Raw genomic sequence first — 112760 nt, forward strand, 5'->3', positions numbered from 1 at the left:
TACCGTCGACGGCGCTGTACTCCGGTTATGACTTCGATTCTCTCCACCTTGGACACTCCTTTGCACTAGGTCTATGCCTAGGCCTTTGCTTCTACCAAGGTGTCCGGTTTAAATGGGGGCTACTACAGGTGGGGAGCGGGATGGAGATCGGGGTGCCCGTTTTGCTGCGGTGTTTGGGTAGGTGCCAGATGGCCTTCTCCAGATCGAATTCTTCCCAAAGGGCTTCGCAAAGCTCGCTTTTCCGGACCCCGAGAACAAGAAACAAGCAGCACGCCAGGTAGTTGTCTCTTCCGAAGCTGCTGATGCGGTCTCTGAAGACCTTGAATGCTATTTGGATTTCATCGTGAGTGAGGACTCGCTCTCTGCTGTTTTCCAGGCCGCCAGCATCTGTTGCCGTGAAGGGCATGGCGGGATTGCTGAGGCAGAGATCCAGTTTCATGCCATGGCGGAACAGTTGCTTCAGGTACATGAGAGTATCGTTGGCGATGGTTGGCCTGCCGCTTTCCACTACGCGTTGGATGATGCGCCGCACTTCGCGTGGTGTGACATCGTTGATCGGATAGGTGCCGATGACGGGATCGATCTCCTTGGTATAGATGCGCTTTGGGATTCCGGGGTGTTGGAGTCGCCGGCACAGGTCGGACGTGTACCAGTCTTGGAAGAGTTCGCGGACAGTGCGGATCGGAGGGATTTCCTGTTTCCGTTTTTCTACAAGAGGGTCCTGCCCGGCCCTCAGGCCTTTCTTCATTACTTCGGCTTGAAGTCGGGCTTCGGCAAGAGACATGGCCGGGTACTGGCCGAGGGTGGCTTCGCGGCGTTTGCCGCCCACGCTGTAGCGCAGCATCCAATAGGGAGAGCCGGCTTTGCGGACGCAGAAGTAGAGGCCACCGCCATCGGTGTGTTTCTTGGGCTCGCGTTTGGCGAGAGAGGCGACCTGGGTCGCGGTGAGCTTGGCCATGGGCGCTCCTTGTCCTGGGGTTGTGGGTGCTGCCCACCATATGGCTGATATTTAAGCAGAATGGATGTGGATTGCCCACCAATGTGCCCACCTTTTATGGTGGGCAGTGGCGGATTTCTTCGGACTAAAACGGAAGGGGTATGGGTGAAATATGAAGAAAAAACAATGATTTAAGGATGGTTTTGGATGTTGAGGGACTCTATTCAATATTCTGGATCTGCTCCCGCATCTGCTCGATCAGAACCTTGAGCTCGACGGCGGCGGCGGTGGTTTCGGCGTCGATGGATTTTGACGCCAGGGTGTTCGCTTCTCGGTTCAGTTCCTGCATCAGAAAATCCAGGCGGCGACCCGCCTGGCCGCCCTTCTCCACCACCCGGCGGACTTCCTTCACATGGGCCTCCAAGCGGTCCAGTTCCTCGTCCACATCCATTTTCTGGGCGGCCAGCACCACTTCCTGTTCCAGGCGATCGTGGTCGGCGGTTTCCATCACGTCCTGCACCCGTTGCCGCAGCCGTTCGCGCAGATGGTCGCGAATGCGGGGCAGGGCGGCGCGGACGATGACCACCTGTTCGCCGATCAGGGTCAGACGGTCCAGCACCAGTTTGGCCAGTTGTTCCCCTTCCCGTTCGCGCGTGGCCAGCAGGCTGTCCAGGGCCTCGTCGAGCAGCTCGACGGCCTTGCTTTGCAGGGCTTCGGGGTCCGCCTGGTTGGTTTTCAATACGCCGGGGAAGCGCAGTATCTCCAGCGGGTTGATCTGGCCGGCGTGCAGTACCAGGTCGCCGACCCGGCGGGCTGCTTCGGACAGGCGTTTCACCAGGTCTTCATTGAGTTCCAGGTTGGGATCGGTCTCGTCCTCCTGGTAGCGCAGGGTGACATCCAGCTTGCCCCGGGCCAGACGTTTGCGGCAGCGCTCACGTACCGCCCCCTCCAGGGTGCGCAGGGTTTCCGGCAGGCGTGGGGAGATTTCCAGGTAACGGTGGTTCACCGAGCGGATTTCCCAGGCGAGGTCGACGCCGTCGAGATGCCCGTCGGTGCGGGCGAAAGCGGTCATGCTGCGAATCATACGGGTGTCCCCGGCCGTTGCTTGAGCGGTCAGTGTACCATTGCTGTTCGACGAATTCGGAATGCTCGGGTGCTTGGTCGCTGAACCCGTGGCCAGTCTGTTGCTATGGGGGACACGAATTGCCGCTCGTATTCGCTGCCAAGGCAGCTTCCCACGGCAAGAGCGCCGCGGAGTGGCTGTGGGAAGTGAACCGGCTGCCGGTCCTGAACTTGTGACCGATGCTCAGAGGCGCCTCGCAATGGGTCCGGCGGGTTCGTTACAATGGGGGCCTCCCATACCATTATCAGCAACCAAGGAGCTACCATGCGTCCCTCTGGCCGCGCGCCCGACCAAATGCGTGAAGTGTCTTTCACGCGCCAATACACCAAGCATGCCGAGGGTAGCGTCCTGGTGGCGTTCGGTGATACCCAGGTGCTCTGCACCGCCTCCGTGGAAGACGGTGTCCCGCGCTTCCTCAAAGGCAAGGGCCAGGGCTGGATCACCGCCGAATACGGCATGCTGCCCCGTGCCACCCACACCCGTTCCGGCCGGGAAGCGGCCCGCGGCAAGCAGGGTGGGCGTACCCTGGAGATCCAGCGCCTGATCGGCCGCTCCCTGCGCGCCGCCGTGGATCTGCGCAAGCTGGGCGAAAACACCGTCTATCTGGACTGCGATGTGCTGCAGGCGGATGGCGGCACCCGCACCGCTTCCATTTCCGGGGCCTGTGTCGCGCTTGTGGACGCCTTCTCGGTTTTGCTGGAAAGGAAGCGCATAAAGGAAGATCCCTTGAACGGGTTGATTGCGTCCGTTTCCGTGGGCATGTACAACAATGAGCCGGTGCTGGATCTGGACTACCCGGAAGATTCCAACGCCGATACCGATATGAACGTGGTGATGACCCAGCATGGGGGCTTCGTGGAGATTCAGGGGACCGCGGAGGGCGTGCCGTTCACCCGTGAACAGTCCGACACCTTGTTGGGCCTGGCGGAGAAAGGCATTCAGGACATCGTGCGCAAGCAGCAGGAGGCCCTGGGCTGGTAAGCGCCCGGTGACATGATGAAGAACTACAAAAAGCACTTTCTGCGTTTCGCCGAACAGCGCCAGGCGCTCAAGTTCGGCGAATTCACGCTCAAATCAGGACGTGTAAGTCCTTACTTCTTTAACGCCGGCACTTTCCATACCGGGGAAGCGCTGGCGCGTCTGGGGCGTCACTACGCTGATGCCATCGTCGAATCGGGTATCGAATTCGATATGCTGTTCGGCCCCGCCTACAAGGGGATTCCGTTGGTGTCCTCGGTGGCGGTGGCGCTCGCCGAGCATCACGGCCTGGATTACCCCTGGGCCTTCAACCGCAAGGAAGCCAAGGACCACGGCGAAGGCGGCTGGCTGGTGGGGGCGCCGCTCAATGGCCGGGCGTTGATCATCGATGATGTCATCACCGCGGGTACCGCCATTCGTGAAGTGGCGGCCTTGTTTGAGCAGACCGAGGCCTTGATTGCCGGAGTGTTCGTGGCGCTGGATCGTCAGGAGCGTGGGCAAGGCGGCACCGCGGATGACGGCAAGGCAAAATCCGCGATTCAGGAAGTGCAGGACAACCTGGGAGTACCGGTGCGCAGCATTGTATCCATGGCGGACATCATCGGCTGGCTTGATCAACAACCGGACCGGGAAGCGGAACGGGCCGCCATGGACGCCTACCGGGTGCGCTATGGGGTGAGCGAGTCGTGAGAGTAACGGTACTGCTGCTGGGGTTGTTGTTGAGTGTGTTGAGCGTCACCGGCATGGCGGCGAACAAGACCGGACAAGTGGAGCAGCGGCTGTACCGTTACCAGTCGGCGGATGGCGCCATGGCGATCAGTGCCACCCTCACCGAAGCGGCCATTCACGCTGGCTATCAGGTACTCGACCAGCAAGGCCGGGTACTGGAAACGGTGGCGCCGGCGCCACCGGAGGAGCAGGCCCGCCGCCGCCGGGAACTGGCCCGCCAGGAGCAGGCCAGGGCCCAGGCGCGGCGCGACAGTGAATTGCGCCGCCTCTACGCCGGGCCGGGGGATGCTGAACGGGCCCGCGACCGGCAGCTGCAGGCGCTGCAGCTCAATATCGACTACGCCGAGAACGCTATCCAGCAGCTGAACAAGAAGCAGGATGAAGAAATCCACAAGGCCGCCCGCGCCGAACGGGCCGGCCGGGAAGTGCCGGACAGCGTGCGCGATGCCATTGAACGCCATGGCCGCCAGGTTCGTGAGAACCGCGAGAAAATCGAGGAATATCAGGAGGACATGGCGCGGGTGCGGGAAGAATTCTCCCCCATCATCCAGCGCCTGCGTGACCTGGAAGCGCGGTAGCCCTGTGGGAAGCTTGCTTGCAAGCGAATCTTTTGATGTCAGGAACCTGTTCGCTTGCCAGCAAGCTTCCCACAGCGGCTTCGTAGCACACTCTGTGGGAGACCAGCTTGCTGGCGAAACGGCCTCCGGGGTTACTCCATTCGCTTGCCAGCAAGCCTCCCACAGCGGCTTCGTAGCATGATCTGTGGGAGCTAGCTTGCTAGCGAGTACGGCGTCCGGGGTTACTCCATTCGCTTGCCAGCAAGCTTCCCACAGCGGCTTCGTAGCATGATCTGTGGGAGCTAGCTTGCTAGCGAATACGGCTTTCGGGGTTACTCCATTCGCTTGCCAGCAAGCCTCCCGCAGCGGCTTCGTAGCACACTCTGTGGGAGCTAGCTTGCTAGCGAGTACGGCGTCCGGGGTTACTCCATTCGCTTGCCAGCAAGCTTCCCACAGCGGCTTCGTAGCACACTCTGTGGGAGACCAGCTTGCTGGCGAATACGGCTTCGGTATTGGTCCATTCGCTTGCAGGCAAGCTTCCCACAGCGGCTAAAGATCAGGCTGTTTAGTCCTTCCGCTGTTACCTGTTCACTCTTCACTGCCTTTTTTAAAGCCCTTCCCCGTCCGCACGAAAGATCATCGGCGCGATCAGTGCCCATTGTTCGTGCCAGTCCTCGGCGGGACGGGCGCGGAAGCCGGAGCGCACGAACTGGGCGATACGCCCTTCCACCACGGACAGCAGCAGATTGGCGGTGATGCCCGGAGTGGCGCGGGTGCGCTTGCCTTCGCGGAATTCGGCGTCGCGGACCACCTGTTTCAGTTGGCTCTCCACCCGGTCGTAAAACTGCTGGATACGCTGGCGCAGCCGCTCATTCTCGCCGGTCAGGGCGTCGCCGGTGAGCAGCCGGGTAATGCCCGGATTGCGCTCGGTGAAGGCCAGAATCAGCGTCAGAATCTGCTCCACCTGTTGCAGCGCGTCCCCTTCGGAGATGATGCGATTGATGCGTGAGAACACCGAGTCCTCGATGAACTCAATCAATGCCTCGAGCATGCGTGCCTTGCTGGGAAAATGGCGATACAGCGCGGACTCGGACACCCCCACTTCCCTGGCCAGCCCGGATGTGGTCACCCGACCCCCCGGCTCCGCTTCCAGCATGTAGGCCAGCGTTTGCAGGATTTGCTCCTTGCGAGAAGGCTTCTTTTCGGTCATATCCTGGTTACCCGTCTTATGTGAGCCGGCCCGGCGATGCCGCCGCCGGGCCGGTGTGCTCCACCCCAATTGGAGCCAATAACAAAGCGCCGTTCCGGCGTATCAATCGCGGCTGATGAGCGTGCCGATACCCTGATCGGTGAGAATCTCCAACAGCACCGCGTGAGGTACCCGGCCGTCGATGATGTGTGATGTGCGCACCCCGTTCTCCACGGCTTCCAGGGCGCAGCGAATCTTCGGCAGCATGCCGCCGTAAATGGTTCCGTCCTTGATCAGCGTATTGACCCGCTCCGCGCTCAGGCCGGTGAGAATACGATCGTTCTTGTCCTTGAGCCCGGCCACATTGGTCAGCAGGATCAGCTTCTCGGCGCGCAACACCTCGGCCACCTTGCCGGCCACCAGATCAGCGTTGATGTTGTAGCTGACCCCTTCATCATCCACGCCGATGGGCGCGATCACCGGAATGAAATCACTGCCGGAAAGCAGCGAAAGAATGCGGGTGTTGATGCCCTGCACTTCCCCCACGTGACCGATGTCGATGATTTCGGAGGCCTTCAATTCCGGATTGTCGGCATCCTCGTTGCGCAGCAGCATCTTGCGGGCGCGGATCAGACGGCCGTCCTTGCCGGTGAGACCGATGGCCTGGCCGCCGTTGTGCTGGATCAGATTGACGATGTCCTTGTTGACCAGGCCGCCGAGCACCATCTGCACCACGTCCATGGTCTCCTGATCGGTGACGCGCATGCCCTGGACGAACTTGCTTTCCTTGCCGAGACGGTTGAGCAGATCGCCGATCTGCGGGCCGCCGCCGTGGACGATCACCGGATGGATGCCCACCTGTTTCATCATCACCACGTCACGGGCGAAGCTGTTCTTCAGCTCATCATTTTCCATGGCGTTGCCACCGTACTTGATCACCACGGTGGTTCCGGAAAAACGCTGAATATAGGGCAGAGCCTCGATCAGAACGCGCGCGGTTTCCTGGGCGCTCTTGGTATCCATGTCATTCTCCAGCCAAAACGTCAAAAGGGCAGCGCCAGGTCGGGGGACACCGCCCGGAGCTGATCACGGAACAGATCCTTGACCCGTTCCAGGGCCGCCGTGTCGCGACCCTCGAAGCGCATTTCCAGCACCGATTGTAAGGGGCAAAGCCTCACCACGCCCCACCCATCGGGAAATTCCACCCGCAGACCGTCCACGGTGGCCGCGCGTCCGCCGGGAAAACGGCCCTCCGCGCGCAGCGCCGAAACCAGCGCCCGCCCCTGATCATCGGGGACAGGCAGCCGCAGCAGCGGGGTACTCCGCCCGCTGGCGAGGCCAGCGAACACGGTGGCGCTGTCGTCCTCCTGCATGCTGAGGATCTCCAGCACCCGGGCCGCCGTATAGAAACCGTCGGCGAAACCGAACCAGCGATCCGCGCAAAACACCCGGCCGGACCACTCGCCCGCCAGCGGCGCCCCCAAACGCAGGCGCTCCGCGGCGATATGGCGAGGGTCGGCGGCGCACAATACCGGGCGCCCGCCCTGTTTGCGAATCAGCGAGGGCAAAGCGCGGCTGCATTTTACGTCAAATAAAACGTCGGCGCCGGGGTGGCGGCTCAACAAGTCCCGGGCCAGCAGCATCAGCACTTGATCAGACGCCACTTCCCCGCCCTGATGATCCACCAGCGCCAGCGTATTGCCCCGCTGATCCAGGAGGATACCGATATCCGCGTTCTGTTCCGTCACCACGCGGCGCAGGGCATCGGCGGTCTTGGCCGGCACCACGGCACAGCCCAGGCCATCGAACAGGGCGTTCGCCAGCGGTGCCAGCAGCGGAGGCGCGTGCAGCGCCAGCCGCAGTGGCCGGGCCAGAACGATATCGTCACGAAGCTGGCGCAGATAAGCATCAATGGGCGCCGGCTCGGGATCGGCCCGCCGCGAGGAGGCGGCCACGGTACCGGCGCTGTAGCGGCGCAGGGTGTCGACATCGTCCTGGCTCAGGTCCTGGCCGTCCAGCACCGGAATCAGCCGCCAGCGATCACCGTGTTTGTGGGCGTACAGCCCTTCGCGGGTGGCGCCGGTTTCCAGCCCGTGTCGCCACAGGGGTTCCGCGCAGGGTGCCTGGTCCAGGGTCTTGATGCCTTCCACGAGAAGCCCGCCACGCAGCGCGTCGAGCACCGCATCGGCCCCCTCCGAATCATCACTGGCCAGGCACAGGGCCGGAGCGTGCTTGTCCCGGGCCAGAGCGGCGAAGGCGCTGCCCAGGCGAGCCAGGAGCTCGGGGTCCGCTTTGAGAACCAGGCCATCGCCGCTGAAAACATCATCCGGCAATGGCGGCTGGGTGACCGTCGGTGCCGCTGGTTTCGGCGCGGCCGGTTCGCGGCGTTGCGGTTTGGGAGAGCTGACTTGTGCCGCCGGTTCCGGCTGCTCAGGGCGTCGCCTCAGCCTGGGCAGGATCAGCGCGAGCAGGATCAGGCCGAGACCCAGGCCGCCGGGCAGAATCCAGGCGGTGATCGGAGGCGGGGGCGGTGGCATATCCAGCCGCACCGTGAAGGTACCCTGGGTGGCTTCCCCGGAAGCCGTATTCGTGCCATGAAGAGCAGTGCCATGGAGAGCGGCCTGGCCGCGCCGGGCCAGAGTGACATCGTCCTGAATCAGACGTACCTGGGCGCCTTTGGGCAGGCGCTGATCGATCCGCTGCATCCAGGGCCCGAGATCCTGCTGGATGATCAGGGCGCCGCCGGATACCGCCCGTCCCGCCAGCAATGCCGGCGACTCACCGCCGCGCCCGATGACCAGAGGGGCGCGGCCGCCCCCTTCATGAAGCCGTTGCAGCAGATCCTGCTCGGTGAAGCTGAGCGCCTCGGTGGCGGCGGCGTCCGGCACGATGCGTAACCGGCCGTCGCGAAACCAGTCGGCATCGGAAATGTGCGTTTGCGCCAGCGCGCGCTGGACCGGGATTTCGCCGGGCAGGCGCGTCAGCCTGTCCTCGAGCCGTTGCGCCCGGTTCCACAGGGTGCCCGCCCATTCCCGGGCCAGTCCCCGGGCATCGGCCTGCGCGGTTTGTAACTGCCTGTGCTGGATCTGCTGGTGGAAATAAACGGCCTGGGCGGCGGCGAGCGCCAGCCCCACCAGTAAGGCGAGCAGAACGAAGGGCCGGGCTGGGCGCGCGCCGGCGCCGTCGGCCTTGCTGTTGAACATGGTGTCCCCCCTTGTTGTGCACTTGAACGACGATGTTCAAGCAACAACGCCGGCGGCCCCCACCGCCGACGTGCGCGCCCGGCCCGCATTGGAATAGTGTCATGCGCGGGACGGGCGGGTGCGGAGGTTATTGTCGGCCACTGTGGCCGAAACCGCCGCTACCCCGTTGGCTTTCTGTGAACTGCTCCACCTGCTGCCAGACCACCTGCCGCACCGGCACGATCACCAACTGCGCCACCCGCTCACCGGGCTCCAGAGTGAAAGCATTTTGCCCCCGGTTCCAGCAGGAGACCATCAATTCGCCCTGGTAATCGGAGTCGATCAGCCCCACCAGATTACCCAGCACGATGCCGTGCTTGTGCCCCAGGCCGGAGCGCGGCAGCACCAGGCCGGCGTAACCGGGATCGGCGATGTGGATCGACAAACCGGTGGGCAGCAAAGTGGAATCCCCCGGCGCCAGGCTGATGGCTTCGTCCAGCATGGCGCGCAGGTCCAGGCCGGCGGAGCCTTCGGTGGCGTAATGGGGCAAGGGAATGGTGTCGCCCAGACGCGGGTCGAGCACTCGATATTGCAGGTTCATGTGTTATCCCGGGTTGATGACGAATCGACGAATAGCTTACACGAGACACGTTGGCACGTTGACTCGCTGCCAAGGCAGCTTCCCACAGCGGCTCGGTAGCCCCCTTTGTGGGAAGCGAGCTTGCTCGCGAATGCAGCGTGAATTCACATCTCCAAGACCAATCGGCTGGCCACGGCATGGAGTCTGCGGTCAAGCGCCAGAGCTTCCCCATTTGTAAGGCAGCAGTGCCCACGGCCGTGATTTTCTTCAGTCCTTGTACCGTATCGCGATCAGTTCGATCAATTGCTTGGCGATCTGTCGTTTGGACGCCAGCGGCAGTACCTTGTGGCCGCCGGGCCAGATCACGGTCAGGGCGTTATTGTCGCTGTTGAAACCCACATTGCTGCCGGACACATCGTTGGTGGCGATCATGTCCAGCTTCTTGTTGGTCAGCTTGCCCTGGGCGTAGCTCATCACGTCCTGGGTTTCAGCGGCGAAGCCCACGGTGAAGGGGCGTTTGTCGTGGCTGGCCACCGCGGCGATGATGTCCGGGTTCTTCACCAGGGTCAGGTGAATCTCCTCGGTGGACTTCTTGATCTTGTGGTCCGCGGTCACCGTCGGCCGGTAGTCCGCCACGGCGGCGGTGGCGATGAACACATCGCAGCCCTGCTCCACCACTCCCATGCTGGTCTCGTACATATCCTGGGCGCGTACCACGTCGATACGATGCACCCGCTCCGGCGTTGGCAAGGCCACCGGACCGGCGATCAGCGTGACCCGGGCACCCGCTTCCGCGGCCGCCTCCGCCAGAGCGAAGCCCATCTTGCCGGAACTCTTGTTGGTCAGGTAACGCACCGGATCGATCGGCTCGCGGGTGGGGCCGGCGGTGATCACCACATGCCTGCCGGTGAGCAGATCGTAATTAAAGATATCCGCTGCCCGCTGAATGATCTCTTCCGGCTCCAGCATGCGGCCGGGGCCCACCTCGCCGCAGGCCTGGCTGCCGGAACCGGGGCCGAAGATATGGATGCCTTTCTCCTGCAGGATCAGCTGATTCTTCTGCGTGGCGCTATCCGCCCACATCTGCTGATTCATGGCCGGCGCGATGGCAATGGGCGCGCCGGTGGCCAGGCACAGGGTGGTCAGCAGATCGTTGCCGTGGCCGTGGGCCAGACGGGCGAGGAAATTGGCGGAGGCCGGAGCAATCAGGATCAGGTCGGCCCAGCGCGCCAGTTCGATGTGCCCCATCGCCGCCTCGGCGCGGGGGTCGAGAAGGTCGGTGTGCACCGGTTGTCCGGACAGCGCCTGCATGGTCAGCGGCGTGATGAACTCACAGGCTCCCTGGGTCATCACCACGCGCACCTCGGCGCCGGCGTCCTGCAGGCGGCGGACCAGATCCGCGGCCTTGTAGGCGGCGATACCGCCGGTGACGCCGAGAAGAATTCGTTTACTAATCAAACGTTGCATACTGTATTTCCGTACAGTAGTTTGGGGTGGACGCTTTCGCAGTGTATGCCCAATGCCGGGCGGTGACAAACGGGCCAGGGGGCGGCGATTGGCGTCGGCTAGCAGGGCACTAAACCATCATCACGGAGGATATCCAATGGCAATAACGGACTGGCCGGAAAACGAACGCCCGCGGGAAAAGCTGCTGCAGCGGGGCGCGGCGGCACTGAGTGACGCGGAGCTGCTGGCGGTGTTGTTGCGCACTGGTCTGCGGGGCTGTTCCGCGGTGGACCTGGGGCGCAATCTGTTGAATGAGGCCGGCGATCTGCGGGCGCTTCTGGATCTGCCTCCGGAACGCATGCGGCGTATGCGGGGCCTGGGAGGCACCCGCCTGACCCAATTGCTGGCGGCGCTGGAGATCAGTAAGCGCTACATGTCTCTGGAGAAGAAAAGGGAGCTCACTCTTAGTGAACCGGAGCCGGCCGCGCGCATGTTCATGTCGGAGCTGCGCGGGGAGCCCAGCGAAGTGTTCGCGGTACTGTTCATGGACAACAAGAACCGCATGCTGGGCTTCGAGAAGCTGTTCCGCGGCACCGTGGACGCCGCCGCCGTCTACCCGAGGGAAGTGGTGCGGCGGGCCCTGGACCACAATGCGTCCAGCATCATCGTCGGGCACAATCACCCCTCGGGCGTCGCCGAACCCAGCCGGGCGGACCGCGATGTCACCCGGCGCCTCAGCGATGCCTTGAATCTGGTGGATGTCCGCTTACTCGATCACCTGGTGATCGGCGACAACCAGTGGCAGTCCCTGGGCCGCCTCGGCTGGCTGTAGCGGCGGGCTCCGCCCTCGCGCGCTTCCCACCGCCCCGCTACAAAGCCGCTGTGGGAACTGGGGCCCAGGATTCGCCAGCAGGCTGGCTCCCACAGATTGTGCTACGAAGCCGCTGTGGGAGCTGCCCTGGCGGCGAATACCGGCCCTGCCAGCCCTCCCCAATGCACCGCCATCGACGCTTTCCGCTTGATCCCAGGGGCGGGGTCTGGTATAAAACGCGGCCTTATTCCGGGGCTGCCCCGCCCCTATGTGATCATCACGGGAGCAAGATCATGTCCAAGGTTTGCCAGGTGACCGGCAAGCGCCCGGTAACGGGCCACAACGTGTCCCACTCGAACATCAAGACCAAGCGTCGGTTCGAACCGAATTTGCACTACCACCGTTTCTGGGTGGAAAGCGAAAAGCGCTTTGTGCGTCTGCGCGTGTCCTCCAAAGGCATGCGCATCATCGATAAGAAGGGTATCGACTCAGTACTGACCGATATCCGTGCCCGCGGCATTCGAGTTTAAGGAGCTGACCCATGGCCGGTCCGGTTCGTGAAAAGATTCGTCTGGTGTCCTCTGAAGGCACCGGTCACTTCTATACCACCACCAAAAACAAGCGTCTCCATCCGGAAAAGATGGAAACCAAAAAGTTTGATCCGGTGGTACGCAAGCACGTGATGTACAAGGAAGCGAAGATCAAGTAACGCTTCCCCAGCCTGGCACGGGGCGAACAGATAAAGGCCTGGTGGCACAAGCCGCCGGGCCTTTTGTTGTGCCCGCCAATTGCCGCCATTTCCCACGGAACCAATTGCCTACAACTACGAAGACGCTGTGGGGGGGGCTTGCCTGCAAGCGAATAGGGCAACGCCGGAGGCCGGAATTCGCCAGCAAGCTGGTCTTCCACAGTCTTACCACAAGGCCGCTGTGGGAAACTTGCTTGCAAGCGAATGGCCCAACGCGGCAGGGGGGGCGGGACTTGCCAGCAAGCTGGTCTCCCACAGTCTTACCACAAGGCCGCTGTGGGAAACTTGCTTGCAAGCGAATGGCCCAACGCGGCAGGGGGGGGCGGGACCTGCCAGCAAGCTGGTCTCCCACAGTCTTACCACAAGGCCGCTGTGGGAAGCTTGCTTGCAAGCGAATGGCCAATGGTCCAGAGACATTCGCGGCCAAGGCCGCTCCCCACAGCGGCTTAATAACCCGCCTCCTTCTGATGCTGGAATGCCAGCACATAGACGGTATCGTCGGCGGGTTCAAAGCGGTACAGCGCGATATAGCCAGAGTCCCCGAAAGGAATCACCAACTCACGCAATACAGGAATCGCTTCGTCCGGGCGGCCAACGGTGGGAGTTGATTCCAGTAGCAAAAAGTGCTGCTCAATGACCTGTCCGGCGCGCCGGGCCGCCTCGGGAGCCTTGTCAAGCAGGACCGGCGGCACCTCGCCGGGCCTTGAGTTGCTCGGGCAGTAACGACTATTCGTGGCACTCGGGAGTATCCTGTTCATTGTCAGTGCCCCAGGTCTTCAACCAGTCACGAACTTCCTGCCCCGTCAGATGCTGTCCTGTTTCCTGATAGGCTTGCCAGGAGGCCAGCGCTTCTTGCCGAAAGCTTTCGCGTGCTTCCTCCCGTTCAACATACTGCTGAATAGCCTCCAGCATGAGCCAGTGGGCCGAACGGCGCCGTTGATTGGCAAGGTGCTGGACGCGGCTTTTCAGTTCGTCGTCGATCTTCAGGGGCGTTGCCATGATGGGCCCTCGTATCAATAAGTAATACCTGGTGATAAACTGGTCTCCACCTGATCAAATGTCCAGTCCCTGATCACGGCCGGGCGCGATTCAAGCTGCCTCATCCCAACCTTCCCACCAGTAGGTTGAAGCTCAAAATGTCACCGCATATTCATTGTCCGGGAATAAAACTGAAACCCGGCCGTCGCCTTTCCGTCCTTAAAATCCGTCCTTATGCAATCTTATGTAACGCTTTGTACGTTGCCCGCACTCTTGTGATCTGATTCTCAGCATGATTTTACATATCGAATATAGGAAATGTGACTGAGCGCACTTTTTCATAATGACAAAATGACATTATTTCATTTTGGGTCAGGTTTTTGCACACTCAAAACAACTCAGTGCGTATTCGGAAAATGTAAAATGCAGACGGGGAGGTGCCAAAGGAGTCGGGGGGTAAGCAAAACCACTTATCGCATGCTACCGGCCGATTATCTTAAGAGCGGATCTGTAAGTGATTGAAATTGCTACGTGTATTTACGCAGTATGCACAAAGTAGAACTTGTGACGAACGTCACACCGCATCTACGATTAAAACTGAAAGGTGCCCCTGTCTGGGGGGTAATTAAAAAGCCGCAAGGGAGCGCTTTAAAATGAAACTGATCCAATCCATTAATACCGCCACTCAATTCCTGATGGCGCGTCTCTTTTCCCAAATGCCAACCCGTAGTAACCGCCAGCGTGGGGCTAGTGCGTTGGAGTATATTATGTTGGCTGCCGTAGTTGTTGGCTTGTTAGTGGCACTTGCTCTCGCCTTTGGTACTGATGCAACGAACCCTCTGATCACATTCTTCAAAGACCTCTTCTCGACTGCGGGCGAGCAAATTCCCTCAGGTACCTAAATTCTAAATTAGAGATACAGGGTAGGACCATGAGAAGAAAGTGTCGCCAAGCGGGATCAGTTTCACTTGAATTCATGATGTTGTTCCCGCTCGTAGTCGCTGTGCTATACGCAACTGCAGTGTACGGTATTACCTTTTTTGGGAAGTACCAAATGCAAGATGCGGCGGATCGTGCAGTTGCGGCGGCACTTCTCGTTGATCGGTCCGCATATGAAGATGACAAGATTGAAGATGCGATCCGGAACCAGGCTAAGTCCGCATTAGAAAAGCTCGTCACAAAGCTTCCTGCGGGCTGGCGTGATCGTTTGGATGCAGACTGTGATGTTGCTGAAAGCGGTGTGGTTGCTCCTGGCATGGTAGATGTAGAAATGCTGGAGTGCTCATTGACTTATAACGACTTTGGGAACAAGCCGATTGTTCCAGGCCTGAATTTCGGATGGCTGGGGAAATTTCCTCCCTTGCCGGCCTCCTTGGCCGTAAAGGCAAGTGTGGCCTTTTAGGCGGAGTAAGTGATCCCAATAGGAAAGCCCGGAGGGGGACATGGGAACTCGAGTGTTATACGCGCTGCCGGCGCTGTTGCTGGCGGCTTTGGCTCTGATCCTTGCCTTGGTGGGATTAAGCCGCGAACCGGAACCGGCCCCGGTGGGTGCGTCACCTTCACAGAAGGCGGAGGCAACGCGCTCCAGTTCGGCGACGAAACATCGATACTGGGCCATTGCCCGCTCGGTGCCGGCCGGGGAGCCGCTTAAGGAAGACATGCTGGTGGAGGTGTCCTCGGCATCACCACTGACGGATGGCATTGGCGCTGATCAGAACCTTGTTGGCAAGCCATTGAAGCAGGATGTTCGGGCTGGTGAGTTGCTGACCCAACGTCATCTCGATGGTAGTGGACGCCCCTTGCCAGACGTGGTTCCGGAAGGGTTTCGGGCCCTGGCTATTTCCGTTGATAACGTGGTTGGTGCCGGTGGTTTACTGCAACCGGGGGACCGAGTTGATGTGCTTTCCGCCTTTAAACGCGGTGGAGACAAGAAAGGCCCCGCAGCGCTGGTGATACAAGAGGACTTGGAGGTCTTGGCCGTGCACGGGGAGTTGGCGGATGGCCCGCCTCAAAAAGAGGAAGACCGTCGTCGTAGCTCCAATAACACGGTGGTGTTGGCCGTGCCAGAGGAAAAGGTCACAGGCCTGCTTTTAGCCTCCACGGAAAGTACCTTGCGTTTAGCGGTAGTCGGATCCGGTGTTCGTGCTGGTGTTGACGACGACTCGCTGCCTGCCGAAGACTCGGAGCAAGTCGAGCTTGTATTGGCGAACAACGACACGGAAGCGGAACCCGCCGCAAAACCCTTCTATCTCGAAGACTTCTTCCCTAAAGAAAAGCAGCCTGCCAGAGCGCCGGTGGTGCGTCAGTCACCCGGTCATCGGGTACAGGTATTCGAGGGATCCGAAGCGAGGAGCACCTATGTACGCTAAATACGGGCTGCGTCTACTGCTGGGCGGGCTGATGGCATTGATGACGTTGCTGGTTCAAGCCGATGACAGCTTGTCGCCGTCGACGACCTTGGCGCCGGGGGATCAGAAGGTTCTGGCTTTCCCGTCTCAAGTCACCAAAGTGGCGACCTCCGATCCGGAGGTGGCGACACTCACCGTTAGTGGCACTCAGGAACTGCTGTTGACAGCCAAAAAGGAAGGATCGGCGGAGCTCACTGTTTGGCTGAGAGGAACTGATAAACCGTTGCGGAGTGTGGTGGTGGTTGCCACCACCCAGGGGGCTTCTCTTCCCTTTGGCACCCAAGTGCAAACCGAAATCCGGGTACTGGAAGTGAACCGCTCCGAATTGAACAGTTTGGGGGTGTACTACGCCAACTTGTTCAATGGTGGCGATACCGCCATTGGGGTGGCTCCACCTGGACAAGGGTTTCGTGGTTTCGGAAGCGCTTCTTCTTCCCAGGGCGCGCTTGGCTCCGATGGCTTCAACCTTTTTCGCATCGGCGCCAACTCTCTGACTATCATTGACGCTTTGGAGTCCGGTGGATTCGCCTATACGTTGGCCGAACCCTCCTTGACCAGCTTGAGTGGCCAGAGTGCCTCGTTTCTAGCTGGTGGCGAGTTTCCTGTACCTACTCGCAGCAACGACAACGGCGTCCAGATCGAATACAAAGAGTTTGGTGTCGGGGTAACGCTTACTCCCACCGTTATCAATGGTCAGCAGATCATTCTAAAGGTGGCACCGGAAGTCAGCGAGCTGGATTATTCCGCTGGTGTGCAAACCGGGGGAGTTCAGGTTCCGGGGCTGCGCGTTCGCCGCTCTGAAACCACGGTATCACTGGCGCCTGGCGAGACCTTCATTATCAGTGGACTGGTTAGCCGCAGTACCGTCAACAGCAGCGACCGTATTCCGGGGTTGGGAAATATCCCCATCCTGGGAGCGTTTTTCCGATCCAGCCGTATTTCCCGGGATGACAAAGAGCTGGTTATGGTGGTGACGCCGCATTTGGTAACGCCGCGTAAGCCTTCGGACCCGCCTCTCGTTCTTCCTGGTGTCGGCTATCGGGAAAGCAGCACCGGCTGGTTCGACATGGCCACGGAACCCCGTCGTGGCTCGCGTCCCATTCGTCACGGAGTGAGTTGGTGAGCGCTATGGCGGACAATGAGATCATCCTGTCAGTAATCGATGATGCCAGCCTCAGAACCTGGCTGGATCGGGTGGTGGACAACAGTTTTCGCATGGAATTTGTTGGCCGCTCTGATGTAGGGCGGGTGTTGCGTCTTCTGGAAGCAACCACGGCGCACGTGGTTCTGGTTGAGGTCAACGAAGAAGAGTTGAACCAGTCCCTGGCCATTATTACGGCGCTGACCAGCGCCCGCCCCTGGCTGACTGTAATCACCGTGTGTGCTCGTTCGAACCAGGAGTTGTTGCTGCAGAGTATGAGAGCTGGCGCAAGGGATTGTCTGGTTGCCGGGCAGGATGCCACGGAGGTTCGTGATCGGCTTCGCCGTCATCAACTGGTTCGTGCGGGGCATTACGACGATGAGAATCGTTCTACCACCGGTAATCTTATTCTGGTCACTGGGGCGGATGCTTCGGTTGACACCCGCTTTTTGACCCAGAATCTTGTAATTGAACTGAGCCGACGAGACCCGAAAAGCCGTACTCTGGCTATTGATACACAATCCGAACGTGGCTGCTTTTATCTAGACAGTCGCAGCCAATACACTTTGGAGAACTTGCTAGCGAGCCCCGAAACGCTGGATGAAACGCTGATCAATACGGCGCTGGAGGAGTTTCGACCAGGGCTTCGTCTTCTGGCTGGAGGCCAGGCGGAGCATCATCTCGGCGGGGATCGCAGCGCGGACCTGTTCATTGCTTTGAATGGCTTGATGCAGATGTTCGATCGCATCGTGGTGAATATTGGCAACCTGCATAGTGAGCATTGGATCCGAGCGCTGGGCATACACACGCAACACCTTCTGGTGGCCATTCATCCTCTGGTGGATCACGCCCATGCTGCCCGCGGGTTGATCAGCGATTGGCGTTCTCATATCGGTAGTCAGGGACAAATGAAGGTGGTAGTGGACGGATACGTCAACGGCGTCCCCCCGTCCAGTGATGAGCTGGCGGAGACCTCGGGTGCTCCCCTTGCCGGCACCCTGCCGATGGATTGGAAATATCGCGTCCTGGCGATCAATTCCGGCCAAACCATGCAGGATCAGGCTCCACGTTCTTCTTACTGTCGTCAGATGGCGTCGCTGCTGACGAAGTTGGGAGAACGTGATTTACCACAGAATCAAAGCGGCGGCTGGTTGCGTCGGGTTATGGCCAAGGCCTAGGAGTAACGTGTGACGGGGCGCATTGACCAGGAGTATCAAACGCTCAAGGACCACACGCACAGGTGGGTGGTAGAGCGGCTTGATGAAGCAGGAATCGAAGTTGGCCGTGCCACTCGGGAGCGCTTGGCCGAATTCACTCGAGGGCAGATCTCCCACTATATTGCTCAAAATCGTGTCCCGCTTTCCACTCAGGACCTGAACCAACTGATCCGGGATACCTTGGACGAAGTTACCGGCTTTGGTCCGCTGGAGCCGCTGCTGGCGGATGATCGTGTCAATGACATCCTGGTCAACGGACCAAACCAGGTATTTGTAGAAATAGGTGGCGTTCTACAACACGCCCGGGCCCGGTTTATCAACGACGAACATGTGTTACGAATTATCCGCCGGATGTTGGCGCCGCTAGGGAGAAGGCTGGATGAAGCCAGCCCGATGGTCGACGCCCGGCTTCCTGACGGCTCTCGCGTTAATGCGGTTATTCCCCCTTTGGCTTTGGAAGGGCCCACATTAAGTATCAGAAAGTTCACCGGTAACCATCTCAGTGCCAAGGACCTGATAGAAAAAGGGTCCATGACCGAAGCCTGTCTTGATGTTTTGATCCGAGCGGTGGAATCGGCCCGTAATATTATTGTCAGCGGTGGTACGGGCACGGGTAAAACCACCATGCTCAATCTCATCAGCCAATACATTCCTCGCCAGGAACGAATTCTGACGATCGAAGACTCCGCTGAGCTGGTTTTGAATCACCCTCATGTGGTGAGACTTGAGACCCGCCCGGCCAATACCGAGGGCCGGGGGCGGATTACCGCCCGCGATCTGGTGATCAACGCTCTGCGTATGAGGCCTGACCGAATCATTCTTGGCGAGGTACGTTCCGGAGAGATCATCGAGTTACTTCAAGCCATGAACACGGGGCACGAAGGGTCGATGAGTACGATTCACGCAAACAGCACCAGGGACGCCTTGGTGCGGATTGAAACCCTCCTGGCCGTGAACGGATATGATGCCAGTGAAAAAGCAATTGGTCGGCTGATCGGATCGGCCCTGGATATCATTATTCAACTGGTTCGATTGCCGGACGGGCGCCGCCGGGTTTCTGAAGTTGTGGCGCTGTCGCCAACCAGCGACAACCCTTACAACATGGACTATCTGTACCGGAGTGAAGACCATGAGCACGTTTAATTGGTTGGTGGCTTCACAGATTCTGGCGTTCATAGCATTGGCTGTTGTTGCTTTGCAGTGGCTCTGGTTCAACTTGCGAGAGCAGCGTCAGATCAAGGAAGCGGTAGAGAGGCGCCTTGCCCTGGGTTCTGAAAATGGGGCGGCGCCACCCGTGGAGCAGGTGCTCATCGGTAAGCTGGAGCGCCTCCTGGTTCCTGCGGGCATTCGCTTATCGGACAGTCAGCTCATACTGGTTGGTGCCTTCCTTTTCGCATTGGTATTAGCAGTACTCTTCGCCAAGGGAACAGTAGCGGCGTTGGTTGCTCTGGTTTTGATGGTGATGACTTTGCTGCTCTACTGGAAGTTCCGGTTTGAGCAACAGCGCCGCCGAATCAATGAGGAATTACCCGGTATTATGGAAACCGCCCTGCGCTATATGGATGCGGGCCGGTCACTTGAGCAGTCTCTGGTTGAATCGTTTCGCGAAGCTCATCCGGTGTTTGATCCCTTGGCTTTTCGTCTCCGCAGTGCGGTGGAAGCGGGGCGAGATTACACTTCTCTGTTCGAAGACTTCTCTTCTCTATATAGAATTCCATCGTTGATCCTGGTTTCCATTGCGCTTAGAACTTCTGCTCGCTTTGGCTCCTCAATACGGCCTGTTATGCAGCAGGTGGCAAGCTCCCTTCGATCTCAACAGGAATTACGTCGTGAGTTTATGGCTGCCACCTCGGAAACCCGCTTTACCGCTGGAGCCTTTGCGGTCATTCCGATGGGGATGGCGGCGTATGTAATACTGATGAACGAGAGTTATTCAGAGGTTCTCCTGAAAACCAGCACCGGGAATACCATGTTAATGCTTGCTGGCGTTCTTCAAGGCCTGGGTATTCTTGTTATTCTCAAAATGATTCAGGGGGTGGGCCGTGTCTAACGGATGGTTTATCGCTTCCACATTACTGGCCCTTGTGGCCGGTGGTTGGGTCATCTTGAAGAGCCGGGAGTGGGAAAGCCGGGCACGGATCAGTGGCCGCATGCGGGCTTCCCCCGAAAGCTCTGAAGATGCCGCCTCGCGTAGCGCCTTTGAAAAACTGGCCTGGCGTCTGGCCAACTCTCCGTTGACCCGTGATGACTTCATGGAAATACAGCATGCCGTTTCAGCTACGGGAAGGGGTGTCGGCAGTGCTCAGCTAATCTATTTCTTTTACTGTTGGGTATTGCCGGTTATAGGAATCTTTCTGGGGTTTGCGTTTTTCGGGATCCTGGGTGGAATGCTATGCGCTGCAGCTGTCTTCATTCTGCCTCGACGCATCATTCGGGGAATGGGAAGGTCCGCCGAGAAGCAGCAGAATCGAGAAGCTGTCGAGCTTTGTCATATGACCCGGATGCTGATGGAGGCGGGGTTATCTCTTGAGCGAGTAATGAGAATGATTGCTGCCCAAGCCCGCCCCCTTATGCCAAAACTGATTTTTAGGATTGATCGATTCAATAGGCTTATGGAGTCTGGTGCTGAAAGAAATCAGGTTCTTGATGAGTTGGGTGAAAACCGAAATATTCCGGTTCTTCGTAGTTACGTGATGCTGATGAAACAGAGCAGCCAATTGGGTGCCGGAGTATCCTCCAGCCTGGAGCAGATCATTTCGGAAGCCCGCGATGTGGAACGATCCAAGCTTAAAGAAGAGACCAATAAGATCGGTGCCAAGATTACGGTGGTCATGATGGTTTTCATGCTGCCGGCGCTGTTCATCATTATCGGCGGGCCGGCGGTGATCTCCATCGCCGATGCTCTGTCTCGCTAGCCGAAACATAAAGAGAGAAACTGCGATGTGTAATAGCAGATGGAAGAAAGGGATGCATAAAGCGGTGGGGGTTATAGCGGTGGCTGCGCTGGCCTCGGGATGCGCGAGCAAGCCGGTATCAGGACCTGTCACGGCGGCGGATCGAGTGGATCTGGGGCGAATCAGCTGTGACAAGGTAGTGCAGCCGGAGCAACAGGTACAAATTGAAATGATCGATTCTCTGATGTCCAGGGATCGTGATCATGCCGCCCTGGCAAAGCTGGAGGATCAGCCTTTAAGTTCCGTGGAACATTGGCTGCGCTACGGTCAGCTCAAGGCGGCGACGGGATCCTTGGATCAGGCTGCTGCCGTCTTCAGCGCTCTTGTTGACCGCTGTGGTACCGGTGAGAGCCACCATGGTCTCGGTATGGTACTTCTTAAACAGGATGATGTTCTCGGAGCGCTCGATCATTTAAAGATTGCGAGAGATCGGGCACCAGCTTCCTCCCAGGTCCGCAATGACTATGGCTACATCTTGATGCTGGTTGGTCGTTACGAGGAAGCAGCCTATGAGCTGAGAACCTCCATGGAGCTTTCTAATGGCCAGGGGCCGGTTCGACAAAATCTGGCAGTGGCATTTCTGTTGACGGACGATGAAGACGGTCTGCGATGGATGAAGAAGGAATACGAGTTTTCTGCAGATGAACTGGCCTATGCTGAACGTTTAGCCGGACACTTTGTGAGGTGATCAAATGAAATATTTATTGATTTTTCTGATGGTGATTCCTGGGTTGTCAACAGCCAGTGAGCTGGGCGACGAAAAAGCCAGATACCATTCTGGTATGTCCAATAACCTACATGGCGAGCAATCAAGAACCTATACTCGTGCCATGCTCAATGACCAAGCTAAATCCGGTGGCGCTGAAAAGAGCGAGATCGCCGCTCCAGTATATGTAGATGTGCAGCGCCGCTTGGCTGAATCGTTTCGGCACCCTATTCCCGATAGCTATGGGCAGCAAACTCGAGGAGATCGATAGCATGAAGCGCCAAGGTGGAGTTCTAATGCTCACTACTCCTTTGATCATCCTGTTAATGATGATCTTCTCCACATTGGCGTTAGATGGTGCACGTTTATATTTGGCCCGGCAAGAGATGCAAAGTATCTCCAACGCTTCCGCAACCGCTGCGGCGAACAGAGTCAAATCGTGTGGAGGTATGTACGTTGACTTAGACACTATTCGCGATACTGCCTGGAAAACGGCTGCCGAACTCGGCGAGAAAAATGCTGCAGGGCATATCAGTGTGGATCTCGGGGTTGTTGAAAGAGGGCCTGATAAGAATCTGCTATTTCGGGAATCTGACCTAGCAACCGAGAGTAACGCAGCGAGAGTGGTGTACTCTAAAAGTAGTGATGATATTGGTTTGATTTTTCCAGCATTGTATAGCTCCTTTAAAATGGAAACTGTTTCGGTGGCCAAAAAGGAAGTTATGGCTACTATTAGTGCCACGGGATCAACTGCAATTATTGGGGGGAGTGATGAAAATGCGGGGTTATTAGGGACGTTGCTAGGGGGGCTTCTTCGTGAAGATGGTTTTTCGTTGGATCCCACTAGTGTTAAGAGTTTAGCAAACGCCACATTTTTATTGGGCGACTTTCTGGATAGTGTTGGAGTAGATGAGGTCCTTGGCAATGTAGATAAATCGCTTGGTGTGGATCAGATTTTGAGAGGCATCTTGGAAGGGCTTGATCCGCTGAGTGATGCCGCCAGAGTGATTGAGAATATATGCGGGTCTGATGAATGTAATTCCCCGGCGCTAGTTGATACTAACCTGAAGCTAAGTGAAGTCATAAAGCTTTTGTCAGATGTGCAATATCCTGAGGAAACCCGTGTACCTGTCTATGACACAGTCGTAGCTTTGGCGCTGAACCTGGTTTCTGGTGTTGATGGTATTACCCGGGATGTGGAATTGTCAGTGGCTGGCTTGGTTGGTGTTGATCTTAAACTATGGATTGATACGCCGCCGTCAGTTGTTGTTGGCCCAGCTCGCACCGACGGAGACGGGCAGCCTTTGGTACAATTTGAAGCTGCTGATGTTACTTTAGCACTGCATGTTTCTTCTAACCTTCTGGAGATAGCAAAGTTAGATATACCACTTCTGGTCAGAACAGGAGGAGGGGTAGGGACTCTTGAGGCCGCGGATTGTGCTGCAGGGAGCTCGAATGATGTATCTTTTCATCTGAAACTCTTTCCGAGAGTGGCTAGCGTTTCCACGGCTATTCTTCATGAGGATGGAACCCGAGTAGTGCAAGGTATAAGTGCCACTCTTTTAGAGATTGAAGGACTGAATAAGATTCTGCCTTCTTTGAAGGTCGAGGCTAAGATTGAAGATCTTGATATTGGTTCTTCCGGAGCAGAGGGGGGGCAACTGAAGACTGTAAATGAATATAGCCTGAACCAGCAGGGTGTAGCCACTATTTACGCTGGTGCAGATGAGCCTTTAAGTATTATCAATAGCGAGATAACAAGTGACGAAGTCTTGACTATCGAATTCGGTAAGAATTGTTCTGGCCTCCTGGGTTGTTTGATCGGAAGTGTTACGCAGCTTGTCGCTGATTTGGTCTCGGGATTGACTAACTCACTTTTGAAATCGGCAGTTCTTGGGATATTGGGCGATGTTCTTAACGGATTGCTGAAGCCAATACTGGATTCGCTTGGCTTGCATCTTGGGGGAATGGAAGTGAGCGTAATTGGCGCTAATCAGGGCTCTGTTGTCTTGCTGGATTGTGGGAAGGCGATCTGCCAATAATAATAAATTTCTAACTCATCAAGATGCTTTTGGGTGTGCATTGATGTCAGTCATTGTGAGATCCTTGAAAGAGGTGTGGGAGGCTGATGCTGAAGTGATCTCCCTATTGGTTGGAATAATTCTTTTATTCTACTGTTCGGCCGTTTTTCTGGGACAATCAGAGCACTTTTCGATATTGATTTACCCAAAAGTAACAGTGGTGTCTGTTCTTCTATTTTTGATAGCTCTTTTTTTGGTTTCGTCCTGTTTTGTATTGCTCTTTGTGCGACCAAATAAGCCCATATCTTATATGGCTGAAAAGACAATTGGTATTGTAAGGACTGTTGGTTGGTTGCGTGCCGCTATTTTAATGATTCTCTTTTCCTTCTTTTTTTCGGCATTTTCGTCTTTTAAGTCACTTATTCCTTTAATTCACCCATATCAGGTGGATCCTGATTTGCATAAACTGGATATTATTCTGCATGGTGGGAAGCTGCCTTGGGTTTGGTTTCAGCCATTTATAGAGGCTGTTGAGGGAAGCTTGGTGATAAATGTATTTTATAATTTTTGGTTTATTTTGGTTGTTAATGTTCTTTTTTGGTTTGTTTGGGATGGCAGAGATCCTTTTTTAAGGAAGAGATATCTTCTTTCATATCTATTGTGTTGGTTTTTTAATGGGGCATTTCTGGCAGTTTTGTTTTCATCCGCTGGACCTGCTTTCTTTGCGAAACTTTATCCAACACTCGAGGATCCTTATAGGAGCCTTTTGGATTATTTGAGAACAGCGAATGGAGGGGAGGCTGTATGGGCGCTAGGGATACAGGAGCATCTGTGGAACTTGTATAAGGCCGGAGGGGCTGGAGTGGGGTCGGGTATATCGGCTATGCCTAGTATGCATGTTTCTATGGCATGGCTAATATTTCTTCTCGCTTGTCAAGTTCGCCGTTGGTTAGCTGCGGTGGCATTTATCTATGTTCTTCTAATTATGCTGGGATCAGTTCATTTGGCTTGGCACTATCTTTCAGATGGGTATGTGGCAATTATTATGACTTCATTAGTTTGGTTCCTGGTTGGGGTTTGGTGCAGAAAAAAAGAGGTAAATCATGCGATGGAAAATGCTTCGGCGGAAAGTGCTACTGGATATTAATTTACTCTAGCCTGTTGCCAGGTTTGGGGTCAAGTCTTGCCCTTTGCCTACAGCCCGAGCCTTGTTGTCACTCAACGAATTTCTCGATCACTGAGTCCGCACCGATCAGCGGTATGACCCGTACCAGCGCCTGCTCCAAAACGCCGTCTTCGGCTTGGGTAATAAATTTGGCTTTCCGGTCTTTCCAGGACAGCGTTTGAATCAGGCTCGCGGCGACGACGGACGGCTGATCAAGATTGGCCACCGGGACCTCCGTCGTGCCGCCCCGGATGCTGGTGCTGATGGGGCAGCAGATAAGCAGTCCGGTTTGTTGGTTGTACCCCTTTGATGACAGCACCAGGGCGGGGTGACATTTGCCAATCTCCTTGCCTTTGGTCGGCTCGAAATCCAGCCAGACAATGTCGTTGCGTTCCGGGGTATACGTTTTCTTCGGCATTACTCCCCCAATTCACTGCCTGAAGGTGAGGCCAACTCGTCAGCGTGGGCGGTATGGGCGTCGAGACTTGTAATCAGGTCTGCCTCACTGAAGGGCAATTTGACTCGCCCGGAGGACTTTTCCGCAGCCTCAATGACAATACGGCCCTCTTCCACCCGGATCCTGATCGGGCTGGCGATGCTTAAGTGCGCCTGGGCCAGAATACGGCTGGTCAGCCGTACGGCCGCGCTGTTACCCCACTGTTTGATCTCGCTTTGCGTGATGTCATTTTGCATGGCGAGTGCCTCTTCCTGTTTTGACGATGTAGATACGTTGGTATAAACATTAGCTCTCCGGAAAGGTTGTGTCAACATTTGTATCTACTCGAGTGTCGAGGTCAAGTCTCGCCTGAGGATTCATGAATACGAAAAGTATATCCAGTGTAGACACTTTCCGGGTGGCATTGTAGTATATCCAATATAGACACTTTTAGGAGGGCCGTATCATGCCCGTGACCAAGACTATCTCCCGTTGGGGGAATGCGCAGGCGTTGCGGATTCCGAGTGCAATCCTGCAGCAACTGGGGCTGCATGAATCCAGTCAGGTCTCCCTCTCCGTTGAAGGGGGGAAACTGGTGATCACCCCGATTAAACCGGAAGCGGAATCATTGGATGCTTTGTTGGATGGCACTTCCCCCGAGCAATTTCGGGTGGAGGAAGATGAGGTTTGGCTCGATGCTGAGCCGGTAGGAAGAGAGATCCTTTGATGGTGGAATTGACGAAGAAGCAAAAGCCTTATATTCCGGAGCGCGGTGATGTTGTGATGTGTGATTTTAACCCGGTGGCTGGGCATGAGCAGGCTCATCATCGACCTGCTCTCGTCCTCAGTCCGAGGGTTTTCAACAAGCGAACCGGCATGGCCATACTGGCACCAATTACCAGTACGGTTAGAGGGCATGGTCTGGAGGTATCACTGGAGTCTTCTCACACCAAAGGAGTTGCTTTGATACATCAAATAAGATCGATCGATTACGTGGCTCGGGCGGTTGTGTATCGAGGGCAAGCTTCCAATGCCGTTATCACCGAGGCCTGCAATAAGGCTTCACTTCTGTTCAGATAGCTGGACTTACTTTAATTCCAGGTTTAACGGTGGCTTTCCTGTTACCACCCTACCGCAACTCCCCATTAATCTTCTCAGCCGTCTTCTGAAGCTCAGGCAATAACCGCTCAATCATACCCTCCTCGTTGGCCTTACTCGGCGCCAAAGTGAGGTTGATAGCGGCGATGGTTTTGTTTTCCCGATTCTTGATCGGCACGGAGATGCCGAACATGCCTTCCTCCAGTTCCCGGTCAACGATGGACCAGCCCTTGGCGCCGTCTTCCTGAATCGCTCGTTTGAGTTTCGCTTTGTCGGTGATGGTGAAGCGGGTGTAGGGGGTGAGCTCCAGGTTGCTGAGGTAGTGGTCGAGTTCTTCGGGGGACAAGTCGGCCAGTTGGATCCGTCCCAGGGAGACCACGTGCGCGGGCAGGGTGCTGCCCACGTTGAGGGTGCTTTTGAGCAGTTTACGGGTGGGGACCCGCATCACGTAGTAGATGTCAGAACCGTCCAGCACCGCGATGGAGCAGGATTCCTGAACGCTTTGCACCAGTTCCTCCATGTAACTCTGGGCGAAGGACCAGATCTCCATTGAGGAGAGGTAGGAGAAACCCAGGTTCAGCATGCGGGGAGTGAGCCAGAACTGCTTGCCGTCGGTGTTGGCGTAGCCCAGGGCGGTGAGGGTATGCAGCAGGCGTCTGGCACTGGCCCGGGAGATGTCGGCCCGCCGGGCGACATCGGACAGGGACTGCCTGGCGGCGCCTTCTCCGAAAGTGGTGATCACCTTCAAACCCCGCATGAATCCGCTGACCAGCAGGGACTCAGCCTTCTCTTTGTGTGCCGCCATCGGTACCACTCCGTCCAGGGACGTTTTGACATTAACGAAAGTTTCGTCTTATCTTACTGGTGTTCTTTTAGAGAACACTATGTACGAATAGCGAACAATAATCAAGATGGGGTTGCAACACAACCCCCGAACTCGGAGAAAGCTCCACGAGAGCTTGGAGAGAGTCTCATGGCTAACAACAACAGCAATCGATTGATATCCGCGTTGCTCGGTGGCCTGGTCGCCGTGGCTTCCCTGGTGCCGGCATTGGCTTTTGCGCGTGATCTGACTTACGGCAGTTATCTGCCGCCTCACCATCCCACCAGTGAGGGGATCACCACCTTCATGGCGGCGGCGAAGACGCGGTCCGATGGCGAGGTGTCTTTCAAGTTCTTTCCTTCCGGGGCGGCGGCCTCGGGCAAGGAGATGCTGTCGGCGGTGAGCGACGGCATGATCGACGGCGGTTTCCTGGTGACCGTTTATTTCCCTACGTCCATGCCGGCGAACATGGTCATCAGCGATCTGTCGTTCTGGGACCGGGACTCGCTGGCTGCGTCCGCCGCGTCGGTGGACACCATTCTCAACGACTGTCCGCAATGCCTTGAGGAGTACAAGGAGCAGGGCGTGCGCTTCCTCGCCAGTTACGCCACGCCGCCTTACCAGGCCATGTGCAAGGACCGGTTCGATGATGGCTTCGAGGCCGAAGGCAAACGCATGCGTGTGGCCGGTGAAGAGATCGGTCGTTGGGTGTCGGGTATCGAGGGTATTCCGGTCAACATTCCCAATAGCGAATCCTACGAGGCCATGGAACGCAGCCAGTTGGACTGTGTCATCGGTGCCACCAGCTGGTTGAAATCCTTGTCGCTGATGGAAGTGGCCAACAGCGTCGTCGAGTTGCCCATGGGGGCTTTTCTGGGCGGTTCGTTGCTGAATGTGCGTGAGGCTGTCTGGGAGGATCTGGACGATAAAGGGCGCCAGGCCTTGATTGATGCGGCGCCGGTAGGGCTCGCGCGTACCTTGTACGCGTATCAGAAGGAAGAGCAGGACGTACGAAAGCTGGCGCGGGAACAGAACATTCACTTCGTTGAAGTATCCGATGCGCTCAAGCAACGTCGTGAGGCTTTCATGCAATCCCAGATTGAGCAATCGGCCCGGAATGCGGCCAAGCGTGGTGTCGAGCATCCGGAAAAGATCGTCGAGAGTTTCATCAACAATCTGGAGAAGTGGGAAGGGCTGCTCGAAGGTAAGGAACTCACCGAGCAGCAGTACGCCGACCTGTTGAAGACCGAAATCTACGACAAGGCGTTTTGATGGACCGTGCCGGTTCAGGGCTCTGGAGGTGGCTACAAAGCCACTGTAGGAGCTTGCCTGCAAGCGAACTCCTGGAACGGGAGATGATTCGCTGCCAAGGCAGCTCCCCACAGCGGCTCCGTGGTTTCCCTTTGTGGGAAGCTGCCTTGGCAGCGAATGGCGTGCTAGCGCGCCGGTTTCTTCTCACTTCACAGGTTATTGATTGATGAATACCGCTACAACGCAGTTCAAGCCGTTTGACGGGGTCCGGGTCCTGGATATGAGCCAGGGGCTGGCCGGGCCTTACGCGGCGCAGATGCTTCTGATGATGGGCGCCACGGTGGTGAAGGTGGAACCGCCTCAAGGCGACTGGGGCCGGGTAATGGGGCTGGCGCGCGGTGGGCACAGCGCTCTGAGTGTGATCGCCAACTGGGGCAAGAAAGGCATCTGTGTGGATGCCCGTAACGAACAGGGCCGGGAGGTCATCAAACGCCTGGTCGGCTGCTCGGACGTGGTGATGGAAAGCTTCCGGCCCGGTGTGATGGAAAAGCTCGGGTTGGGGTACGACGTCCTGAAGTCCATGAATCCCGCCATTGTACTGGGCTCCATTTCCGGTTTCGGCCGCACCGGTCCCCACGCGTCGCGCGCGGGCTCGGACAGCATCCTCCAGGCGGCCACGGGCATGGCGGCGATGAACGGCACGGACGAAGGTGAGCCCCGGCGGGTCGGCATGCTGGCGGTGGACATGATTACCGGTTTGTACGCCGGTTACGCCTTGTCCGCGGCGATTCACGAGCAGCGGGCCACCGGTGTTGGCCGACATCTGGATTTGTCTCTGCTTGGTGCCTCAATGGCTTTTCAGGCTATGCCCATGGTGGAGTCCTTTCTGCAGGGTGGTGAAAAAAGAAAACCGGTGACGGTGCCCTCGGGCAACTTCGACGCCGCCGATGGCCAGCTTTCGGTAGTGTGTTTACGCAATGAGATGTTCCACGCCCTGGCAAAGGCGCTCGGCCATGAAGAATGGACAACAGACCCGCGTTTTGCCGATAACGAGGCGCGCCAGCGTAACGTGGATACCTTGCATGATCTTCTGGCGGGCATCTTCCCGACACAATCCCGGGAATACTGGATCAACCGGCTCAATCAGGCGGGCGTGCTTTGCGGGCCGGTGAACAGCTACTCGTCGTTGCGTGAGGATGCCCAGGTGGAGGCCCTGCGTTTGTTGGCGGATGTGGATCATCCGGACTTCGGCGCTTTTCCTTTCCCGGCGTTTCCGGGGGCGCAGAGGGCGGCGGACGAGTTGCCGCCGGCGCCGGCTTTGGGGCAACACACCGTGGATGCCCTGCGAGGCGCGGGCTTCGCCGAGGCGGAGATCCACAACTTGCTGTCATCCGGTGCCTGCATGCAGGCGTGACAAAGAATAAGGAGCAGGTGATGCGAGCAGTGCTTTGTGACCGGTTCGGGTCTTATCAGGACCTGGTGTTATCCGAGGTGCCGAGTCCGGCGTTGGCGGAGGGCAGCGTGCGTATCGCCGTGCACTTCGCCAGCGTCAGTTACGCCATCTCCCTGATGGTGGCGGGGACCTATCAGCGCAAAATGACGCCGCCTTTTGTTCCCGGCACGGAAGTCTCCGGTGTTATTACCGATTGCGGCCCCGGCGTTAACGACCTGAAAGTAGGGGATCGGGTAGCGGCCATTGTCGATTGCGGCGCCTTTGCTGAAGAGGTGGTGATCGACCGGGCCACTGTATACCCGGTTCCGGAGTCGGTGCCGTTGGAACAGGCGGTGGCCTTGCCCTTGTCGTTCGGCACCGCGACCACGGCGCTGAAACGGGCCGGCGAACTGGCCGATAAAACCGTTTTGGTCACTGGTGCGGGCGGGGCTCTTGGGCAGGCCGCCGTGCAGGTGGCGTCCCTGCTTGGTGCCCGGGTGATCGCCATGGCCAGTTCGCCAGAGAAGCTGGACGCGGCAATGAAGGTGGGCGCCTCGGAAGGGATCGATTATTCCACCGGGGATGTGGTGAAGAAGGTTAAATCCCTGACGGAAGGCCGGGGCGCCGATGTGGTGTTCGATCCGGTGGGTGGCGAGGTGTTCGCGTCGCTGATTCGGGCCACGGCGGTGGAAGGCACCATTTTGTCCCTGGGTTTTGCCAGCGGCAAGATACCCGCCGCGCCGGTGAATCTGTTGTTGGTGAAGAACATCGGTTTATTGGGAGTGAATTTTTCCGAGTACGTGGGTTGGGGAAAAGAAGACCGGCGTCATCAATTTTCCGATGAAATCCAGTCGATGATGCGCTGGCTGTTCCAGTCCGCGGCGGAAGGAAAAATAAGGCTCGCCACGCCCGAGCTGTTCCGTTTCGAGCAGGTGACGGAGGCCATCGACCAGGTGGTTCAGCGCCGTGCCGTGGGCAAGGTGGCGTTACGTATTCGATGAGGTTGGGTTATGAACCGGCTAATAAAAAAGACAAAGAATCTGGCCACCAATGTGGTCGGCGCGATGATCGTTTTGATGATGGTGCACGTTACCGCCGAAGTGCTGCTGAGGCTGCTGTTCGGCATGCACATTCCCGGAACCATGGAGGTCGTTGCTTACTACTACATGGTGGCGGCGGTCTTCATCGGTATTTTCATCTGCGTCGTTGAGGACAGTCACATCCGGGTGGATGTGCTGGTTCAGCATTTCAGCAAGCGTATGCGATCCGCCACGGACATCTTCGGGCTGCTGGTAATGACGCTGTACTTCGCTCTGTTCTCCTACGGTTTGTACCTGCAGGCGGTTAAAAGCTGGGGGCGCCGGGAAGGGGTGGACGCGGTGTTTTTTGAACTGTCGATCTGGCCGTCCCGTTGGATTGCCTGGGCGGGCGTTTTCATGGCCGCCCTGGCGGCGGTGTATCTTCTGATCCGTTTGTTGCGCGGAAAGTCCCGGCGGGAGGTTTCGTCATGAGCGCGGTGCAGATCGGGTTCGCTTGTATCGCCTTACTGCTGGTGCTGTTGGCACTGCGTGTGCCGATCGGGGTGTCACTTGGGGTGAGTGCCTTTACCGGGCTGCTCTCCCTCCGTGGCCTGGATGCGGCGTTCGCCTTGATGGGCTCCACCACGTTTCAGTTCATCGCCCATTGGTCGTTGACCGCCATTCCCATGTTTATCCTGATGGGCGCGATTGCCTTCCATACCGGTTTGACGCGAACCTTGTTCGATGCCGGCAAGGCCTGGCTGGGTTTCCTGCCGGGCGGGTTGGCGATCGCCACCAATGTTTCCAGTGCCGGTTTTGCCGCCGCCAGTGGTTCCAGTGTGGCGATGGCCGGTGCCATGTCCCGTCTTGCCGTACCGGAAATGCTGAGGGCCCGGTACGATCCTGGCCTGGCCACGGGGGTGGTGGCGGCGTCTGGAACGCTGGGAGCCTTTATCCCTCCGAGTATTCCTTTTGTGCTTTATGCGGTTTTCATGGAGGCGTCCGTCGGACAGTTGCTGATGGCGGGGATTATCCCTGGCCTGCTGACCATGCTGGCCTATGCGGTATTGATCATCACCCGAGTGAAGCTGAATCCGGACCTGGCGCCGGGTACGGCGCAGGCCTACTCCACCCGGGACCGTTGGGTATTGTTGCTCAAGTCCTGGCCGCTGCCAGTGATCGTCGCCGGTGTGGTCGGCGGGCTTTATACCGGAACGGTGACGGCCACCGAGGCAGGCGCTTTTGGTGCCTTCGTGGCGATCGTGGCCGCCTTGCTCCAGGGTTCCTTCAGCTGGACGGCGATGCAGCAGGCGGTGTCGGAAACCGTCACCAGCACCGCGTCGATTTTTCTCATTGCCATCGGCGCGGTGTTGTTCAGTCGTATGCTCACGCTCAGCCAGATTCCCATGAACATTGGTGTCTGGGTGGAAGATTACGCAGTGGCGCTGTGGATGTTCTTGCTGGCGGTCACGGTGTTCTACATCGTTCTGGGTATGTTCCTGGATCCGATCGGCTTGATGCTGGTGACCCTGCCGGTGCTGGCGCCTTTCGTCATCGCGTTTGATATCGACGTGATCTGGTTTGGCGTGCTGGTGGTGAAGTTCATCGAGATCGGTTTGCTGACACCGCCAATAGGATTGAACCTGTTCGTGGTCAGTGCCGGGGTGGGCGACAAGGTGCCGTTCGGTCAGGTGGTGCGAGGCACGGTGTGGTTCCTGGCCGCGGAAGCGGTGGTGCTGATTCTGCTGATGACGTTTCCGACGTTATCCCTGCTGTTGCCTTCGCTGATGTACTAACCAGGATGGTGCCATATTGACGAGATGATGAATTTGATGCACTGTGGCATCAATAATGATGACCGAGCGTCGATATGCGTACCACAATCACGATTGACGATGCCCTCTACGAGCAGGCATTGGAGCTGGCTGAAGCAGGCTTGGATAAACCCGCGGATATTCTTCGGGAGGCCATCAAAACCTATGTTCGGGTCCAAGCCGCGCGCCGCCTGGCCGCTTTGGGAGGAGCCTCACCTGATATGGAGGATATCCCGCGGCGGCGTGAGGAGCCGTTCCAGGAATGAGCGTTTTGGTGGATACCTCGGTATGGGTGGCGCACTTCAGAGAAAAAAATGAGGCGCTGATCAACCTGATGGAAATGGACCGTGCCTTGGTGCATCCCATGGTCTTGGGCGAGCTTGCCTGTGGGACTCCGCCTGAGCCTCGGCAACGAACTTTGGACTACATAGGTCTATTGCGGCCGAGTAATCAGGCCAGCCTTAAGGAGGTCATGACGTTCGTTGAGCAAGAAAGCTTATACGGTCGAGGTTGTGGTTTGGTGGATATGATGTTGCTCGCTTCAACCCTCATCACTCCCGAAGGGAGGCTTTGGACGTTGGATAAACGCTTGGCCGGATTGGCGGATGAATTTGACGTGGCGTACCAGCCGCATATGCATTAGGTACAGCGTTGGGGGGGATTCGCGAGCAAGCTCGCTTCCCACAGCGGCTTCGTAGTTCTCTCTGTGGGAAGCGAGCTTGCTCGCGAATAGCTTTACTGATCAGGCCCGGGCCGGTTGCGGCTGGTAGCCTTTCAGCGCGGTGACGAAATCCTGCAGAGCGTGAATGCCGGACTCCTCGGCTTCACGGCACCATTGTTTCAGCGCATCCAGCATCTCCGCGGAATTGCGGCTGGTCTGGCTCCAGATTTCCTGCAGACGCAGGCGGTATTCGTAGATAGTGGCCAGCGTGTGATTGTGCTCGGTCAGCCGTTCCAGACGTTGCTGATGACGCGGTTTGAAGAAACGCTGGTCGCGGTACAACAGGGCCCGGGCGCGGCGGTAGAAACCGCGAGTGGCTTCGCAGGCGCGGGCTTGCTCCTGCTGGAATACCGGTTTGATTACCGTGCGGCGGTAGTGAGCCATCACCTGGAAACGGTGTTGCACCAGGGCTCGCACGGTGTCCAGATCGATGCTCGGGCGAGTGGGGTTCAGTACCGGTTTCGGCGCCAGTTTTTTCACTTTGGCCAGGCCCAGCATTTCGAACAGGCGGATCCAGGCCCAGCCCATATCGAACTCGAATCGGCGCACCGACAGCTTGGCGGAGCTGGGGTAGGTGTGGTGATTGTTATGCAGCTCTTCGCCGCCAATCAGAATACCCCACGGCAGAATGTTGCGTGAGGCGTCCTTGCATTCGAAGTTGCGGTAGCCCCAGTAGTGGCCGATGCCGTTGATCACGCCAGCGGCGAACAGCGGAATCCACATCATCTGCACCGCCCAGATGGTTACCCCGGCGAAGCCGAACAACAGAATGTTGGTCAGTGCCATCAGCACGATACCGAGCATGGGGAAGCGGCTGTAGACGTTGCGTTCCATCCAGTCGTCCGGGCAGCCGGCGCCGTATTTGTCCAGGGTTTCCTGGTTCAGCGCTTCGGCCTGGTAGAGCTCCGCCCCTTCGCGCAGTACTTTGCGGATGCCAAGTACCTGCGGGCTGTGCGGGTCTTCCTCACTATCGCAGTGGGCGTGATGCTTGCGATGAATGGCGGTCCAGGCGCGGGTGTTCATGCCCGTGGTCAACCACAGCCAGAAACGGAAGAAATGTTTCAACACCGGATTCAATTCCAGCGCGCGGTGGGCGGAATAGCGGTGCAGATAAACAGTGACGCTGACAATGGTCACATGGGTCAGGGCCAGGGTGATCAGCACCAGGCTCCAGGGGCCCAGAGCCAGGAGGCCCTCGGACAGAAACATCAGGATGGTGTTCATAATAATCCGGCTTGCGGCGGTAGTAGTCCGTTAGAAAGCGAATGTCGCCGATTCGTTCCTTGAGCCTCGACGTTATAAACGGGTAAGCAATAAATGGGCCGATGGATGCACCCGGGCCTGCCAATCAGCTTCTATATAGATGGTGCCTACCGGTTCGAAGATCAATGCGGGGCCGTAGATTACCTGATCGGCTCCCAATTCGTCCCGCCGGTATACAGGAATTTTGGTTTTGTTTCCTTCTTCGTTTTGGGCGGCTTTCTTACCATCCACGGAGCGGTAAACCGGAGCCTCCCAGGCTGGCAAGCCCTCGCCCCGTGGCGCCTGGCCGGGTGAGGGCGGTCGCGCCTCGGCCAGGCACCGGACCCGAAGATTCACCCGTCGTACCGGTAAGGACAGTCGGTGGCCATAACGTTGCTCGTGCAGATCATGGAAGGCGGCTTCGCTTTGCGCGGGATTCTCTCCCTGCCAGGGCAGGGTCAATACGGAGGACTGGCCCTGATAGCACAGGTCCAGGCCGGTTTCGGTGCGGATCCTGTCGGCGTCGATGCCTTCCGCCTCCAGTTCCGCCCGGGCCTGGCGCTCCAGTTGCCGAGCCAGAGTCAGAATATGCGCGGCCTCGGCATCCGCCGGCAGCGCCTGGATGCGTTCACGCTGGCGCGGCGCGTAGACCAGCCCCTCCGCCGACAGCACGCCGGCGCGTACTGGCACCACCGCCTGGTGCATGCCGAGGTTGGCGGCCAGGGCGCACACGTGCAGGCCACCGGCACCACCGAAACTCACCAGTGTGAAGTCCCGCGGGTCAAAGCCCTTCTGGATCGAGATCACCCGCAGAGCCTGGCTCATATGCTCGTTGGCCAGATCAATGATGCCTTGCGCGGCCTGGGGCACCGGCATGCCGAGTCGTTTCGCCACGCGGGCAACGGCGTCGTGGGCTTGGGCCGGATCGAGACGCAGGTTGCCGCCCAGGGCAAATTCCGGCTGCAGTCGGCCCAGCACCAGATTGGCGTCGGTGACCGTGGCCCGGGTGCCGCCCTGGCCGTAACAGGCCGGACCGGGGCTGGCGCCGGCGGATTCCGGGCCCACGTGCAGCAGGCCGGCGTCATCCACTTGGGCCAGGGAGCCGCCACCGGCACCAATGGTGTGCATGTCGACCATGGGCACCGCCACCGGATAAGGGCCGATACGGCCCTGGCGGGTCAGGCGGATGTCGCCATCCAGCAGCGCCACGTCGGTGGAGGTGCCGCCCATATCGAAGGTCATCAGATGATCGCGGCCCAGCGCCTGGCCCAGGCGACGGGCCGCGTTGAGGCCGCCGGCGGGGCCGGAGAGCAGCAGATTCACCGCCCGTTCGGCGGCTTGATCGGCGGCGATGGTGCCGCCGTTGGATTGCATGATGGTCAACGGTGCCGGCTTGGTGTGCTGTTTCAGCCGTGCCAGATAGTCCGCCATGCGGGGGGAAAGCCAGGCGTTCAGCCAGGTGGCCATGCCGCGCTCGTACTCGCCGCGGGTCGGCAGGATGTCGCTGGACAGGCTCACCGGGTAGCCGGCTTGCCGGAGTGCCTCGCCGAGCCGCTGCTCCGTATCGGGGGCCAGATAGCTGAACAGCAGGTTCACCGCCACGGATTCCGGATCATGGCGGCGAACCGCCTCCACCGTTTGCCGGATCATCTCTTCCGTCAGCGGGAGCAGAGTGTTCCCCTGGGCATCCAGGCGGGTATCGGCGCCGATCACCGGGGTATCGTGCAGTGCGGTATGGGTTGGCAGCGGCCGCAGATTATATAGCTCCGGCCGGTTCTGGCGGCCGATGAGGAGCAGATCCTCAATGCCAGAGTTAGTAATTACTACCGTTCTGGCGCCTTTGTTTTCAAGGGCGGCGTTGGTGGCCACGGTGCTGCCGTGGACGATGACCAACTCCCCCCGGCTGAGGGCTCCGGAGAGCCCCATATCCTCGATGCCCCGCAGGATGGCCTGCTCCGGAGCCGCCGGCGTGGACAGGACTTTATGGATGCGCGGCTGTTCGCCGCCCAGCAGGACGAAATCCGTGAAAGTGCCGCCGGTGTCCACGCCTAGCCAGTACCGCATCGTTGCTCCGCCAGTGTTAAAGCCATTCACCGCCTGCGCAAGGACGGCGCCGCGGGTATCATAACCGTCCTGGGCGAGGGCTGCCCATTAGCCGCTGCTTTCGCGAGCAAGCTCGCTTCCCACAGGGGGCTACGGAGCTGCTGTGGGAAGCGAGCTTGCTCGCGAATACGCCCGACAACTCCCATTTACCTTCCAAGGAGCCGTAAATGCCCGAATTGCCCGAAGTGGAAACCACGCGGCGGGGGATTGAGCCTCATTTGACCGGGCGCCGTCTGCGGTCGGTGACAGTGCGCGAGCCCCGATTGCGCTGGCCGGTGGACGAGCGGGTAGCGGCTTTGCGGGATCGGCCGGTGCTCGCGGTGCGGCGGCGCGCCAAATACTTGCTGCTGGATCTGGACGGCCTGCATCTGGGCATGCACCTGGGCATGTCCGGAACGCTGCGAGTGGTGCCGGAAGACGCACCGCCGCGCAAGCACGATCATGTGGATCTGGTGCTCGATTCCGGGCAGTTATTGCGCTTCAACGATCCCCGCCGGTTCGGCGCGGTGCTTTATCTGCCGGACCTGGAGCAACACCCTTTGTTCACCGGCCTGGGCCCGGAACCGCTGGATGCCGCCTTCACCGGAGACTGGCTGCACCGGCGCAGCCGTGGCCGCAAGGCATCGGTGAAGACGTTCATCATGGACAACGCCACGGTGGTGGGCGTTGGCAACATTTACGCGCAAGAAAGCCTGTTCTTGGCGGGAATTCACCCTTCCCGGCCAGCGGGGCGCATCAGCCTGGCTCGTTACCGCCTTCTGGCGGAGGCTATCCGGGAAGTCCTGGCACGGGCCATCGAGGCCGGGGGCACCACCTTGCGGGACTTCACCCGGGTCGACGGTCAGCCCGGGTACTTTGCCCAGGAATTGCGAGTCTATGGCCGCGCGGGAGAGCCTTGCCGGCAGTGCGGAACGCCGCTGCGGGGCGGGCGCCACGGCCAGCGCAGTACGGTGCACTGTCCCCGTTGTCAGCGCTGAGGCGGGTTCAACCGTTTTCTCAAGTCAGTGTGATATCGTATTGTCTGAATAGGGATAAAGGTTTAGATTGTGAACCAGTAGTCAGCACGACTATTGAATTGGGGTAACAATGCCCCGGCGACTCAGAAATAAGGGGGGAGCCCGGACCATCTTCTTGTGTGTGGGGGTTGAACCTGTGGGGGATGAGTCGCCGCTCCCGCGGTCGAGGGACGGCCGCGGGGGCTCCTATTCAAAAGGCCGGGTCAAGACGGTTGGGACTGCCCGGCCATTCCTGCTATCCAACGAGAACCTGTCGAAGAGGGACTCACAATGAAGCGAGCCCTGCGCCTGCTGGCGGCCGCCACCATCATCTGCACCGTATCCCAAACCGCACAAGCCCGTCCCATGGACGAAGACGCCGATCAGCCGTCGGCGCTGGCCATGTTCGGGGACGCGGTGATCGTCCGGCCGGTCATGGCCGTCGGTACGGTGGGCGGTCTGGCCGTGTATACGGTAATGTTACCGTTCTCCGTGCTCGGTGATAATGAAGGCGAAGCCGCCGAAGTGCTGGTGAAGAATCCCGCCCGCGCCACTTTTTTGCGTTGTCTGGGCTGCACGCCGACGCAACATGAGCGCAAACAGGCGGAGAAAAAAATACGAGAAGCCAACGCGGCGCAATAATCGCGCCGCTACCGATTGATCTTTCGAGGAGTCCGCTATGCAACGTTGCGTGGCTGCACTGGCCGCCGTGGCCATGGGGATGGGTGTATCCGTGGCGCACGGCGAAGCCTACGTGTCCCTGGGATACGGATATCATGAACAGGATGACCGTTTTTTCGGTGATGATCGCTTCGAGACCGGCGACCTGATCGCCAAACTGGGCGGCCGCATCAACCGCTGGTTCGCGGTGGAGATGCGCGGCGGTTCCACGATGAACAGCAACGAAGACCGCCTCAATGGCACCTCTATCAAAGGCGAGTACCGCCAGAAATATTTCTACGGCGCCTATGTAAAGCTGAGCGGCCCCAACGCCACCATGGCCACGCCGTATCTGATTGGCGGTTATACCGAAGGCAAGGAAGAAATGGACGTGGATGGCGGCGGCAAGGTCTCGGACAAATGGTATGACTCGTCCTACGGCCTGGGGATCGATTTCGGCGTCAGCGAGCGCTTCGACGTCAACGTGGAATACATGTTCTATCGTGACAAGGACAACGTCAGCCTGAAAGGTCCCGCCCTGTCCGCTTCCTGGACGTTCTGAATCCGCCATACGTGGGAGTTCTCCCGCCAAGGCAGGACGAAGCTCCCACAGCGGCTTCGTAGTCTTGTCTGTGGGAAGCGAGTTCACTCGCGAATGGTATGTGCGTATAAGCGGCTGTCCCACAACAGTGGGACAGCACTGGCCCAACTCCGATCAAGTCTCCGCCGGTTCCGGCAATGTCTCCGTCTCTTCGTCACCATGCCCTTCGTTACGGCCCAACAGCATGTACATGGCCGGCACCACGAACAGGGTGAACAGGGTGCCGATGGTCATGCCGGCGGCCACCACCAGACCGATGGCGAAGCGGGCGCCGCCGCCGGGGCCGGCGGCGATCAGCAGCGGAATCATCGCCAGCACCAGAGCCGCCGTGGTCATCAGTACCGGACGCAGGCGCACGGCGGCGGCGTGTTCGATGGCCTCCCGTTTGCCCATGCCCTCTTCCTGCATCTTGTTGGCGAACTCCACGATCAGAATCCCGTGTTTCGATATCACCCCGATCAAGGTCACCAGCCCCACCTGCGTGTAGATGTTGAGGGTGGCCAGACCCAGGCTGACGAAGATCATGGCGCCGCACACGGACATGGGCACCGTGACCAGCATGATGATCGGGTCGCGGAAGGATTCGAACTGGGCCGCCAGAACCAGGTAGATCACGATCAGGGCAAAGAAGAACGTGATCATCAGATCGCTGCCTTCTTTCTTGAACTGCCGAGACTGCCCGGAATAGTCCAAGCTGTAGCCGGGAGGCAGCACTTCCTGTGCGGCGCTTTCCAGAATGCCGAGCGCTTCGCCCAGCGTCACCCCGGGGCGCTGCACGCCGGAAATGGTCACCGAGTTCAACTGCTGGAACCGTTTCAATTGTTGCGGTTGCACGGTTTCTTCCAGACGCACCAGGGTGGCCAGCGGAATCAGTTCGCCGGAGCCGGTGCGAATGTAGTATTGCTGCAACTGTTCCGGCGTCAGCCGATCGCTGCGCTGAACCTGGGGAATCACCTTGTAGGACCGGTTTTCCAGGGAGAAGCGGTTGGCGTAAGCGCCGGACAACATGGCGCCCAGTTCCTGCGCCAACTGACGCATGGTGATGCCCAGTGATGCGGCTTTCTCCCGGTCGATAACGATGTTATAGCGCGGCTTGTCGATCTTCAGGTCCGTATCCAGGAAGATGAACTTGCGGCTTTCCTGCGCCTTGCCCAGGATCTGGTTGGCCAGTTCCTGCAGATTCTCGGTGGGTTCGGTGGTGCCGATAACGAACTCCACCGGCAACATGCCACCACCGCTGGGCAGGGACGGTGGCACGAACACCGCCGATTGCAGACCGGCGACGCTGTTTACTTGCTCGGACAACTGTTGCTGGAACTCGTGAGTGGTGACATCCCGCTCATTCCAACTGTCCAGCACGAAGCCCGCTAGGGCGGTGTTGGAGGCGGCGGTACCGGCGCCACCGCCAAGGCCGTTGAGCAGGAAGATGTTTTCCACCGCCGGGGTGTCGGCGGCGATCTGTTCCAGCTCCCGGGTGAACGGCTCCAGGTAGTCCAGCGTCACGTAAGGGTCGGCGGTGGAGGAGACCAGCACGAAGCCCTGGTCTTCCTTGGGCTCCAGTTCGCTCGGCGAGGTGACGAACAGGAAGTAACAGGACACCAGAATGATCAGACCGAACACCAGCACCGTGGGCACGTCATTCAGGGCGCCGTGCAGTCGCCGCTCATAGCTGCCGGCCAGTTTCTCGAACTGACGGTTCAACCAGGCTTCAAAGCGATTGCCTCGATGCTCGGGGTCATGGGGCTTGAGAATTTTGGCGCACATCATCGGAGACAGGGTCAGCGCCACCACGCCGGAGAGCAGTACCGCGCCGGCCAGGGAGAAGGCGAATTCCACGAACAGAGTGCCGGTGAGTCCGCCCATGAAACCGATCGGCAGGTACACCGCCACCAGCGTGGTGGTCATCGCCACCACCGGCCAGGCCAGCTCGCGCGCACCCTTGAGTGCCGCGTCCTTGGGAGACAGTCCCTCCTCCACATGGCGATGCACGTTTTCCAGGACAATGATGGCGTCGTCCACCACGATGCCGATCGCCAACACCATGGCCAACAATGTCAGCAGGTTGATGGAGAACCCCATCAGCAACATCAGGAACAGAGCGCCGACCATGGAAAGTGGCACGGCGATGGCGGGAATCAACACGGTGCGGAAGGAGCCAAGGAAAGCGTAAATCACCAGAATAACGATGAGCACCGCTTCCACCAGGGTCTTCACCACCTCGTCGATGGAGTCCTGAATATACTCGGTGCCGTCGTAAGGAATATTGCCTTCCAGACCCTCCGGCATTTGCGGAAAGATCTCGTCTTCCAGCACCTTCCTTACCTCGGCGATCACGTCCAGGGAGTTGGCGTCCGGGGCCACTTCGATACCCATGAACGTGGCCTTCTGGCCGTTGAAGGTCACCGAGGCGGCATAGGATTCCGATCCCAGTTCCACGTCGGCCACGTCCTCGAGGCGCACGATGGCATTGTCCTGGGCGCGGATCACCAGACGCCGGAAGCCGGCGACGTCATTGAGGTCGGTTTCCGCCTTGAGGTCCAGCGCCACATTGGTGCCCTTGGTGCTGCCCACCGCGGCAAGGACATTGTTCTGCTCCAGCGCGGCATAGACATCGGAAGGAGTGATACCCAGCGCCGCCATGCGCTCAGGCTTCAGCCAGGCGCGCATGGCGAAGGTGCGGTCACCGAGAATCCGTGCCCGCTGCACACCGTTGATGGTGGCCAGTTTTGGCTGCACCACGCGCACCAGATAATCGGTGATCTGGTTGTTATCCAGTACCTGGGAGGAAAACGACAAATACATTGCGGCGATGTCATCACCGATGGCCAGCTCCACCGTGGGGTCCTCGGACTCCTCCGGCAGCTCGCTGCGCATCTTGTTCACCTTGGCGACGACCTGCGTCAGGGTTTCGTTGGGATCCTGGCCCAGCCGCACATAAGCCTGGATCGAGGAGGCCCCTTGCAGGGATGTGGAAACCAGATAGTCGATGCCGTTCGCCGAAGCGATTTCCTGTTCCAGCGGCGTGGTGATAAAGCCCTGGATCAGGTCCGCGTCGGCACCGGTGTAAATGGTGGTGACGGTGATCACCGCGTTTTCCAGCTCGGGATACTGGCGCACGTTCAATTCCGTGGCGGCGCGCAACCCGAGAAGCAGAATAAACAGGCTGACCACCGAGGCCAGAACCGGTTTATTGATGAAGATATCCGTGAATTTCATGGGCGACCTCAGCTGTTCGCCGGCTCGGGCGTGGCTTCCGCGGAAGGCTGTACGTCATTCTCAATAGCCACGGGCGCGTCATTACGCAGCTTGAGCAGGCCACTGGTGGCGACAATCTCTCCGGGCTCCAGACCGGATTCCACCACCACCAGATCACCGCGCTGGCGTCCCAGCTTCACGAACCGCTTGCGCACGATCTTGCCGACGCCGTCCTCGCTTTGCTGTCCGGCTTGCGCATCTTCCTTCGCCGGCGCGTCCTGGATCACGAACACGGCGTTGCCGTAAGGGGCGTAGGCCACCGCCGTGCGGGGGATCACCACCACGGGTTCGGATTGCGGCAGCTGGATGGTGATATTGGCGAACATACCCGGGCGCATACGCTGATCCGCGTTGTCGAAGGACGCCTGAATGGTGACGTTGCGGGTGGTCTCGTTGACGCCCGGCTCGATGGCGGTGATGGTGCCCTCGAACGTGTCATCCGGGTAAGCGTCCAGCGAGGCACGGGCGGTCAGACCGGTGCCGATCTTGCTCAGCGCTTGTTCGGGCAGGGCGAAGTTGACGAAGATCGGATCCAGTTGCGCCAGGCTGACCACCGGGGTGCCGGGTTGCAGGTACTGGCCGATATCCACGCGGCGGATCCCAAGGACCCCGTCGAAGGGCGCGCGAATGGTCTTGTAGCTGAGCTGCTGCCGCTGCGCGTCCGCCTGGGCCATGGATTGATCCCTTTGAGCACGGCGGTTGTCCAGCTCGGATTGTGAGATCGACCCTTGTTTGAACAGCCGTTGATAGCGATCGTATTCCTGGGACGCCAACTGAGCCGTGGCCTGCAACGCCTTCAACTGAGCCTGGTCGGCGCGGGATTCCAGCCGCACGAGAAGGTCGCCTTTTTTCACCTGGTCGCCGGAGGTGAACTCGATGGCCGCCACTTCGCCGCCGACCTGGCTGGTGACGTCGACGCCGTTGACCGCTTCCACGGTGCCCACCGCTTCCAGTGACAGCGCCCATTCGTCCCGGGTCGCCTCGGCGGTGGAGACGTTCGCCACCGGCATGGGCATATTGTCGAAGAAGCCCGTCATCATATGGTTGATGAACGCCTTCCAGCCAAAGATGGCGCCGAACAATACGCCAACGCAGACCAGCATAATCACCATGCGTTTTGTCATGATCCAAACCCCGATGTGCAACCTGCTTGTTTAGATATTTTCGTTGCCTGCCAGCTTTCCACGGGCCGGACTACGAAGCCGCTGTGGGAAGCGGCCTTGGCGCGAATGCGCCTGGGCCGTTGGTCATTCGCTTGCAAGCAAGCTTCCCACAGCGGCTTCGTAGCATGATCCGTGGAAGCCGGCTTGCTGGCGAATGGCGCGCTGGAGCTTGCAAGGCAGCATACAAGCTCCTACAGCGGCCCTGATACCTGCCGATGGCTATGAATCATTTGGCGAACCGGCGAAACCGGAAACGGATAAAGCTGCGTCCCTGTGGTTTTGATTTTTTCTTTCCTGGCTGGGTCGCTCGGGGCAAGGGCAAATCGACAAAGCGGATCGGAATAATGAGGGCAAACCCGGCGGCCACGGCGTCCAGAATGCCCGAGTGTGCCCAGAAATCAGGCAGGCATCAAGAGGCAGAGAGGGATTCCCCAATAAGCGCCAACACGGTGTTGAGGTGGCGTAATCCCAAAGCGGTGCAAACGATTTGATCCGGATCCGGTTGCAGCAGGTCGCGTTCACGCAAGGGGGCCAGCAGAGCGGCGATGCGCTCCTGATCCACGCCACAGTATTGGCTCAATGTGCATGAAGGAACGCCGTTGACCAGACGCAGTGCGTTCATCAACGCTTCGAACAGAGGATCTTCTATGGCGGTGACACTGCGGCGTGCCTGTTCCGGTGCCTGAAGATAGGCTTCCGGCTGCCGGGTTTTTTGATAACGCAGGCGTTGCCCGTCACGGCGGGTCAGTTTGCCGTGGGCGCCGGCGCCGATCGCCAGGTAGTCGCCAAAGCGCCAATAGTTGAGATTGTGGCGACAGTGGCGACCCGGCCGGGCGAAGGCGGAAACTTCATAGCGCTCATAGTCATGGCGCTGCAGCAGGGCAAAGCCCTGCTCCTCGATATCGGCCATGGTGTCTTCGTCGGGTTGGGTCGGAGGCGCGCGATAAAAAGCGGTGTTCGGTTCGATGGTGAGCTCGTACCAGCTCAGATGAGCGGGGGATAACTCGATGGCCGCCTGCAGATCTTCCAAGGCTTGCGCCGGCGTTTGTCCGGGCAGGGCGTGCATCAGATCCAGATTGAAATTATCAAAGCCGGCGGCGCGGGCCAGGGCCACCGCGCGGCGGGCCTCCTCGGGGCCGTGAATACGCCCAAGAGCAGTGAGCTGGCCGGGATCGAAGCTCTGTACGCCGATGGACAGGCGGTTGATGCCGGCTTCGCGGAAGCCTTCGAAGCGGCCCGCTTCCACGGTGCCGGGGTTGGCCTCCAGGGTGATTTCCACGTCGTTGGCCATTGGCAGGCGCTGGCGTAGGCCATCCAGCAGGCGCCGGTAAAAATCGGCGCTCATCAGGCTCGGTGTGCCGCCGCCGATAAAGATCGAAACAACGGGCCGGTCCAACTCACCTTCCAGCCAGCGCTGGTCCGCGTCGAGATCCGCCAGCAGGGCGTCGAGGTATTGGGTTTCAGGCAGCGTGTCGCGCTGATGGGAATTGAAATCGCAATACGGACATTTGCGCACGCACCAGGGTACGTGCACATATAACGCCAGGGGCGGCCGCTCCGGGGTCACGGCAGTGGATGCTCCCGCAGTTGCGCGATCAACTGCTGCAGAGCTCGGGCGCGATGGCTGATGCGGTTTTTTTCTTCCGGCGGCATCTGGGCGGCGGTGCGGTCGTCGCCGCTGATCTGGAAATGCGGGTCGTAGCCGAAACCGAATTCGCCGCGCGGTTCAAGCACGATGCTCCCTTCCCAGCTGCCTTGGCAGACCAGCGGTGTCGGGTCCTCGGCGTGGCGCATCAGAACCAATAGCGCCTGGTAACGGGCGGTGCGCGGAGCATCGGGCAGGTCGCCGAGCATTTCCACCAGCAGGGCATTGTTTTTCGCGTCGCTGGCGCCGACACCGGAGAAGCGGGCGGAATAAATGCCGGGGGCGCCATTCAGAGCGTCCACTTCCAGACCGGAGTCATCGGCGATGGCGGGCAGGCCGGTGTGCCGGGCCGCGTTGCGGGCCTTGAGGATGGCGTTCTCGACGAAGGTCAGACCAGTCTCTTCCGCTTCCGGCACATCGAAATCGCTCTGTGGCACGATGGTCATGTCCAGCGGCGCCAGAATGGCGTTCATTTCCTCCAGCTTCTTACGATTGCCGGAAGCCAGAACCACGGTTGCCATGATGTCTCCTTGAGTCAGGGTGTGCGGGACCCGGTGCGCGGTTACCGGGTCACTCGATAGATGGCGATCTCGCCGAACAAGTTCGGCAACAGCCGGGGCAGGGTGCTGCTGCGGTGATCGCGGTTGACCACTTCGCGTTGAATGATGCGGATGTCGTTTTTGCGGCAGTGCGTCTCGAAATCATGCACCGTGCACAGGTGAATGTTGGGGGTATCGTACCACTCGTAGGGCAGAGCGGAAGATACCGGCATGCGCCCCTTGAAAGCGAGATAGCTGCGCACCCGCCAGTGGCCGAAATTGGGGAAGGTGATGATCGCCTCGCGGCCCACCCGCAACATTTCCGCGAGGATGCGGTCCGGGCGCAACACCGCCTGCAGGGCCTGGGTCATCACCACGTAATCGAAGCGATCGTTCTGGAAGTTGTCCAGACCATTGTCCAGATCCTGCTCGATCACGTTGACGCCATTTTCGAAACAGGCGGCCAGATTGTCCTGGTCGATCTCCAGGCCATAGCCGCGAACCCCCTTGCTCGCTTTCAGGTGAGCCAGCAGCGCGCCATCACCACACCCCAGGTCCAGCACCGTGGCATTGCGCGGGATCCAGTCGCTGATCAGGCTCAGATCATTACGCTCGGGCATCCACTCGCGGATTCGCTGTGCATCATTGGCCATCGGCGTCCACCTCATCGGCCACCCGGCGCAGGTAAGCGCCGAACAGCTTCACATACTCCGGGATCGGCAGCAGGAAAGCATCGTGCCCCTTGGGCGTGTCGATCTCCGCGTAGCTGACGTCGCGGCCCACATGGGTGAGGGCGTTGACGATTTCACGGCTGCGCTCCGGCGAGAAGCGCCAGTCGGAATTGAAGGACATCACCAGAAAGCCGCAACGGGTACGCTCCAGCGCTTCCTCCAGGGTTCCGCCCTGTTCGCGGGCCGGATCGAAATAATCCAGCGCCTTGGTCATCAGCAGATAGGTATTGGCGTCGAAATTACGGGAGAAGGTTTCGCCCTGGTGACGCAGATACGACTCCACCTGGAATTCCACATCGAAGCCGAAATGGAAGCGGCCGGAGCGCAAGTCGCGGCCGAACTTCATGCGCATGGCGTCGTCGCTGAGATAGGTGATGTGCCCGACCATGCGCGCCAGGATCAGGCCCTGACGAGGGTAAGTGTCATGCAGATAATAGCGGCCGCCGTGGAAATTCGGGTCGGTGAGGATGGACTGGCGGGCGACTTCATTGAAGGCGATGTTCTGAGCCGACAGCTTGGGGGCCGCGGCAATGACCACGGAGTGACGCAGGCGCTCCGGGAAATCGATCGCCCATTGCAGCGCCTGCATGCCGCCGAGGCTGCCGCCGACCACCGCCGCCCACCGCTCGATGCCCAGAGCATCGGCCAGCCGGGCCTGACTCTTGACCCAGTCCTTCACCGTCATCATCGGGAAGTCCGGCCCCCAGAGCTGACCGGTCTCCGGATTGGTGGAGGTGGGGCCACTGGAGCCGTGGCAGCCACCCAGATTGTTCAGGCACACCACGAAGAAGCGATTGGTGTCGATGGGCTTGCCCGGACCGATGCAGCTGTCCCACCAGCCCGGACGTTTCTCGTCCATGCCGTGATAACCCGCGGCGTGGTGATGGCCGGACAGGGCATGGCAAATCAACACCGCGTTATTGGCGCTGGCATTGAGGTTGCCATAGGTCTCGTAGACAAGGTCGTAGGATGGCAACTGACGCCCACACTCCAGCTCCAGTGGCTGGTCCACATGGAGGGTATGGGGCTGTACCAGGCCCACGGAGTCCTGGGGGATCGATTCGGGCATTTCGGGTCATCATCCAAAGGTGAGGCAAAGTCTATCGACCCCCCCCAAGGCATGCAATGCGGCCACCCCGGTATTGTGGTCCATGCGCTGCATTCGCTGGCAAGCCAGCTTCCCACGGAAGGGGCCATGAAGTCGCTGTGGGAAGCTGGCTCGCCAGCGAATGCCTGCGTGTTGCGTTTCAGAGCGCTGTCCACGAGCCGCGAATGTTATTCTTGTCGGGTCGATCGGTGAGAAGGGGACATGATGAGCAACGGGAACGTTAATGGCACGGGGGCACGGGCAACGGTGGATCGCCTATATGCCTTGGTCGCCAATGACGAGGATGCGCGGACCTGCACGGACATCAGCGAAGAAGCCTGCCGTGAGGTGCCGGGCAATTTTTTCAAAATCATTGTCGCCAATCTGCTTTCCAAGATCGGCGATTTGCTGATCAACCCGAAAACCGTGCTCGCCTGGCTGATCGGTGCGGTGGGGGCCCCCGGGTTTCTGACCGCCGCCTTGGTGCCGATCCGCGAATCCGGATCACTGATTCCGCAGTTGCTGATTGGCGCCTGGATGCGCCGGCATCCGGTGCGCAAGGGATTCTGGGTTCTCGGCTCGGTGATTCAAGGGCTCTGTGTGCTGGGCATGGCGCTGGCGGTGTGGCAATGGCGGGGGCTGGCGGCCGGTCTGGCTATCACCGGTCTGCTGGTGGTGTTCAGTCTGGGCAGGGGCTTCTGCTCGGTGGCGATGAAGGATGTGCAAGGCAAGTGCATTCCCAAGGCCCGGCGCGGCCGTCTTACCGGTCTCGCCGCGACGCTGTCCGGTCTGGTGACGCTCGGGGTCGGCGTGGTGCTGTTCCGCGGTGGCCAGGATCCGGGCATGGTGTTCTATTCCGTGTTGCTGGTGGGGGCCGCGCTGGCGTGGTTGCTGGCGGCGGGGGTATTCGCCTTGGTGGATGAATTCGCTGGCGAAACCGCCGGTGGTGGTCATGCCTTGAAGGATGCCTGGCGCAGCCTCGGGCTGCTGATCAGTGACGCGCCTTTCCGTAACTTCGTGATTGCCCGGGCCCTGCTGATGGCGTCCGCTCTGGGGTCGCCGTTTCTGGTGGTGCTGGCGCAGAAGCAGAATTCCGGCGCCGCGCTGCTGGGCGGGTTCCTGGTGGCGTCGAGTCTGGCCAGCACCGTCTCCGCCAGTGTATGGGGGTTCATGGCCGACGCTTCCAGCCGCAAGGTTATGATCCGTGGCGGCGGCCTGGCCTCGGCCACCTGCCTGCTGGTGGCGGTGCTGGCTCTGGCCGGCGAAGGCGCCGCCGCCTGGTTCTATCCTTTCGCCTTCTTCGTGCTGGCCATCGCTCATGCCGGCGTACGCATTGGTCGCAAAACCTACCTGGTGGACATGGCCGGCGGCACCAAGCGTACCGACTACACCGCGGTGAGCAATACCGTGATCGGCGTGCTGCTGCTGGCGGCTGGTGGCGTCAGCGCGGCGGTGTCGCTGCTGGGTACCGAGTGGGCGTTGATCAGCCTCGGTGCGATGGGCGTGCTGGGGACGCTGTGGTCATGGAAGTTACCGGAGGTGGAGTAGAGCGCTGTCGTGAGTGGACGGAGTGTGGATAGGGGGGTGTTTTTTGGCCCTGGCGTCACGGTGACCTGTGCTAGGATTTGCGCTTCGGTCTCGATTTGGGGGAGGCCGGATCATAATAACCAACGGGATAACAAGCGGAGGGAAACCGTGCAAAAATCAATTGCTCAAATACCTGTTGTTCTGGCCGCCGTCGCGGCAACGCTGTCTCCTCTCGCCCATGCCGAGGATCCGCGCCTGCTGGTCGGCGGCTCGCTGATGCGTGACGAGAGTAATCTGGATGAGGTGGTGGAAAGTATCGATCCGTTCATCCATGCCAGTGCACCCGATGCGGAATGGGGGACGGACCTCTATGTGGGGGTCGCCTTCAATCCGTATTTCCAGGCCCGTTTCGGGTATCGCCAGTTCGGTGACGCCGAAACCCGGATTTACAGTGGCAGGATGGAGGTGGAAGCGGACGGAGTCTATGTGGCTCTGGATGGCCTGATGCCGGTGACGGAGCGGTTGTCACTGGGAGGGACGCTGGGCATACAGAGTGTGGACGTGACCCTGAAAGTCAGCGATGGCTACAACGGCTTCAAGGACGATGACGATGCCCGCGATTTCTTCTACGGCTTACGGTTGCAGTATCTGGTAACCGACCAGCTCGCGGTGATCGCGGCCTATAACCGCTACAAGTTCGAGATCGACGCCAACGGCGTGGACGATTTGGAATACGACAGCGCGGGAATAGGCGCGCAATATCGGTTCTAGGCATTACAGACCGTACTACGAAGCCGCTGTGGGAGATTCTATGGTGCCCTGCAATGCTTAAAAGAGCTTTGCGGGGCAATATTCTTGTTGTTGCTTCATCAGGGCGAAGGCGGTGCGGGCGATCTTTCGGGCCAGGATGACCAAGGCTTGCGTGGTGTGCAGTCCCCGGTCCCGATAGCGCTGGTAGAAGGCACGCCAGACGGGATGTCGAGAGGCACTCATGGCGGCACAGTGCAGCAGTCGCCGGACCTCCGTATCCCCTTGCTTGGTCAGCTTGCGTTTGCCTCTGAGCGTGCCGGAGTCACGAACCCGGACATCCAGCCCCAGGAAGGCCACGAAGGCATCGCTATTCTTGAAGTCCCCTCTCAGGAAGGCCATGACCAAGGCGATGGCGGTGATCTCACCGACCCCGTTGATCGCGTCGCATCGCTGGACCTGAGCCTGTAAGCCGGCGGTGCTCACCGCGCCCTTGAGCCGTTTCTGAATCACAGTGTCGACTCGATCCATCTCGGCGATCAGGGCCTGCAGCGGGGCCTTGAGCTCCGGCTCTCCGCTCAGGCTCTGGCGCAACGCGGTGCGGGCCTTGACCAAGGCGGCCCGGCGACGCAGCAGGCTCTGCAGCACCCGGTACGTCTTTGGGGGCGGGCTCCACGGGCGTAACTCGTCTTTCTCCTTGTGCAGATGGCGCGCCAGCAACTGGGCATCGGCCAGATCCGTCTTGGCCCGTCCTCCAACGCCCTTGCGGTAGTTACTGAGGCGGTAACCGTCCACCACATAGACCCTATGGCCTTTGGCGTGCGCGCGCTCGGTGAGGTCCATGTGATAGGTACTGGTCGCCTCAATGGCGATATCGCAGCCCTTGGGGAGCGTGGCCAACCATTGGCGAATGGCCTGGGGGGTGTTGTCGATGGTCAGGGTTTGGTTCCCGTTCAGCAGATAGATGACCAGATCGTCCTTGGCCACATCAATCCCGATCTCCAGGCAGTTTGCCGGCATTGCCATGGGGTGCCCCTCTCAGCTAGGTTAAATGGGCTTGTCGGGGCGCACCGTAACGCTGGCTTGCAGAGTATCGTCGGTCTGAGTGCGTGCTCAGCCGATGGATTCCTTATCGGCGTTTGAAGGTGCGGGGTGGGGCCGTATCTCCCACAGTCTGTACCCTAGGGTCAGAAGCTTGCCTGGTCCCTCCACCCCGACAAGTCTCTTCTTTCTAAGACTTGCCGGGTAACCATACAAGCTTGCTTGCGAGCGAATCTTGGGACCTGAAAGCTCATTCGCTTGCAAGCAAGCTTCCCACGGAGGGGTTATGCCGCCTCGAACAACAGATCCCAGACGCCATGCCCGAGCCGCGCGCCACGGCGTTCGAATTTGGTTTCCGGCCGCCACGCGGGGCGTTCGGAGAATTGACCGGCGCCGGCGGGATTGCGGAAGCCTGGCGCCTGGTTCATCACCGCCATCATATGTTGCGCGTAGTCTTCCCAGTCGGTGGCCATGTGCAGGGTGCCGCCTTGCTTTAATTTGCCGCGCACCAGCGCCACCCATTCCGGCTGAACGATGCGGCGTTTGTGATGCTTCTTCTTGTGCCATGGGTCGGGGAAATAGAGCTGTACCCGCGACAGGCTGTGATCGGGGATGCACAGATTAAGGATGTCCACCGCGTCATCGCAGTAGCTGCGCAAGTTGCTCAGGCCTTGTTCCTCAATTTCCATCAGCAGTGCACCGACGCCGGGCCGGTGCACCTCCACGCCAATGAAATCCTGCTCCGGCGCAGCGGCCGCCATGGCGGCGAGGGAATGGCCCATGCCGTAGCCGATTTCCAGTACCCGGGGGGCGTCGCGGCCAAACACTGCTTCCGGTTCCAACGGGCCGCCGGCGCGTTCCAGGCCATAGCGCGGCCACAGGGTTTCCAGGGCGTGACGCTGGCCAACGGTAAGGCGGCCTTCACGCAGAACGAAGCTGCGTACCTTGCGCATCACCTTGCCGGTGGTCGGGTCTTTGTCCTGGTTGATGAAATCGAGCATGGTGCCGGTCTTGGTGGAGTCGGGGGTGGGATTGTAGCAGAGCCCGCAGGCTGATTCGCTGCCAGGGCAGCTTCCCACAGCGGCTCCGTGGCTCCTCTCTGTGGGAAGCTGCCTTGGCAGCGAATGTGGTGCGATTCTCGCGGCGGTTACCGGCTCACGCCGTCCAGCGGCGAGGATGCGGTGGCGTAGGCCTTGCGTGGCATGCGGCCGGCCAGGAACGATTCGCGGCCGGCTTCGATGGCCTTGCGCATGGCCGAGGCCATCAGAATCGGTTTGTTCGCATGGGCCACGGCGGAGTTCAGCAGCACACCGTCACAACCCAGCTCCATGGCGATGGCGGCGTCGGAAGCGGTGCCCACGCCGGCATCGACGATGATCGGCACTTCCGCCTCTTCCAGGATCAGGTGGATATTGTGCGGGTTGAGGATGCCAAGGCCGGAGCCGATCAGCGAGCCCAGCGGCATCACCGCCACGCAGCCCATGGATTCCAGTTCCTTGGCCACGATCGGGTCGTCGTTGGTGTACACCATCACCTTGAAGCCGTCGTCCACCAGGGTTTGGGCGGCTTTCAGGGTGTGGGTGATATTCGGATACAAGGTCTTCTGGTCGCCCAGCACTTCCAGTTTCACCAGGTCATGACCGTCCAGCAGTTCCCGTGCCAGCTTGCAGGTGCGCACCGCGTCGTCGGCATTGAAGCAGCCGGCGGTGTTGGGAAGGATGGTGTACTTGTCCGGGCTGACGAAGTCCAGCAGGTTGGGTTCGTCGGCGTTCTGCCCGATATTGGTACGGCGAATCGCCACGGTGACGATTTGCGCGCCGCTCTCCTCGATGGCCGATCGGGTCTCCTCGAAATCCTTGTACTTGCCGGTGCCGATCAGCAGCCGGGAGGAATAGGTTTTTCCTGCGATATCGAGTAGGTCGGACATGATGGCCTCGGTTGAGATGGGTGGGTTAAGGAGAAGGGGGAGCCGGAGGCTCACCCACCCCCTATGGCGTGCACGATTTCCACGACATCCCCGTCGCTCAGCAGATGATCGGCGTGGGCGCTTTTGGGGACGATATCCCGGTTCACTTCCACCGCCAATCGTCGTCCGCTCAGATTCAGGGCCTGAACCAGATCGGCCACGGTGCGGCCGGACAGGGAAAAGGGTTCGCCGTTTACGGTCAGGGTGGTCATCATTCAATCCACGGAACGGAATAAAGCCCAGGCCAGTATCAGCCAGCCCACGATCAGGGCGACACCGCCAAGGGGTGTGATCGCGCCGAGCCAGCGTTGGCCGCTGAGCACCAGTAGATACAGGCTACCACTGAACACCACCATGCCGGCAAACATCACCCAACCGGCGGTGATGGCGGCGCCGGCGGAGAATTGGCGGGCCAGCAGGCCAGCCAGCAACAGGGCCAGGGCATGATAGAAGTGGTATTGGCTGGCGGTCTCCCAGATGGCCAGATCGGCGGGACTGACCCGTGCCTTGAGACCGTGGGCGCCGAACGCGCCCAGCATCACCGCGAGGGCACCGTTGAGCGCGCCGAGAGTGAGTAACGCATTCATTGAGAGCCATCCCTCATGCGTGGGTGATCGGGAAAGGTAGTGGAAAAACGCCGGAATTATAACGCAAACGCCACCCGAAGGTGGCGTGCAAAAGGCAGAAAAGCAAACAAAGCAAAAGTAACAAAAACAAAATCAGCGCATTACGGGTTCGTGCAACGATCAGGCAGCAATGGCGTTACGCAGCTTCTTGATCGCGTTGTTCTCCAACTGGCGGATCCGCTCGGCGGACACACCGTACTCATCAGCCAGTTCCTGCAGGGTGGACTTGCTGTCCGCCAGCCAGCGGCGTTCCAGAATATCGCGGCTGCGATCATCCAGCGCCAGCAGGGCGGAGCCCAGCTTGCGGGAATTGCGGTCCTGGTCGTCCTGCTCGGCGAGCAGCTCCGCGGGGTCGCTGTTGTCGCTGTGCAGGTACGCGGCCGGTGACGGAATGGTGTTGTCCTCATCGTCATTGATGGGGCCGTCGAAGCTGGCATCATAGGCGCCCAGCCGACCTTCCATTTCCTTCACCTGTTCCGGGGTCACTCCCAGATCATCGGCCACCCGGGCGGCTTCTTCCGGCGTCAACCGGCCCAGACGTTTCTTCTGACCTCGCAGGTTGAAGAAAAGTTTCCGCTGAGCCTTGGTGGTGGCCACCTTGACGATGCGCCAGTTACGGATCACGTATTCGTGAATCTCCGCCTTGATCCAATGCACCGCGAAGCTGACCAGGCGCACGCCCTTGGCCGGATCAAAGCGTTTCACCGCCTTCATCAGACCGACGTTACCTTCCTGGATCAGATCGCCCAGCGGCAGGCCGTAGCCGGTGTAGCTGCGCGCGATATGCACGACGAAGCGCAGGTGGGCCAGTACCATATTGCGGGCGGCGTCCAGGTCTTCCTGAAAGTACAACCGCTCCGCCAGTACCCGCTCTTCCTCGGCACTGAGCACCGGCACGGCGTTGACCGCGCGGATATAAGCGTCCAGGTCATTACCCGGTACCGCCAGCGGCATGGCCTGTGCACGTTGCAGTTGTGTGTTCATGTATCCCTTCTCCCTTTTGGATGGGAAAGATATTAGCACTCGGTCCCTTTGAGTGCTAATAGGGGTTTTGGTTCCCCGCTATCGTCGGAATCAATAATGATCCCGCTCTCCCGATCGGACCCCGATCTGGGTCAATGATTCCATGATTGGATGACGAATCGATGTAACAGGAGGTAAAAAGCAGGATCGCGAGCTCGGATATAACTACAGAGCCACTGTGGGAAGCTTGCTTGCAAGCGAATGGGGTTTGATCCCAAAAGATTCGCTTGCAAGCAAGCTTCCCACAGCGGCTTCGTAGTCCGGTCTTTGGGCGCCTAGAACTGCGGCTCGATCTCGCCCAGGTGCCGGCTCACCGCCAGCCAGGCGCCAAGCAGGCCCAGGGCGCCGCTGAACAGCGGCAGGATCAGCGCGGTTGCCGGGGACATCCCGGTGAGCGAATATTCACTTCCATACAGGTCAAGGAGCTGATTGACTGGTTCTCCCAGCCACCACAGGGCGGTGCCAACCAGGATCAGCGCCCCCAGCCCGCCAGCGAAACCGCAGCAGAATCCGCTATAGAGGAAGGGACGGCGGACAAAACCGTCGGTGCCGCCGACAATCTTGATCACCACGATTTCCTCGCGGCGGCTCTCAATGGCCAGCCGCACCGTATTGACCACCACCAGTACCACGGCGGCGGCCAGGGCCAGGGTCAGCACGCCGATCAGGCGCTGCCCCAGCTCGATAATGGCGTGCAGGCGCCGGACCCAGGCCACATCCAACTGGGCCAGATCCACTTCCGGCAGTTTGGACAGGCGTTGCTGCAAGGCCTCCAGCGCTTCCGGTTCATTGCTGGACGGGAACACCACGATCAATGGCGGCAGCGGGTTATCCGGCAGAGCCTCAAGCACGTCACCGAAGCCGGATTGCTCGCGGAACTCGTCCAGCGCCTGCTGGCGGGTGATCACCTCGGTGTCCGCCACGCCGTCCAGGGCCGCCCAGTCCTTGGCCAGAGCCCGCTGCCGTTCCTCCTTGATGTCCATCTTCAGGAACACGGACAGATGGGCGCGGCCATCCCAGCCCTGGGTGATCACCCGGGCGTTGTCCAACAGCACTGACAGGCCGGTGGGCAAGGCCAGGGCGATGGCGATCACCAGAATGGTGAGCAGGGTGCTGCCGGGGGTGCCGCGCATGCGCCCGAGGGCGTCCGCCAGCGAATCCCGGTGATGGTGGCGCCAGGCGGTGAAATGATCGCCCAGGGAAGTGCGGGCGCTGCGGGCGCCGGCGGGGCGTTTTGGATTACGCGCCATACCAGTCTCCGGCGGCCGGGGTGGCGCTCTCGACGCCATCATGAATCAGGTTGCCTTCGCGCAGAGTCAGCAGGCGGTGGCGGTAGCGGGCGATCAGCGACAGGTCGTGAGTGGCGATCAGTACCGCCACGCCGACCCGGGCGAAGTCGTGGAACAGGTCCATGATCTCCGCGGACAGCGCCGGGTCCAGGTTACCGGTGGGCTCGTCGGCCAGCAGCAGCGGCGGCTTGTTGACCACGGCCCGGGCGATGCCCACCCGCTGTTGTTCGCCGCCGGAAAGCATGATCGGGTTCTGCTTCTCCTTGCTGAGCAGGCCGACCTTGTCGAGGGCGGCGCGTACCCGTTTGCCGATATCCGCCTTGGGGAAACCGGCGATCACCAAGGGCAGGGCCACATTGTCGAACACGCTGCGATCGAACAGCAACTGGTGGTTCTGGTGGACCATGCCAATCTTGCGGCGCAGCAACGGGATATGGCGGTTGCCGAAACCATTCAGGTTTTGCCGGCCGACGAAGATCTGCCCCTGGGTCGGGCGCTCGATCATCATGATCAGCTTGAGCAAGGTCGATTTGCCGGCGCCGGAATGGCCAGTGAGAAAGGTGAGCTGCCCGGCGGGCAACTCGAACGACACCCTGCGCAGGGCGTCCTTGCCACTGGCGTAGCGTTTGCTGACCCGGTCGAATTTGATCATGGATGCTGGTCTCGTTGAGCGTGCTGGGAAGCTTCGATCAGGAGGTAACGTCCTCGAACAAGGCCTGCACGAATTCCTCCGCGTTGAAGGGGCGCAGATCCTCCAGACGCTCACCGACCCCAATGAAACGGATCGGCAGACCGGTGCGTTTGGCCAGAGCGAACAGGATGCCGCCTTTGGCGGTGCCATCCAGTTTGGTCAGTACCAGGCCGGTGACGCCGGCGGTTTCACGGAATTCCAGGGCCTGGTTGATGGCGTTCTGGCCGGTGCCGGCGTCCAGCACCAGCAGTACTTCGTGGGGCGCCTCCGGGGACAGCTTTTTCATTACCCGGGTGACCTTGGACAGCTCTTCCATCAGGTTGCCGCGGGTGTGCAGGCGGCCGGCGGTATCGGCGATCAGCACATCCGCCTGGCGGGACTGGGCGGCCTGCACCGCGTCATAGATGACACTGGCGGAGTCGGCGCCGGTATGCTGCGCCACCACCGGAATATCATTGCGTTCGCCCCATACCTGCAATTGCTCCACGGCGGCGGCGCGGAAGGTGTCGCCGGCGGCCAGCATCACATTGCGGCCCTCCGCCTTGAAGCGGCAGGCCAGCTTGCCGATGGTGGTGGTCTTGCCGACGCCGTTCACGCCCACCATCAGGATCACGTAAGGTTTGTGCGTGCCGTCGATGACCAGCGGCTGATCCACTGGCACCAGCAGCTTGCGCAGCTCTTCCTGCAGCGCTTCGTAGAGGGCGTCGGCGTCCACCAGTTCCTGGCGGCCGACGCGCTCGGTCAGCGCCTGGATAATCACATCGGTGGCCTCCACGCCGACGTCCGCCACCAGCAACTGGGTCTCGATCTCCTCGAAGATTTCGTCGTCGATCTCCTTGGCGCCCACCAGCAGATCCGCCAGGCCCTTGCCCAGATTCTTGCTGGTCTTGCTCATGCCCGCCTTCATGCGGGCCCAGAAACCGGCCTTGTCTTCTTCCTCGGTCGCTACCGGTGCGCTGGGTTCAGGCTCGGGCTCGGCGGCGGCCACGGGCGTCTCCGGCTCCGCGCTTTCCATGGGCACCGGTGTGGCTTCACGCCGCTCCGCCGGAGGGGCGGCGGGGGCCGGCTCGCTGGACTCTGTCTCGTTCGCGGAGGGTTCGGCCGGGGCCGCTTCCTCGCGGTCGCGGCGGAACATGCGCGAGAAGAAACCGCCTTTCTTTTGCTCCTTCTCGGCAGGGTTATCGTCGTCGCGGGAAACTTCGTCGTTCATGATCAGTCGTATCCATCGGGTTGTCCGGCCGAGGCCGGAAGAACCCGCCCTGGTGGCGGATTCGGAAAAAGCGTCGCCCGCGTCGGCGGGCGAGCGGGTATCCTACCACTGTCGCGGAACCTGTTCATGGCCTATGCGACGCCACCGTGAACGCGGTACGGCGGTCGGCCCCCAACCGGCCGTTGGCAAAAAAGGGGGGCGCCGGCGCGGCGGTGGCGCGAGTCCGGCATTTCCGATCAGAGCATGAGAGGACGTTTGATGAGAATCCTGGTGGTAGCGTTGGTGCTGGGGATGCTGTCATCCCTGGCCCGGGCGGATTTACCGACCCACGAATTCAGTCTGGATAACGGTTTGCGCGTATTGGTGCGCGAGGATCACCGGGCGCCAGTGATCACGGTGATGATCTGGTTCAAGGCGGGCAGCATCGATGAGGCCCCCCATGAAACCGGGCTGGCCCACCTGCTCGAGCACATGATGTTCAAAGGCACCAAGCATCTGGGGCCGGGTGAGTACTCTCGGATCGTGGCCCGCTTTGGCGGCAGCGACAACGCCTTCACCAGTTACGATTACACCGCTTATTTCCAGCAGTATGAGTCCTCGCGGTTGCCCCTGGCGCTGGAGCTGGAAGCGGAGCGCCTCAAGAACCTGGAAATTGACGACCAGGAATTTCACCGTGAGCTGCGGGTGGTGATGGAGGAGCGTCGGCAGCGCACCGACGATAACCCCAATGCTCTGGCCTGGGAGAAATTCCAGGCGGTGGCACGGCCCGGCACCGGCTATGCCCACCCGATCATCGGCTGGCGCGACCTGCTGGCCCAACTGCAACCGGAGCAGGCGCGCAGCTGGTTCCAGCGTTATTACGTGCCGTCCAACGCCACCCTGGTAATCGCTGGCGACGTCACCGAGGAACAGGTGCGGCCGCTGGTGCAGCGCTTCTTCGGTAAGTTGCCGGCCGGGCAAACGCCGCCACGACCGAAACTCAGTCTGGAGCCGCCTGCCGGAGAACGGCGCCTGTCCCTGCGCTTGCCGGTGAAAGTGCCGGCCCTGTACATGACCTATAACGTCCCGTCACTGACCACCGCCGAGGACAAAAAAGCGTTCTATACCCTGACCATGCTGGCCGGGGTTCTGGATGGCGGTCTCAGCGCTCGCATCGAAACGGATCTGGTGCGGGGGCAGCGTCTGGCCGCCGGTGCTGGCGCCGGTTACAGCGGTTTGCAGCGGGGCAGCGGTACCTTTACGTTCACCGCCACGCCGAACCCGGACGTGACCCTGGAGCAGTTGGAACAGGCCTTGCTGGATCAGGTTCGTGCCCTGGCCGAAACGCCGCCCAGCGCGGAGGAGATGGAGCGGGTGCGCGCCAGTGTCACCGCCAGCCAGGTGTATCAGCGGGATTCGGTGATGGGCCAGGCCATGGAACTGGGCATGCTGAGCACGCTGGGTCTGGACTGGCGACTGGCCGGCGAGTTCGAGGCCAACCTCGCCGAGGTCACCGCCGAGGACGTGCGGGATGCGGCCCGCCAGTGGTTGGTGGATGAGCGCCGTACCACCGCCCTTGTTTTGCCAAAAGAGCTGCCAAAAGAGCTGCCAGAGGCGGCGAAGTCAGAGAATGCACAGCCGGAGGAACAATAATGCGCGCGATGAAAACAGCGATTCTGGGTGTGATGTGCGCATGGTTGCTGGCCGGCTGCGCCAGTTTTCCCGCCTCGGAACGGCAGGTGCGCCAGGCGGAGCCGGCGGCGCCGGAGCTGGATATCCAGTCCTGGCATACCTCCGGCGGCGCCCGGGTGATGTTCGTCCAGAGTGAGGCGCTGCCCATGCTGGACGTGCGTTTGGTAATGAATGCCGGTGGTGCCCGTGATGGTGATCTGCCGGGGCTGGCGGCCATGACCAGTGCGCTGATTGGCGAGGGAGCCCGGGGGTTGAGCGTGGACGACATCGCCCGGGGCTTCGAGGATAAGGGCGCGCAGTTCTCTTCCGGCAGTTACCAGGATATGGCCGTGATCAGCCTGCGCACCCTGTCCGAGCCGCAATGGCGGGATCCGGCCCTGACCCTGCTGGCGCGGGTGGCGGGCCAGCCCACCTTCCCGCCGGACGCCCTGGAACGCATTCGCACCCAGATGCTGCAGGGGCTGAAGATGGAGCGCCAGGTGCCGGGCCCGCAGGTTCAGAAGGCCTACCAGAAGCTGCTGTTCGGCGATCACCCCTATGGGCATGCGGAGGGCGGTACCCTGGAAAGCCTGCCAGGTATTCAGCGTCAGGATTTGGTGGATTACCACCAGCGCTATTACACCGCCGGCAATACCGTCATCGCTCTGGTCGGCGATGTCAGCCGGGCCCAGGCCGAGCGGATCGCCCAGCGTCTCAGCGATGCCTTGCCGCAAGGCGGTGCGGCGCCGGCGTTGCCCCGGGCCAGGGCGCTGCCCACCCGCAAAGTGGAGCACCTGACTTTCCCGTCCACCCAGACCCATATTCTGCTCGGCAACCAGGCCACCTGGCGCGGTGATCCGGATCATGTTGCCTTGTACGTGGGCAACTACATCCTTGGCGGCGGCGGCTTTGCGTCCCTGCTTACCCAGGAGGTGCGCGAGAAGCGCGGCTACGTGTATGGCATTTCCAGCTACTTCAAGCCCATGGCCGCTGGTGGCCCATTCACGGTACAACTACAAACCGCGAACGATAACGCCAGTGATGCGCTCGCGCTGACCCTGGACCAAATCCGCCGGTTTATCGCCGAAGGGCCCAGCGAGGAGGAACTGGCCATGGCCAAGGACAACATTCTTGGCGGCATGGCACTGGAAACCGCCGACAACGGCGATATTATCGGCCAGCTCGGTGCCATCGGCTTCTATGATCTGCCTCTGGACTATCTGCAACGGTTCAACCAGCAGGTGCGGGATCTGACCGTGGCGGACATCCAGGCGGCAATGCGCAAGGCCGTGGACCCGGACCATCTGGCGATCGTCAGTATCGGCCCGAAAGCACCCGCGCAGCCCGCCAAGCAAACGGTCGAAAGCAATGAAAGCCAAGGGAAAAACCAGTAAAGGGCAGGTGCGGATCATCGGCGGCGAATTTCGCGGCCACCGTCTTCACTTCGTCGACCAGGGGGGCGATCTGCGCCCCTCCGGGGACCGTATGCGCGAAACCCTGTTCAACTGGTTGCAATGGGAGTTGTCCGGGGCCCGCGTACTGGATTTGTTCGCCGGCTCCGGGGCCTTGGGCGCGGAAGCCCTGAGCCGGGGTGCCGGGCGCGCCATTCTGGTGGAGAAAAAAAAGGAGCGCTGTGCCGACCTGTCCCGTCAACTGCGTCCCTTGTTCGGGGAGCGGGTGATGGTACAGTGCGCCGACGCCTTGAAATGGTTGCCAAGGACAGCGGAGCGTTTCGACTTGGTGTTCATTGACCCGCCCTACGATCTGGGGCTGGCGGAACCCGCCTGCCGCGCTCTGGAGGAGCTCAAGTTGCTGATGCCCGAGGCGCTGATCTACGTCGAGTCCCGGCGTCAGGACGGAGCGTCGGAAGTGCCGGAGAATTGGCGGCTACTGAAGGAAAAAAGCGGCGGCGACGTGCTCGCCCGGCTGTTCCAGCGGGAATAACGCGAAGAGAAACGCTTCGGGAACATGAAACCGAACAGTCTTCGCTGCCAAGGCAGCGTCCCACAGGGAGCTACGAAGTCGCCGTGGGAAGCGAGCTTGCTCGCGAATAGCAATGGTCCTCTTTATATAAAGAAGGGACCACGAGGTTTCGAAAACACTGAGGAACGTATATGTGGCTTGCCGTGGCGGCAGTGGTTGCCGGCCTGATTGTTCTTGTCTGGAGTGCTGACCGGTTTGTCGATGGCGCCGCCACCACGGCCCGTTACGCGGGTATGCCATCGTTGTTGATCGGCATGGTGGTGATCGGCTTTGGCACCTCGGCGCCGGAAATGGTGGTCTCCGCCCTGGCCGCCGTGGATGGCAATCCGGGGCTGGCATTGGGTAATGCCTATGGCTCCAACATCACCAATATCGCTTTGATCCTCGGCCTGGTGGCGGCGATCAGTCCGATCGCCGTGCATTCCTCTGTGCTGCGCAAAGAACTGCCCATACTGCTGGTGATCACTCTGCTGTCCGCGGCGCTGATCCATGACGATCTGGTCAGCCGCATGGACGCGGTGGTGTTGCTGCTGGTCTTCGCGGCGCTGATGGGGTGGTCCATCTATCAGGGCATGCGGGGAGAAGGCGACCCTCTGGGTGGAGATGTGGACCAGGAGGCGTTCGCCCATCCGATGAGCAAGGGACGGGCTCTGTTCTGGATGCTGCTGGGGCTGGCCTTGCTGGTGGTCAGCTCCCGTATTCTGGTCTGGGGCGCGGTGGAAATTTCCCAGGCGCTGGGGGTCAGTGACCTGATCATCGGTCTGACCGTGGTCGCCATCGGCACCTCCCTGCCGGAACTGGCTTCCAGTCTGGTCGCCATCCGCAAAAACGAGCACGATCTGGCGCTGGGCAATGTGCTAGGCTCCAACCTGTTCAATACCCTGGCGGTGGTGGGGATCGCCGGCGCGATTCATCCGGTGGCGGTGGAACCGGCGGTGCTTTATCGGGACTGGGCGGTGATGACCGGCCTGACCCTGCTGCTGTTCGTGTTCGGGTATGGCTTCCGTGGCCGGGGGCGAATCAATCGCTTGGAAGGCTCGGTATTGCTGGTTATTTATCTGGCCTACACCGGTTATCTTGTGACCACCATGGTGCCTTGACGCGGTGACGATGGCGGCGAGCAAAAGAAGGTGGGCCGCCGGGGGGCGCCCGGCCGTGAAAGCCACGGCGAAAAGAGGACAATGGAATGCGTGAGCGTCTGGAGCAGCAGTCTTTTCTGGCTTTTCTGATTCTGGTGACGGTGGCCTTCTTGTTGCTGCTGCGCCCTTTTTATGCGCCGGTGTTCTGGGCCTTCGCGGTGGCACTGATTTTTTTTCCGATGCAGCGCCGTCTGTTGGCGCGCTGGCCGGGGCGGCGCAATCTGGCCGCCATGATCACCTTGCTGCTGAGCATCGTGGTGGTGGTCATCCCGGTGCTGGTGGTGGCGGCCTCCTTCATCCGGGAAGGGCTGGCGGTGTATGACCGCGTGCAACAGGGGGAATTTGATCCGGCCAGCTATCTGCAAAAACTGGAGATGGCCTTCCCTTCCGCCCATTACTGGTTGCAACGTCTGGGGGTGGATTTCTCCGATCTGGGCGCGCAGTTGATGTCGGGTCTGAAGGCCGCCGGCCAGTTCCTGGCCAAGCGGGCGCTGGATGTGGGCCAGAATACGTTCCAGTTCTTCGTCAATCTCGGCCTGATGCTGTATCTCACCTTCTTCCTGCTGCGTGACGGCCCCGCTTTGGTGAATCTGCTGATCCGGGCGCTGCCGCTGGGTGATGACCGGGAGCGGATGATCTTCAGCAAATTCGCCGAGGTGACCCGGGCCACGGTGAAAGGTAATCTGGTGATCGCGGTGATCCAGGGGGCGCTGGGAGGGCTGATTTTCTGGGTTCTGGGTATGCCGGCGGCGGTGCTGTGGGCGGTGGTGATGGCGCTGTTGTCGTTGATTCCAGCCCTGGGGGCGAGTCTGGTGTGGGTGCCGGTGGCGTTGTATATGTACGCCACCGGGGATGTGACTGAAGCGGTGATTCTGGTGCTGTTCGGTGTCTTCGTCATCGGGCTGGTGGACAACCTGCTGCGCCCGGTTCTGGTCGGCCGCGACACCAAACTGCCGGATTATCTGGTGTTGTTTTCCACCCTGGGCGGGTTGACGTTGTTCGGTATCACTGGCTTCGCCCTGGGGCCGTTGCTGGCGGGCCTGTTTGTTTCGTTCTGGCAAATTTTCATTCAGGAGTTCAATGTGGACGCCGATGAAAACGGGAACCCGGCCGTCGCGGACGGGTCCATGGAAGAACAGCCGGTACCGGAGCCTGAAGTCCGGATTCCGGGGGGTAATAAGGACGACAACGGCGATAACGAGAGAGAATGATGAAATTCCTGCTGCTGCCCATGATGCTGCCATTCCTGATGGCCATGACCATGTCCGGGTGCGAGGACGAGGACGGCGATGGTGGCCGCTTCCGGTCCAGCGCCACGGTGTACTACTACAATCAGATCACGCATAACGGCAATGCCGATCAGACCGCGCTGACCGTGGATCTGACCATCGATGATGAGAGCATCACCGGGCAGGGCTATTCTGATGAAGCCGAGGGGCCGAGCCTGCAAGTCACCATCGATGACGCCAACGACAATCAGGACAATAGCGTGCAGATGACTGGCGTCAGCGGCAGCGGTTCGACCCTGTTCCAGCAGCGTCTGCGTCTGGCCAACGATACCGGTTACACCTTGGTGTCTTACGGCGACCTTACCACGGGTGCCGCTCAGGCCAAGCTGTTGCCCCAGGAAATTGGCGATGTGCCCAGTGGCACGGTGCGCTTCCGGGTGATCAATACGGTGACGTTTTCCGATGCATTCTCCATAGATGTACGCGTTAACGGCGACGACACTGCTTTCGGGACGGATCTACAACGTGGTGATGTCACCGGTTACCAGACCATGAACAGCGGGCGCCTGAATATGGAAGTGCTGGTTAACGGCGTTTCCCCGGAACGTCGTATTACCCGGGTGGACTGCGCCATGAATGGTGGCCGCAGCTACGATGCCATCCTTGTGTTCAGTGACCCCCTGAATTTCCCGTTGAGTTACGAAGACGCCGACGACCAACTGGTGCTTTACTGCCACGAACACGACCGTAATCCCTGATTCCGGTCCGCTCCTCTATCCACGGATTTGCTGTGGCGCCTGCGGGCGAGGTCCCGCTATGGCGCCCGCCCGGCTCCGGTATATACTCGCGCTCCTTTGATCCTGTTCTCAGCCTGTTCCGTGGAGATCATCAATGTTCAAGGTTAACGAGTATTTCGATGCCAAGGTGGCGTCCATTGCCTTCCAGACCGAGGATAAGCCCGCCACCGTCGGCGTCATGGCCCCGGGCGACTATGAATTCGGCACCAGCCAGCATGAAACCATGACCGTGGTCAGCGGTGCCCTTACCGTGCAGCTGCCGGGCGCGGAAGACTGGCGCACCTACGCCGCCGGCGAAACCTTCGACGTGGAGGCCGATCAGCGCTTCCAGGTGAAAGTGGCGGTGGATACAGCTTATCTGTGCCTGTACGGCTGATCGAAAAACGCTGTATTCGCTGGCAAGCCAGCTTCCCACGGAGGGGTACTACGGAGCCGCTGTGGGAAGCTGCCTTGGCAGCGAATCGGTATTAGGGCCTGTTCACCCTATTTCCACCGCGCCTGTTGCGGCTAAAACGTCGCCACTCCGCGTTACTCGTCGTTCATTTGGAATGACCAAACCGCGCGGCCCTCCGCCTCGCTGGAGGCAAAAAGGGCATCCAGCAGGCGCGATGGAAATAGGGTGAACAGGTCCTAGCTTCATGCTTCCCAACTTTTGCTCCACCTCCCCATTCTGATTAGTATTGCCGGCTTTCCAACGCCAGGAGTTGACGGTGCCCGCTATCCATACCCGCGAACCGGCGCTGACCCTTCGTGCCGGCGATGAGGCCATCGCGCACATCCGCGAGCATGGACTGCGTGCGGCGGACATCGAGGTGCTGCCCGGTGCCGCCGGCGGACCCAAGGGCGTGGGGATCGTCGGCCTCGACCAGGCCATCTTCGGTGACTTTCTGTCGCGGGCGCCGCGCCAGCGCACCTTGATCGGAGCCTCCATCGGCAGTTGGCGTTTCGCCGCCGTCGCCAGCGGCAGGGATGGCGACGCCCGTTCCAGGGCGCTGGCGCGGCTGGCGGATCTGTATACCCGGCAGCGTTTCCCCAAAGGCATTACCGCCCACGAGGTCACCCGCCGTTGCGCCGCCATGCTTTCCGACCTGCTGGATGAGCAGGACGGCACCATCCTCGACAACCCGGATTACCGGCTGGTGGTGGTGGTGATTCGCAGCCGTGGGCTGATGACGCGGGACGGTGGTCTGGGTCTGGGTCTGGGTCTGGCCGGCGTGATTGGCGGCAATTTGCTGAGCCGTCGGGCGCTGGGCGCTTTCATGGAACGCGGGCTGGTCTATAACGGTGGCAAGGAGAATCTGCCGTTGGCGCCATTGGCGGATTTCGCCACCCACCATGTGACGCTGACGGGCGATAACCTGCGCGCCACTCTGCTGGCCAGCGCCGCCATTCCCATGGTGTTGGAAGGCGTACGGGATATTCCCGGGGCCCCGCCGGGCGTCTACCGGGATGGCGGCATGCTCGATTACCATCTGGATCTGCCGTATCGCACGGAAGGACTGGTGCTGTACCCGCATTTCACCGACCGGGTGATTCCCGGCTGGTTCGACAAGCCGCTACGCTGGCGCAATGGCGACCCCGGGCGTTTGTCCCGCACTGTATTGGTGTCGCCGTCGCCGCAATATCTGGCCAGCCTGCCCCATGGCAAGCTGCCGGACCGCACCGACTTCAAGCGTTATCTCGATGATGACGCCGGCCGTGAACGCTATTGGCGCACGGCCATTGATGAAAGCCGGCGCCTGGGAGATGAATTTCTGGAGCTGGTGGAGAGCGGCCATGTCGCTGATCGCCTTCATCCGCTGTTGGGCCGCCGGCCCGCGAACTGATTTGGCCCGCGGGTTGCACGGCCAGGCTCCGTGTTTCTCTGACCGTCACGGAGCTTGCCATGTCTTCATCCGATGATTATCCGCTGAGCGCTGTTCCCGAGGACCAGCGTAAGGGGTTGTTGTCCACTTCGGTGGTGCTGCTCGGCTTCACCTTCTTCACCGCCACCATGTGGGCCGGCGGCAATCTCGGCACCGCGTTCTCGTTTCCGGAACTGCTCATGGTGATTCTGGTGGGCAATCTGCTGTTGGGGGCCTACGCCGCCGCGCTGGCCTACATCGCCTGCCGCAGCGGACTGAACACCGTGCTGATGGGGCGTTACTGTTTCGGGGATAAGGGCAGCAAGCTGTCCGACTGCCTGCTGGGCTTTACCCAGATCGGCTGGTACGCCTGGGGCACCGCCACCATCGCCATTGCTCTGGTAAAGATGACGCCGCTGCCGCAAGGGCTGGAGTTGCCGTTGATGGTGGTGTTCGGCTTTGGTTTTTGTGTCACCGCCATGGTGGGCTATCGCGGGCTGGACTGGCTGTCCCGGTTCGCGGTGCCGGCCATGCTGCTGTTCATCGGTGTCAGCCTTTACCGGGGCGTGGTCGATGTGGGCGGATTCGAGGCGCTGAGCGCTCGCGCCGGCGGCGGTGACATGGGTTTCGCCGCCGCCATCACCGTGGTGATCGGCACCTTTGTCAGCGGTGGCACCATGGCCACCAACTGGAGCCGGTTTGCCCGCAGCGGCCGTATCGCGGTAATCGCCACCCTGGCGGCGTTCTTTCTTGGCAACGGTTTAATGGTGTTGGTCGGTGCCATGGGCACCCTGATCTATCAGCAAGCGGATATTGTTGATGTGATGATCACCCAGGGCTTCGTGGTGCTGGCGCTGCTGATGTTGTTCCTGAACATCTGGACCACTCAGGACAATACCATCTATAACTTTTCGGTGGCCGGCTGCAATCTGCTGCGTACCGGCCGACGCCGGGTGGTGACCATCGCCGGGGCTGGTATCGGCACGCTGCTGGCGGTGTTTGGTATGTACGATCTGCTGGTGCCGTTCCTGATTCTGCTGGGCACTTTCATTCCGCCATTGGGCGGGGTGATCATGGCGGACTTCTGGGTGCGTTTCCGGGGTCAATACCCTTCTCTGGAGGGTACGGTATTGCCGGCTTTCCAATGGTCCGGTTTGTGCGCCTACGGTCTCGGCGCCCTCGCAGCCTGGAGTTCGCCGGTATTGCCGCCGGTGGTCGGGGTGGGGGTGGCCTTCCTGGCTCACGCTCTGATTTCCCGCCTGTTGCCGGCGGCCGATGAGGTCCCGGAGCAGCCTTGAGCCCGTTTTTTGGAGTGAACATGGAAATCGTCAACGTTCGTCTGCGCCAGCAACCCGACCTGTACACCCTGCGTATCGAGGAGGGACGCTTCACCGCCATCGAGCGCCAGCCGGATTCGGTAACGGCGGCGGGGGATCAACGGGACGGTCAGGGGCGGCTGGCCTGCGCGCCTCTGGTGGAACCGCACATCCACCTGGACGCGGCCTTCACCGCCGGCGAACCGGCCTGGAACCAGAGCGGCACCCTGTTCGAAGGCATCGAGCGCTGGAGCGAACGGCGCCCCATGCTCAGCAACGAGGACGTGCGCCGGCGCGCGCTACGCACCATGGAACTGCTGGTGGGACGGGGTGTGCAGCACATCCGCACCCACGCCGACACCACCGATCCGGACCTGGTGGCGCTGCGGGCGTTGTGCGAATTGCGTGATGAGTTGAAGGATTATATCGACCTGCAGGTGGTGGCGTTTCCCCAGGAGGGGCTTCTGTCCAGCCCGGGCGGGTTGGAGCGCATGGAACAGGCGCTGGAAATCGGCGCCGACGTGGTCGGCGGCATTCCTCATTTCGAGTTCACCCAGGAGCTGGGCAACGCCTCGATGAAGAAAGTCATCGAACTGGCGATCCGTTATGACCGGCTGGTGGACGTTCACTGCGACGAGATCGACGATCCCAATTCCCGTTTCCTGGAAGTGCTGGCCAGCGAGGCGTTGTTCAACGGGCTCGGCGGGCGTGTCACCGCCAGCCACACCACGGCCATGCATTCCTATGACAACGCCTATTGCTCCAAGCTGTTCCGGCTGCTCAAGCAGTCCGGCATCAACTTCATTTCCTGCCCCACCGAGAGCCTGCATTTGCAGGGGCGTTTTGACAATTATCCGAAACGGCGCGGCCTGACCCGGGTGAAAGAACTGAACGCGGCGGGCATCAATGTGTGCTTCGGTGAGGACTCCATTTTTGACCCCTGGTATTCCCTCGGTAACGGCAGCCTGCTGCGGACGCTGGATTTCGGTCTGCATATCTGTCACATGATGGGCTACCAGGACTTCAGCCAGGCGTTGGACCTGATCACCGACAACAGCGCGCGAACCTTGAACATCCATGACTGCTACGGCATCGCCGTGGGTAAGCCGGGTAATTTCATTCTGCTCGATGGCGAAGACGACTATTCGGTGCTGCGGCGTCAGGGTGAGGTGCTGTTGTCGGTGCGCGGCGGCAAAGTGATCATGGAACGGGAACCCTCCCGTTTGCTGACGCCCGCCTATCTGCCCGGCGCGGAATAATCCGCGCCGGGAAACTGTGCTACTCTTGCCGGCGCCTCACAATTTGCTTGCACGCTTGCAGGCCTTGGGAACATGAATTCGCGCCGTATTCGCGAGCAAGCTCGCTTCCCACAGCAGGACCTACGGAGCCGCTGTGGGAGCTGCCTTGGCAGCGAATCAACGTATAGACGTGTCGGCGTGTTGCGTGCCAACGAATTGTGGAACAGCAATGGTCCAGTCCATCGACCGCGACAACCTGACCCTCAACCCTTGACCGATTCGTGCAATCACAGTCTCTGACTCGCCAAATATGGCGGCAAACCTGGCCGATGACCCTGGGCGTGATGTCGCTGCTGGGGTTCAACCTGGTGGACAGCGTTTTTGTTGCCCGTCTGGGCACCGAACCACTGGCGGCGCAGTCGTTCACCTTCCCGCTGGTGTTTCTCAGCATTGGCGTGCAGGTCGGTGTCGGCATCGCCATCGCCGCGCTGATTTCCCGGGCCATTGGTGCCGGCGAATCGCATCGTGCCGGGCGTCTGGGATTGCTGGTGCTGGCCGGCGGTGGCGGGTTGATGGCGCTGTTGCTGGCGCTGCTGTGGCTGGTGCAGGAGCCGGCGTTCTCCTTGCTCGGCGCCAGCGAGTCAATCCGTGAACTGATCCGGCCATTCTGGACCGTGCAGGTGGTCGCCTCCTGGCTGGGGGCGCTGGCGTACTTTGGCTACAGCTTGTTCCGGGCGCACGGCAACACCCGGTTTCCCGGCACCATGATGGTGCTGACCAGCCTGATCAACCTGTGCCTGGACCCGTTGCTGATCTTCGGGATCGGTCCCTGGCGAGGGCTGGGGTTGATCGGGGCCGCCTGGGCGTCGCTGGTGGCGTTTGGCTGCGGCGCGTTGGCGGTGGCCTGGTCGTTGCGCGGTCGTGGCTGGCTGGAGCGGGTGGGGGCCTGGCGCGAAGCGCGTGCCTCGGCGCTGCCGTTCGCCCACATCGCCGGCCCCGCCATGATCAGCCAACTGATGCCGCCACTGGCCTCGATGCTGGCCACCGGCCTGGTGGCGCGGCTCGGGGAGAGCGCGGTGGCGGCCTGGGGGCTGACCAGCCGTCTGGAAAGCTTTTCCATCGTCCTGGTGCTGGGTATGACCATGGCGCTGCCGCCCTGGCTGGGCCGCTGTTACGGTGCCGGCAACTGGGCCGAGGTGGAGCGGCTGATGGCCAGCGCCGCGCGCATGGTGCTGTTTTGGCAGCTGGCGCTGGGCCTGGTCTTTGCTCTGGCGGCGCGGCCGCTGGCGTCGGCCCTGGTGGCCAGCGGGGAAGTGCGCGATACCCTGACTATCCTGATTCGCTTCCTGCCGCCCAGCTATGGCCTGCTGGGTATCTGCATGCTGGTGGTGTCGGCCAGCAACGCCCTGGGCTGGCCCTGGCGGGCCATGGGCATCTCATTCCTGCGCCTGTTCGCCTGTTATCTCCCCTTGCTGTGGCTGGGATCGGGGCTGGCCGGATTTACCGGTCTCGCGCTGGGGGCCGCCCTCGGCAACGTATTGGCCGGGGTGATGGCCTGGAGAATGTACCGCCGTGCGGTGGCGCCGAAGCTGGCGGAGAGGACGCCTGATGCCGGACGCTAGACGCCGGACGCTTTAGAACACCGGATCGTCGAGCGTTGCGGATATAAAAAAGCGTTTTAGTGCTTGCCAGGGCGTTGTGTCTGGTTTTGCATTATCGGCGTCCGGCGTCCGGCGTCCGGCGTCCGGCGTCCGGCGTCCGGCGTCCGGCCCCCTCCACCAATTCGTCGTCTTTTGCACTTGGCAGACCCGCCAGTATGGGGAACAGTATTCTGATGCCTGTTGGCGTATCACAAGAACATAAAGAAGAGCACAAGGAGAGACCCATGACCCTGAGATCCGCGATCCGAGCCCCTCTGGCCGCCGCTGTGCTGTTGGCGGGCACGGTTGTTCATGCCGCCGATGCCAACCTGGTGGAACGGGTGCAGCAGCTGGCCGAAGCCCAGAGCGGCGACCTGGAAAAGACCTTCAAGCATCTGCACGCCAATCCGGAACTGGGGTTCCACGAAACCGAAACCTCGGCGATGGTGGCCAAGCGGCTGAAGAAGCTGGGTTATCAGGTGCATACCGGTATCGGCGGCACCGGTGTGGCGGCGGTACTCAAGAATGGTGACGGCCCGGTGGTCATGTTCCGCAGCGATATGGACGCGCTGCCGGTGAAGGAAGACACCGATCTGCCTTACGCCAGTGACAAGCAGGTGACTCTGCCGGATGGCGGCCAGACCTACGTGATGCACGCCTGCGGTCATGACAGCCACGTCAGCTGGCTGTTGGGCATCGCCGAAGTGATGAAGGAAACCCGCAAGGACTGGTCCGGCACCCTGGTACTGGTGGCGCAGCCGGCGGAAGAATTGATCGAGGGCGCCCAGGCCATGGTGGACGACGGGCTCTACGACAAGGTGCCCGAGCCGGAACTGCTGATCGCCGCCCACGTCTTCCCGATCTGGGCATCGGGCACGGTGGCGGTGCGCGCCGGCCGCCGAATGGCCGGTTCCGACGCCCTGGATGTGACCCTGCATGGCATCGGCGGTCACGGCTCCGCGCCGCAGCACACCATCGATCCGGTGGTGTTGGGAGCGCGTTCGGTAATGGCCTACCAGACCATTGTCAGCCGCAACGTGGACCCGCAGCAGCCGGCGGTGCTGACCGTGGGCAGTGTGCAAATCGGCGAAGCCAATAACGTGATTCCGGATAACGGCGTGCTCAAGTTGAACCTGCGCTGGTATGAGAAACCGGTCCGTGAGCAATTGCTCAGTGCGATCAAGCGGGAAACCAACGGTATTGCCAAGGCCGCCGGGGTGCCGGAGGACCGCATGCCCGAATACACCATGAAAGGGTACGCCGAGCCAGTCTACAACGACGATGCGCTGGTGGACTGGGCCAAGCCGGTGCTGGCCTCGGTGTTGGGGGAGAAAGCGTTGATGCCGGGCTTTCCGCCGGTAATGGGGTCCGAGGATTTCCCGTTGCTGGTCTCCGGCCTGGAGAATACCAAGACGCTGTTCATGGAAGTCGGCGGGGGGGCTCCGGACGTGACCAAGGTTTACATGGAAACCGGCAAGTTGCCGCCGATGAACCACAATCCCAAGTTCGAGATCAAGAACCCGGCGCTGGCGATCACCACCGCGGTGAAGGCGGGCAGTATGCTGCTGCTGGATTCGTTGAAGCCGAAAGGCTGAGCCGCTGGCGAGACGGATCGCGGCTCACGAGCCAGTGGTGTCCGATAATTCGCTGGCAAGCCTGCTTCTCACAGAGGGGCTAGGAAGCCGCTGTGGGAAGCTGGCTTGCCAGCGAATCGGGCGAACCCACCAGCCGCGACCTCTTTTGACCGGTCAGGCGCTGCGCAGATGATGCGCGTGATAGCGCAAATGGTCGTCGATAAAGCTGGCGATGAAGAAATAGGAATGGTCGTAACCGGGTTGCATGCGCAACGTCAGCGGTACTTCCGCTTCCTTGCAGGCGGCCTGCAGGGCTTCCGGCTTTAGTTGCCCGTCCTGATAGAAATTATCGGCGTCCCCCTGATCGACCATCAGCGCCAGATCACTTCCGTGGCTTTTAACCAGCTCGCAGGCGTCCCATTCCCGCCAGTCCGTCTTGTCCTTGCCCAGATACCCGGTGAAGGCGAATTCCCCCCAGGGGCATTGGCTTGGATTACAGATGGGAGCGAACGCGGATACCGAAGTGTAACGGCCCGGGTTCTTGAGGGCGCAGATCAACGCGCCGTGCCCACCCATGGAGTGGCCGCTGATGGCCGCCTTGCCATTCAGCGGAAAGTGCGTTTCCAGCAAGGCCGGCAATTCCTCGGTGACATAGTCGTACATGTGGTAATGCCGGTTCCACGGTGATTCGGTGGCGTTGACATAGAAACCGGCGCCGGAGCCGAAATCGTAGCGTTCGTGCTCTCCGGGCAGCTCGGTGCCCCGGGGGCTGGTATCGGGGCAGATGATGGCAATGCCCAGCTCCGCGGCGATGCGCTGGGCGCCGGCTTTCTGCATGAAGTTTTCGTCGGTGCAGGTGAGGCCGGACAACCACCACAGCAAGGGCACGGATTTTTCTTCCGCCGCCGGTGGTAAATAGATGGCGAAGATCATGTCGCAGTGCAGAGCGTCACTGCGGTGTTTGTAACGTTTCAGCCAACCGCCGAAGGACTTGGTGGCGGAGATCAGTTCCAGTTCGTCGGACATGTTCTTTCTCCGAAAGATTGCTTGCACGCAACACGCTTCACGCTTGCACGCAATGCGGTGACCCTGTGCCTGGCGTGCAAGCGCGTTGCGTGTATGCGTGCGGGCGCGGTCTAGTAAAGAATCACCGAGCGAATGCTTTTGCCTTCGTGCATCAGGTCAAAGGCGGTGTTGATCTCGTCCAGTGGCATGGTGTGGGTGACGAACTCATCGATCATGATTTCGCCTTTCATGTAGCGCTCCACATAGCCGGGCAGTTCGGTACGGCCCTTCACCCCGCCAAAGGCGGAGCCCTTCCAGACGCGGCCGGTGACCAACTGGAACGGGCGGGTGCTGATTTCCTCGCCGGCGCCGGCGACCCCGATGATCACCGATTCGCCCCAGCCTTTGTGGCAACATTCCAACGCCGAGCGCATGACGTTGACGTTGCCGATGCATTCGAAGGAATAGTCCACGCCACCGTCGGTGAGTTCGACGATCACTTCCTGAATCGACGCGCTGTGGTCTTTCGGGTTGACGAAGTCGGTGGCGCCGAACTGACGGGCCAGGACTTCTTTCTCCGGATTGATGTCGATGGCGATGATGCGTTCCGCCTTGGCCATCACCGCCCCCTGGATCACGGCCAGACCAATACCGCCGAGGCCGAATACCGCGATAGTGGAACCCGGCTCCACCTTGGCGGTGTTCAACACCGCGCCGATACCGGTGGTGATGCCGCAACCCAGCAGGCAGATCTTGTCCAGCGGCGCGTCCTTGCTCACCTTGGCCAGGGAGATTTCCGGCAGCACGGTGTATTCGGAGAAGGTGCTGGTGCCCATGTAGTGATGCAGCATCTTGCCTTTATGGGAGAAGCGGCTGGTGCCGTCGGGCATCAGGCCCTGGCCCTGGGTGGCGCGTACCGCCTGACACAGGTTGGTCTTGCCGGAGAGGCAGAACTTACACTTGCGGCACTCGGCGGTGTACAGCGGAATGACGTGGTCGCCGGGTTTCAAGCTGGTGACGCCTTCGCCCACTTCCTGCACCACCCCGGCACCTTCGTGGCCGAGGATGGAGGGGAACAGGCCTTCGGGATCCGTGCCGGACAGAGTGTAGGCATCGGTATGGCAGACGCCGGTGGCGGCAATCTTCACCAGCACTTCACCGGCCTTGGGGCCGGCCACGTCCACTTCCTCGATCACCAGGGGTTTGCCTGCTTCCCAGGCCACGGCGGCTCTTGATTTCATGGGTTGCTCCTTGGAAAAGATAGGGGGCCAGATGCCAGACGCTCAACCCATAACGGAAAAACATGGTGTGTTTTCCGCGGACTACCAGGAAACACTCCGGGGGTATCAGCGCCGGGTTGAAGCATCCAGCATCCAGCCCATTCTGCCCACAAGTGTACTGGCGGGGCCCGATTCTCTTAAGGCATCATGGCGCAATTGATTATTGCCTGGGAGCAACAATGCAGCATTGGGACCGTATCGAGGCGTTCGTGGAGGTGGTACGGCGGGGCTCCTTTGCTGGCGCCGCCAAGCGATTGGGGGTGTCCAGTTCCCATGTCAGCCGGCTGGTGGCGCGCCTGGAAACCCAGCTGGAAACCCAGCTTTTATACCGTACTACCCGCACCTTGCGGCTCACCGACGCGGGTTCGGTGTACTTCGAGCACTGTGCTCAACTGTTCGATGGCTTCCAGGAAGCTCTGGCGGCGATTGATGATTACCAGCAACAACCTTCCGGGGTGCTGCGGTTAACCTGTGCGTCCACTTTTGGTGAGAAATACATCGCGCCGGTGGTCAACGATTTCCTCGCGCGGCACAGCCGCTTGCAGGTCCATATGGAGTTCACCAACCGGCGCGTGGATATCGTCGACGAAGGCTTTGATGTGGCGATCCGCACCGGCGCTTTGCCGGACTCGTCGCTGATTGCCCGGCGCCTGTGTGACCGCCGGGAGTACGTCGTCGGTTCCGCGGAATACTTCGAGCGCCATGCCCGTCCCCATACCCTGGGGGAGCTGGCGGCGCACAATTGTCTGCGCGGTTCCCTGGATCACTGGGCCTTCGACGTGGAAGGGCAGCACCGCACCCAGCGGGTTCAGGGCGGTTGGCGCGCCAATTCCGGTCTGGCCCTGCTTGACGCGGTGCGAAAGGGGCTGGGCCTGGCGCAGTTGCCGGATTACTACGTGGAAGAGGACCTGGCCTCCGGGCGGCTGGTGTCGGTGTTGGACCAATACGCCTGCGCCCACACCGCGGTGTGGGTGGTTTACCCTCGCCATCGGCACCTGTCGCCCAAGGTGCGTCAATTCGTCGATTTCCTCATCGAGAACCGGATCCGCTAGCGCCGGTCCCTGGCGGGTTGCGCGTCCCTGCCCGGCTTCAGTGATGCATGGCGAAGGAGACGGATTCCGGCTGGCTCAATCTGAGGAAATCCCCCATGCCCATCTTGATCACTTCCGTATGGGAGCCGGCATTGAACGCCAGCCAGTCCTGCTTGAGCAGGTTTTCGTCGATGAAGACCCGCATGTTGTAAAGGTTGCCGAACGGCGGTTCGCCGCCCACTTCGCAGAGCGGGAAACGGTCCTTGAACTGGTCTTCCCGAGCCAGGGACAGATGGCGGGCGCCCAGGGCCTGGCGCAGACGGTCCGGGTCCACGTACTCATTGGCGGGTAACACCGCCATGGCCAGTTCGCCGTCCACGGACACGATCACCGTTTTCGCCATGTGATCACCGGGAATGTGCGTGGATTGCGCGGTCTGCGCCGCGGTGGCGGTGGGGGGATGGTTATAGCAGTGGTAATTCACCTGGTTGCGGTCAAGCAACTCGGTCAAAGCGCGTACGGCCATGATGCACCTCCTGCCGGTACCGAAAAACCGTGTCCCATTCAGAATAAAAAGGGTGGGCTGGAGGGGAAAATACCGTTGGGCTATATGGGCATATCGGCATACAACCGTGGGGCATGAGCCCGCGGAGGCCTGCCGTGCCCCCTCCGAGAAAGGTCACGCCCGGGATGACGGCACGTTATTCAGAGGCCCCTTATTAAAGTACGGGGAGCGACATTACCGGCCTAGATTATCCAGGATGCGCAGGCTCGCCTGGGCCTGGTTCATGGTGTAGAAATGCAGGCCCGGCGCGCCCATGGCCAGCAGACGCTCGCACAAGCGAGTCACCACTTCCTCGCCAAAGGCCTTCACCGCCTGTTCGTCGTCCTTGATATCGTCCAGTTTGCTGCGCAACCAACGTGGAATGTCGGCGCCACAGACGCCGGAAAAGCGGATCAGATTGGCGACATTGAGGATCGGCATGATGCCCGGGTAGATCGGAGCGTCGCAGCCGGCACGGCGCAGGGCATCCATGTAGTAGCCGTAGGCGTCGGCGTTATAGAAGTACTGGGTCAGCCCATTGTTGGCGCCGGCATCGACCTTGCGCTTGAAGTGAGCGATGTCGTCCTCGAAGCTGCGCGCCTGCGGATGCATCTCCGGATAGGCGGCCACTTCCAGGGTGAAATGGTCGCCGGTTTCCTCGCGGATCAGACGAACCAGGTCATCGGCGTATTTCACTTCACTTTGCGCGTAGCCCATGCCCGAGGGCAGGTCGCCGCGCAGGGCGACGATACGGCGCACGCCGCTGTCACGGTAACCGCGAACCAACTCCAGGATTTCCTCCCGGCTCTGCCCAATGCAGCTCAGGTGTGGCGCGGTATCGGCGTGCTGCTCGCGCAGTTTGCCGACCATTTCACGGGTGTTGTCACGGGTGGAGCCGCCGGCGCCGAAGGTGCAGGAGAAAAACGCCGGCTTCTTCGCCAGCAACTTCTGCTGTGTGGTCAGCAGTTTGGTACGTCCTTCATCCGTTTTCGGCGGGAAGAACTCGAAACTGATGCGTTTCATAAAAAACTCGCTTCGCGAGGCATACACGCCAGCACGCAACACGCTGGCACGCTATTTTGGCGTGTATGCGTGTCAGCGTGCCGCGTGCAAGCGTTAGTATTTGTAATGATCCGGCTTGTACGGCCCGTCGACGCTGACGCCGATGTAGTCGGCCTGTTCGGCGGTCAGGCGGGTCACCACGCCACCGAAGCCCTGCACCATGTACATGGCCACTTCCTCGTCGAGGTGCTTGGGCAGCACTTCCACCTTGAGCATTTTTTCCTTCACCGCGTCGGAGTGGTTGGCGTAGCCCTGATCGAACAGATACATCTGCGCCAGTACCTGGTTGGCGAAGGAACCGTCCATGATCCGGCTGGGGTGGCCGGTGGCGTTGCCCAGGTTGACCAGGCGGCCTTCGGAAAGCAGCAGCAGGAAGTCGGCGCTTTTCTTGTCGCGCCATACTTTGTGCACCTGCGGCTTCACTTCTTCCCATTCCCAGGTCTTGCGCATGAAGGCGGTGTCCACTTCATTGTCGAAGTGACCGATGTTGCACACCACCGCGCCTTTCTTCAGCGCCTTGAGCATGTTCGCGTCGCAGACGTTGTAGTTGCCGGTGGTGGTCACCAGCAGATCGGTGTTGCCGAGCAGGTCGGCATTGATGGACGCGGCGGAGCCGTCATTAACGCCATCTTTATAGGCGCTGACCACCTCAAAACCGTCCATGCAGGCTTGCATGGCGCAGATCGGATCGACCTCGGTCACCTTGACGATCATGCCTTCCTGGCGCAGGGACTGGGCGGACCCTTTGCCCACGTCGCCGTAGCCCACCACCAGCGCTTTCTTACCGGAGAGCAGGTGGTCGGTGCCGCGTTTGATGGCGTCGTTGAGCGAGTGACGGCAACCGTACTTGTTGTCGTTCTTGCTCTTGGTGACGGAGTCGTTCACGTTCACCGCCGGCACCTTGAGCGTGCCTTTCTTGAGCATGTCATACAGACGATGCACGCCGGTGGTGGTTTCCTCGGTGATGCCGTGGATGTTGTTCAGCATCTCCGGGTAGGTATCGTGAATATAGGCGGTGAGGTCGCCGCCGTCGTCCAGGATCATGTTGGCGTCCCACAGGTTGCCGTCGCCGTTGCGGCAGGTCTGCTCGATGCACCACATGTACTCTTCCTCGGTTTCGCCCTTCCAGGCGAATACCGGCACACCGGCGGCGGCGATGGCGGCGGCGGCGTGATCCTGAGTGGAGAAGATGTTACAGCTGGACCAGCGCACTTCCGCGCCCAGTTCCTTCAGCGTTTCGATCAGCACCGCGGTCTGGATGGTCATGTGGATACAGCCGATGATGCGGGCGCCTTTCAGTGGCTGCTCGGCACGATACTTGTCCCGGATCGCCATCAGTGCCGGCATCTCGGTTTCCGCGATCTCGATCTCCGCCCGACCCCATTGGGCCAGGGAAATGTCGGCGACCTTGTAATCGGCGGTGGGGGTTGCGTTGGCGTTCATGTTTTCCTCCGCTTGCACGCAACACGCTTGCACGCATCACGCTAATAAAAACGTTGTCAGCTTAACCGGCGGATTAATGCCGCGAGTTGAGCAAACACCTTGTCAATGGGTTCTCGAAGCAACGTGATATCGAGATATCCCAGCTCTGAAGCAATCAGAGCCTGCGTTTCCAGCTCGAAAAGCGAACCTCTGGCAATATGGAGAAAGCGACGCAGATCCGCATCACTTCCCCGTCCGTATCCTTCCGCGATATTGGAAGGAATGCTTAGCGCTGAGCGCTGCATTTGTTGAGTCAGTACGAACCTTTCTTCAAGCGGAAAGGTTCTGGTGACCTCATGAGTGGCCAGGACCAGCTTGACGGCTGATTGCCACACTCGAAGCTCCTTGTAACGTCGATACATGGCTCCTCCCTGAGCCTTGTTTTGATCTTTTCTGGCGTGCGCCCCGAAGGGGCGGGCGTGCCGCGTGTTGCGTGTAAGCGGCTTACAATGCCGCCTTCAACACCTCCGCCTTGTCGGTGTTTTCCCAGCTGAAGCCTTCCCGGCCGAAATGACCGTAGCTGGCGGTGGGGCGGTAGATCGGACGGCGCAGGTCGAGCATTTCGATGATGCCGCGCGGACGCAGATCAAAGTGCTCGCGTACCAGTTGCGCGATCTTGTCGTCGCTGATCTTGCCGGTGCCGAAGGTGTTGATGGAAATAGAGGTGGGCTCGGCCACGCCGATGGCGTAGCTCACCTGAATCTCGCACTTGTCGGCGAGGCCGGCGGCAACGATGTTCTTGGCCACGTAGCGGCCGGCATAGGCGGCGGAGCGGTCCACTTTGGACGGGTCCTTGCCGGAGAAGGCGCCACCACCGTGGCGCGCCATGCCACCGTAGGTATCGACGATAATCTTGCGTCCGGTCAGGCCACAGTCCCCCATCGGGCCGCCGATAACGAAGTTGCCGGTGGGATTGATGTGGTAGAGCGTGTCCTTGTGCAGCCAGTCGGCGGGCAGCACCGGTTTGATGATCTCTTCCAGCACCGCTTCACGCAGATCGCTCAGCTTGATCTCCGGAGCGTGTTGGGTGGACAGTACCACCGCTTCCACCGCTACCGGCTGGCCGTTTTCGTAGCGCAGCGTGATCTGGCTCTTGGCGTCCGGGCGCAGCCACGGCAGGGTGCCGTTCTTGCGCAGTTGCGCCTGGCGTTCCACCAGACGGTGAGAGAAATAGATCGGTGCCGGCATCAGCGTGTCGGTTTCATTGGTGGCGTAGCCGAACATCAGACCCTGGTCGCCGGCGCCGAGGTCTTTGTTGTCCGCCTCATCCACGCCCATGGCGATGTCCGCGGACTGCTTGCCGATACCGTTGAGCACGGCGCAGCTGGCGCCGTCGAAGCCCACATCGGAGCTGTCGTAACCGATGTCCAGGATCACCTGGCGGACGATATCTTCCAGTTCAACGTAGGTGTTGGTGCGCACTTCCCCGGCGACAATCGCCATACCGGTTTTCACCAGTGTTTCCACGGCCACGCGAGCGTGGGGATCGTCGGCGATGATGGCGTCCAGAATCGCATCGGAAATCTGGTCGGCCATTTTGTCCGGGTGGCCTTCGGAGACCGACTCGGAGGTAAAGATGCTGTATTCACTCATTACCGGTTTACTCCCTCGATTGGGGGTTGACGTTCCACACGGACCTCAGAGTCGCTTGTCGATCTCTGTGCCACCGCGTTGAAAGCTGCGCACCTGCACCTGGAACCCGTTGCGCAGGGCCAGGAACAGACTATCGCGTAAAACCAGGCCGGCACGACCAGCCCAACTCACCAGATCGGCTTCGTCGAAACCGAGCCAGAAATCACCGCAGGCCTCCACGGCCCACTTTTGGTTATGACGACACAAATCGGTGACCACCACCACCCCGTCCGGGGTCAATTGACGGGCAGCGGCTTGCAGGGCGGCGGCGGGGGAGGCCAGATGGTGCAGCACCATGTTCATCACCACCGCGTCCACCGCGGGGAGCGTCGTGCCCGCCTCCGGCCATTCGCCCAGTACCAGCCGCACATTGTCCAGGCCTTGTTCCGCCACTTCCCGGCGGGCCCGCTCCAGCATGGCTTCGGCGTGATCCAGGGCCAGCACCTGTTTGAATCGCTGTGCCAGCGGTGCCAGAAAACGGCCATCGCCGGGGCCGATCTCCAGCACCGAGCCATTACCGCTGGTGGCCCGACTGCCCGCGGCCCGATCCAGTAACTCGCAGGCCTGTTCGGCGTACTGTTCGTGCTCGGCGATCAAGTCCTGATGGCGGGCAAGATCGTCGGCGTGGCGCACGAAAAACGCCCGACTTTGAGCTGCCCGCTGGGCCTGAACGCCTTGCAGACGTCGGGCGGTCACCGTCTCCAGCGGAGTTTGATCCAGTTGTTCGAACAAGGCTCCGTGCAAGGCGCTGGTCCGGGTATCCGCCGGCGGCAGCCGGCGCCGATAGAAGATGGAATTCCCCTCCCGGCGCTTCTCCACCAGACCGGCCTGGGCCAACACCTTGAGATGATGGCTCATGCCTGACTGCTTCATGGCCATGATCTCGCACAGCTCCAGTACGCCGAAGCTGTTCTGGCCGAGCACCTGCAAAACCTCCAGACGCAAACCATCGCCAGCGGCTTTGAGAAAGACCGTCAGATCGTCGAGTCCGGATTGTGTGGCTTCAGCGGGTGCCGTCATGGCGGCGAGTGTAGCCTATCCTCATGGCTGCATCAAAATAAATTGATATAGATTGGACGCTAACACGCAACACGCTTCACGCTGCCCTGCGGGCACACGCAAAATTCTGCTCTTCCGTAGCCGGACTGTAGTGAGGTGGGAGGCATTTCGGCACAAGCAAATATGGCGTGCAAGCGTGTTGCGTGCCGGCGTCCCGTTCCGGTGAGAACGTCCGCGAAGCCAGCCGTAGTCAAGTGTGAAGCGGATGTGGCCAATATGAACAAAACGCCTAAAACGCAAAGAACGCCCATTATCGCCATTACGTTCCCCCTCTTTTCAGCGGGGGGTAGCGTGCCGGTTGTAAGAGAAACGCTTGTTTCTCCGTTCAAGGCCGGGTGACCTGTCCGTTGCCCGGGTGGCCGGTGCGCTATGGCGCGCATAAGCAAAACAAAAGGATCGCCCGATGATGCGAAGCTCCATGACCGTGGTGCTGGTGTTCGTTGGCCTCTGGCTGACCGCCGGAGCCCGTGCCGATGATGAACTGTCCCGCCTCAAGCAGCAGATCGAGGAACTGAATCAGAAAGTCGACGCGCTCAATCAGCGCGAAGCCGCGCCCTCGCCCTGGGAAGGCCTCGAGATCGGCGGTGCGCTGCAGCTCGACTACAACCATTTCGATGGCGCCTACAATGCCACCCACGAAGGGCGAACGGGCTCGGATCTGTTCCCACGACGGGTGCGTGCCTACATCGGTTCCGAACACGGCGACTGGGACTACAAATTGCTGATGGATTTCTCCGATGGCGCCGAGATCGTCATGGCGCGTCTGCGCTACAGCGGTTTTGAGCGCGGTCCGGTGGTGCAACTGGGGAAACTGCGTGAGGATATTTCCCTGGAAGCGCTGTCCAGCAGCGCCCACCTGGTGATGATCGAACGTTCCAGTCTGGCCAACACCGTCTCGCCCTATTTTCGCTGGGGTGCCTCGGCCTATCAGTTTTTCCCCTCCAGCGGCTTGCGCTACGCCTTCGGTGTGTACAAGAACGATGCCTTCGGTGACAGCGGCAAGGACGACAGCGGGCGTCTCAACTACGCCACCAGTGGCCGGTTCACCTGGGCCCCCAAGCGTGATCAGGGGGAAGTGCTGCATCTGGGGCTCTGGGCCTCCTACCGGGACATGTCCGGTGATGAGCTGAGTGCGTCCTGGGCTCGCGGCGAGGTTCGCGAGACCCCTGTCAGACTGGTGGATTATGCCGCCGGTGGCGCGCCCGTGGCGGTGGACCACCTGACCCAGCAGGGGCTGGAGCTGGCGGCGCAATGGCACGGTCTGCTGTTCCAGGCGGAATACGCCCGCCGTGAACTGAGCACCGAGGATCGCGCTTCCGACCTGGACGGACGGGATTTCGACGGCTATTCCGCCTCCCTTAGCTACTTTCTGACGGGGGAATCCCGCGCCTATAAGGCCAGTCAGGGCGTATTCCGGCAGCCGGACGGGGTGCGCAATGCCTGGGAAGTGGCGGCGCGCACCTCGCGGGTGGACGCCAGCAGTGCCAACCAGGGCACCGACGTCACCAGCCACACCCTGGGCCTGTCCTACTACTACGACGCCCATCTGAAATTCATGCTCAACCTGATCCGCTCCCGGGTCAGTGGCCCCGGCGCGCCCGCGCTGGTGGGGGATGAGCGTGACGCCAATGCCGTGGTGTTGCGGACGCAATACCAATTCTAGGAGGTTGCCATGACGTTGCCTGCTCACGCCGGTTGCCGGCGTTTATGCCGCGCTCTGCTGGTCCTGCTGCTGATGCTCGGGACCGGAACGGTCCGGGCGGATCTCCATTTCCTGGTGCCCGGTGGGCCCGGCGGCGGCTGGGACACCACTGCCCGGGCCGCCGGTGAGGCGCTGATCAAATCCGGCCTGGAGAACAATGCCTCGTTCCAGAACATGTCCGGTGGCGGGGGCGGCCGCGCCATCGCCTACATGATCAAGATGGGCACCAAGCAGGGCGACATGGTGATGATCAATTCCACTCCCATCGTCCTGCGCGCCCTGTCCGGGCAGATTCCCAACAGCTTTCGCGATCTCAAGCCCGTGGCCAATCTGATTGCCGATTACGGCGCCTTCGTGGTGACCGCCAACTCCCCTTATCAGAGTTGGGAGGAGGTGATGGCGGCCTACCGTCGCGATCCTCGCCTGGTCAAAGTCGCCGGCGGTTCCGCCCGTGGCAGCATGGATCACCTGGTGGCGGCGCAGGCGTTTCAGGCCTCCGGTGGTGACGGCCGCAAGCTGCCGTACATCCCCTATGACGGCGGTGGCCAGGCCAAAGCGGGGTTGTTGTCGGGAGAAGTGCAGTTGCTGTCCACCGGCTTCAGTGAAGCGCTGGAGCTGATGCGTTCCAGCGATGCCCGCATTCTTGCTATCACCGCGCCCGAGGTCATCGCCGATTACCCGGAGATCCCGACTCTCAAATCGCTGGGCTATCCGATGAGCTTCGTGAATTGGCGAGGTCTGTTTGCCGCTCCGGATACCCCGGACGCCAAGGTGGCGGAGTACTCCGAAGCCTTCCGCAAGCTGCTCGGGACGCCGGAGTGGGAAGTGGTGCGTAAACGCAACGGCTGGCTCAACAACTACGAGACGCCGGAGCAATTCCTCGAATCCCTGAAACAGCAGGAAGAACAGATGGCGCGAGTGATGCGTGATCTGGGCTTCATCCGCTGAAGGAGAGGACATGTTCATCACCAAAGATCGCATCGGTGCTTTTCTGTTTCTGGTGTTCTCCTGTGCCTATGGCGTTTACGCCTGGCAAATCCCGTTGTTGCCCACCGAGCAAGGCATCGCGGTCAGTGCGTCGACCTTGCCGAAAATCTATGCCGTGGTCGGGGTAGTGGTAAGCCTGCTGGCGCTGGCCGGGTCCTTTCTGCAACAGGCGGCGCGGCCGCAAGGTGGCTCCGGTGCGCTGGCACTGGGGCGCACGGCGCTGCTGCTGGTGCTGATGGTGCTTTATACCCTGATGCTGGATCCGCTCGGCTTCCTGCTGGCCACCGAAGTGTTCCTGCTGGCCGGCTACCTGTTGATGGGTGAATACCGCCCGAAGGTGCTGTTCTGGGCCTCGGTGCCGGTGGTGGTGGTGTTCTGGTTGATCATGACCCGTGTGCTGGGGATTTACCTGGCGCCGGGCACGCTGTGGAGCTGAGACCATGATGGAAGGCATGTTGACCGGTTTGTCCGCGGCGTTGAGCTGGCAGGGCATCCTCTACGTAATGATGGGGTGCCTGGTGGGCACCTTTATTGGCATGTTGCCAGGGCTGGGGCCGATCACCGCCATCGCCCTGATGATTCCGGTGACCTACAGTATCGACCCTTCCTACGGCATGATCCTCATGGCCGGGGTGTATTACGGTGCCATTTTTGGTGGCTCCACGTCGTCGATTCTGATCAATGCACCGGGGGTCGCCGGTACCGTGGCGACCTCGTTCGATGGCTATCCCCTGGCGCGCAAGGGGCAGGCCGGCAAGGCATTGGCGCTGGCCGCTTATGCCTCGTTCTCCGGCGGCACCCTGGCCGCGGTCTTTCTGATGGTGGCGGCGCCGCTGCTGGCGAAGGTGTCGCTGAGCTTCTGGTCGGCGGATTATTTCGCGTTGATGGTCATGGGGCTCACCGCCATCGCCGCTTTTTCCAATCGGGGCCAGTTCCTCAAGGCGGTGATGATGACCCTGCTGGGCATCATGCTGGCTACCGTCGGCATCGATCCGTCCTCCGGCGCCGAGCGGTTCACCTTCGGCTCCAGCGATCTGCTCGATGGCATCAGCTTCCTGCTGGTGGCGATGTCGATCTTTGCCCTCTCCGAGGCGCTCTCCGGTGTTTTGCGTCCGGACGGCAAAAAGGCGCCGGCGCCGTCCTCGAAGATGGGCGATCTACGTTTGAGCAGGGAGGAAATCAGGGACGTGGCGCCGGTGATCGGCCGTTCCTCCATTCTGGGGTTTCTGATTGGTATTTTGCCCGGCGCTGGCGCCACCATTGCCAGCTTTCTGGCCTATGCCACCGAGAGGAATCTGGCCCGGGGCGAGAAGAAAAAACAGTTTGGGCAGGGTTCCCTGCGTGGTCTGGCGGCGCCGGAAACCGCCAACAACGCCGCGTGCACCGGCTCCTTCGTGCCGCTGCTGACCTTGGGTATTCCCGGTTCCGGCACCACGGCGGTAATGCTTGGCGCTTTGATTGCCTACGGACTGCAACCCGGTCCGTTGTTGATGCACGATAACCCGGATGTGTTCTGGGCGGTGATCATGTCCATGTATGTGGGCAACGTGGTGCTGCTGTTTCTTAACCTGCCAATGATCCCGTACATCGCCAAGACGCTGGCGCTGCCGAAACCGCTACTGACCGTGCTGATCCTGTTCTTCAGCCTGATCGGTGTGTATCTGGTGTCGTTCAATACCTTCGATCTGTATTTAATGGTGGGCTTCGCGGTGTTGTCGCTGATATTGAGGCAGTTGAATTTCCCCATGGCACCGTTGATTCTGGGCTTTATTCTCGGCGGCATGCTGGAGAGTAATTTCCGCCGGGCGATGATGATTGCCGACGGTTCCATCGCGTTCCTGTGGGAGCGGCCTTTGACGCTGTGTATCACGCTGGTATCCCTGGCGCTGCTGCTGGTGCCGCTGATGGATTTCCTGCGCGGATTGAAACGGCCCGCGTCGGAGGCGGAGCTGTCCGATAACCTGTGATATTGCGGGACACTGGCAGGCGATTTGCTGATCGCGGTCCCTGGACCGCTGGTGTCCCACAAAATTCGCTGCCAAGGCAGCTCCCCACAGCGGCTCTGTAGTTCCCTCTTTGGGAAGCTGCCTTGGCGGCGAATGGACTGCCCCACAATTGTGGGGTGGGTCACGGACCGCTATGTATGGATTAGTGATCGGGAGTAACCATGCGTCGCAGGCGTATTCAACGGTTGGAAACCCGGCTGATTCTGTGGGTGCTGGGCTTCAGTCTGCTGCAGGTGGTGCTGTTCGCGGCTTTGGGGCAGTACCTGCTGGAACGGGGCGTGCGGGAGGAGGCCGGCCGCAAGGCGCTGGATCTGGCGCAGCTGGTGGCGGAATTGCCGCAGGTGCGTCAGGCGCTGGCGGCCGGCATCGACTCTCCAGACGGCGCCGCCCTGGCACCGTTCATCGACCATCTCTGGCGGCGGACCGATGCGGACTTTATCGTGGTCGGCGATACCCGGCTGCGGAGACTGGCGCATCCGCGGCCCGACCGTCTGGGCAAGACCATGCAGGGCGGTGACAGTCAGACGGTGCTGTCGGGCAACGCGCTTGTTTCCGAGGCCCAGGGTTCCCTGGGCTTTTCCGTGCGTGGCAAGGCGCCAGTGGTGGATGCCGGCGGTAATGTCATCGGTCTGGTCTCGGTGGGATTCCTTAATCGCTCGGTGGAATCCATCGCCGCCGGTCGTTATCTGCAATGGTTACCGGTGGTGCTGGCGGTATTCCTGGTCGGGATTTTGTCCTCGCTCTGGATCGCCCGCCGTGTGCGTGCCGCTTTGTTCGGTTGGCAGCCCCATGAAATCGCCCGGGTATTCGCCGAGCAGAGCGCCATGCTGGATACGGTGCGCTCGGGCATTGTCGCTCTGGATCTGGACGGCTGGGTGCAGCGCAGCAATCGCCGGGCCCGGCAATTGTTGGGGGTGGACACATCACAGGAAAGCGCGTTGCACTTGCGGGATCTGCTTCCCGACCAGGCCGGTTTTCTGTTGCGGGATGTGGAGCAGGTGCTGGATGGCGTGGAGTTGTACGTCGCCGGCCAGGAACTGGTGCTGTTCCGGCGGCCGTTGCGGGTGGGCGGCACGGTGCGCGGCGTGTTTCTTAGTTTCCGTCCTCAAGACGAAGTTGCCCATGTGAGCCAACAACTGGCCCAGGTGGAAGCGTTCGCGGAGCTGCTGCGGGTGCAAACCCATGACTATTCCAACAAACTCAACACCCTGGGCGCGTTGATCCAGATGGGCGCTTACGGCAAGGCGGTGGAGCTGATCGGCTTGGAAAGCCAGGGGCACCAGGCCATGGTCAACCGGCTGTTGGACAGTACCGGGGAGCCGCTGCTGGCGGGGTTGCTGTTGGGCAAATACCACAAGGCCAAGGAGCAGGGCGTCACGTTCGAGGTGGCGGAAGAAAGCGTGCTGGATGCGTCCGCGCCCCGCGAACTGCTGGAGCGGCTGGTGTCGATCCTGGGCAACCTGATCGACAACGCCATCGAAGCGGCGCGCCTCGGGCCACGCCAGCCGGCACGGGTGCGGGTAACGTTCGACGATCTTGGCGACCATCTGATCTTCGATGTGGAGGACAGTGGTGTCGGCTTGCGCCCAGAACGGCTGGAGGCCATGTTCCGGCCAGACTATTCTTCCAAGAGCGGGCGTCAGCACGGCGTCGGTTTGTATCTGGTGAAGACCTACGTGAGTGCCCTGAACGGGACCCTGGAAGTGGGCCAGGCCGATCTTGGCGGCGCCCGCTTTACGGTATATCTGCCCCGTCGGCCAACGGACGAGGACAACCCGGCATGACCTATTCAGTGGTGATCGTGGAAGACGAGAGCGAGGTGGCCCGCCTGCTGGCGGAGTACCTGCAACGGGACGAACAGTTCCGGGTCACCGCGATGGTCGGTGATCTGGCCGGCGGGCGGGCCTTGCTGGAACGCTATCGGCCTGATCTGCTGCTGCTCGACGTCTACCTGCCCGATGGCAGCGGCCTGGATTTGCTGGCGGAGTTGCGTGCCGCCGGCCATGGCTGTGAAGTGATGATGGTGACCGCCGCTTCCGAAGTAGCCGCTTTGGAACGGGCCTTGCAGTTGGGAGCCTTTGACTTCCTGGTGAAACCGGTGCTGTTGCAGCGGCTGGATCGGGCATTGAACACTTTCATGCAACGCCAGCGGCGCTTGCGCCAGTCACCGGCGATCACCCAGTCCATGGCCGATGCACTGTTTTCCCGGGACACGGAGGGCGAACCGGCGGCCCCGGCGAAGGGCGGGCAGGCACGCCTGCCCAAGGGGATCGATGCGCTTACTCTGTCCCGGGTTCGGGCGGTCCTGGCCAAGGTTCCCCGGGACTTTCTCAATGCCCAGGAGGTGGGCAAGCGCGCCGGCGTCAGTCGCTCCACCGCCCGCCGCTATCTGGAATACCTGCTCCAGCGCCACGAACTGGAAGCCGATCAGACCTACGGCAGCATTGGTCGCCCGGAGCGCCGTTACCGGCCGCTTTACCGCCAGGACGGCTAGGTCCGCATCCTGCTGGTCAGGAAAACGCGTGTGAAAGGATGAACGCGGTGGTGAAACCGGCGGCGGTGATCAGTCCGGCCGCGTTATGGGTTTCATCGAAGGCCTCGGGAATCATGGTGTCGGCGATCATCGCCAGCATGGCGCCGGCGGCCACGCCCTGGGCCACGGCGATGTATTGTGCCGGTGCGTTATCGAAGAGGAGGTAACCGCCCACGGCGCCGAGGCCGCACAGCAACGTGATGGTTGTCCACAGTCCGAATACATAGCCGAACGACATGCCGGCCCGTTTCATGCCGACGGTACTGGACAGGCCCTCGGGCACGTTGGAGAGGAAGATGGCGGCGACGATCGGGATCGATACGCCATTACCCTCGAGCAGGCTCAGACCGATCACCATGGATTCCGGTATACCGTCGAACACCGAGCCCAGGGCAATGACCAGCGCGGCACTGGCCGTGGCGGTATGGGATTTATTCGATCGCTTGCGGTGACGGGCGCCATGGTTGGCGAGGATGACGGCACCGCCGGTGAAGGCGGCGGCGCCGGCCAGAAAGCCCGCCGCCGACGCCAGCAGGCCGCCTTTGTGCAACGCCTCATCCATAAGGTCGAAGGCGATGGCCGAAACCAGCACCCCGGAGCCGAACGCCATCACTGCCGCGGTCACCCGCGCTGGCGGTTTGGTGAACCAGCCCAGCAGTGTCCCGACCAGTAGAGCACTGCCTCCCGCCAGTCCCCAGAACAGCGCGGTCATCAGATGCATGGTGGTTTCCTCTTCAGCGTTGCACGAGAAAACCTTTGTAGGGGAAGGTCGCCTGTCTGGGCAAGCAAGACGTTCGCCGGATGCCGCCTCGCACGGGCTGAGGTGGCGCCATCTCTATATTTGCCCGCGACTCGCCCATGGGCGACAATAGCGCCCCTTTTTCAGCCACCAGTCAGTTTGGAGCCCTGCATGTCCAGTGCCCCCGCCAGCCGTGATCTCGCCAATGCCATCCGTGCGCTCAGCATGGATGCGGTCCAGCAAGCCAATTCCGGCCACCCCGGCGCGCCCATGGGCATGGCGGACATCGCCGAAGTGCTCTGGCGCGGTTTCCTCAAGCACAATCCCGGCAACCCGAAATGGCCGGACCGGGACCGTTTCGTGCTGTCCAACGGCCACGGTTCCATGCTGCTGTACAGCCTGCTGCACCTGACCGGCTATGGCGTCAGCCTGGAAGACATCAAGAATTTCCGGCAACTCGGCAGCCCCACCGCGGGCCACCCGGAATATGGTGATGCACCAGGCATCGAGACCACCACCGGCCCGCTGGGGCAGGGCATCGCCAACGCCGTGGGCATGGCGCTGGCGGAGAAGGTGCTGGCGGCGCAGTTCAATCGCGAAGGCCATGACATCGTCGATCATCATACCTACTGTTTCCTGGGTGATGGCTGCATGATGGAGGGGGTTTCCCACGAAGTGGCATCCCTGGCCGGCACTCTGGGGCTGGGCAAACTGATCGCTTTTTATGACGACAACGGTATCTCCATCGACGGTGAGGTCGAAGGCTGGTTCACCGACGACACCGTGGAACGCTTCCGTGCCTATGGTTGGCAGGTGATCCCCAATGTGGACGGCCATGATCCGGAAGAGATCCGCATGGCGGTGGAAACCGCGCGTAAGAACAGCGAACAGCCCACCCTGATCTGCTGCAAGACCATTATCGGCTTCGGCAGCCCCAACAAACAGGGCAAGGAAGAGTCCCACGGCGCTGCGCTGGGCGAGGGCGAAATCGCCCTGACCCGCGAAGCCTTGGGGTGGCAACATGGTCCGTTCGAGATTCCCGAGGGTATTCGTCAGGCCTGGGACGCCCGCGACACCGGTGCCGGGCAGGAGGCCGAATGGCAGGCCCGGTTCGACGCCTACCGGGCGGAATTCCCGGAACTGGCGGTGGAGTTCCAACGCCGCATGGACGGCAAGCTGCCCACTGGATTCGATCTGGCCGCCCAGGCCTTCATCAAAGCGTGTCAGGAAAAGGGCGAGAAAGTGGCCAGCCGTAAAGCCAGCCAGAATGCCCTGGACGCCTACGGCCCGCTGCTGCCGGAACTGCTCGGTGGTTCCGCCGATCTGGCCGGTTCCAACAACACGCTGTGGAAGGGCTGCAAGGCGGTGAACGCCGCCGACGCCAGCGGTAATTATGTGCACTACGGGGTGCGCGAGTTCGGCATGACCGCGATCATGAACGGCGTGTGCCTGCACGGCGGCCTGCGCCCTTACGGTGGCACCTTCCTGGTGTTCATGGAATACGCGCGCAACGCCGTGCGCATGGCGGCGCTGATGCACCAGCCCAATATCCTGGTCTACACCCATGACTCCATCGGTCTGGGCGAGGACGGCCCCACCCACCAGCCGATCGAGCAACTGGCCAACCTGCGCATGACGCCGAACATGAGCACCTGGCGTCCGTGCGACACGGTGGAAACCGCGGTGGCCTGGAAACACGCGCTGCAACGTCAGGACGGTCCTACCTCGCTGATCTTTTCCCGCCAGGGGCTGGCTTGCATGCCCCGGGACGAGAGCGTGCTGGGCGAGGTGGAGAAGGGCGGCTACACCCTGTTGCAAACCGGTGAGGGCACTCCGGACGCACTGATCATCGCCACCGGCTCGGAAGTGGAACTGGCGGTGAAGGCCGCGGAAACGCTGGGCGCCGCTGGACGCAACGTGCGCGTGGTGTCCATGCCCAGTGTCGATGCCTTTCTGTCACAAAGCGCGGATTATCAGGAAAGCGTGCTGCCGGCGACGGTCAGAGCGCGAGTGGCGGTGGAAGCGGCCATCGCCGACTACTGGTACCGCTTTGTCGGCCTGGACGGCAAGGTGGTGGGCATGACCGGATTCGGAGCTTCCGCTCCCGCTGGCGATCTGTACAAGCATTTCGGCATCACCGCCGAGGCGGTGACCGAAGCCGTGGAGAGCCTGCTTTAAATGAGCAGCTTGCATGCACCAGGCACCATGCCTGCACGCTACACCGGGATTAAGCGTGTTGCGTGTTGCGTGTTGCGTGGGCGGAGCCGGCGTTTATGAAGGTCGCCATCAACGGATACGGTCGTATCGGGCGCTCTTTCGTCAGGGCCTTGGCGGAGCGCTGGGAGCAGGGCTGGCAGGTGCCGTTCACGCTGACGGCGATCAACGACCTCGGCGAAGCCGAGGATCTGCTGTACCTGACCCGCTACGACACCACCCACGGCCGTTTGCCGCAGGAAGCCAGCCTGCGGGACGGCCGTTTGTCTCTGGCGGAGCAGACGCCCTTGCTGCTTAACGAGCCGCAACCGGCGCGTCTGCCCTGGCGGGAGCTGGGCGTGGATCTGGTGTTGGAATGTTCCGGCCATTTCCGCGCTTACCGGGATGCCGAGCTGCACCTGGAGGCCGGTGCCGGACGAGTGATCCTGGGCGCGGTGCCGTTTGACCGCGCCGATCAGGTGGTGGTGTACGGCGTCAATCAGGGGCAGGTGGGCGCACAGGATCGAATCCTTTCCGCGGCCTCCTGCACCACGCATTGCATCGCCCCGTTGCTGCGGGCGCTGCACGCGGATTTCGGAGTGCGCCAGGCGCTGATGCAGGAAACCCACGCCTACACCTCCGATCAGACTCTTCTGGATCATGTGCACCGGGATCCCCGCCGTGGCCGGGCCGGTGCGCAGAACATCGTGCCGACCACCAGTAGCGCCATCGGCGCGGTGCAGCAGGTATTGCCGGAATTGGCGGGACGTATCAGTGGTCACAGTATTCGTGTGCCGACGCTCAACGTGGCCATGGTGGAACTGACCCTGTCCCTGGAACGTTCCCCGTCCGATCTGGACCAATGGTTGCGTTGTCTGGCGGCGGACAGTGACGGACTGCTGGGCTACAACGATCAGCCTCTGGTCAGCGCTGATTTCAACCACCGGCCGGAGTCCGCCATCATCGATGGCTCCCTGAGCCGGGTGCAGGGCGAGCTGGTGCAATTGGTGGCCTGGTACGACAACGAGTGGGGTTATGCCAACCGGTTGCTCGACTGGGTAAGTGAGATTGCCGCTGGCGCGCGGCACGCTAGCACGCTTTTATCGTGACAACCCGGGAGCGGTGGAGTGTGTGGCTGTTTTATGCATGAAGGCGTGCAGGAGTGAAACCGGTAAACCGAACTGCCGGCTGAATCGTGGAATGGTATGTTGGTGCGCATGAGTGTCAGCGTACTCAATTGTTTTTGCGTGCAGGCGTGTCAGCGTGTTGCGTGCAAGCGAATTGTTGAGGAAAGACCATGAACTTCAAACGCATGACCGACCTGGATCTGAAGGGCAAGCGGGTACTGATCCGCGAAGACCTGAACGTGCCGGTCAAAGAGGGCAAGGTCACCAGTGGTGCGCGCATCCGTGCCTCCCTGCCGACCATTGAGCACGCGCTGAAGGCCGGTGCCCGGGTGATGCTGATGTCCCACCTGGGCCGCCCCAGTGAAGGGGAATACGAAGAGCAGTTTTCCCTGAAACCGGTGGCCGAACACCTGGGCACCCTGCTGGGCCGGGAAGTGCCGCTGGTGAAGGACTGGCTCGACGGTGTCGACGTGGCCGAGGGCGAGGTCGTGCTGTGCGAGAACGTGCGTTTCAATAAAGGTGAAAAGAAGGACGATGAGGCGTTGTCACAGAAGATGGCGGCGCTGTGTGATATCTATGTGATGGATGCCTTCGGCACCGCGCACCGTGCCCAGGCGTCCACCCACGGGGTCGGCAAATTCGCCCCGGTGGCTTGCGCAGGTCCGCTGCTGGCCAATGAGCTGGACGCGCTCTCCAAGGCTCTGGGCAACCCGGCCAAGCCGCTGGTGGCGATCGTTGGCGGCTCCAAGGTGTCCACCAAACTGGAAGTGCTGGAAGCGCTGGCTGACAAGGTGGATCAGTTGATCGTCGGCGGCGGTATCGCCAACACCTTCCTGGCGGCGGAAGGTCTGCCGGTGGGTAAATCCCTGTATGAGCCGGATTTGCTCGACGCGGCTCGCAAGATCGCCACCAAGGTGCACATTCCGCTGCCGGTGGATGTGGTGGTGGCCACGGAATTTTCCGCCGACGCGAACGCGGTGACCAAGAAGGTGGAAGAGGTGAGCGAGGACGACATGATCCTCGATGTGGGCCCGCAAACCGCCCACGTCTTCGCCGCGCTGATGAAGGAAGCCCGCACCATCATCTGGAACGGACCGGTGGGCGTGTTCGAGTTCGACCAGTTCGGTGAGGGAACCAAGGAGATGGCCGAGGCCATCGCCGACAGCGAAGCGTTCTCCATTGCTGGTGGGGGCGACACCCTGGCCGCGGTGGACAAGTATGAAATCGCCGACCGCATCAGCTACATTTCCACTGGTGGCGGCGCCTTCCTGGAGTTCGTGGAAGGCAAGACCTTGCCCGCGGTGGCCATGCTCGAGGCTCGGGCGAAGGATTAAGACGCTGGCACGCAACACGCCAGCACGCGCCCACGCCAAAGCGTGACAGCGTGTTGCGTGTAAGCGAAACGAGGTTACGGACGAAGTAATAGTGGTGTCGGTCACCACTAACGGATAATCAAGGGGTAAAACCATGGCACTGATCAGCATGCGCCAATTACTGGACCACGCCGCCGAGCACGGCTACGGCGTACCGGCGTTCAATGTGAACAACCTGGAGCAGATGCGCGCGATCATGGAGGCGGCGGATAAAACCAATTCGCCGGTGATTGTGCAGGCCAGCGCCGGCGCCCGCAAATACGCCGGCGCTCCATTCCTGCGCCACCTGATTCTGGCGGCGGTGGAAGAGTTCCCCCATATCCCGGTGGTGATGCACCAGGATCATGGCACCAGCCCTTCCGTGTGCCAGCGTTCCATTCAACTGGGCTTTTCCTCGGTGATGATGGACGGCTCCCTGGGTGAGGACGGCAAAACTCCCACCGACTACGAGTACAACGTGCGGGTGACCCGTCAGACGGTGGATATGGCCCACGCCTGCGGCGTCTCGGTGGAAGGGGAGCTGGGATGCCTGGGCTCCCTGGAAACCGGCCAGGCCGGCGAGGAAGACGGCATCGGCGCGGAAGGCACCCTGAGCCATGAGCAGATGCTCACCGACCCGGAAGAGGCGGCGGACTTCGTCAAGGCAACCCATGTGGACGCCCTGGCCATCGCCATTGGCACCAGCCACGGCGCCTACAAGTTCACCCGTCCGCCCACCGGCGATATCCTGGCCATCGAGCAGATCAAGGCGATCCATGCCCGTATCCCGGATACCCATCTGGTCATGCACGGTTCCTCCTCCGTGCCACAGGACTGGCTTGCCATCATTAATGAGTTCGGTGGCGAGATTCCGGAAACCTATGGCGTGCCGGTGGAAGAAATTCAGGAAGGCATCAAGTACGGGGTGCGCAAGGTCAACATCGACACCGACCTGCGCCTGGCGTCCACCGGTGCCATTCGCCGGTTCCTGGCCACCAACAAGGCTGAGTTCGACCCGCGCAAGTATTTGAAGGAATCCGTCACCGCCATGCGCGACATCTGTATCGACCGGTACGAAGCCTTTGGTACCGCTGGTAACGCCGACAAGATCAAACCGGTAAGCCTGGAAGTGATGTTTCAGCGTTACGAGGACGGCGAACTGGACCCGCGCATCAAGTAAGCCTGCAAGATCGCAAACACGCAACACGCAACACGCAACACGCAACACCCTGGTCCGCTGGCGCGGCCTTGCGGGCATGAATTTGCTCAGTATTCGCTGGCTTGCCAGCGAATCAGCGTGCAAGCGTGTTGCGTGCAAGCGTGTAAGCGAATTCCACGGACCGCGATTTTCTCTCTTCCTCCAATAGCCTTCCTTTTCCCGTTCTGGCTTGCCTGAAACTGCCGTTCGCTTGGCGGATACTCTTGTCGGCGCTATGATGGTCGCTTGGCGTTACACATAACAATAGTCGTAACTCATCTAAGCGACGAGAGACTTCCAGGGAGAGCCTTCATGGCGATCGACAGTAGCGAAACCCTGCCCGGACAACGCGGGCCCGCCGACCACGAGCGGCGTACACAGATCCTGCAGGTGGCGGATGAGCTGTTCCGTGTGCACGGCTACCGCAAGACCTCGGTGACCGACATTGCCAAGGCGATTGGTGTGTCCAGCGCCTATCTGTACCGTTTTTTCGACTCCAAGCAGGCAATTGGCGAGGCGGTTTGCGCCATGGCGCTGTCGTCCATGGGCGAAGCCGTCAGTGCGGTGGCAGAGCGGGACGTTTCCGCCACCCAGCGCCTGCGCGACATGCTGCAGACCTTGCTTTCCGAGGGGATGCGCCTGTTTCTCAAGGAGCGGCGTCTGCACGACATCATCGTCGTTTCCATCGAAAACCAATGGGCGGTAACCGAGGAGCACAACAACACGGTGTCCGAGGCGATCGAGAAGATTGTTGCCGATGGCCGTGAAAGCGGCGAATTCGAGCGCAAGACGCCACTGGATGAAGTGTGCATGGCGATACGCATCACCGCCGCGGCCTATGCCCATCCGGTGCTGCTCAGCCGGCTGGGTGACACCGATGAAATGGAGACCAAACTGTCGGCGGTCACCAACCTGATCCTGCGGAGTCTGGCACCCTGAAAATAATCGCGAGTTACAAGTTGACAATAACGTAACCTGTAACTATACTGGCTCCATCAGCGTGGGAGACCAGCAAGCACTCGCGAAATCGCCCTGACCTCCCGCGACATTCCCTGAATGTGAACGTGAGGAAAGGATGATGAAAAACGTAGCCCGTTTGTCCGTTGCCGCCCTGGTCGTTGCTGGTCTGGCTGCCGCGCCGTTGGCCCAGGCCTCCAGCTTCGAAGATCAGGTCCGTGCCGATTACCTGAACGCCCGTGAGCAGATTGACTCCCCGGCATTGGTTGATGGTCAGGTGCAACGCGCCGCCAGCGACCGCCTGCAAGCCGAGCAGCGTGGCCAGTCCCAGGGGAAAGGCCGTGATTTCCTGAGCATCCGTGAGAACATCGATTCCCAGGACTACATCGCGTACCGCTCCCAGGAAGCCCAGCGCAACCTGGCGGTAGCCAGGGAGCATGCTCCCCAGGCCGGCCAGACGCCGGTGGATCATCTGGGTCACCGCCTGAACCTGGACTCTCCGGAGAATCTGCAACGTGTTATTTCCGAAGTTCAGGCTCAGCAAGCATTGCGGGCCCAGCAGGCACAGCTGTAAGAGACTGGCCAGCAAACCTGTAAGCTTGTAGTTCCCGCCCGGCCTCTGGCCGGGCCATCAAAGCGCCCTTGATCGGGCGCTTTGTGGTTCGGGCGATGGCATGCCGGGCATGGAGTGCCTATCATTGACGGTTGTCATACACCGCCTGAGCCGAGAGCTTCCCGCCTATGTCGATACCGTTTTCCCGCGACGCCATCACCCGTAGTTGGCATCCCCTGAATTGGGAACGGTTCGTCCCTCTCGATGACCCCAGCCTGGATTACGTCAGCTACTACGGCATCGATTTTGCCGCCCGGTTGCCGTGTCTGGAGCACGGTTTCGGCTATTTCGATGCCGCCGGCCATACCCTCGGTATCCACGTCTGGCGTCCGCCGTCGCCGAAGGGCACGGTGTTCGTATGCCATGGCTATTTCGACCATGTCGGCCTTTACGGTCATGTCATCGGACATCTGTTGGAGCAGGGCTTCGCCGTGGTCGCTTACGATCTGCCCGGGCATGGTCTCAGTTCCGGTCCGCCGGCGGATATCGACGACTTCAAGGTGTATCGGGACGTGCTGGAGCAGTGTCTGAGCCTGGCCCGGACACATTTGCCCAAACCCTGGCATGTGGTGGCGCAGAGCACCGGCGGCGCCATTGTCATGGATTTCCTTCTGCATCACCGGTTCGACGCGGGCAGGGCGCCGTTTGAGCAGGTTATTCTGCTGGCCCCCCTGGTGCGTCCATTCAAATGGGGCACCGCCCGCTGGCTGCATACCCTGATTCGTCCTTTTGCACGCTCGATAAAGCGGGTTTTCACCATTAACTCCGGAGATCCCGATTTTCTGGATTTCCTGGAAAACCGGGACCCCCTGCAGCCCCGGCGGCTGCCGGCCAGTTGGGTGACCGCATTGAAGCGCTGGTTGCCGGGGTTTGAGCGGGCCGCCCCGGTGCCGTTGTCGCTGGTGGTGATCCAGGGGGATCAGGATGAGACGGTGGACTGGCGCTATAACCTGGACATTATCCGCCGCAAATTCCAGGAACCCCGTATTCATATCCTGGAAGGCGCCCGTCATCAGTTGGCCAATGAACAGGCCGATTATCGGGAGCGCATCTTCCGTATCATTGATGACTGTTTGAACGTGCCGGGGCACCCGGCCCGGGCGAAGGCCTGAAGACGTGGAATTTTACCTTGTGTTACTTGCCTGCCGAGGCGCCAGAACTGGGACAATGGTACTGCTCGCATTCATCGACTACCCGGACACGGTGCCCGGGTGCAAGCAGGAGGTAACGCCATGAAGTTCAAACCAGTATGGATGGCCACGGGCGTGATGCTGGTGACGATGGCAACGCCGGCTCTGGCCCAACTGGATAGTCGGGCCACGCGGTCACCGGATCCCGCCGCCCAGGCGGAGCAGCGGCGGCAGGATTTGCAGAATCGTCTGGACAATCAGCGCCGCGCGGCGGAAGAGCGCCGGAAAACCCAGCAGCAGCGAGCGGATGAGCGGATGGAAGCCGCCGAACAGCGCCGTAAGGAAATGGAGCAGGAGGCGTTGCGGCGTCGTGAGGCGCTGACGCGATAGGCCCAAAAAGCCCCGGGATAACCGGGGCTTCTCGTTTCAGGAAGCGGCTTACTCTTTCGGTTTGATAGTGCCTTCCTTCACTTCCTGCAGGCGCTCCTTGATCTGGTCCGGATTATCCAGGTTTTCCCGGTCCTTGGCGTAGTTCGGGCTTTGCATGTCCTTACCCATTTCCTTGGCTTCCTGGCGGGCCTTGTCGCGGGTTGCCCGGCCTTCCTCAAGCCGATCCTCGATATTCTTGTCGATCTTGCTGCGGTCCTCGCCGTAGTTTCTGGCCTTGTCCGAAACGCCTTCGGCGGCACGCCGCTTGGACTCGGTTTCGGCCTCGATCGCCTTCTTGTATTCCTTGGAGATGTGTTCCGGGCTGTCCAGATTACGCCGCTCAGTGGAGTAGTCCCGCCCGGAGGTATCATCAGCCATCGCGAGCGGTGCCGCCACGACACCGAGGGTGGCGAAGATAAGAGGGATGAATGCTGACCGTTGCATGAGTCGTCTCCTTGTAGATCAATGGTTACTCCCTGAACATTCCGTGGAGTAGCGCTTTTTGGTTTCATTGTTTTAGTTCACCGCGGAGGCTGGCATGGGGCGGTCCGTACCGGCGACACGGTGATATGTTCAAGATGCGCGAACTGTACAAAAATTCAAGTCATACATTAGTAAAAAAGAATATCGCCGCCGGTGGAGCGCTGCTGACCCAAGGCGCCGGGGCGGTTCGCCCGCGGGTTGATTCGCTGCCAAGGCAGCTTCCCACAACAAGTCCTGCGAAGCCGCTGTGGGAAGCTGCCTTGGCAGCGAATTGAGGGGCGTATTGACGCAATATTCAGGTTAAACTGGGTGATCGTCGTGGAATTAATCGGTTTGAGGTAGGAAATGGATCAAAATGCGTTGAAGCAGAAGGTGGCGGAGGCCGCCTTGCGCCATGTGCCCGAAGGCGAGGTCATCGGTGTGGGTACCGGCTCCACGGCAAACTATTTTATTGATGCTCTGGCGTCCATGAAGGACCGTCTGGCCGGCGCCGTGGCCAGTTCCGAAGCCACTGCCGAGCGGTTGCGCGGGCATGGTATCGAAGTGCTGGAACTGAATCAGGTGGACACTCTGCCGCTGTACGTGGACGGCGCGGACGAGGTTAATGATCACCGGGAAATGATCAAGGGCGGCGGGGGAGCTCTGACCCGCGAGAAAATCGTGGCGGCGGTGGCTGAGCGGTTCATCTGCATTGTCGACGGTTCCAAGCAGGTCAAGCGCCTGGGCCGCTTCCCCTTGCCGGTGGAGGTGATCCCCATGGCCCGGTCCTACGTGGCGCGTCGACTTGCCGCGCTCGGAGGGCAGCCCCAATACCGGGAGGGCTTTGTCACGGATAACGGCAATCTGATTCTCGATGTGCGCAATCTGGATATTCTCAACCCCATCGAGCTGGAAGAGAAAATCAACAATATTACCGGGGTCGTTACCAACGGCCTGTTCGCCCGCCGTCCCGCCGACCTGGTGCTGGTTGGCCGTGGCGATGAGGTGATTTCGATTTAATTGCAAACCGGGGCAGTGCTGTCCATGGACCGGTGTTGCCCGGTAATTTGCCTGCACGTCGATTCGCTGCCAAGGCAGCTTCCCACAGCGGCTTTGTAGGGCCCGTTGAGGGGAGCTGCCTTGGCAGCGATCATCAATTCTTCCGAGCCCCGTCACAGAGTGACACGGTCTGTTACAGCTGCTAACCATCCGCCATCCCTGAGTACGGTTTTCCACCTTTTTTCATACGCCAATGTCTGTGCACATTTGTTTTACTGAGATTGCATAGAAAGGAAGTTCTGAATATTACCTTGTCCCCATTATTCGGAGCTTTCTTAAAAAGGGGGGTGCCGGTAATCGCTCCGGGCCCCGACCTGGATTACACAACAACAATGATCCGTACCGGAGGCAGTGTATGTTCGGACTTTCCCCCCTGCGTCGCGGTGGCATCGCGGCCCTGTCCCTTTCGGTCGCCGCTTCGATTGCTTCCCCGGCTTTCGCCGCCATGGGTAACACCGCCAGCAGCTATGGCCTTTTTCCTGGTGATGTGGCATCCGCTCAGGCCCTTTCCATGTTCAATCCGCAGGCGTCGGCGCTGTATTACAACCCGTCCTACCTGATCAAGGACCCCCGTGGTGAGCTGACCATCGGCTTCCTGCATGCCGAGCAGGAGCTTGATGGCAGGAGTCTGGGGGGCGCGGCACCGGCCACGCGCGACGGTAACCTGCTCGACGACAGCCGCAGCCAGCAGCAATTGATCGCGCTGAAAACCGATCTGTCCAGCATCACCAAATTCGAACATCCAATTTACTTCGCCATCATCGCCGGCGTGGAAAAATACGGGAAAGAAATGCTCTCCTTTAATTCCACCACGTCCATGGGCGGGCAATACATGGAGTACGGTCGTCAACCGTTATTCCTGAATATCGGCGGTGGTACCGAGTTGCTGCACGGGATCGCCGTCGGCGCCTCCGCGCACGTCTCCCTGCGCTCCGACGCTAAACTGGTGGCGAGCTCCAACCTGGCCGGTGAGACCCAGTATGAAACACTCGAGGTCAACGCCAAACCGGTGATCCGCCCGGTGCTCGGTGTCACCCTGGACTGGGGCAAGCTGATCTGCGGCAAGGGGGATTGCATCACCGACGGCCTGGAAACCGCATTCGCCTTTCGCGGCCATACCGAAGCGCGCACCTCGGTGGACTCGCGCATCACCATTCCCGGCACCGTGCCGTCGCCGGGTATCGCCTTGCTGATCGATACCGTGGATTCCTATCAACCGGACATTTACAGCGCCGGGTTGCAATACCGTTTCAATGACCGGCTGCGTGCCGGGGTGACGGTGGAACGGCAGAACTGGTCGGACCTGATGGAGGTGCTGGAGGACGACACCGTCAAGGATCAGGCGGACATCCGCTTCAAGGACATCACCGTGCCCCGGGTCGGGGTTGAGTGGAGCGCGCTCAAGAATGTAAGCCTGACCGCCGGCGTGGCGTTCCGGGAATCACCGATGGAAAGCGATCGCAGCCTGGACGTCAATTATCTGGATGCGGACAAGACCATCTACGGCGTCGGTGGCTCCTGGACCATCGAGCAACCCCCGATCCTTGCGTATCCCATGCGAGTGGATTTCGGCTACCAGTTCCATGATATCGACGAGCGCAAGTTTGATCTGACCAGTGACCGGGCCCCGGTGAATCCCTACGAAACCATCGAAACCGGCGGTGAAGTCCATGTATTCAGTGGTTCCGTCACCCTGAAGTTCTGAGGAGTGGTGTCATGCGAAGCAAACTGATCATAGCCGCCTGCGCCGGTATCCTGGCCGGTTGCGGGGGGGGCGGTAGCAGCAATCCGAGTTTCGATGGGCCCCAGTACAATCCCAAGGAACTGTATTTCAACTACCCTTTCGACGGGCAGGCCTATGTGGCGCCGTCCGCTCCGGTGGTGCTGGAGTTCAGTGATCCCCTGGAGGTGACCGAGGACAACTTCCGTTTCACTGGTCCTGGTGGCGCGCCGGTGCCTTTCGATATGAAGGTGATGAACGATGGCCGTAACGTGGTGTTGCAACCGACCACGCCGCTGGCGCCGATCAGCGACTACAAGGTCGCCATCATTGACCTGGCTCCGGACGGCCGGGTGGTCAATTTCCGTGACGGGGAACTGAACTTTTCCACCCGTCCCGCTCTGGAAGGGCCGCTGTCGTGGCAGCGTGCTTCCGACACCTTTGAGGTCACTGAGATTTTCCCGGACGATGAGCAGTTTCCCACCGTGGATTTCTCCACTTTCCGGCTGCGTATCTCCCAGCCGCTGGACTCATCTTCCGTGGTTTACGGGGATACCGTCAGCCTGAAACAGGGGGATGAGTTGGTGCCGGCGCTGGTGTTGAGCGGTCGCGATACGCTCACCGTGGATCCGCTGGAAGACATGACCCCGGGGCAGCAGTATGTGCTGACGGTGACCGGGCTCACCAGCGTTGCCGGGGAAACACTGGCGCCGTTCGAGCGCACCGTGACACCGCTGAACACCAAGTCCAGCACCGGTGAACGGGAAGTGCTGGTGACCGAGGCGCCGGCCACCGACGACACCCTCGGCTGTCTTGATGACGGTGACCTGCGAACTTCGGAACTGACTGGTGATCCGATCAACTGCGTGCCGTTGATCAGCACCCTGCTGGCCAATGGCACCGCTTCCAAACAGTCTGGTGATATCTACGCCGAACTGGCGTTCCCGCCCAACTTCCCGGATGTGACGCCGCTGCGTATCAAGCGTGGTGGGATTCTGGTGGGCGAACCGCTGGATGTGTTGATCGGCGGGGAAGTGCCGGTGGGCTTCGACTCCGGCGCGGTGACCATCCAGGTGATGTCGGACGCCACCGGTTACCTGTTTCCCAATCCCAACTCCGATTCCCCCGATGCCGCCAAGAACGTGCGTCTGTTCATGGATCTCGCCGCCAACACCAAGGATGCCCGGGCCAACGGCGCCTTCACGCAGAACCTGATGCACGTGGAACTGGTCGGCAAGGCGATCGTCGAGGACGGCAAACTGGTCACCGACGCGCTCACCGTGGTGGAGCCCCGGGTGCTGGGCGTGGAAAACAGCCACGGTGTATTGAGCTTCCATATGGAGTCCTACCGCGACCAGGAGAACGCGCCGCCGCAACCGGCGGATACCGTGCCGCCGACCTTGCTGGTGATGGACGACAATGGCGAGCAGCGGCTGTCCTGGACGCCGGGAGACGTGGCCGATCGTGCCGTGCCCGGTGAACCGATCACCCTGCTGTTCAGCGAGGCGCTGGATCCACTCAGCGTGCGACCGGGCGAGACCGTCCAACTGACCAAGGGCGGCACCGCGGAGCCGTTCTCCTGGAGCCTGGACGGTAACGCTTTGGTAATACAGCCGGAATCGCCACTGGCCTTCGGCGTGCCCTATGAAGTCAGCGCCACCAACGGCCTGACCGATCTGGCCGGCAACGGGTTGCAGGTGCTGGATCCACTGACCGGCCTCAACACCATTGGCTTCACCATGCCGGAATACGTGGTGGCACGGGACGGCGAGGATGTGCGCCGCGCGCCGTTTGCCATGGTGGTCTACCCGGGTTTCCCCTGCGCCAGCAGCGCCGCCACGGCGTCCGACATCGCCGCCGGCGTGCAGGGCGTGTGTGTCTCTTCGAGCTCTGAATCCGAGCAGGTGGAAGTGGATGAACTGCCGATCGTCGGCATGCCGGCGAACCGGCCGATCCGGGTGCGCTTCTCCCAGAACATGGAGGCCGGCAGCTTGACCCTGGGAACCGCCTGCGGTCAGGGCGCGTTCCGTGTCGAGCGGGTAAGCGAGGACGGTACCTGCCAGGGCGTGGTGGACGGCGATTTGAGACCGGAAACCCGGGCTCTGACTTTTACACCGGAGCAACCCTGGGAAGAGGGTGCTTTGTATCGCTATACCCTGGCTTCGCAAAGCGATGGCTGCGGCGGTGACGTCATATGTTCCACCGATGGGTTACCGCTGCAGACCGCCTTGCTGGAAGGCAGTGATGCCAAATCCGGCGGTCCCAACATGGACGTCCTGTTCCGGGGGGCCGGTGCCGTGACCACGGTGTTCCAGGAATTGAGCAACCTGCCGAGCGTCGATGCCAACAGTAACTTTGTCGTCGACGAAGGCGAGCCGAGGGTGCCGGCGGGTACCCCGGATCCGGCGACGCCGGCCAACGCCACGCTGATCCGTCCCAACGGTGATGGCGGTGGCGGCCTGGTCAGCACCGCCAACACCGGTTGCGGATTCGAGGGTACGCCACCCTATACCGAGGACGATCAGATCGATTGTGACAGTGAGCGGATTCTGTATCTCACCGGTGATCTGAATACGGAAATTCTCGATTACGATGGCGAGGCGGGCGGTGTCCCGGTGGTGATTTATCCGACCACCGTGGCGCTGAGCAACCTGGATGCCACGGCGGTGATCGGTCTGGATCTGGACACCTCCGACGGTGACAACTCGCTGAGTGATCTGCCGATTGTCGGCGGTCTGCTGGGCGGCCTGGTGCAGACTCTGGGGGATGTTCTTGGCATCCTGGGGCTGGAGGAAGCCGTGCTCGGCCAGGTGGGTAACCTGGGGCTGGTGCCGATCGAGACCCACACCGGGCCGAACATCATGCGGGTGCGTTATGACGAGGACGGTGATGGCAATCGCACCATGCCGCCAGTGGGGCGCATCATCGCAACCCCGGACGGGCCGGTGTTCCGGATCACTTTTGATCTGCTGTTCGACGCGCCGGAGCTGAGTCTGCCGCTGGGGCTGCAGCACAACGTGAAAAGCCTGCCGATCGATAACGTGCAACTGGAAGGTCCCGTGGACTTCCTGCCCGATGGCCGCTTGTTCATCGGACTGGAAAATCTGGAACCGCTGAATGTGGATCTGGAAATCACCCTGGCCGGCTTGCCCGGTGGCCAGGTGAATCTGACCATTCCCACCAGCGGCATTAACCTGAGTTACCAGAGCGGCTCGATCAAATAGGTCAGTGAAGACGAGAAGGTTCGCGGCGCAAGGCCGCGAACCTCTTTGCCGGTGGACGACTTCCCTGCTCAAACCGTAAACTAGCTGCTTTCCGCCGGTCCGGCGGTCTCGCGCTGATTTTCGGAACCCCCATGCTTGAAAAGTACGTCAAACGGATCCTGCAATCCCGCGTCTATGACGTGGCCCATGAGACCCCCATCCACGCCGCGCCGCTGATTTCCCGGCGAATTGGCAACCGGGTGCTGCTCAAGCGCGAGGATCTGCAGCCGGTGTTCTCCTTCAAGCTGCGCGGCGCCTACAACAAAGTGGCCCAGCTTTCCGAGGCCCAGCGCGAACGCGGCGTGATCTGCGCATCCGCCGGCAACCACGCTCAGGGGTTGGCGCTGGCGGCCACCTCCATGAATGTGCGCTCGGTGATCGTGATGCCGCGCACCACGCCGGATATCAAGGTTAAATCCGTACGTCAGCTTGGCGGCAAGGCGGTGCTGGTGGGCGACAGCTTCGATGAGGCGCTGGCCCATGCCCGCAAGCTGGAAGAAAAGGAAGGCCTGACGTTCGTCCACCCCTACGATGATCCTGACGTGATCGCCGGGCAGGGCACCGTGGGCATGGAGATCCTGCGCCAGCAAAGCCGCGATCTGGATGCCGTCTTCATCCCGGTGGGTGGCGGTGGACTGGCCGCGGGGGTCGCCGCCTACGTTAAGTACGTGCGCCCGGATGTGAAGATCATTGCCGTGGAGCCGGAAGACGCCGCTTGCCTGAAAGCCGCCCTGGAGCGTAAACGCCGGGTAACGCTGCCTGAAGTGGGGTTGTTCGCCGATGGCGTGGCGGTGAAGCAGATCGGCAAGGAAACCTTCCGGGTGCTGAAGGACACGGTGGATGAGGTGATCACCGCCACCACCGACGAGATCTGCGCGGCCATCAAGGACACCTTCGAGGACACCCGCACCGTCTGCGAGCCCGCCGGAGCTCTGGCCCTGGCCGGCCTGAAAAAATGGGTGGCGCGCACCAAGTCGGAGAACAAGACGCTGGTGGCGATCCAGAGTGGTGCCAATGTCAATTTTGATCGTCTGCGGCATATTTCCGAGCGGGCGGAACTGGGCGAGCAGCGCGAGGCGATTCTGGCGGTAACCATCCCCGAGAAGCCGGGCGCCTACCGTAATTTTCTGCAGGTGGTGGGGCGCCGCGCCATCACCGAGTTCAATTATCGGTACGCCGGGGAACACGAAGCGAATATTTTTGTCGGTATTCAGACCAGCTCTGGTGGCGCGGATCTTGCTCCGTTACTGGAAGAGCTGCGGGCTGCCGGTTATCCGGTGGTGGACATGACTGGCAACGAGATGGCCAAGCTGCACATTCGCCATATGGTGGGTGGGCACACCTCGCGCCAGGACCTGGACGAAATGCTGTTCCGGGTGGAATTTCCCGAGCGCCCCGGGGCGCTGCTGAAGTTCCTCATGTCGCTGGGCCACAAGTGGAATATCAGCCTGTTCCACTATAGAAACCACGGCGCCGCCTATGGACGGGTGCTGGTGGGCTTCCAGGTGCCCTTCGGAGAAAGGGGCAACCTGCGCAAGGACCTCAAGAAAGTCCCCTATCCGATGGTGGAAGAGAGTGACAATCCAGCGTACCGGCTGTTTTTGAACTAGGACGTGAGCGATCACACACCTCGTAAACCACGGATCACGCCAGGTGAAAGTTGAGCGGTACTTTTGTTAAGAAAGGTGAGCATGTTGATGTAACCGCTTGACTTTTAAGAGGCAAGTGATCATTTTTCGATCCAGTTCTCGTTTTGTTACATAAAATTTGCATTAGTATTCCATGCTTCGGCATGGACAGCCTTTTGAGAGTGATGACTTTTTCTTGGGGATTGAAGACACAATGAAGAAAAGACCAGATGCACTGGTTGTCCTGGCGATCATTTTTGCCACCGGCGTTTTGGTGAGCACCCTCACCCACGGTGGCAATCAGCCGGATCTGGAGCGCTATGCCCAGTCCGCCGGCGTCAGTATCAAGGCCGATCAGTCACGCTAATCAGTTGCGAGAATCCGTTATAATAAGGTCCAGCGGCTGATCCCAGGGGGCTTCCGGCACCCTGGACAGCCGTTGACACTCAAAAGCGACGCCCACCAGCCGGGGGCGGCGTGGTCGTCGCGCGAAATTCGCCAAAGTCCGATCGTAAAAGCCGCCGCCCATGCCCAGGCGATGGCCTCGATCATCGAATCCCACCAGTGGAATCAACAGAACATCCAGCGCCCAGTCCGCCCGTGCTCGCTCCGCGCATCGTGGCTCTCCGATGCCAAAACGATTGGCGCGCAGTCTTTTCTCCCGGCGCCAGAGATGAAAACGCAGACGGCCGCGGTAAACCGGGTCCAGCACCGGCAGATACAGACGGGTGCCCTGAAAGCGGCGCTGAGCCAGCCCCGGTAGCGGCGACAATTCGCCGTCGGCGGCATGATAGACCGCCACATGGCGAGCCCGCCGCGGTCCCAGTTCCCGCCGCAAATTACGCGCGAACCGCCTCTCCGCCAGACGCCGCTCACCCGCACCCAAAGCCCGCCGCCGCGCCCGTAACTCACGGCGCAACTGCTTGCGATCGGTTAACTTGGGTTGATTCATGCGAAGGAGGATTTTAAGAAGGGAGAACGACCCGAATAGCACAGCGCTTTCTTACAAGCACCCAGCTGTCCACTGTCAACTATCAACTGTCCACTGTAATAAAGCGTGCCCCCCGGGCCGCCGCTGCGGGTGTGGCCCTTGAACCGTCAGGTTCAAGGCGGGAACCGCGGACCGGACCATCAGGCTTTCCGCTCGGTGGCGGACATGCGCACAGGCCGGCCAATATTGGTTCCCTTTTGGTACAACATCGGCTCAGGGACATAACCCGGCTGGCGAACGGACCAGGGGACACTTGAGCGTAGTATATCAGGGCGGGGGCAGCCGGTCAGGGCTTGACAGAAAAGCGGTTCTGGGGGGCGAGCTCCTCGAGCGCACGCAGCTCTCCCTCCAGCCGATCGATCAGCGCCTGCATACGGGCACTGCCGGTCTCATCGGAAGAGGCCTTGGAGCGGGCTTCCAGCAACTCGTGGCTGATATTCAAGGCCGCCATGATGGCGATGCGTTCCAGACCAATCACATTGGCCTGCTTCACTTCACGCATTTGAGTGTCGAGATAGCGGGCGGCGCGCAGCAGATTGTCCTGCTCGCCAACCGGGCAGGCCACGCGGTATTCCTTGCCCAGCAAGTGAATCACCAGCGAACTGCTATCGTTCATGAGTCCTCCTGCTCCAGGGATTGCAGGCGCGTTATGATCGCCTCCACCCGGGAGCGGGCCAAGTCGTTTTTACGGATGAGCTGGGCCCGTTCATCGAGAAGACGGTGTTCCCGCTCGCGCAGCAGGCGATTCTCTTCGCGCAAACGGTTGGACTGACGCAGCAGGGAGTCCACGTGGGCTTCCAGTTGCCGCAGTTGTTGTTCCGTCGTCATGGCAAATCGGTCGCTGTTCGCCTAAGGTTAAGCCCCCGTGCCACTGTCGCTTGCTGCACGTACAGTAGGGAAGTGGAGGGGCCGCCGCCGGGAATGACGGCTTTTTGTACTATAGGTAGGGCCCTGGAAAGGGTCAATGGAATTCAAGACTTAGCGCCTGTTCATAAACCGTAACGTGAAGAACCCCATGTCTGACACCTACGATTTCGAAAGCTGCGCGCGGGCCTTCGCCGGCGCCGGTGTCGCTCACTCCCCCAGTGAAGTGCAGGGGGTGATCTGCGGACTGCTGGCCACCGGCCACGGTCGCCGCGACGATGAACTGCTGGGCGTGCTCGCCGCCCATGTGGAGTTGCCTTCCGGCTTTGATAATGACGTCGCCGCTGTGTTGCTGACCTGCCGTGACCAGGCACTGTCCGCCTTCGCCGATACCGGGCTCGACCTCACCCTGTTGCTGCCGGAAGATGAAGAAGACCTGGGCCTGCGGGTGGCGGCCCTGGGACAATGGAGCGAAGGCTTCCTGGTGGGTTTCGGCACCGGTGCCGCCGGCACCAGCGACAGCGCCTTGTCCATGGGCATACAGGAAGCGCTGTCCGATCTGGCGGCGATCAGCCAGGTGGCGACGCCGGAGGACGATGATCCGGAAAGCGAGGATATGTTCGAACAGGTGGCGGAGCATTGCCGCATGGCCGCGCTGATGATCTACACCGAACTGGTGATGAAGGCGGAACGCAAAGGGCAGCCCGAGCCGAAACCGGAAACCCCGCCCCGGCAGCATTGATACCCGGCGGCGACACCGCCAGTGACTGACGTTTTTAAAGGTTCATGAGGAGGCCGCGTTCATGTCTATTTCCGCGCAGGAATTCCAGCGCCGCCGGCGCGAGCTGATGGAGCAGATGGAACCCAACAGCATTGCCATTCTGCCGGCGGCGCCGGAGCGCACCCGCAACCGGGATGTGGAGCATCCCTATCGCCAGGACAGCGACTTCTGGTATCTGAGTGGTTTCCCGGAACCGGAAGCGGTGATGGTGCTGTTGCCGGGACGCGAGCATGGCGAGTTCGTCCTGTTCTGCCGTGAGCGTGATCGCGCCATGGAAATCTGGAACGGCTATCGCGCCGGCCCGGAAGGGGCGGTGGCGAACCACCATGCCGACGACGCCTTTCCGATCAACGACATCGACGACATCCTGCCCGGTCTGATCGAAGGCCGTAACCGGGTCTATTACGACATCGGTCGGGATGACGATTTCGACCGGCAACTGATGAGCTGGGTCAACGCCATCCGTGAGCGCGTGCGCACCGGCGCGCAGCCGCCCGGGGAGTTCGTCGCGCTGTCCCACCTGCTGCACGACATGCGTCTGTTCAAGAGCAAGGAAGAGCAGGCGGTGATGCGCCGCGCCGCTGCCATTTCCGCCGGCGCCCATGTGCGTGCCATGCAGTCGGTGCGGCCCGGTATGTACGAGTACCAGCTGGAAGCCGAGTACCTGCACGAATTCATGCGCCACGGCGCCCGCAGCCCGGCCTACCCCAGCATCGTCGGCGGTGGCGCCAACGGCTGCATCCTTCATTACGTGGAAAACAGCGACCAACTCAAGGACGGCGAGCTGGTATTGGTGGACGCCGGCTGTGAGCTGGACTGCTATGCCTCGGACATTACTCGTACCTTCCCGGTGAGCGGCACCTTCTCCGCCGAGCAGCGGGCACTTTATGAAGTGGTGCTGAAGGCCCAGTTGGCGGCGATTGACGCCACCCATCCGGACCATCACTGGAATTACCCCCACGAGGAAGCCGTGCGCGTGCTCACCGAAGGGCTGGTGGCGCTGGGGTTGCTGCATGGGGATCCGGCGGAACTGGTGGAAACCGAAGCCTATCGCCGCTTCTATATGCACCGGACCGGCCACTGGCTCGGCCTTGATGTGCACGACGTCGGTGATTACCGCGTCGGCGGTGCCTGGCGGCAGCTGGAGCCGGGTATGGTGCTTACGGTGGAACCGGGACTGTATGTGGCGCCGGATGACGACACGGTGGAGCCGCGTTGGTGTGGCATCGGCATCCGCATCGAGGATGACGTGCTGGTGACCGCTGACGGCTGCGAGGTCCTGACCCGTGATGTGCCCAAGGCGATCGATGATATCGAAGCGCTGATGCGAGAGGCGCGGGCATGAATCCGAACGGGCCACTGATCGTTGGTGGTGGCATGGCCGGCGCCTTGCTGGCGTTGTTGCTGCGCCATCGCGGCTGCCCTTCGGTGACGCTGGTGGAAAGCCACCCTTTGCCCGCCGAGGCGCCGCCGGAAACGCCCAGCTTCGATGCCCGCAGTACCGCGCTGTCCGCCGGCAGCCTGAAGGTGCTGGAACAACTGGGGCTGCTGGCGCCGTTACTGGAACGGGCGGCCTCCATCAACGAGGTGCACGTGTCCCGCCAGGGGCGCCTCGGTCTGACCCGCATGCTCGCCGAAGAACATCGCCTGCCGCGCCTGGGCGCGGTGGTGGAGAACCGCTGGCTGGGCTATTTGCTGGTGAACGCGCTGTACCGGGATGACGCCATCGAAGTACGGGCGCCGGACGGTGTGCGCGCCGCCCGCCGGGTGTCCGACGGCTATATCGCCAAGTTCAACGACGGCGGCGAGCGTCACACGCCCTTGCTGATCGCCGCTGATGGCGCCAACTCGCAAACCCGGGACTGGCTCGGCATCAGCGCCCGCCAGCAGGACATTGGCCATGATGCGCTGATCGCCAATGTGGCGGTGGCGGAGCCACACCAGGGGCGGGCCTTTGAGCGCTTTCTCGATGACGGGCCCATGGCGCTGCTGCCGTTGCCGGATCAGCGCATGGCGCTGGTGTGGACCGGCCCCCGTGATCAAGTGGACGCCTGGATGGCGATGGACGACACGCAGGCCCTGGACGCCTTGCATCAACGCATGGGGGCGGCGCCGCCGGCGCTCACCGCCATCGGCGAGCGTCACCGTTATTCGCTGGTGCTCACTGAAGCCTGTGCCCAGGCGGTGCCGTTCGGAGCGGTGGTGGGCAATGCCGCCCATACCCTGCACCCGGTGGCGGGCCAGGGTTTCAATCTGAGTGTGCGCGATCTGGCGGCGCTGGCGGAAGCGGTGGGCGGTACCGCGCATCCGGGCGAACTGGCGTGCTTGTCGCGGTGGCAGCAAGCGCGGCGTGCCGATCAGGCCTGGGTCACCCAGGCTTCGCGCCAATTGCCGGAATGGTTCCGGGTGCGCCAGCCGCTGTTCGCCCACAGTCGTCAACTGGGCCTGCTGGCCCTGGATCTGTTGCCCGGCCCGCGCCGGGATTTCGCTCGTCGCGCCATGGGATTGCAATGACAGAGACCTCCTCTCATCACAGTGATGTTCTGATCGTTGGCGGCGGCATGGCCGGGGGGCTGCTGGCGCTGTTGCTGGCCGATCAGGGGCTGGCGGTGCGGGTGCTGGACGGCGCCGCCGAGCCGGTCTGGCCGGAAGGCGAGCCGGGCCTGCGTGTTTCGACCTTGAACGAGGCCAGTTACTGGTTGCTCAACCACGCCGGCGCCTGGCAATACCTGAACCCGCAACGGGTGCAGCCTTATCGGCACATGCAGGTGTGGGATCACGATGGCACCGGCGAAGTGAATTTCGACGTGACCGAGGCCGGCGCGGAAGCGCTGGGCTGGTTGCTGGAAAACGATCATATCGTCGCCGCCCTGTACCGGGCCGGTGCCGATCGGCCGGGCCTGGACTGGCGATGTGGCGCCAAAGTCGCCGCCGTCCGGCGCACCCCGGAGGGGTGGCGGGTGAGGGCCGGCGATGGTGACTACAGCGCCGGCCTGGTGGTGGGCGCCGACGGCGCCCGTTCGCTGGTACGCGAGGCGGCGGGCATTCCCGGTGGTCCCCGCGATACCGGTCACCATGCGCTGGTGGCTACCATCGAGACCGAACGGCCCCATGGCGGCTGCGCCCGGCAAGTGTTCCTGGAGTCCGGCCCTCTGGCTCTGCTGCCGCTGTTCAATGTGCCGTCCGACGCGCCGGAAAGCCGTGACGGCAGGCACTGCTCCATTGTCTGGTCCGGCTGGCCTGGATTTATCGAAGAGCGCCTGGCGGAAGACGATGACGCCTTCGCCGGTGCCCTGAACCGGGCCACCGCCGAAGTGCTCGGTCTGGCCCGGCCGGTGAGCGCGCGGCGCGTGTTTCCGATCCAGGAGCGGCATGCCAGCAGCTACCGGGCGCCAGGTCTGGCGCTGGTCGGCGACGCCGCCCATGTGATCCATCCGCTGGCCGGGCAGGGCATCAATCTGGGCTTCCTGGATGTGGGGGTGCTGGCGGAAGAATTGGCCCGGGTTCGTCAGGCCGGATTGCCCCTGGCTGATCCCGTCGCGCTGGCCCGTTACGAGCGTCGCCGGCGTGCCGACAACCTGCTGATGCAGCAGGCCATGCGCGGTTTCAAGATGCTGTTCGAACGGCGGGAGCCGCCACTGCGCTGGCTGCGAAATACCGGCCTTGGCCTGGTGGACAAGCTGCCGCCGGCGCGGCGTCTGTTCATTGAGCATGCCCTGGGCCGGGCCGGGGACCTGCCGCAATTGGCACGTCCTTGCCAATCGATAATGGAGCCTTGATAATCGCGAATCATTTTCGTTTATGGAGCCATGCCCCATGACTGTCCTGCGCCGTTTGGCCCTGCCTGCGCTCGCCCTTCTTGTCGCCGCCTGTTCCGAGCAACCCGAGCCTAAAGACGAGGTGGTGGTTTACACCT

Annotated in this window: 111 protein-coding genes and 1 other RNA gene (1 of these 112 running past the window's edge); 69 read left to right on the top strand and 43 right to left on the bottom strand. The window is 60.9% G+C overall.

Annotation, left to right across the window (positions count from 1 at the left end; translation table 11 throughout):
- Positions 1 to 91 precede the first annotated feature (91 nt).
- Entirely contained in the window at positions 92 to 958 is an 867-nt protein-coding gene (locus E0L37_RS16045) for an integrase arm-type DNA-binding domain-containing protein (protein ID WP_133492723.1), read from the bottom strand.
- A 199-nt stretch (positions 959 to 1157) separates the two neighbouring features.
- A complete protein-coding gene (locus E0L37_RS16050) occupies positions 1158 to 2021 on the bottom strand; it encodes a YicC/YloC family endoribonuclease (protein ID WP_133492724.1) in 864 nt (287 codons plus the stop codon).
- Between the two features lie 303 nt (positions 2022 to 2324).
- Between E0L37_RS16050 and rph the strand changes: the two genes are divergently transcribed.
- The 3 genes from rph to E0L37_RS16065 are packed head-to-tail and all read left to right on the top strand — an operon-like array spanning position 2325 to position 4345.
- Positions 2325 to 3041 carry a ribonuclease PH gene (gene rph, locus E0L37_RS16055; protein ID WP_097059038.1) on the top strand — a complete coding sequence of 239 codons (717 nt, stop codon included), beginning with the start codon at positions 2325 to 2327 and terminating at the stop codon, positions 3039 to 3041.
- A 15-nt stretch (positions 3042 to 3056) separates the two neighbouring features.
- The gene (gene pyrE / locus E0L37_RS16060) at positions 3057 to 3728 is read left to right on the top strand and encodes an orotate phosphoribosyltransferase (RefSeq protein ID WP_133492819.1); all 672 of its coding nucleotides are present in this window, start codon (positions 3057 to 3059) and stop codon (positions 3726 to 3728) included.
- Positions 3725 to 4345 carry a hypothetical protein gene (locus E0L37_RS16065; protein ID WP_133492725.1) on the top strand — a complete coding sequence of 207 codons (621 nt, stop codon included), beginning with the start codon at positions 3725 to 3727 and terminating at the stop codon, positions 4343 to 4345. Before pyrE ends, E0L37_RS16065 begins: the two co-directional genes overlap by 4 nt.
- A gap of 586 nt (positions 4346 to 4931) precedes the next feature.
- Here E0L37_RS16065 and slmA read toward each other — a convergent pair.
- The 5 genes from slmA to coaBC form a co-directional block, all read right to left on the bottom strand.
- Entirely contained in the window at positions 4932 to 5534 is a 603-nt protein-coding gene (slmA, locus tag E0L37_RS16070; RefSeq protein WP_133492726.1) for a nucleoid occlusion factor SlmA, read from the bottom strand.
- Positions 5535 to 5636: 102 nt separating this feature from the next.
- The gene (gene argB / locus E0L37_RS16075; protein WP_063140227.1) at positions 5637 to 6536 is read right to left on the bottom strand and encodes an acetylglutamate kinase; all 900 of its coding nucleotides are present in this window, start codon (positions 6534 to 6536) and stop codon (positions 5637 to 5639) included.
- A 20-nt stretch (positions 6537 to 6556) separates the two neighbouring features.
- Positions 6557 to 8716, bottom strand: coding sequence for a hypothetical protein (locus E0L37_RS16080; protein WP_133492727.1), 2160 nt, complete (start codon positions 8714 to 8716; stop codon positions 6557 to 6559).
- A 127-nt stretch (positions 8717 to 8843) separates the two neighbouring features.
- Positions 8844 to 9296 carry a dUTP diphosphatase gene (dut, locus tag E0L37_RS16085; RefSeq protein ID WP_133492728.1) on the bottom strand — a complete coding sequence of 151 codons (453 nt, stop codon included), beginning with the start codon at positions 9294 to 9296 and terminating at the stop codon, positions 8844 to 8846.
- 246 nt (positions 9297 to 9542) lie between these two features.
- Positions 9543 to 10742 (bottom strand): bifunctional phosphopantothenoylcysteine decarboxylase/phosphopantothenate--cysteine ligase CoaBC, encoded by a 1200-nt coding sequence (gene coaBC / locus E0L37_RS16090; protein WP_133492729.1) that lies wholly within the window; start codon positions 10740 to 10742, stop codon positions 9543 to 9545.
- 136 nt (positions 10743 to 10878) lie between these two features.
- Here coaBC and radC point away from each other — a divergent pair, with 136 nt between their 5' ends.
- The 3 genes from radC to rpmG all read left to right on the top strand — a co-directional run bounded on the left by radC (position 10879) and on the right by rpmG (position 12241).
- Positions 10879 to 11553: a DNA repair protein RadC gene (gene radC / locus E0L37_RS16095; RefSeq protein ID WP_133492730.1), complete on the top strand. Its 675-nt coding sequence runs from the start codon at positions 10879 to 10881 to the stop codon at positions 11551 to 11553.
- A gap of 272 nt (positions 11554 to 11825) precedes the next feature.
- On the top strand, positions 11826 to 12062 hold the full coding sequence (gene rpmB / locus E0L37_RS16100; RefSeq protein WP_014992560.1) for a 50S ribosomal protein L28: 237 nt from the start codon (positions 11826 to 11828) through the stop codon (positions 12060 to 12062).
- 11 nt (positions 12063 to 12073) lie between these two features.
- Positions 12074 to 12241 carry a 50S ribosomal protein L33 gene (gene rpmG / locus E0L37_RS16105; RefSeq protein ID WP_014992561.1) on the top strand — a complete coding sequence of 56 codons (168 nt, stop codon included), beginning with the start codon at positions 12074 to 12076 and terminating at the stop codon, positions 12239 to 12241.
- A 485-nt stretch (positions 12242 to 12726) separates the two neighbouring features.
- Here the strand turns inward: rpmG and E0L37_RS16110 are convergent, their stop codons facing one another.
- Positions 12727 to 13038 carry a type II toxin-antitoxin system RelE/ParE family toxin gene (locus E0L37_RS16110; protein ID WP_205655636.1) on the bottom strand — a complete coding sequence of 104 codons (312 nt, stop codon included), beginning with the start codon at positions 13036 to 13038 and terminating at the stop codon, positions 12727 to 12729.
- Complete coding sequence (locus E0L37_RS16115) at positions 13007 to 13279, bottom strand: CopG family ribbon-helix-helix protein (RefSeq protein ID WP_133492731.1); 273 nt, start codon at positions 13277 to 13279, stop codon at positions 13007 to 13009. Before E0L37_RS16115 ends, E0L37_RS16110 begins: the two co-directional genes overlap by 32 nt.
- Positions 13280 to 13911: 632 nt before the next feature.
- On the opposite strand from E0L37_RS16115, the gene E0L37_RS16120 reads away from it, so the two are divergent.
- Genes E0L37_RS16120 through E0L37_RS16175 form a run of 12 tightly spaced genes read left to right on the top strand, consistent with a single transcriptional unit; the run spans position 13912 to position 24852 of the window.
- Positions 13912 to 14160, top strand: coding sequence for a Flp family type IVb pilin (locus E0L37_RS16120; protein ID WP_133492732.1), 249 nt, complete (start codon positions 13912 to 13914; stop codon positions 14158 to 14160).
- Between the two features lie 29 nt (positions 14161 to 14189).
- Positions 14190 to 14660 (top strand): TadE family protein, encoded by a 471-nt coding sequence (locus E0L37_RS16125; RefSeq protein WP_133492733.1) that lies wholly within the window; start codon positions 14190 to 14192, stop codon positions 14658 to 14660.
- Between the two features lie 40 nt (positions 14661 to 14700).
- Positions 14701 to 15627, top strand: a complete 927-nt coding sequence (gene cpaB / locus E0L37_RS16130; protein WP_133492734.1) for a Flp pilus assembly protein CpaB — start codon at positions 14701 to 14703, stop codon at positions 15625 to 15627.
- Entirely contained in the window at positions 15617 to 16789 is a 1173-nt protein-coding gene (locus E0L37_RS16135; RefSeq protein ID WP_166643083.1) for a type II and III secretion system protein family protein, read from the top strand. Before cpaB ends, E0L37_RS16135 begins: the two co-directional genes overlap by 11 nt.
- 5 nt (positions 16790 to 16794) lie before the next feature.
- On the top strand, positions 16795 to 17985 hold the full coding sequence (locus tag E0L37_RS16140) for a hypothetical protein (protein ID WP_133492735.1): 1191 nt from the start codon (positions 16795 to 16797) through the stop codon (positions 17983 to 17985).
- 9 nt (positions 17986 to 17994) lie between these two features.
- Entirely contained in the window at positions 17995 to 19167 is a 1173-nt protein-coding gene (locus E0L37_RS16145; protein WP_133492736.1) for a CpaF family protein, read from the top strand.
- Positions 19154 to 20074, top strand: coding sequence for a type II secretion system F family protein (locus E0L37_RS16150; protein ID WP_133492737.1), 921 nt, complete (start codon positions 19154 to 19156; stop codon positions 20072 to 20074). The genes E0L37_RS16145 and E0L37_RS16150 overlap by 14 nt, the downstream gene beginning before the upstream one ends.
- Complete coding sequence (locus E0L37_RS16155; RefSeq protein WP_133492738.1) at positions 20067 to 20939, top strand: type II secretion system F family protein; 873 nt, start codon at positions 20067 to 20069, stop codon at positions 20937 to 20939. Before E0L37_RS16150 ends, E0L37_RS16155 begins: the two co-directional genes overlap by 8 nt.
- A 52-nt stretch (positions 20940 to 20991) precedes the next feature.
- Positions 20992 to 21666, top strand: a complete 675-nt coding sequence (locus E0L37_RS16160; protein WP_166643084.1) for a tetratricopeptide repeat protein — start codon at positions 20992 to 20994, stop codon at positions 21664 to 21666.
- 4 nt (positions 21667 to 21670) lie between these two features.
- A complete protein-coding gene (locus tag E0L37_RS16165) occupies positions 21671 to 21955 on the top strand; it encodes a hypothetical protein (RefSeq protein WP_133492740.1) in 285 nt (94 codons plus the stop codon).
- A 1-nt stretch (position 21956) separates the two neighbouring features.
- A complete protein-coding gene (locus tag E0L37_RS16170) occupies positions 21957 to 23726 on the top strand; it encodes a pilus assembly protein TadG-related protein (protein WP_166643085.1) in 1770 nt (589 codons plus the stop codon).
- A gap of 43 nt (positions 23727 to 23769) precedes the next feature.
- A complete protein-coding gene (locus tag E0L37_RS16175; RefSeq protein WP_133492742.1) occupies positions 23770 to 24852 on the top strand; it encodes a phosphatase PAP2 family protein in 1083 nt (360 codons plus the stop codon).
- 67 nt (positions 24853 to 24919) lie between these two features.
- On the opposite strand, the gene E0L37_RS16180 is transcribed toward E0L37_RS16175, so the two are convergent.
- Positions 24920 to 25288, bottom strand: a complete 369-nt coding sequence (locus E0L37_RS16180; protein WP_133492743.1) for a type II toxin-antitoxin system PemK/MazF family toxin — start codon at positions 25286 to 25288, stop codon at positions 24920 to 24922.
- Positions 25288 to 25563, bottom strand: a complete 276-nt coding sequence (locus E0L37_RS16185) for a hypothetical protein (RefSeq protein ID WP_205655637.1) — start codon at positions 25561 to 25563, stop codon at positions 25288 to 25290. The genes E0L37_RS16180 and E0L37_RS16185 overlap by 1 nt, the downstream gene beginning before the upstream one ends.
- A gap of 209 nt (positions 25564 to 25772) precedes the next feature.
- On the opposite strand from E0L37_RS16185, the gene E0L37_RS16190 reads away from it, so the two are divergent.
- Both E0L37_RS16190 and E0L37_RS21935 read left to right on the top strand, forming a co-directional pair.
- On the top strand, positions 25773 to 26033 hold the full coding sequence (locus tag E0L37_RS16190; RefSeq protein ID WP_133492744.1) for an AbrB/MazE/SpoVT family DNA-binding domain-containing protein: 261 nt from the start codon (positions 25773 to 25775) through the stop codon (positions 26031 to 26033).
- On the top strand, positions 26033 to 26386 hold the full coding sequence (locus tag E0L37_RS21935) for a type II toxin-antitoxin system PemK/MazF family toxin (protein WP_133492822.1): 354 nt from the start codon (positions 26033 to 26035) through the stop codon (positions 26384 to 26386). Before E0L37_RS16190 ends, E0L37_RS21935 begins: the two co-directional genes overlap by 1 nt.
- Before the next feature lie 49 nt (positions 26387 to 26435).
- Here the strand turns inward: E0L37_RS21935 and E0L37_RS16200 are convergent, their stop codons facing one another.
- Positions 26436 to 27209, bottom strand: coding sequence for an IclR family transcriptional regulator C-terminal domain-containing protein (locus E0L37_RS16200; RefSeq protein WP_133492745.1), 774 nt, complete (start codon positions 27207 to 27209; stop codon positions 26436 to 26438).
- Positions 27210 to 27377: 168 nt separating this feature from the next.
- On the opposite strand from E0L37_RS16200, the gene E0L37_RS16205 reads away from it, so the two are divergent.
- The 7 genes from E0L37_RS16205 to E0L37_RS16235 all read left to right on the top strand — a co-directional run bounded on the left by E0L37_RS16205 (position 27378) and on the right by E0L37_RS16235 (position 33386).
- Positions 27378 to 28499 carry a C4-dicarboxylate TRAP transporter substrate-binding protein gene (locus E0L37_RS16205; RefSeq protein WP_133492746.1) on the top strand — a complete coding sequence of 374 codons (1122 nt, stop codon included), beginning with the start codon at positions 27378 to 27380 and terminating at the stop codon, positions 28497 to 28499.
- 205 nt (positions 28500 to 28704) lie between these two features.
- Positions 28705 to 29892: a CaiB/BaiF CoA-transferase family protein gene (locus E0L37_RS16210; protein ID WP_133492747.1), complete on the top strand. Its 1188-nt coding sequence runs from the start codon at positions 28705 to 28707 to the stop codon at positions 29890 to 29892.
- 20 nt (positions 29893 to 29912) lie between these two features.
- A complete protein-coding gene (locus tag E0L37_RS16215; protein ID WP_133492748.1) occupies positions 29913 to 30911 on the top strand; it encodes an NADPH:quinone oxidoreductase family protein in 999 nt (332 codons plus the stop codon).
- A gap of 9 nt (positions 30912 to 30920) precedes the next feature.
- A complete protein-coding gene (locus E0L37_RS16220) occupies positions 30921 to 31421 on the top strand; it encodes a TRAP transporter small permease (protein WP_051414264.1) in 501 nt (166 codons plus the stop codon).
- Positions 31418 to 32725: a TRAP transporter large permease gene (locus E0L37_RS16225; protein ID WP_133492749.1), complete on the top strand. Its 1308-nt coding sequence runs from the start codon at positions 31418 to 31420 to the stop codon at positions 32723 to 32725. Before E0L37_RS16220 ends, E0L37_RS16225 begins: the two co-directional genes overlap by 4 nt.
- Positions 32726 to 32799: 74 nt before the next feature.
- Complete coding sequence (locus tag E0L37_RS16230; RefSeq protein WP_080530188.1) at positions 32800 to 33009, top strand: type II toxin-antitoxin system VapB family antitoxin; 210 nt, start codon at positions 32800 to 32802, stop codon at positions 33007 to 33009.
- The gene (locus E0L37_RS16235) at positions 33006 to 33386 is read left to right on the top strand and encodes a type II toxin-antitoxin system VapC family toxin (protein WP_133492750.1); all 381 of its coding nucleotides are present in this window, start codon (positions 33006 to 33008) and stop codon (positions 33384 to 33386) included. Before E0L37_RS16230 ends, E0L37_RS16235 begins: the two co-directional genes overlap by 4 nt.
- 99 nt (positions 33387 to 33485) lie before the next feature.
- On the opposite strand, the gene E0L37_RS16240 is transcribed toward E0L37_RS16235, so the two are convergent.
- Positions 33486 to 34688 (bottom strand): fatty acid desaturase, encoded by a 1203-nt coding sequence (locus E0L37_RS16240; RefSeq protein WP_133492751.1) that lies wholly within the window; start codon positions 34686 to 34688, stop codon positions 33486 to 33488.
- A 72-nt stretch (positions 34689 to 34760) separates the two neighbouring features.
- Entirely contained in the window at positions 34761 to 36770 is a 2010-nt protein-coding gene (locus E0L37_RS16245; protein ID WP_166643086.1) for a hydantoinase/oxoprolinase family protein, read from the bottom strand.
- A 206-nt stretch (positions 36771 to 36976) separates the two neighbouring features.
- Between E0L37_RS16245 and mutM the strand changes: the two genes are divergently transcribed.
- The 3 genes from mutM to E0L37_RS16260 all read left to right on the top strand — a co-directional run bounded on the left by mutM (position 36977) and on the right by E0L37_RS16260 (position 39026).
- Positions 36977 to 37786 (top strand): bifunctional DNA-formamidopyrimidine glycosylase/DNA-(apurinic or apyrimidinic site) lyase, encoded by an 810-nt coding sequence (gene mutM / locus E0L37_RS16250; RefSeq protein ID WP_133492752.1) that lies wholly within the window; start codon positions 36977 to 36979, stop codon positions 37784 to 37786.
- Positions 37787 to 38095: 309 nt separating this feature from the next.
- Positions 38096 to 38446, top strand: coding sequence for a hypothetical protein (locus tag E0L37_RS16255; protein WP_133492753.1), 351 nt, complete (start codon positions 38096 to 38098; stop codon positions 38444 to 38446).
- 37 nt (positions 38447 to 38483) lie between these two features.
- Positions 38484 to 39026 carry an outer membrane beta-barrel protein gene (locus tag E0L37_RS16260; protein ID WP_133492754.1) on the top strand — a complete coding sequence of 181 codons (543 nt, stop codon included), beginning with the start codon at positions 38484 to 38486 and terminating at the stop codon, positions 39024 to 39026.
- Positions 39027 to 39179: 153 nt separating this feature from the next.
- On the opposite strand, the gene E0L37_RS16265 is transcribed toward E0L37_RS16260, so the two are convergent.
- The 6 genes from E0L37_RS16265 to E0L37_RS16290 form a co-directional block, all read right to left on the bottom strand.
- Positions 39180 to 42281 carry an efflux RND transporter permease subunit gene (locus E0L37_RS16265; protein ID WP_133492755.1) on the bottom strand — a complete coding sequence of 1034 codons (3102 nt, stop codon included), beginning with the start codon at positions 42279 to 42281 and terminating at the stop codon, positions 39180 to 39182.
- Between the two features lie 8 nt (positions 42282 to 42289).
- Positions 42290 to 43444, bottom strand: coding sequence for an efflux RND transporter periplasmic adaptor subunit (locus E0L37_RS16270; protein WP_133492756.1), 1155 nt, complete (start codon positions 43442 to 43444; stop codon positions 42290 to 42292).
- Positions 43445 to 43892: 448 nt separating this feature from the next.
- Positions 43893 to 45050 carry a radical SAM family heme chaperone HemW gene (gene hemW, locus E0L37_RS16275; RefSeq protein WP_133492757.1) on the bottom strand — a complete coding sequence of 386 codons (1158 nt, stop codon included), beginning with the start codon at positions 45048 to 45050 and terminating at the stop codon, positions 43893 to 43895.
- Positions 45047 to 45649 carry an RdgB/HAM1 family non-canonical purine NTP pyrophosphatase gene (rdgB, locus tag E0L37_RS16280; protein WP_201303758.1) on the bottom strand — a complete coding sequence of 201 codons (603 nt, stop codon included), beginning with the start codon at positions 45647 to 45649 and terminating at the stop codon, positions 45047 to 45049. The genes hemW and rdgB overlap by 4 nt, the downstream gene beginning before the upstream one ends.
- A 41-nt stretch (positions 45650 to 45690) precedes the next feature.
- Positions 45691 to 46320, bottom strand: coding sequence for a methionine biosynthesis protein MetW (gene metW, locus E0L37_RS16285; protein ID WP_133492759.1), 630 nt, complete (start codon positions 46318 to 46320; stop codon positions 45691 to 45693).
- Positions 46310 to 47467: a homoserine O-acetyltransferase gene (locus E0L37_RS16290; RefSeq protein WP_133492760.1), complete on the bottom strand. Its 1158-nt coding sequence runs from the start codon at positions 47465 to 47467 to the stop codon at positions 46310 to 46312. Before E0L37_RS16290 ends, metW begins: the two co-directional genes overlap by 11 nt.
- Before the next feature lie 240 nt (positions 47468 to 47707).
- On the opposite strand from E0L37_RS16290, the gene E0L37_RS16295 reads away from it, so the two are divergent.
- Complete coding sequence (locus tag E0L37_RS16295; RefSeq protein ID WP_370450580.1) at positions 47708 to 49033, top strand: MFS transporter; 1326 nt, start codon at positions 47708 to 47710, stop codon at positions 49031 to 49033.
- A 147-nt stretch (positions 49034 to 49180) separates the two neighbouring features.
- Positions 49181 to 49783, top strand: a complete 603-nt coding sequence (locus E0L37_RS16300) for a porin family protein (RefSeq protein WP_166643087.1) — start codon at positions 49181 to 49183, stop codon at positions 49781 to 49783.
- A 57-nt stretch (positions 49784 to 49840) separates the two neighbouring features.
- On the opposite strand, the gene E0L37_RS16305 is transcribed toward E0L37_RS16300, so the two are convergent.
- From E0L37_RS16305 to ftsY, 9 genes are all read right to left on the bottom strand, one after another.
- Positions 49841 to 50785, bottom strand: coding sequence for an IS110 family transposase (locus E0L37_RS16305; RefSeq protein ID WP_133492762.1), 945 nt, complete (start codon positions 50783 to 50785; stop codon positions 49841 to 49843).
- A gap of 299 nt (positions 50786 to 51084) precedes the next feature.
- Entirely contained in the window at positions 51085 to 51801 is a 717-nt protein-coding gene (gene trmB, locus E0L37_RS16310; protein ID WP_133492825.1) for a tRNA (guanosine(46)-N7)-methyltransferase TrmB, read from the bottom strand.
- Positions 51802 to 51947: 146 nt separating this feature from the next.
- Complete coding sequence (locus E0L37_RS16315) at positions 51948 to 52727, bottom strand: thiazole synthase (protein WP_133492763.1); 780 nt, start codon at positions 52725 to 52727, stop codon at positions 51948 to 51950.
- 50 nt (positions 52728 to 52777) lie between these two features.
- Positions 52778 to 52981 carry a sulfur carrier protein ThiS gene (gene thiS / locus E0L37_RS16320; protein WP_097058213.1) on the bottom strand — a complete coding sequence of 68 codons (204 nt, stop codon included), beginning with the start codon at positions 52979 to 52981 and terminating at the stop codon, positions 52778 to 52780.
- A complete protein-coding gene (locus E0L37_RS16325) occupies positions 52982 to 53353 on the bottom strand; it encodes a DUF423 domain-containing protein (protein WP_133492764.1) in 372 nt (123 codons plus the stop codon).
- 159 nt (positions 53354 to 53512) lie between these two features.
- Positions 53513 to 54376: an RNA polymerase sigma factor RpoH gene (rpoH, locus tag E0L37_RS16330; protein WP_133492765.1), complete on the bottom strand. Its 864-nt coding sequence runs from the start codon at positions 54374 to 54376 to the stop codon at positions 53513 to 53515.
- 314 nt (positions 54377 to 54690) lie between these two features.
- Positions 54691 to 55665: a permease-like cell division protein FtsX gene (gene ftsX / locus E0L37_RS16335; protein ID WP_133492766.1), complete on the bottom strand. Its 975-nt coding sequence runs from the start codon at positions 55663 to 55665 to the stop codon at positions 54691 to 54693.
- The gene (gene ftsE, locus E0L37_RS16340) at positions 55655 to 56356 is read right to left on the bottom strand and encodes a cell division ATP-binding protein FtsE (protein WP_022997089.1); all 702 of its coding nucleotides are present in this window, start codon (positions 56354 to 56356) and stop codon (positions 55655 to 55657) included. The genes ftsX and ftsE overlap by 11 nt, the downstream gene beginning before the upstream one ends.
- 37 nt (positions 56357 to 56393) lie before the next feature.
- Positions 56394 to 57605, bottom strand: coding sequence for a signal recognition particle-docking protein FtsY (ftsY, locus tag E0L37_RS16345; RefSeq protein ID WP_133492767.1), 1212 nt, complete (start codon positions 57603 to 57605; stop codon positions 56394 to 56396).
- A gap of 258 nt (positions 57606 to 57863) precedes the next feature.
- Here ftsY and E0L37_RS16350 point away from each other — a divergent pair, with 258 nt between their 5' ends.
- The 12 genes from E0L37_RS16350 (at position 57864) to E0L37_RS16405 (ending at position 72036) form a co-directional block, all read left to right on the top strand.
- Positions 57864 to 59237, top strand: a complete 1374-nt coding sequence (locus E0L37_RS16350; protein WP_133492768.1) for a pitrilysin family protein — start codon at positions 57864 to 57866, stop codon at positions 59235 to 59237.
- On the top strand, positions 59237 to 60649 hold the full coding sequence (locus E0L37_RS16355) for a pitrilysin family protein (RefSeq protein WP_133492769.1): 1413 nt from the start codon (positions 59237 to 59239) through the stop codon (positions 60647 to 60649). Before E0L37_RS16350 ends, E0L37_RS16355 begins: the two co-directional genes overlap by 1 nt.
- Positions 60624 to 61199, top strand: a complete 576-nt coding sequence (gene rsmD, locus E0L37_RS16360) for a 16S rRNA (guanine(966)-N(2))-methyltransferase RsmD (protein WP_133492770.1) — start codon at positions 60624 to 60626, stop codon at positions 61197 to 61199. Before E0L37_RS16355 ends, rsmD begins: the two co-directional genes overlap by 26 nt.
- Before the next feature lie 170 nt (positions 61200 to 61369).
- Positions 61370 to 62338, top strand: a complete 969-nt coding sequence (locus E0L37_RS16365; RefSeq protein WP_133492771.1) for a calcium/sodium antiporter — start codon at positions 61370 to 61372, stop codon at positions 62336 to 62338.
- An 86-nt stretch (positions 62339 to 62424) separates the two neighbouring features.
- On the top strand, positions 62425 to 63588 hold the full coding sequence (locus tag E0L37_RS16370) for an AI-2E family transporter (RefSeq protein ID WP_133492772.1): 1164 nt from the start codon (positions 62425 to 62427) through the stop codon (positions 63586 to 63588).
- Entirely contained in the window at positions 63585 to 64364 is a 780-nt protein-coding gene (locus tag E0L37_RS16375) for a hypothetical protein (protein WP_133492773.1), read from the top strand. The genes E0L37_RS16370 and E0L37_RS16375 overlap by 4 nt, the downstream gene beginning before the upstream one ends.
- A gap of 133 nt (positions 64365 to 64497) precedes the next feature.
- Positions 64498 to 64779, top strand: coding sequence for a pyrimidine/purine nucleoside phosphorylase (locus E0L37_RS16380; RefSeq protein ID WP_133492774.1), 282 nt, complete (start codon positions 64498 to 64500; stop codon positions 64777 to 64779).
- Positions 64780 to 65113: 334 nt separating this feature from the next.
- A complete protein-coding gene (locus E0L37_RS16385; protein ID WP_133492775.1) occupies positions 65114 to 66229 on the top strand; it encodes a patatin-like phospholipase family protein in 1116 nt (371 codons plus the stop codon).
- A gap of 59 nt (positions 66230 to 66288) precedes the next feature.
- Positions 66289 to 67545, top strand: coding sequence for a cytosine permease (gene codB, locus E0L37_RS16390; RefSeq protein WP_133492776.1), 1257 nt, complete (start codon positions 66289 to 66291; stop codon positions 67543 to 67545).
- Positions 67546 to 67565: 20 nt separating this feature from the next.
- A complete protein-coding gene (gene codA / locus E0L37_RS16395) occupies positions 67566 to 68822 on the top strand; it encodes a cytosine deaminase (RefSeq protein ID WP_133492777.1) in 1257 nt (418 codons plus the stop codon).
- A gap of 308 nt (positions 68823 to 69130) precedes the next feature.
- A complete protein-coding gene (locus E0L37_RS16400) occupies positions 69131 to 70423 on the top strand; it encodes an MATE family efflux transporter (RefSeq protein ID WP_133492826.1) in 1293 nt (430 codons plus the stop codon).
- 263 nt (positions 70424 to 70686) lie between these two features.
- Positions 70687 to 72036, top strand: a complete 1350-nt coding sequence (locus E0L37_RS16405) for an amidohydrolase (RefSeq protein WP_133492778.1) — start codon at positions 70687 to 70689, stop codon at positions 72034 to 72036.
- A gap of 153 nt (positions 72037 to 72189) precedes the next feature.
- On the opposite strand, the gene fghA is transcribed toward E0L37_RS16405, so the two are convergent.
- A complete protein-coding gene (gene fghA / locus E0L37_RS16410; protein WP_133492779.1) occupies positions 72190 to 73041 on the bottom strand; it encodes an S-formylglutathione hydrolase in 852 nt (283 codons plus the stop codon).
- 110 nt (positions 73042 to 73151) lie between these two features.
- Positions 73152 to 74261, bottom strand: a complete 1110-nt coding sequence (locus E0L37_RS16415) for an S-(hydroxymethyl)glutathione dehydrogenase/class III alcohol dehydrogenase (protein ID WP_133492780.1) — start codon at positions 74259 to 74261, stop codon at positions 73152 to 73154.
- A 218-nt stretch (positions 74262 to 74479) separates the two neighbouring features.
- Between E0L37_RS16415 and E0L37_RS16420 the strand changes: the two genes are divergently transcribed.
- Complete coding sequence (locus E0L37_RS16420) at positions 74480 to 75352, top strand: LysR family transcriptional regulator (RefSeq protein WP_133492781.1); 873 nt, start codon at positions 74480 to 74482, stop codon at positions 75350 to 75352.
- A 37-nt stretch (positions 75353 to 75389) separates the two neighbouring features.
- Here E0L37_RS16420 and E0L37_RS16425 read toward each other — a convergent pair whose 3' ends face one another.
- The 6 genes from E0L37_RS16425 to E0L37_RS16450 all read right to left on the bottom strand — a co-directional run bounded on the left by E0L37_RS16425 (position 75390) and on the right by E0L37_RS16450 (position 81071).
- Positions 75390 to 75857 (bottom strand): aminoacyl-tRNA deacylase, encoded by a 468-nt coding sequence (locus E0L37_RS16425; protein ID WP_133492782.1) that lies wholly within the window; start codon positions 75855 to 75857, stop codon positions 75390 to 75392.
- A gap of 213 nt (positions 75858 to 76070) precedes the next feature.
- The gene (metF, locus tag E0L37_RS16430) at positions 76071 to 76898 is read right to left on the bottom strand and encodes a methylenetetrahydrofolate reductase [NAD(P)H] (protein WP_133492783.1); all 828 of its coding nucleotides are present in this window, start codon (positions 76896 to 76898) and stop codon (positions 76071 to 76073) included.
- 93 nt (positions 76899 to 76991) lie between these two features.
- Positions 76992 to 78380, bottom strand: a complete 1389-nt coding sequence (gene ahcY / locus E0L37_RS16435; RefSeq protein ID WP_133492784.1) for an adenosylhomocysteinase — start codon at positions 78378 to 78380, stop codon at positions 76992 to 76994.
- Between the two features lie 56 nt (positions 78381 to 78436).
- Positions 78437 to 78781 carry a four helix bundle protein gene (locus E0L37_RS16440; RefSeq protein ID WP_201303801.1) on the bottom strand — a complete coding sequence of 115 codons (345 nt, stop codon included), beginning with the start codon at positions 78779 to 78781 and terminating at the stop codon, positions 78437 to 78439.
- 82 nt (positions 78782 to 78863) lie between these two features.
- Complete coding sequence (gene metK, locus E0L37_RS16445; protein ID WP_133492785.1) at positions 78864 to 80012, bottom strand: methionine adenosyltransferase; 1149 nt, start codon at positions 80010 to 80012, stop codon at positions 78864 to 78866.
- A gap of 45 nt (positions 80013 to 80057) precedes the next feature.
- Complete coding sequence (locus E0L37_RS16450; protein WP_133492786.1) at positions 80058 to 81071, bottom strand: metalloregulator ArsR/SmtB family transcription factor; 1014 nt, start codon at positions 81069 to 81071, stop codon at positions 80058 to 80060.
- Positions 81072 to 81513: 442 nt separating this feature from the next.
- Here E0L37_RS16450 and E0L37_RS16455 point away from each other — a divergent pair, with 442 nt between their 5' ends.
- The 6 genes from E0L37_RS16455 (at position 81514) to E0L37_RS16480 (ending at position 88299) form a co-directional block, all read left to right on the top strand.
- Complete coding sequence (locus E0L37_RS16455) at positions 81514 to 82773, top strand: porin (protein ID WP_133492787.1); 1260 nt, start codon at positions 81514 to 81516, stop codon at positions 82771 to 82773.
- 9 nt (positions 82774 to 82782) lie between these two features.
- Positions 82783 to 83760 carry a tripartite tricarboxylate transporter substrate binding protein gene (locus E0L37_RS16460; RefSeq protein ID WP_133492788.1) on the top strand — a complete coding sequence of 326 codons (978 nt, stop codon included), beginning with the start codon at positions 82783 to 82785 and terminating at the stop codon, positions 83758 to 83760.
- 10 nt (positions 83761 to 83770) lie between these two features.
- A complete protein-coding gene (locus E0L37_RS16465) occupies positions 83771 to 84235 on the top strand; it encodes a tripartite tricarboxylate transporter TctB family protein (RefSeq protein ID WP_133492789.1) in 465 nt (154 codons plus the stop codon).
- Positions 84236 to 84239: 4 nt separating this feature from the next.
- Positions 84240 to 85766, top strand: coding sequence for a tripartite tricarboxylate transporter permease (locus tag E0L37_RS16470; RefSeq protein WP_133492790.1), 1527 nt, complete (start codon positions 84240 to 84242; stop codon positions 85764 to 85766).
- 200 nt (positions 85767 to 85966) lie between these two features.
- Positions 85967 to 87589 (top strand): sensor histidine kinase, encoded by a 1623-nt coding sequence (locus E0L37_RS16475; RefSeq protein WP_133492791.1) that lies wholly within the window; start codon positions 85967 to 85969, stop codon positions 87587 to 87589.
- Positions 87586 to 88299: a response regulator gene (locus E0L37_RS16480; protein WP_133492792.1), complete on the top strand. Its 714-nt coding sequence runs from the start codon at positions 87586 to 87588 to the stop codon at positions 88297 to 88299. Before E0L37_RS16475 ends, E0L37_RS16480 begins: the two co-directional genes overlap by 4 nt.
- A 16-nt stretch (positions 88300 to 88315) precedes the next feature.
- On the opposite strand, the gene E0L37_RS16485 is transcribed toward E0L37_RS16480, so the two are convergent.
- The gene (locus E0L37_RS16485) at positions 88316 to 89059 is read right to left on the bottom strand and encodes a ZIP family metal transporter (RefSeq protein WP_080530211.1); all 744 of its coding nucleotides are present in this window, start codon (positions 89057 to 89059) and stop codon (positions 88316 to 88318) included.
- A 189-nt stretch (positions 89060 to 89248) separates the two neighbouring features.
- On the opposite strand from E0L37_RS16485, the gene tkt reads away from it, so the two are divergent.
- From tkt to E0L37_RS16525, 8 genes are all read left to right on the top strand, one after another.
- A complete protein-coding gene (gene tkt / locus E0L37_RS16490) occupies positions 89249 to 91255 on the top strand; it encodes a transketolase (RefSeq protein ID WP_133492793.1) in 2007 nt (668 codons plus the stop codon).
- A gap of 95 nt (positions 91256 to 91350) precedes the next feature.
- The gene (locus E0L37_RS16495) at positions 91351 to 92379 is read left to right on the top strand and encodes a type I glyceraldehyde-3-phosphate dehydrogenase (RefSeq protein WP_133492794.1); all 1029 of its coding nucleotides are present in this window, start codon (positions 91351 to 91353) and stop codon (positions 92377 to 92379) included.
- A gap of 188 nt (positions 92380 to 92567) precedes the next feature.
- Entirely contained in the window at positions 92568 to 93731 is a 1164-nt protein-coding gene (locus E0L37_RS16500) for a phosphoglycerate kinase (protein ID WP_133492795.1), read from the top strand.
- 133 nt (positions 93732 to 93864) lie between these two features.
- Positions 93865 to 94929: a class II fructose-bisphosphate aldolase gene (fba, locus tag E0L37_RS16505; protein ID WP_133492796.1), complete on the top strand. Its 1065-nt coding sequence runs from the start codon at positions 93865 to 93867 to the stop codon at positions 94927 to 94929.
- 330 nt (positions 94930 to 95259) lie between these two features.
- Positions 95260 to 95886, top strand: a complete 627-nt coding sequence (locus E0L37_RS16510; RefSeq protein WP_133492797.1) for a TetR/AcrR family transcriptional regulator — start codon at positions 95260 to 95262, stop codon at positions 95884 to 95886.
- A 136-nt stretch (positions 95887 to 96022) separates the two neighbouring features.
- Positions 96023 to 96478, top strand: a complete 456-nt coding sequence (locus tag E0L37_RS16515) for a hypothetical protein (protein WP_133492798.1) — start codon at positions 96023 to 96025, stop codon at positions 96476 to 96478.
- A gap of 167 nt (positions 96479 to 96645) precedes the next feature.
- Positions 96646 to 97629 carry an alpha/beta hydrolase gene (locus E0L37_RS16520; protein WP_133492799.1) on the top strand — a complete coding sequence of 328 codons (984 nt, stop codon included), beginning with the start codon at positions 96646 to 96648 and terminating at the stop codon, positions 97627 to 97629.
- 120 nt (positions 97630 to 97749) lie between these two features.
- Positions 97750 to 98037: a hypothetical protein gene (locus E0L37_RS16525; RefSeq protein ID WP_133492800.1), complete on the top strand. Its 288-nt coding sequence runs from the start codon at positions 97750 to 97752 to the stop codon at positions 98035 to 98037.
- Positions 98038 to 98085: 48 nt separating this feature from the next.
- On the opposite strand, the gene E0L37_RS16530 is transcribed toward E0L37_RS16525, so the two are convergent.
- On the bottom strand, positions 98086 to 98520 hold the full coding sequence (locus E0L37_RS16530; protein WP_133492801.1) for a hypothetical protein: 435 nt from the start codon (positions 98518 to 98520) through the stop codon (positions 98086 to 98088).
- 384 nt (positions 98521 to 98904) lie between these two features.
- On the opposite strand from E0L37_RS16530, the gene rpiA reads away from it, so the two are divergent.
- From rpiA to E0L37_RS21555, 5 genes are all read left to right on the top strand, one after another.
- Positions 98905 to 99558, top strand: coding sequence for a ribose-5-phosphate isomerase RpiA (gene rpiA, locus E0L37_RS16535; protein ID WP_133492802.1), 654 nt, complete (start codon positions 98905 to 98907; stop codon positions 99556 to 99558).
- 394 nt (positions 99559 to 99952) lie between these two features.
- On the top strand, positions 99953 to 101302 hold the full coding sequence (locus E0L37_RS16540) for an outer membrane protein transport protein (protein WP_133492803.1): 1350 nt from the start codon (positions 99953 to 99955) through the stop codon (positions 101300 to 101302).
- Between the two features lie 11 nt (positions 101303 to 101313).
- Positions 101314 to 104541, top strand: coding sequence for an Ig-like domain-containing protein (locus E0L37_RS16545; RefSeq protein WP_133492804.1), 3228 nt, complete (start codon positions 101314 to 101316; stop codon positions 104539 to 104541).
- Positions 104542 to 104672: 131 nt separating this feature from the next.
- Positions 104673 to 106190 (top strand): threonine ammonia-lyase, biosynthetic, encoded by a 1518-nt coding sequence (gene ilvA, locus E0L37_RS16550; RefSeq protein ID WP_133492805.1) that lies wholly within the window; start codon positions 104673 to 104675, stop codon positions 106188 to 106190.
- Positions 106191 to 106422: 232 nt separating this feature from the next.
- A complete protein-coding gene (locus tag E0L37_RS21555; protein ID WP_022997042.1) occupies positions 106423 to 106575 on the top strand; it encodes a hypothetical protein in 153 nt (50 codons plus the stop codon).
- Here E0L37_RS21555 and E0L37_RS16555 read toward each other — a convergent pair whose 3' ends face one another.
- The 4 genes from E0L37_RS16555 to E0L37_RS16570 form a co-directional block, all read right to left on the bottom strand.
- Positions 106576 to 107160, bottom strand: coding sequence for a 5-formyltetrahydrofolate cyclo-ligase (locus tag E0L37_RS16555; protein ID WP_133492806.1), 585 nt, complete (start codon positions 107158 to 107160; stop codon positions 106576 to 106578). It abuts the gene before it with no gap.
- A gap of 105 nt (positions 107161 to 107265) precedes the next feature.
- Positions 107266 to 107451: non-coding RNA, 6S RNA (gene ssrS, locus E0L37_RS16560), on the bottom strand.
- Between the two features lie 34 nt (positions 107452 to 107485).
- A complete protein-coding gene (locus E0L37_RS16565) occupies positions 107486 to 107815 on the bottom strand; it encodes a cell division protein ZapA (protein WP_133492807.1) in 330 nt (109 codons plus the stop codon).
- Positions 107812 to 108027, bottom strand: a complete 216-nt coding sequence (locus E0L37_RS16570) for a TIGR02449 family protein (RefSeq protein ID WP_133492808.1) — start codon at positions 108025 to 108027, stop codon at positions 107812 to 107814. Before E0L37_RS16570 ends, E0L37_RS16565 begins: the two co-directional genes overlap by 4 nt.
- Positions 108028 to 108214: 187 nt before the next feature.
- Between E0L37_RS16570 and E0L37_RS16575 the strand changes: the two genes are divergently transcribed.
- From E0L37_RS16575 to E0L37_RS16595, 5 genes are all read left to right on the top strand, one after another.
- Positions 108215 to 108805, top strand: coding sequence for a UPF0149 family protein (locus E0L37_RS16575; protein ID WP_133492809.1), 591 nt, complete (start codon positions 108215 to 108217; stop codon positions 108803 to 108805).
- A 61-nt stretch (positions 108806 to 108866) separates the two neighbouring features.
- Entirely contained in the window at positions 108867 to 110189 is a 1323-nt protein-coding gene (gene pepP, locus E0L37_RS16580; RefSeq protein ID WP_133492810.1) for a Xaa-Pro aminopeptidase, read from the top strand.
- Positions 110186 to 111358, top strand: a complete 1173-nt coding sequence (locus E0L37_RS16585; RefSeq protein WP_133492811.1) for an FAD-dependent monooxygenase — start codon at positions 110186 to 110188, stop codon at positions 111356 to 111358. Before pepP ends, E0L37_RS16585 begins: the two co-directional genes overlap by 4 nt.
- Positions 111355 to 112623 carry an FAD-dependent monooxygenase gene (locus E0L37_RS16590; RefSeq protein ID WP_133492812.1) on the top strand — a complete coding sequence of 423 codons (1269 nt, stop codon included), beginning with the start codon at positions 111355 to 111357 and terminating at the stop codon, positions 112621 to 112623. Before E0L37_RS16585 ends, E0L37_RS16590 begins: the two co-directional genes overlap by 4 nt.
- 37 nt (positions 112624 to 112660) lie before the next feature.
- On the top strand, positions 112661 to 112760 hold the start of the coding sequence (locus E0L37_RS16595; protein WP_133492813.1) for a Fe(3+) ABC transporter substrate-binding protein. The gene runs 911 nt beyond the window's last position; 100 of the gene's 1011 nt are visible here — the first part of the coding sequence; its start codon is at positions 112661 to 112663; its stop codon lies off the right edge, out of view.

This window comes from Alcanivorax sp. 24, from assembly GCF_004360225.1.
GTDB lineage: Bacteria > Pseudomonadota > Gammaproteobacteria > Pseudomonadales > Alcanivoracaceae > Alloalcanivorax > Alloalcanivorax xiamenensis.

Coding starts and splice junctions, on each gene's coding strand:
- E0L37_RS16045 (WP_133492723.1), bottom strand. CDS start 958: ATGGCCAAGCTCACCGCGACCCAGGTCGCCTCTCTCGCCAAACGCGAG.
- E0L37_RS16050 (WP_133492724.1), bottom strand. CDS start 2,021: ATGATTCGCAGCATGACCGCTTTCGCCCGCACCGACGGGCATCTCGAC.
- rph (WP_097059038.1), top strand. CDS start 2,325: ATGCGTCCCTCTGGCCGCGCGCCCGACCAAATGCGTGAAGTGTCTTTC.
- pyrE (WP_133492819.1), top strand. CDS start 3,057: ATGAAGAACTACAAAAAGCACTTTCTGCGTTTCGCCGAACAGCGCCAG.
- slmA (WP_133492726.1), bottom strand. CDS start 5,534: ATGACCGAAAAGAAGCCTTCTCGCAAGGAGCAAATCCTGCAAACGCTG.
- argB (WP_063140227.1), bottom strand. CDS start 6,536: ATGGATACCAAGAGCGCCCAGGAAACCGCGCGCGTTCTGATCGAGGCT.
- E0L37_RS16080 (WP_133492727.1), bottom strand. CDS start 8,716: ATGTTCAACAGCAAGGCCGACGGCGCCGGCGCGCGCCCAGCCCGGCCC.
- dut (WP_133492728.1), bottom strand. CDS start 9,296: ATGAACCTGCAATATCGAGTGCTCGACCCGCGTCTGGGCGACACCATT.
- coaBC (WP_133492729.1), bottom strand. CDS start 10,742: ATGCAACGTTTGATTAGTAAACGAATTCTTCTCGGCGTCACCGGCGGT.
- radC (WP_133492730.1), top strand. CDS start 10,879: ATGGCAATAACGGACTGGCCGGAAAACGAACGCCCGCGGGAAAAGCTG.
- rpmB (WP_014992560.1), top strand. CDS start 11,826: ATGTCCAAGGTTTGCCAGGTGACCGGCAAGCGCCCGGTAACGGGCCAC.
- rpmG (WP_014992561.1), top strand. CDS start 12,074: ATGGCCGGTCCGGTTCGTGAAAAGATTCGTCTGGTGTCCTCTGAAGGC.
- E0L37_RS16110 (WP_205655636.1), bottom strand. CDS start 13,038: ATGAACAGGATACTCCCGAGTGCCACGAATAGTCGTTACTGCCCGAGC.
- E0L37_RS16115 (WP_133492731.1), bottom strand. CDS start 13,279: ATGGCAACGCCCCTGAAGATCGACGACGAACTGAAAAGCCGCGTCCAG.
- E0L37_RS16120 (WP_133492732.1), top strand. CDS start 13,912: ATGAAACTGATCCAATCCATTAATACCGCCACTCAATTCCTGATGGCG.
- E0L37_RS16125 (WP_133492733.1), top strand. CDS start 14,190: ATGAGAAGAAAGTGTCGCCAAGCGGGATCAGTTTCACTTGAATTCATG.
- cpaB (WP_133492734.1), top strand. CDS start 14,701: ATGGGAACTCGAGTGTTATACGCGCTGCCGGCGCTGTTGCTGGCGGCT.
- E0L37_RS16135 (WP_166643083.1), top strand. CDS start 15,617: ATGTACGCTAAATACGGGCTGCGTCTACTGCTGGGCGGGCTGATGGCA.
- E0L37_RS16140 (WP_133492735.1), top strand. CDS start 16,795: ATGGCGGACAATGAGATCATCCTGTCAGTAATCGATGATGCCAGCCTC.
- E0L37_RS16150 (WP_133492737.1), top strand. CDS start 19,154: ATGAGCACGTTTAATTGGTTGGTGGCTTCACAGATTCTGGCGTTCATA.
- E0L37_RS16160 (WP_166643084.1), top strand. CDS start 20,992: ATGCATAAAGCGGTGGGGGTTATAGCGGTGGCTGCGCTGGCCTCGGGA.
- E0L37_RS16165 (WP_133492740.1), top strand. CDS start 21,671: ATGAAATATTTATTGATTTTTCTGATGGTGATTCCTGGGTTGTCAACA.
- E0L37_RS16170 (WP_166643085.1), top strand. CDS start 21,957: ATGAAGCGCCAAGGTGGAGTTCTAATGCTCACTACTCCTTTGATCATC.
- E0L37_RS16175 (WP_133492742.1), top strand. CDS start 23,770: ATGTCAGTCATTGTGAGATCCTTGAAAGAGGTGTGGGAGGCTGATGCT.
- E0L37_RS16180 (WP_133492743.1), bottom strand. CDS start 25,288: ATGCCGAAGAAAACGTATACCCCGGAACGCAACGACATTGTCTGGCTG.
- E0L37_RS16185 (WP_205655637.1), bottom strand. CDS start 25,563: ATGCAAAATGACATCACGCAAAGCGAGATCAAACAGTGGGGTAACAGC.
- E0L37_RS16190 (WP_133492744.1), top strand. CDS start 25,773: ATGCCCGTGACCAAGACTATCTCCCGTTGGGGGAATGCGCAGGCGTTG.
- E0L37_RS21935 (WP_133492822.1), top strand. CDS start 26,033: ATGGTGGAATTGACGAAGAAGCAAAAGCCTTATATTCCGGAGCGCGGT.
- E0L37_RS16200 (WP_133492745.1), bottom strand. CDS start 27,209: ATGGCGGCACACAAAGAGAAGGCTGAGTCCCTGCTGGTCAGCGGATTC.
- E0L37_RS16205 (WP_133492746.1), top strand. CDS start 27,378: ATGGCTAACAACAACAGCAATCGATTGATATCCGCGTTGCTCGGTGGC.
- E0L37_RS16210 (WP_133492747.1), top strand. CDS start 28,705: ATGAATACCGCTACAACGCAGTTCAAGCCGTTTGACGGGGTCCGGGTC.
- E0L37_RS16215 (WP_133492748.1), top strand. CDS start 29,913: ATGCGAGCAGTGCTTTGTGACCGGTTCGGGTCTTATCAGGACCTGGTG.
- E0L37_RS16220 (WP_051414264.1), top strand. CDS start 30,921: ATGAACCGGCTAATAAAAAAGACAAAGAATCTGGCCACCAATGTGGTC.
- E0L37_RS16225 (WP_133492749.1), top strand. CDS start 31,418: ATGAGCGCGGTGCAGATCGGGTTCGCTTGTATCGCCTTACTGCTGGTG.
- E0L37_RS16230 (WP_080530188.1), top strand. CDS start 32,800: ATGCGTACCACAATCACGATTGACGATGCCCTCTACGAGCAGGCATTG.
- E0L37_RS16235 (WP_133492750.1), top strand. CDS start 33,006: ATGAGCGTTTTGGTGGATACCTCGGTATGGGTGGCGCACTTCAGAGAA.
- E0L37_RS16240 (WP_133492751.1), bottom strand. CDS start 34,688: ATGAACACCATCCTGATGTTTCTGTCCGAGGGCCTCCTGGCTCTGGGC.
- E0L37_RS16245 (WP_166643086.1), bottom strand. CDS start 36,770: ATGCGGTACTGGCTAGGCGTGGACACCGGCGGCACTTTCACGGATTTC.
- mutM (WP_133492752.1), top strand. CDS start 36,977: ATGCCCGAATTGCCCGAAGTGGAAACCACGCGGCGGGGGATTGAGCCT.
- E0L37_RS16255 (WP_133492753.1), top strand. CDS start 38,096: ATGAAGCGAGCCCTGCGCCTGCTGGCGGCCGCCACCATCATCTGCACC.
- E0L37_RS16260 (WP_133492754.1), top strand. CDS start 38,484: ATGCAACGTTGCGTGGCTGCACTGGCCGCCGTGGCCATGGGGATGGGT.
- E0L37_RS16265 (WP_133492755.1), bottom strand. CDS start 42,281: ATGAAATTCACGGATATCTTCATCAATAAACCGGTTCTGGCCTCGGTG.
- E0L37_RS16270 (WP_133492756.1), bottom strand. CDS start 43,444: ATGACAAAACGCATGGTGATTATGCTGGTCTGCGTTGGCGTATTGTTC.
- rdgB (WP_201303758.1), bottom strand. CDS start 45,649: ATGGCAACCGTGGTTCTGGCTTCCGGCAATCGTAAGAAGCTGGAGGAA.
- metW (WP_133492759.1), bottom strand. CDS start 46,320: ATGGCCAATGATGCACAGCGAATCCGCGAGTGGATGCCCGAGCGTAAT.
- E0L37_RS16290 (WP_133492760.1), bottom strand. CDS start 47,467: ATGCCCGAATCGATCCCCCAGGACTCCGTGGGCCTGGTACAGCCCCAT.
- E0L37_RS16295 (WP_370450580.1), top strand. CDS start 47,708: ATGATGAGCAACGGGAACGTTAATGGCACGGGGGCACGGGCAACGGTG.
- E0L37_RS16305 (WP_133492762.1), bottom strand. CDS start 50,785: ATGGCAATGCCGGCAAACTGCCTGGAGATCGGGATTGATGTGGCCAAG.
- trmB (WP_133492825.1), bottom strand. CDS start 51,801: ATGCTCGATTTCATCAACCAGGACAAAGACCCGACCACCGGCAAGGTG.
- E0L37_RS16315 (WP_133492763.1), bottom strand. CDS start 52,727: ATGTCCGACCTACTCGATATCGCAGGAAAAACCTATTCCTCCCGGCTG.
- thiS (WP_097058213.1), bottom strand. CDS start 52,981: ATGATGACCACCCTGACCGTAAACGGCGAACCCTTTTCCCTGTCCGGC.
- E0L37_RS16325 (WP_133492764.1), bottom strand. CDS start 53,353: ATGAATGCGTTACTCACTCTCGGCGCGCTCAACGGTGCCCTCGCGGTG.
- rpoH (WP_133492765.1), bottom strand. CDS start 54,376: ATGAACACACAACTGCAACGTGCACAGGCCATGCCGCTGGCGGTACCG.
- ftsX (WP_133492766.1), bottom strand. CDS start 55,665: ATGGCGCGTAATCCAAAACGCCCCGCCGGCGCCCGCAGCGCCCGCACT.
- ftsE (WP_022997089.1), bottom strand. CDS start 56,356: ATGATCAAATTCGACCGGGTCAGCAAACGCTACGCCAGTGGCAAGGAC.
- ftsY (WP_133492767.1), bottom strand. CDS start 57,605: ATGAACGACGAAGTTTCCCGCGACGACGATAACCCTGCCGAGAAGGAG.
- E0L37_RS16350 (WP_133492768.1), top strand. CDS start 57,864: ATGAGAATCCTGGTGGTAGCGTTGGTGCTGGGGATGCTGTCATCCCTG.
- E0L37_RS16355 (WP_133492769.1), top strand. CDS start 59,237: ATGCGCGCGATGAAAACAGCGATTCTGGGTGTGATGTGCGCATGGTTG.
- rsmD (WP_133492770.1), top strand. CDS start 60,624: ATGAAAGCCAAGGGAAAAACCAGTAAAGGGCAGGTGCGGATCATCGGC.
- E0L37_RS16365 (WP_133492771.1), top strand. CDS start 61,370: ATGTGGCTTGCCGTGGCGGCAGTGGTTGCCGGCCTGATTGTTCTTGTC.
- E0L37_RS16370 (WP_133492772.1), top strand. CDS start 62,425: ATGCGTGAGCGTCTGGAGCAGCAGTCTTTTCTGGCTTTTCTGATTCTG.
- E0L37_RS16375 (WP_133492773.1), top strand. CDS start 63,585: ATGATGAAATTCCTGCTGCTGCCCATGATGCTGCCATTCCTGATGGCC.
- E0L37_RS16380 (WP_133492774.1), top strand. CDS start 64,498: ATGTTCAAGGTTAACGAGTATTTCGATGCCAAGGTGGCGTCCATTGCC.
- codB (WP_133492776.1), top strand. CDS start 66,289: ATGTCTTCATCCGATGATTATCCGCTGAGCGCTGTTCCCGAGGACCAG.
- codA (WP_133492777.1), top strand. CDS start 67,566: ATGGAAATCGTCAACGTTCGTCTGCGCCAGCAACCCGACCTGTACACC.
- E0L37_RS16400 (WP_133492826.1), top strand. CDS start 69,131: ATGACCCTGGGCGTGATGTCGCTGCTGGGGTTCAACCTGGTGGACAGC.
- E0L37_RS16405 (WP_133492778.1), top strand. CDS start 70,687: ATGACCCTGAGATCCGCGATCCGAGCCCCTCTGGCCGCCGCTGTGCTG.
- fghA (WP_133492779.1), bottom strand. CDS start 73,041: ATGTCCGACGAACTGGAACTGATCTCCGCCACCAAGTCCTTCGGCGGT.
- E0L37_RS16415 (WP_133492780.1), bottom strand. CDS start 74,261: ATGAAATCAAGAGCCGCCGTGGCCTGGGAAGCAGGCAAACCCCTGGTG.
- E0L37_RS16420 (WP_133492781.1), top strand. CDS start 74,480: ATGCAGCATTGGGACCGTATCGAGGCGTTCGTGGAGGTGGTACGGCGG.
- E0L37_RS16425 (WP_133492782.1), bottom strand. CDS start 75,857: ATGGCCGTACGCGCTTTGACCGAGTTGCTTGACCGCAACCAGGTGAAT.
- metF (WP_133492783.1), bottom strand. CDS start 76,898: ATGAAACGCATCAGTTTCGAGTTCTTCCCGCCGAAAACGGATGAAGGA.
- ahcY (WP_133492784.1), bottom strand. CDS start 78,380: ATGAACGCCAACGCAACCCCCACCGCCGATTACAAGGTCGCCGACATT.
- E0L37_RS16440 (WP_201303801.1), bottom strand. CDS start 78,781: ATGTATCGACGTTACAAGGAGCTTCGAGTGTGGCAATCAGCCGTCAAG.
- metK (WP_133492785.1), bottom strand. CDS start 80,012: ATGAGTGAATACAGCATCTTTACCTCCGAGTCGGTCTCCGAAGGCCAC.
- E0L37_RS16450 (WP_133492786.1), bottom strand. CDS start 81,071: ATGACGGCACCCGCTGAAGCCACACAATCCGGACTCGACGATCTGACG.
- E0L37_RS16455 (WP_133492787.1), top strand. CDS start 81,514: ATGATGCGAAGCTCCATGACCGTGGTGCTGGTGTTCGTTGGCCTCTGG.
- E0L37_RS16460 (WP_133492788.1), top strand. CDS start 82,783: ATGACGTTGCCTGCTCACGCCGGTTGCCGGCGTTTATGCCGCGCTCTG.
- E0L37_RS16465 (WP_133492789.1), top strand. CDS start 83,771: ATGTTCATCACCAAAGATCGCATCGGTGCTTTTCTGTTTCTGGTGTTC.
- E0L37_RS16470 (WP_133492790.1), top strand. CDS start 84,240: ATGATGGAAGGCATGTTGACCGGTTTGTCCGCGGCGTTGAGCTGGCAG.
- E0L37_RS16475 (WP_133492791.1), top strand. CDS start 85,967: ATGCGTCGCAGGCGTATTCAACGGTTGGAAACCCGGCTGATTCTGTGG.
- E0L37_RS16480 (WP_133492792.1), top strand. CDS start 87,586: ATGACCTATTCAGTGGTGATCGTGGAAGACGAGAGCGAGGTGGCCCGC.
- E0L37_RS16485 (WP_080530211.1), bottom strand. CDS start 89,059: ATGCATCTGATGACCGCGCTGTTCTGGGGACTGGCGGGAGGCAGTGCT.
- tkt (WP_133492793.1), top strand. CDS start 89,249: ATGTCCAGTGCCCCCGCCAGCCGTGATCTCGCCAATGCCATCCGTGCG.
- E0L37_RS16495 (WP_133492794.1), top strand. CDS start 91,351: ATGAAGGTCGCCATCAACGGATACGGTCGTATCGGGCGCTCTTTCGTC.
- E0L37_RS16500 (WP_133492795.1), top strand. CDS start 92,568: ATGAACTTCAAACGCATGACCGACCTGGATCTGAAGGGCAAGCGGGTA.
- fba (WP_133492796.1), top strand. CDS start 93,865: ATGGCACTGATCAGCATGCGCCAATTACTGGACCACGCCGCCGAGCAC.
- E0L37_RS16510 (WP_133492797.1), top strand. CDS start 95,260: ATGGCGATCGACAGTAGCGAAACCCTGCCCGGACAACGCGGGCCCGCC.
- E0L37_RS16515 (WP_133492798.1), top strand. CDS start 96,023: ATGATGAAAAACGTAGCCCGTTTGTCCGTTGCCGCCCTGGTCGTTGCT.
- E0L37_RS16520 (WP_133492799.1), top strand. CDS start 96,646: ATGTCGATACCGTTTTCCCGCGACGCCATCACCCGTAGTTGGCATCCC.
- E0L37_RS16525 (WP_133492800.1), top strand. CDS start 97,750: ATGAAGTTCAAACCAGTATGGATGGCCACGGGCGTGATGCTGGTGACG.
- E0L37_RS16530 (WP_133492801.1), bottom strand. CDS start 98,520: ATGCAACGGTCAGCATTCATCCCTCTTATCTTCGCCACCCTCGGTGTC.
- rpiA (WP_133492802.1), top strand. CDS start 98,905: ATGGATCAAAATGCGTTGAAGCAGAAGGTGGCGGAGGCCGCCTTGCGC.
- E0L37_RS16540 (WP_133492803.1), top strand. CDS start 99,953: ATGTTCGGACTTTCCCCCCTGCGTCGCGGTGGCATCGCGGCCCTGTCC.
- E0L37_RS16545 (WP_133492804.1), top strand. CDS start 101,314: ATGCGAAGCAAACTGATCATAGCCGCCTGCGCCGGTATCCTGGCCGGT.
- ilvA (WP_133492805.1), top strand. CDS start 104,673: ATGCTTGAAAAGTACGTCAAACGGATCCTGCAATCCCGCGTCTATGAC.
- E0L37_RS21555 (WP_022997042.1), top strand. CDS start 106,423: ATGAAGAAAAGACCAGATGCACTGGTTGTCCTGGCGATCATTTTTGCC.
- E0L37_RS16555 (WP_133492806.1), bottom strand. CDS start 107,160: ATGAATCAACCCAAGTTAACCGATCGCAAGCAGTTGCGCCGTGAGTTA.
- E0L37_RS16565 (WP_133492807.1), bottom strand. CDS start 107,815: ATGAACGATAGCAGTTCGCTGGTGATTCACTTGCTGGGCAAGGAATAC.
- E0L37_RS16570 (WP_133492808.1), bottom strand. CDS start 108,027: ATGACGACGGAACAACAACTGCGGCAACTGGAAGCCCACGTGGACTCC.
- E0L37_RS16575 (WP_133492809.1), top strand. CDS start 108,215: ATGTCTGACACCTACGATTTCGAAAGCTGCGCGCGGGCCTTCGCCGGC.
- pepP (WP_133492810.1), top strand. CDS start 108,867: ATGTCTATTTCCGCGCAGGAATTCCAGCGCCGCCGGCGCGAGCTGATG.
- E0L37_RS16585 (WP_133492811.1), top strand. CDS start 110,186: ATGAATCCGAACGGGCCACTGATCGTTGGTGGTGGCATGGCCGGCGCC.
- E0L37_RS16590 (WP_133492812.1), top strand. CDS start 111,355: ATGACAGAGACCTCCTCTCATCACAGTGATGTTCTGATCGTTGGCGGC.